Here is a 115,343-nt window from a genome sequence, read left to right as displayed (position 1 = left end):
TTGAATCAATGTATTGGATTAGCAGCAATAATTTTAGCTACTTTGTCAGCTTGATCTGGCAAGTATATATTTTGATAAGCTTGTTGCATATAATACAATGCTTTACGGGTTGCTTGAGTATCTGGGAAACGATATAACATTTTTTCTACGCGAGCTATCACTGATATATAAGCATTTCTTTTAGCATAAAACTTTACAATAGCAAGTTCATACTCAGCTATTCTATTTTTTAGAAAAATTAAGCGTCTGTAGGTATCTTCAAAATATTGACTATTCGGATATTTATGAATAAGTTTTATAAAACTATGGAATGCTGTACACGCATACATCGGATTACGGTCAAACCAATTCATATTTAGATATTTTATTAATGCCTTGTTATCTTCATCTAAACACATATTGACTACGCCATGCATATATAATACATAATCGAAATGTTTATGATTAGGATACAATTTAAAAAAACGTTTTATATAATCATTTGCTAATTTGAAATCATTCAATTTATAATAAGCATAAATTAAATCCAAATAAATTTGTTGTGGACAAGGATCAAACAATCTTAAATTTTGTAAATTTACTAAATCTTGAACTGCTCCTTTATAATCAGCGTTATATAATTTATCTTGAGCAAGTTTATAAAGATTACAGGCAGAGCAATTCATAGTTCGATCAGAAGCAATGGTATAGGAAGTTATAATAGTACTAATAATGATCATAATTATTATATGAAGCTGAACACGTTTCATAAAAATTTTATTAACACTCCATGTTGCATATAAATATTAATAGATCATATATAATGAATTCATTTTTAACGGAATATCATACAATAATTTAATTAAATTTAATAATTCAACCATATATTAATATAATGACATCTGAATACTATACTATAAAACCTATAGTTGTACAGATATCTCAATCTGGAAAACGATTAGATTGTGTTCTATCTGAATTACTACCAAATCATTCACGTTCTCAAATAAAATGTTGGATTCTTTCTAAAAAAGTGAATGTTAATAATCAAACAATTATTATTCCTAAAAAAAAAATGATGGGCGGTGAATTTATTGAAATAAAAAATATTATTAATATTAAGAATAGCAGTATAGTTCCTCAAAATATCCCTCTTGAGATTGTATACGAAGACAATGATATTGTAGTAATAAATAAAGCGAAGAATATGGTAGTCCACCCAGGAGCTGGTAACTATTCAGGTACTATATCGAATGCTTTATTATATAAATACCCATCTATTACCAAAGTATTTAGAACAGGTATTGTTCAACGTTTGGATAAAGATACTACTGGTTTAATGGTTGTGGCTAAAAATGTTATTGCGTATCATCGCTTATTACAATTATTTAAAAAAAAAAAATTATTAGAGAATATGAAGCTATAGTTCTTGGAAGATTTATCCATAATGAAGGAATCATAGATGAACCAATTAAAAGACATGCTGTTCATCGTACTCGCATGGCGGTAAACCCTATGGGGAAGTCAGCTATTACGTATTACTATACTATAGAAGCGTTTAGTATGTATACCAGAATTCGAGTACGCCTTGGAACTGGAAGGACTCACCAAATTCGTGTACATATGGCTCATATTAATCACCCATTATTAGGAGATCAGAAGTATGGAAAATTAACTTATTCTATTAAAGGTGCGTCTAATGAACTCAATGATTATCTGCGTATTTTTAATCGACAAGCATTACATGCAACTACGCTTCAACTGTATCATCCTATTACTAAAATGCAAATGAAATGGGTTATACCTTTACCCCAAGATATAATAAAATTAATAAATATATTACGAAAAAACTAAAAATATGTTAAACAATACTATTTATTTACAAAAGAGACTTTGTGTAAATACTTTGTTTTATTACAAACGACAATCTAAGTATTTAAATTATATCATATAAAATCATTATGTTAGATTAATTATAATTACATGTCATACATATAATAAATTGCATACATATACTCGAGTACAGCCACACACATTTCATATTTTTAATAATTTATATGCTTGAATTTTGAGTATTTAATCTCCATATTTTCATAGTTTATGTTAATTAAATGAATATGATTTGGTGTTGTATTTTATTATAAGAGGGCGATGGATGTTATGCGGTTAGATCATTTTACTCATCATTTTCAATTAGCGCTTTCTGATGCTCAATCTATAGCGCTTAAAAAAGATAATCAATTTGTTGAATCTATTCATGTGATGCTTGCTTTTTTAAAAGAAGAAAGTGGATCAGTATATCAGCTATTGATACGTGCTGGATCTAATCTTTATCAATTAACTAAATCAGTTGAACAGGCATGTAATTACCTACCGAAAGTAAAAGGTACTGGAGGAGATATTCAATGTTCACGTGGTTTAATTAAAATATTAAATGTATGTGATAAATTAGCACAGAAATACAATGATACTTTCATTGCATCAGAAATGTTTATTTTAGCAGTTATTGAATCTGATGAAATATTAAATGATTTGTTAAAAAAATCTGGAGTGATTATAGAAAACATAAAAAAAGCAATAAATTGCATACGTAATGATCGATTAGTTAATGATCAAAAAGCAGAATCTCAACGTCAAGCATTACAAAAATTTACTGTAGATATAACTAAATTTGCAGAAAAAAGTAATCTTGATCCTGTTATTGGTCGAGACGAAGAAATTCGTCGTACTATTCAAGTATTACAGAGACGTACTAAAAATAATCCTGTTCTGATTGGAAAACCTGGAGTAGGAAAAACTGCTATTGTAGAAGGATTAGCACAACGTATTATTAATGGTGAAGTTCCAGAAGGATTAAAAAATAGTCGTATATTAGCTTTAGATATGGGGGCATTATTAGCAGGATCAAAATATAGAGGAGAATTTGAAGAACGCTTAAAAAACGTATTAAATGATATATCTAAAGAAAAGGACAATATTATTTTATTCATTGATGAACTCCATATTATGGTTGGAGCCGGTAAAACTGATGGAGCAATGGATGCAAGTAATATGCTTAAACCAAGATTGGCTAGAGGGGAATTACATTGTGTAGGAGCAACCACACTTGATGAGTATAACAAGTATATTGAACAAGATTCGGCTTTGGAAAGGCGTTTCCAAAAAATATTTGTTGCTGAGCCTAGTGTTGAAGATACTATAGCTATTCTTCGTGGATTAAAAGAACGTTATGAATTACATCATAATGTTCATATTACTGATCCAGCAATAGTCGCTGCCGCAAACTTATCATATCGATATATTTCTGATCGTCAGTTACCGGATAAAGCCATTGATCTAATTGACGAAGCGGCTTCTAGTATTCGTATACAAATAGATTCTAAACCAGAAGAATTAGATAGATTAGAACGACGTATTATACAGCTAAAATTAGAGCAACAAGCATTAAAAAAAGAATCAGATAATGCTAGTATGAAACGATTAGAAGTATTAACTACTGAGTTAATGCAAAAAGAACAAGATTGTATTGCTCTTGAAAAAAACTGGAAAAATGAAAAAATTTACTTATCTAGTGCTCAAAATATTAAATCTGATTTAGAACAGGCAAAAATTGCCATTGATCAAGCACGTCGTATTGGTGATTTAGCTCGTATGTCTGAACTGCAGTATGGTAAAATTCCTGAATTAGAAAACAAACTATCAACAATATTACAATATAATAATAAAAAAATACGTCTTCTACGAAATTGTGTTACTGATATAGAAATTGCTGAAGTATTATCCCGCTGGACTGGTATTCCTGTTTCTAGGATGTTAGCTAGTGAAAAAGATAAATTATTAAATATGGAAGATACTTTACATCAATTAGTTATTGGACAACATGAAGCAGTACAAGCAGTATCTAACGCCATTCGTCGGAGTCGTTCTGGATTATCTGATCTTAAACGTCCAATCGGTTCATTTATGTTTTTAGGACCTACTGGAGTAGGAAAAACTGAATTATGTAAAGCATTATCTATATTTCTTTTCGATACTAATAACGCAATAGTTCGTATTGATATGTCTGAATTTATGGAAAAACATTCTGTATCAAGATTGTTAGGCGCTCCTCCTGGTTATGTTGGGTATGAATCAGGGGGATATTTGACTGAAGCAATACGTCGTCGACCATATTCTATTATTTTATTAGACGAAATAGAAAAAGCACATGTAGAAATTTTCAATGTATTATTACAAGTATTAGATGACGGACGATTAACAGATGGACATGGACGAACAGTGAATTTCAGTAATACTGTCGTCATCATGACATCTAATTTAGGATCAGATTTAATTCAAAAACAATTTGGAACCATAAATTATCAAGAAGTGAAAATTACAATATTAGATATAGTTAATCGAAATTTTAGACCAGAATTTGTAAATAGGATAGACGAAATTGTAGTCTTTCATCCCCTGAGCGCTGAACATCTGATCAAAATTGCTAAAATTCAGTTACAACATTTATGTGATCGTTTAGAAGAAAAGGGGTATCCTAATACTAATATTACTAATAAAGTCTTGTTATTTTTATCGAAAGTCGGATTTAATCCAATATATGGTGCCCGTCCATTAAAGCGCGCTATACAACAACATATTGAAAATGAATTATCTCAAAAAATTTTATCTGGAGAATTACTACCGGGTAAAAATATTACCTTAGATGTTGTAAACAATGCGATTGTTTTTATTCAATAATTTATAATTAATTTAAAATATACAACTACTCAAGTATCATCGAATAAAATTATTAAAAATGAATTATCTTAGTGTAAATTTAAGTTTATTCTTTAATTATTAGTATTTGGTTATTATTTGTATATAGCTAATCAATTACATATTTGGAAATTATCATATTAATTTATATATATATATCTTATAGTATGAAGTGTTATCACATTTTATATCAAAATATATTAAATCATTTTTTATAATGGTAAAAAGATTAGAATTAATATGTTACAACGTTCGATACAAATAAGTATATGAAGAATTATATTCAATTAAAATCATTAAATACTTTTTCAATTGACGTATGCGCTAAACATGTAGTAACTGTGCATAATGAATGTGCTTTATTGAAGTTTTGGAAAAAAGCTGATAATAAAGGACAACCTGTTCTCATTTTAGGAGATGGTAGTAATATCTTATTTTTAGAAAACTATATTGGAACAATATTATTAAACAGGATAAAAGGTATTTTCATTACTGAAAATAAAATGACATGGAGGATTCATGTTGGAGCTGGAGAAAAATGGCATGAATTAGTAACTTATACCATAAATAAAAATATACCAGGTTTAGAAAATTTAGCATATATTCCAGGATATGTAGGAGCTGCCCCCATTCAAAATATTGGCGCTTATGGAGTTGAGCTATCTCAAATATGTGAGTATGTAGATGTTATAGATTTATATAACGAAAAAAAAATTCGTTTCTTTCATGCCGAATGTAATTTTCAATACAGAGATAGTATTTTTAGAAATTGTTTAAAAAAATATGCTATTGTGTCCGTAGGATTAAAATTAAATAAAAAATGGAAACCTGTACTAGATTATCACGAATTAATTCATTTAAATAAAAATCGCGTCACACCTCGTCAAGTTTTTAATTTTATTAATATAATTAGACGTAAAAAATTACCAGATCCTATGTCAGTAGGGAATGCTGGTAGTTTTTTTAAAAATCCAGTAGTAGATATTAACATAGCACGTTGTTTATTTCAAATTTATCCAAATATGCCTTATTATTCTCAAAAAGATGGAAAAATAAAATTATTAGCAGGATGGCTAATAGAACGTTGCCACTTAAAAGGTTGTGTGTTTGGAGAAGCAGCGATATATTCTAAACAATCATTAGTGTTAATTAATCGTAGGAAAATAGCTACTGGAACCGAAATTGCAGCATTAGCTCTTTTTATATATAATCAGGTTGCAGATAAATTTAATGTTTATCTACAACCTGAAGTTAGATTAATTGGTAATTATGGAGAAATAAGCCCCAAAAAATTGTTTATATAATAAACGATTAACGTATTTATATTAGTTAAAAACTTAAGATTATATATGTTTTTATAATTTTTATCATATATATAATTTATCAATTAATCTTCAGTTATAAAAAATTAAATAAATATCAAAATATAAGTGCCAATTTTATTTTTTGGAAGTTTAAAAATTTTGTTAAAATTTAACGACAATAATAAATTTATCACATATTCTCCTTTCTTAAATGAATTTAGGATTTTAGAACAATTACTTGAGGGTAAAGTAATTGTTCTAAATGAAGTACATTCAACAAACCAATATATAATAGATAATATTCCATATATAAGATCTGGTGATGCTTGTGTTACAGAACATCAAACACAAGGGAGGGGAAGGCAAGGAAAAATTTGGGTTGCACCTTTTAGAGAAAGTATTTGCTTATCCATTTATTGGACATTAAATAAGACCCCACCGATAGTCACTGAACTTAGTATAATGATAAGTATTATTGTAGCAAGAATATTAAAAAATTTGGGCGTATCTCAAATTAAAATTAAATGGCCTAATGATTTATATATTTATGGGAAAAAATTAGCAGGAATTTTAATTGAGATTATAACACGAACTGATAACATCGCCCATATAATAATAGGTATTGGTATTAACTTATCTATACGCACGAGTACAACATTAAATAAACAAATTGGTAAAAATTGGACTACTCTAAAAGATATTGGAATTATGATTGATCGAAATATTTTAGTAGCAACGCTTATTAATACATTACATAAGAAATTAAAAGATTTTATACGTTTTGGATTTGATCCATTTATGTCTTACTGGAAAATTTTTGATTATTTATATAATAAACCAGTAACACTGTTAATTGGCAACCGTATAATATACGGCACGGCTCTTGGAATCAACATGCATGGAGCATTAATAGTAGATCAATCAGATTTAATAGGATATTATACAGGAGATAATATTTCTGTTTGTTTACCCTAAAATCTAAATTCTATTAAAAGTTTCCTGCCAGGATAGGACCATATTATAATATATGGTGATATATCTGAATTTTTCATAATAAAAACTATTTTTATTAACAATAATTAAAAAAATAAAATTATTATTTCTTTAATCATTATTATTTTCTTAACTGAACATTATCTACTGTATGGTTAATACCTTTGTTCAAAATTAAATTTGCTCGTTCGCGAGTAGGTAAAATGTTTTTTTGTAAATTAAGCCCATTTATTTTAGTCCATAATTTTGAAGCTATAGAAATTATTTTTTTTTTAGATAATTGAGTATAACGATAAAAATAAGAATCAGGATGAGAAAAAGTACTGCAACAAAATTTTAAAAATCTATCAATATACCATTCTTGTAGTAAATGTTCGGGGGCATCAACATAAATAGAAAAATCAACAAAATCAGATACAAAAACACAAGGTAAATTATAATTATAATCGTAGTTAGTTTGTAAGACATTTAATCCTTCTAAAATAAGAATATCCGGTTTATAAATTATCTGTTGAACATGAGGAATAATGTCATATTTTATATGAGAATATACAGGAATTGTCATTGATCGTACCTTTCCAGATTTTATTTTTGAAATAAAATTTACCAAACTAGCAATATCATAAGATTGTGGAAAACCTTTTTTTTTCATTAAATGCCGTTTTTTTAATATTTTATTAGAATATAAAAATCCATCAGTCGTTACTAATTCTACCACACGGTGTTCGGGCCATCTACTAAGCAGCGCTTGTAATACTCTGGCTGTAGTACTTTTCCCTACTGAAACACTACCAGCAATACCAATAACGTATGGTATACGTTGATTTTGAGTATTTAAAAACTGCTCCAAAACATTTTGTCGTCTTATATTTGAATGAATATATAAATTAATTAATCTAGATAATGGTAAATAGATTTCTACTACTTCATTTATAGAAAGATTATCATTTATACCTCTTAAATTTAGAATTTCTTTTCGAGATAATATCAATGGCATATTATCTCGAAAAGATGCCCATTCTTTACGATTAAAAGTTAAAAATGATGCAGACGAAACATGTAACATATTGTTTCTATCATTATAAAATATCTATATATTTTATATAATTAAATCTTCTATTTTAATCCTTGATCAAAATAGAAGATTTAATTATAATCATATATTATAGTTAGAATATTATAATTATAATTTATGTCTTTAAAATAAAAACCTATTTTTTAAAAAATGTTTTGAATATTTTAATTATCTTAAATACAATAGTATAATAGAAGTTTTTAAATATGTGTGCATCAGAACAAAATAATGCTCGTTTTTTAAATAATAATTAATATGATGCCGGTATAGCTCAATAGGAAGAGCAACTGATTTGTAATCAGTAGATCAAAGGTTCGAATCCTTTTGCCGGCATCTTCAAAATTATGATGGGGTTCCCGAGTGGCTAAAGGGAGCAGACTGTAAATCTGTCGTCGTAGACTTCGAAGGTTCAAATCCTTCCCCCATCATTTAATCACATGCGTTGATTTTTTATTATTGTTATTATTATATAGTGGGCATTGTATAATGGTTATTACCTCAACCTTCCAAGTTGATGATGTGGGTTCAATTCCCACTGTCCACTTTATATAATATAACTGAATTATGCTGATATAGCTCAGAAGGTAGAGCACACCCTTGGTAAGGGTGAGGTCAGCAGTTCGAATCTGCTTATCAGCATTTACACATGCATTCTTCTTATGAAGATATTAACAATTTTATAATAAAAAGATGATCTAAACATAATAAATAATTTTAATTATAAAATATATACATACAAAACTAAAAATAACATTTAGGAGAATTTATGAAAGGAGATAATCATCTTATTATTCATCTTAATAACTTACTAAGCGATGAATTAATGGCTGTAAACCAATATTTTCTGCATGCTAAAATCTTTAAGAATTGGGGATTGAAACGTCTTAATGATATAGAATATCAGGAATGTATGGATGAATTAGATCATGCAGACCTCTATACAAAACGTATCTTATTCTTAGAAAACACGCCTACCTTAAGAAAATTTGACTCCTTAAATATTAATAAAAATGTTGAAGATATTTTACATGCTGATCTTAGCATGGAATATCACAATGTTGACAATTTGCGTAAGAGTATCAAATATGCTGATTCAGTACAAGATTACATCTCTAAAGATATAATGATACAAATTCTCAATGATGAAGAAAAACATATTGATTTTTTAGAAACAGAATTAAATCTCATGAAAAAAATTGGTATACATAATTACATACAATCCCAATTGAACCAATAATTTTCTTGTTTTTTAAAAATATTTTATAAATATTTATATAATTTTTAAAAATTGTTAAAAATGCTTTTAAAAACTTTTATTCCAAATTAATCTTGTTTTTTACGTGCTTACTGATACACTAAGTTTACGTAGTGCTTCTCTTGTAAAAAACAAAGCACACATAACTAATTACTATATTATTTTAAGCCTAAAATGCGCTTTTTAAGTTAAATGTAGTGACACAAAAAATATTTTAACCATCAATTCTAAACTAGAAGACTACAAAGTACTAAAGGATGGATTGTATACAAATTCGTTCATAAATAATTAATTTTTGGAGCTATATATTTAGATATGCAGAATCAAAGAATACGCATTCGTTTAAAAGCATTCGATCACCGACTAATAGATAGATCAACTGTAGAAATCGTGGAAACTGCCAAACGTACTGGCGCTCAAGTACATGGACCTATCCCATTACCCACTAAAAAAGAAAGGTTCACTGTTTTAATTTCTCCACATGTTAATAAAGATGCAAGAGATCAATATGAAATACGAACTCACAAACGTTTAATAGATATTGTTGAACCTACTGATAAAACGGTAGATGCTTTAATGCGTTTAGATTTAGCGGCGGGAGTAGACGTTCAAATTAGTCTCGGTTAGAATAATATATTATATATAGTTTTTTGTATACACAAAATAGATAAAAATATTTAATTTCAAAATAAAAAGAGGTTATATCCATAACAATGAAAGGTTTAATTGGTAAAAAATTGGGTATGACTCGACTATTTAATGAAGATGGCTTGTCTATTCCAGTAACCATGATTGAAATAGCACCTAATCGTGTAACACAAATAAAAAATATAAAAAATGATGGATATTGCGCAGTACAAGTGACTACTGGCATTAAAAATATTAAGCATGTTAATAAACCAGAAATAGGGCATATGTTAAAATCAGGAATAGATCCTGGCCGTGGTTTGTGGGAATTTAGCTGCAAGAACGGAACAAAAATATCAGTAGGAGATATCATTACTATACATATCTTTATAGATGTTAGAAAAGTTGATATCACAGGCATATCTAAAGGAAAAGGATTTGCAGGCACAATAAAACGTTGGAATTTTCATATGCAAGATGCAAGTCATGGAAACTCTTTATCACACAGAGCTCCTGGGTCTATTGGGCAAAATCAAACTCCTGGTAAGGTATTTAAAGGTAAAAAGATGGCGGGACAATTAGGAAACTACAGAGTTACAGTACAAAATTTAGATATTATAAGCGTTGATGTGAAACGAAATTTATTACTAGTTAAAGGTGCTGTCCCAGGAATAATTGGCGGTAACTTAGCTATTAAAAAATCTATTAAAATACAATATTAGAGAGAAAATGTAAATGGAATTAAAAATTAAGGACTTTACAACAGATATAAACATATTTGATTCAACTAAATTTTCTGTATCTGATGAAATTTTTGGATGTCCTTTTAATCCAGCATTAATACATCAAGTTGTTTCTGCTTACTTGACTAATTCTCGTCAAGGAACAAGATCTCAAAAGGGACGCTCAGAAGTTGCGGGTTCTAACAAAAAACCTTGGCGTCAAAAAGGAACCGGCAGAGCACGCGCTGGATCAATAAAAAGCCCTATTTGGCGTTCTGGGGGAGTAACCTTCGCGGCTAAACCTAAATTATATAATCAAAAAATAAATAAAAAAATGTATCGAGGAGCAATAAGAAGTATTTTATCTAAATTAGTTCGTGATGATCGTTTATTTTTAATAAGAAATTTGTTTATAGAAAAACCGAAAACTAAATTATTATTAGAAAAGTTACAAACAATAGCACCAAAGAAAAGTATATTAATTTTTACTGATTTTTTAGATAAAAATTTACTTTTAGCATCACGTAATATTTATAAAATTGAAATACGTACTGCGACGCATATAGACCCAGTGAGCTTAATAAATTTTAATACTACTTTAATTACTGATACTACTATAAATAAAATTGAGAAACAATTGATATGATTTATCAAGAACGTTTATTAAAAATATTAAAATCTACACACGTTTCTGAAAAAACATCTATTCAATCAGAAAAATATAATACTTTTGTTTTTAAAGTAGCAAAATACGCAACTAAAACAGATATTAAAAATGCTATAAATATACTGTTTTCTGTAAAAATAAATAATATAAACACTGTAGTTGTCTCAGGAAAATCTAAAGGTACAGCTAATCATGTTGGTCGCCGTAGTAGCTGGAAAAAAGCGTATGTTGTTTTAGAAAAAAATCAAAAAATAGATTTTATCGATACAATAGAATAGATAAACATGGAAATTTAAAAGAAATGCCTATTGTAAAATGCAACCCAACCTCCCCAGGTAGAAGGCATGTTAGTAAATTAGTTAATTTTAATTTATATAAAGGAGACCCTTGCTCTTCATTGTTATCTAATAAAATTAATAAATCAGGAGGACGAAATAATTATGGTCGTATTACTGTACGCCATATCGGAGGGGGACATAAAAAACGTTACCGAATAATTGATTTCAAACGCAATAAAGATGGGATTCCAGCTATAATAAAACATTTAGAATACGATCCCAATCGTTCAGCAAATATAGCATTAATTTTATATAAAGATGGAGAACGTCGTTATATTTTAGCCCCAAAAAATATAAAAATAGGGGATGTTATTAGTTCTGGATTAAACGTTCCGATAAAGCCAGGAAATTCTTTACCTCTGAGCAATATTCCGATTGGATCTTCTATTCATAATGTAGAAATGAAAATAGGAAAAGGCGGGCAATTAGCACGTTCTGCAGGAACCTATATACAAATTGTAGCCCGCGATGGAGAATACATGATTCTTAGACTACGATCTGGCGAAATACGTAAAATTCGTTGTGAATGCCGAGCAACTATAGGAGAAGTTGGTAATTCTGAACATATGTTACGTATGTTAGGTAAAGCTGGGGCCAACAGATGGCGTGGCACTCGTCCTACTGTACGTGGTACAGCAATGAATCCAATTGATCACCCTCATGGAGGCGGAGAAGGAAAAAATTTTGGAAAACATCCCGTGTCTCCTTGGGGAATACAAACCAAAGGAAAAAAAACACGTAGTAATAAACGTACCAATAGATTGATATTATCTCATCGAAAAAAATAAAATTTAAAGACTTAGGAAAAATTTATGCCTCGTTCTATTAAAAAAGGTCCATTTATAGACTTGCATCTTCTGAAAAAAGTAGAAAAAGCAATAGAAATAGGTGATAAAAAACCTATTAGAACTTGGTCGCGGCGATCAACAATATTTCCAAGAATGATTGGGTTAACTATATCGATACACAATGGACGTAAACATATACCTATATTTATTTTAGATGAAATGGTTGGGCATAAATTAGGTGAGTTTGCTCCAACTCGTACATATCGTGGTCACTCAGTTGATAAAAAAACAAAAACCATTATTAAAAAATAATTATAATCTTTAAATACAATTTACTATAGGGGATAATCTGGTATGCAAACAATTGCTAGATACCGTTATATTCGTTCTTCTGCTCAAAAGCTTCGTTTAATAATTAATATGATCCGAGGAAAAAAAGTATCTCAGGCACTTAATATTTTAGAATATACCAACAAGAAATCTGCAAAATTAGTTAAAAAGACTTTAGAATCTGCTATTGCTAACGCAGAACATAATGATGGTTTAAATTTTAATAATTTAAAAATTATTAAAATTTTTGTTGACAACGGGCCTACTATTAAAAGAATTATGCCAAGAGCAAAAGGACGATCAGATAAAATTATGAAACGAACAAGTCATCTCACCATAATGGTATCTAATTAAAAAACATATTTAAACAGATGGAGTATTACAAATGGGTCAAAAGGTACATCCGAATGGAATACGGTTGGGGATTACCAAAACATGGCATTCTACTTGGTATGCAAATAATAAAGATTTTTCTGATAATTTAGAAAGCGATTTTTCAGTGCGTCAGTTTTTATCAAAAAAACTCTCAAAAGCTTCAGTATCTCGTATAATTATTGAGCGTCCTGCTAAAAGCATAAGAGTGACTGTGTATACAGCTAGGCCTGGACTCATAATTGGAAAAAAAGGGGAAGATATTGAAAAATTACGTAAAAATATAGCAAAAATTTCTGGCGTTCCAACACAACTAAATATTGCTGAAGTTCGTAAACCAGAATTAGATGCTAAACTATTAGCTGATAATATCGCGTCTCAATTAGAACGCAGAATAATATTTAGACGGGCAATGAAACGGGTTGTACAAAGCGCTATGCGTTTAGGGGCAAAAGGAATTAAAGTAGAAATAAGTGGTAGATTAAGCGGCGCTGAAATTGCTCGTACCGAATGGTATAGGGAAGGACGTGTTCCACTACATACTTTTCGTGCTGACATTGATTATAGTCTTGCAGAGGCACAGACTACATATGGGGTAATTGGAATTAAAGTATGGGTGTTTAAAGGCGAAATTTTAGGAACTATATTAGCTACTACAACAGGTTACTCAAATCAATCAATTAATCAATCAACTAAAAAAAACATAAAAATCGTACATAAAGGATAGTAATAGGATGTTGCTGCAACCAAAAAACACAAAATTTCGTAAAATGCATAAAGGGCGTAATCGAGGAACAATAACAAATGACAGTATTAGTTTCGGAAAATTTGCTTTAAAAGCTACTAGTCGTGGGCGATTAAAATCCTGTCAAATTGAAGCTGCACGACGTGCTATAAGTCGTGCTATAAAACGTCAAGGACAAATATGGATTCGTGTGTTCCCAGACAAACCTATCACTAAAAAACCTCTTGAAGTACGCATGGGAAAAGGAAAAGGTAATGTAGAATATTGGGTGACATTAATACAACCAGGAAAAATTTTATATGAAATAAATGGAGTATCAAAAGAACTAGCATATAATGCTTTTAAGTTAGGTGCCGCAAAATTACCAGTTAAAACCACTTTAATAGGAATATAATGAATAAAATAATAAAATCATTAAATCAAAAGCAAGAGAACGTTATTAATTCATTTAAAGAAGAACTAATGAAAGTATTACGTGAATATTTTAATTTACGTATACAGGCAAAAGCAGGGCAGTTAAAACAATTGCATTTATTAAAAAAAGTGCGCCGTAATATAGCATCTATTAAACATTACTTATCTAATAATGAAAAAATGTAAAAAGGAGGATATTTCATCATGGCTGATAGGATTCGTATCCTAATAGGTCGTGTAATTAGTAACAAAATGAACAAATCTGCTGTTGTTTCTGTTGAACGTTTAATTAAACATTCAACATACGAAAAGTTTATTAAACGCACCACTAAATTACATGTACACGACCCTAATAATGAAACCAATATTGGAGACATCATTTCAATGAAAGAATGTCGTCCCATTTCTAAAACAAAATCTTGGATACTAACTTCTATTATCAAAAAATCAGATTTTTTTTAAATAAAATATAATATATAATTAATAATAAATTTTTAATATAACTAACCTAATAGGTCTTCAGATATATATATATTTTAAAAATATCAATTAATTATTATTATAATTATTATGGAGTTTTATGTGATTCAAGAACGTACTATTTTAAATGTTGCTGATAACTCTGGCGCGCGATACGTAATGTGTATTAAAGTGTTAGGAGGATCTGGTCGTCGTTATGCTAATATTGGTGACGTTATTAAAGTTGCTATTAAAGAAGCAATACCGCGCGCTAAAGTAAAAAAAGGTGATGTATTAAAAGCTGTTGTAGTACGTACAAAAAAAGGTGTGCGTCGCTCAGATGGATCTGTTATTAGATTTGATAATAATGCCTGTGTATTATTACATGATACAAGTGCTCAACCTGTAGGCACTCGTATTTTTGGACCAGTAACTCGTGAATTACGTAACGAAAAATTTATGAAGATTATTTCTTTAGCCCCCGAAGTACTTTGATGGAGATTATTATAATGGCAGCAGCTAAAATTAAATGTAATGATGAAGTTATTGTATTAAGTGGAAAAGATAAAGGAAAAAAAGGAACAGTAAAACAAATTTTTTATGATAAAGGTAGGGCTATAGTAACAGGAATAAATTTAGTAAAAAAACACCAAAAACCTATCCCAAACAAAAATCAACCAGGAGGCATTATTGAAAAAGAAGCATCTGTCGATTTGTCTAATATTGCAATATTTAATGCTACTTTAAATAAAGCCGATCGTGTAGGATTTAAAATAAAAAATGGCAAAAAAATACGAATTTTTAAGTCTAATGGAGATATAGTTAAGTAGCTGGAACAATATATGACTAATTTATATGATTATTATAAAAATAATGTAATACAAAGTTTAATGCAAAAATTTCAATACCGATCTGTTATGCAAGTCCCTACAATTAAAAAAATTACTATTAATATGGGAGTAGGAAAATCCATTACCAATAAAATTTTTTTGGAAAAAGCAATAGAAGATTTAATAAAAATTTCAGGGCAAAAACCAATTGTGACTAAAGCGCGTAAATCTATTTCTAGTTTTAAAATTCGGCAAGGTCAGCCAATTGGATGTAAAGTAACTTTACGAGGAATGCGCATGTGGGAATTTATTGAGAGATTCATTTCCATTGCTATGCCTCGTATTCGTGATTTTCGTGGTTTATCTATTAAGTCTTTTGATGGCCATGGTAATTACAGCATTGGAATACGTGAGCAAATTATCTTTCCTGAGATTGATTATGATACTGTTGATAATGTGCGAGGAATGGATATCACTATAACTACGAATGCTATTTCTGATAATGAAGCACATGCTTTATTATCCGCTTGTCGTTTTCCATTTCGAAAACAATCGTATCCTATCCTCTCAAATAGGAGAGTTAAAGCATGACTAAAGAATCCATAAAAGCACGCGAAATAAAACGTTTAAAATTAGTTAATAAATATTATACGCAACGTATTTCCCTAAAAAAAATTATCATTAATCAACATGTTTCTAACAAAGAACGTTGGAACGCTGTTTTAAAATTACAGACTTTACCACGCGATTCTAGCCCATCTAGACGGCGTAATCGTTGTCGCCACACTGGACGTCCTCATGCTTTTTTAAGAAAATTTGGATTGAGTCGTATTAAGTTGCGTGAAGCTGCTATGCGCGGAGAAATACCTGGTCTAAGAAAAGCTAGTTGGTAATCAATTATTTACTGTCGGAGTCCTACACAATGAGTATGCAAGATTCGATTGCGGAAATGTTAACTACTATACGTAATGGGCAAATTTCTAAAAAAGAAAAAATTTGCACCCCATCTTCCACAATCAAGATAGCAATTGCTAATGTATTAGCAGAAGAAGGATTTATAAACCAATATAACATTAAAAATAATGTTAAACCTATTTTAGAAATATTTCTGAAATATTATCAAAAAAGAAAACCTGTTATAGATACTATACAGCGTATTAGTCGACCTGGATTACGTATCTATAGAAAGAGAAAAGAATTACCTCAAGTAATGTCTGGCATGGGGATTGTTATTATTTCTACTTCTAAAGGTATCATTACAGATAACAAAGCTCGTCAGCTCAATGTTGGTGGGGAGATTATATGTTATGTATCCTGATGCTGAACATATTTCCAGACCACACATATATAAAACAATAATTCTTATTCCTAATATAACAACAATAAAACTACAAGATCGTTGCATTTATATTACAGGTACACTTGGTACGTTAACTTTAGAATTACATAAATCAATTGATGTACAGTTACATGATGAAAAAAAACTGTCGGTATATACTACCAAAAATATTAATAATAAAAATAAAGCCTTAATAGGAACAACGTGCGCATTAATTAATAGTATGATTACTGGTGTCACGACAGGGTTCACTAAAAAATTACAATTAATAGGGATAGGTTATCGTGTAGCTATTCAAAATAATATAATAAACCTAACTATAGGATTCTCTCATCCTATTAATTATACGTTACCTGTAGAAATTACAGCAACATGTCCAAGCCAAACCGAAATTATTATAACAGGGATAAATAAGCAAATTGTTGGGCAAATTGCAGCAGATTTAAGATCACTTCGTCCTCCTGAGCCTTTTAAGGGAAAAGGTATTCGCTACATTAATGAAATAATACATAATAAAGATACTAAAAAAAGATAATTATTATCAATCATATAGAGAATAATGTAATATGAATAAAAAAGATGCTCGTATTAAAAGAGCTACAAAAGTACGAAAGAAATTATATAAATTAGGAGCCACTAGATTAGTGATACATAGGACTTGTAAGCATATTTATGCGCAAATAATTTCACAAGATAACTCAAATGTATTAGTAACAGCTTCTACAACGGAAAAATTAATTTCAAGTCAAATACAGATAACTAGTAATAAAAAAGCTGCAGCTATAGTAGGAACAATGATTGCAGAACGTGCAACAAAAAAAAATATTACAAACGTATCCTTTGATCGTTCTGGATTTAAATATCATGGTAGAGTACAAACATTAGCTAATCATGCTAGACAATCTGGGCTGAAGTTTTAAATTAAGGAAAATAACATGAAATATATCGATAAACAGCCTGGTGAATTGCAAGAAAAATTAATTACAGTAAACCGAGTTTCTAAAACTGTTAAAGGAGGTCGTGTATTTAGTTTTACAGCACTAACTGTAGTAGGAGATACAAATGGTCGTGTAGGATTTGGTTATGGTAAAGCTCGTGAAGTTCCATCGGCCATTCAAAAATCAATGGAAAAAGCTCGCCGTAATATGATAATGATCTCTTTATATAAAGGTACTTTACAACATGTAGTCAAAGGAACATACACAGGTTCTCATATTTACATGCAACCTGCTTCTGAAGGAACTGGAATTATCGCTGGAACTACAATGCGTGCTATTTTAGAAGTAGTTGGAATACATAATGTATTAGCAAAAGCTTATGGATCTACAAATCCTATTAATATAGTTCGTGCAACTCTGAATGCATTACAAAAAATGAAATCTCCCCAAATGATTGCAGAAAAAAGGGGTAAATCGATCAAAGAAATTTTAGGTTATTATAATTATGTTAAAAACTATTAAATTAACCCAAACTAAAAGTTCTATTGGGTGTCTGCCAAAACATAAAGCAACTTTACGTGGCTTAGGATTATCCCATATCAGAAATACCGTTGAAAGGATTGATACGCCTTCCATCCGTGGTATGATCAATTTAATTGCTTACATGATTAAAGTGGAGGAATAAATCATGTATCTTAATACTATTTCTCCGTCTAAAGGATCTAAACGTTTAAGTAAACGAGTAGGCCGAGGTATAGGGTCTGGATTAGGTAAGACAGGAGGGCGTGGGCATAAAGGACAAAAATCTAGGTCTGGAGGTAAAATACGTCTTGGGTTTGAAGGCGGACAAACTCCTTTGTACCGTAGGTTACCAAAATTTGGATTCATATCTCGTAAAGCTATGGTTACCCAAGAAATCAGATTATCTGAGTTATCCTATATTCCTAACAAAATAATAGATATCAATGTTCTAAAAGCACATAATATTATTAAGAAAAAAATTAAGTTTGTTAAAATTATAATGTCTGGAGAAATTAAATATCCTATCATACTACATAGTAGCTTACGCATTAGCAAAGGCGCAAGAATTGCTATTCAAGCTGCAGGTGGACAAATAAAGAAGGGGTAATTTAAAAAATTAATGATGATAGTTACTAAAAAATGGCAACCTAAATCTACTTTTAAAAGCATACAAGGTGGGTTACACGAATTAAAAAAAAGAATTATATTTGTGATTACCGCTTTGATTATTTTCCGTATAGGATCATTTATTCCAATCCCGGGAGTAGATTTAATTGTTTTAGCAAAAATTATCGAACAACAACAAGGCACTATTATTGAAATGTTTAACATGTTTTCTGGAGGATCTTTAAGCCGTGCTTCTATTTTTAGTTTAGGAATTATGCCATATATTTCATCCTCAATTATTGTGCAACTATTAACTGCGGTACATCCTACTTTAATAGAAATTAAAAAAGAAGGAGAAAGTGGAAGAAAACTAATTAACCAATATATTCGTTATGGTACTTTAATACTAGGAATATTACAATCAGTAGGTATTGTCACTAGTTTGCCTAGTGTGTCTGGATTAGTGATTAATCCAGGATTTTCTTTTTATTGCATAGCAATTGTCAGTCTTGTTTGTGGTACTGTTTTTTTAATGTGGTTAGGTGATCAAATTACTAACAAAGGAATAGGAAACGGAATTTCGGTTATTATTTTTTCAGGAATAATCGCTGGATTACCACTTGCTATAGGCCATACTATAGAACAAGTAAGACAAGATGAATTACATTTCTTCATATTGATTTTAGTTGTCTGTTTAATATTTAGTATTACTTTTTTCGTTGTATTTATAGAGAGAGGACAACGTCGAATTTTAGTACATTATGCTCAACGTCAGCAAGGTCGTCGTATTTATGCTGCTCAAAACACACACTTACCGCTTAAAGTAAATATGGCTGGCGTTATTCCTGCTATTTTTGCTTCCAGTGTAATTTTATTTCCAGGAACCGTTGTTTCTTGGTTTGGAAGCAGCACCAGCTGGCAATGGTTAACTATAATTTCTTTATATCTACAACCAGGCCAACCATTATATATTTTACTTTACGCAGCAGCTATTATGTTTTTTTGTTTTTTTTATACATCTTTAGTATTTAATCCACGTGAAACGGCCGAAAATTTAAAAAAATCTGGAGCATTTGTTCCTGGAATTAGACCAGGGGAGAAAACTGCAAAATATATCAATAAAATTATGATTCGTTTAACTTTCATTGGGGCGATATATGTTACATTTATTTGTTTAGTGCCAGAGTTTATGAGAATTGCTATGAAGGTCCCTTTTTATTTTGGAGGTACATCTTTACTTATCGTAGTTGTAGTGATTATGGATTTTATGGTTCAAATACAGACTTTAATGATGTCTAGTCAGTATGAATCTGTACTAAAAAAAGCAAATCTGAAACATTTTAATCATTAATCAAAAAGTTTTTAAACTTTAAATATAGGAAAAATTATGAAAGTGCGTGCATCAGTAAAAAAGCTGTGTCGTCATTGTGAAATTGTAAAAAGACACAATATTGTTCGAGTAGTATGTCGTGTAGATCCAAAACATAAACAACGACAAGGATAATTTTTATTAATATCAACTTTAGGAGTATAAATAGTGGTACGTATAGCAGGTGTCAATATTCCTGACCGCAAACATACCGTTATTGCTTTAATGTCCATTTATGGAATTGGTAAATCTCGTGCTCGATTAATTTGTTCAAATATAGGCATAAATGAACATTTGCAACTTTGTAAATTATCTGAAATCCATATAGATAAATTACGTGATGCAGTAGATAAATATATTGTAGAAGGAGATTTACGTCGAGAAGTAACTTTAAACATTAAACGTTTGATAGATCTGGGTACTTACCGCGGATTACGGCATCGTCGTAATCTACCAGTACGAGGTCAAAGAACTAGAACAAACGCAAGAACCCGTAAAGGTCCTCGCAAATCAATAAACAAATAACTTAAGTAAATTTAATAAAAAATATACAAACATATGATTAAATCATCCAATCTTCGAGCGCGCAGACGACTCAAAAAACAAATTTTAGATGGCATAGCACACATACATGCATCTTTTAATAATACTATAATCACTATTAGTGATAAACAAGGTAATACTTTGGGATGGACTACAGCTGGGGGTTCTGGTTTTCGTGGATCTCGCAAATCCACACCATTTGCCGCACAAATAGCAGCAGAACGATGCGCTGAAATAGTTCAAGAATATGGAGTAAAAAATTTAGAAGTTATGGTTAAAGGACCTGGACCAGGGCGTGAATCTGCAGTACGAGCATTAAATGCATCAGGGTTCAATATCACTAGTATTACTGATGTTACTCCGATCCCTCATAATGGTTGCCGGCCTTCCAAAAAACGTCGTGTCTAAAAAGACAGAAACTAATGTTATTTTCAAGGAAATCAAGTATATGGCAAAATATTTAGGACCGAAACTTAAACTCAGTCGTCGTGAAGGAACAGACCTGTTGTTAAAATCTGGAATTCGTCCAATTGATTCCAAATGTAAACCTGAACAACCTCCAGGGCAACATAATGTACGTAAATCTCGGTTTTCAGATTATGGAATGCAATTACGAGAAAAACAAAAAGTTAGACGTATATATGGTATTTTAGAACGTCAATTCTCTAATTATTATAAAAAAGCTACGCGTATTAAAGGAAACACCGGTCAAAATTTGCTGAAATTATTAGAAAGTAGATTAGATAATATTGTATATCGTATGGGATTTGGAGCAACACGTGCTGAAGCTCGTCAATTAGTAAGTCATAAATCCATTATAGTTAATGACCATATTGTTAATATAGCTTCATATCAAGTTATGCCTAATACAATTATTAAGATAAGTAAAAAATCACATAATCAATCCAGAATTCGTGCTTCTTTAGAACTTTCTGAGCAGCAACGAGAAAAATTAGCATGGATTGAAATTGATCCTGTTGGATTGCAAGGCATATTTAAACGTTATCCAGAACGCAACGAATTATCTGCAAATATCGATGAGCATCTGATTGTAGAATTATATTCAAAATAAACAAAACTTGTGAGATAATAAAAGAGAGGCAGTAATGCAGAACTCTGCGACAGAATTTTTAAAACCACGTTTAGTAGATATTGAACAAATTACTAAAACTCGTGCTAAAGTTACTTTAGAACCATTGGAACGAGGGTTTGGTCACACTTTAGGAAATGCCCTACGTCGTATTTTACTTTCCTCGATGCCTGGATATGCGATAACAGAAGTTGAAATTGATGGTGTACTACATGAGTACACCACAAAAGAAGGTATACAAGAAGACATTTTAGAAATTTTGCTTAACCTAAAGAAATTAGCTATTAGAATTGAAGGAAAAGATCAGATTACTCTAACTTTAAAAAAATCTGGTATCGGTCCTGTAGTTGCAAATGATATTACATGTGATACCAATAATGTAAAAATTATTGCACCAAATCATGTTATATGTCATATAACCGATAAGAATGCATCTATTAATATGCGTATAAAAGTACAACGTGGACGAGGTTACGTTCCAGCTTCTTCTAGATTTAATCCTGAATCAGATACCTTGCCAATTGGTCGATTATTATTAGATGCATGTTATAGTCCAGTAGAAAGAATTTCTTATAACGTAGAAGCTGCTCGTGTTGAACAACGTACAGATTTAGATAAACTAATTATTGATATGGAAACTAATGGCACCATAGAACCTGAAGAAGCGATTAGGCGTGCAGCAACAATTTTATCTGAACAACTTGCAGCTTTTATTGATTTAAGAGATATACATCAACCAGAACATAAAGAAGAAAAACCAGAATTCGATCCAATTTTATTGCGTCTTGTTGATGATTTAGAACTAACTGTACGTTCTGCTAATTGTTTAAAAGCAGAATCTATTCATTATATTGGTGATTTAGTACAACGAACAGAAGTGGAGTTATTAAAAACTCCTAACTTAGGAAAAAAATCGTTAACAGAAATAAAAGACGTATTAGCTTCTCGTGGATTATCTTTAGGAATGCGTTTGGAAAATTGGCCTCCGACAAGTATTTTAGATGGTTAACATATTGATAATTTATCATTATAATATAATTGAGGTAATATGTATTATGCATCATCGAAAAAGCGGATCTAAATTAAATAAAACTAGTACTCACCGTAAGGCTATGTTTCGAAACATGGTTATTTCATTAGTAACTTACCAAATTATAAAAACTACTTTATCTAAAGCCAAAGCGCTACGTCGTATTATTGAACCGTTAATTACATGTAGTAAAATAGATACAGTTGCAAACCGGCGTTTAGTTTTTTCTAAAATTAGAAACAATAATATTGTTACAAAATTATTTACACAAATTAGCCCACATTTTTTCAACCGTCCTGGAGGATATACTCGTGTTTTAAAATGTGGATCACGTAAAGGAGACAATGCTCCAATGGCATACATCGAACTAGTAGAACGATCTAAAATAACAAAAAATATAAAACAATAACTAAAAATAAATAATACACCCCATCATAAAACTATGAATTCATATAATTAGTCAGTTTTATTCTAGTATGGAATTAGGCATAAACCACTCTTTATATGCGTTGAGAATATCACGTATCAATGCTCTTTTTTTACCTGAAATTTGTAACATAGTAAGTGTTAATATCCCAGAACCAGTAACAACATGAATACCATATGGATTAATCGATAATATAGTGCCAGGGGGTAACATAGATGATGATGAATGATAACAATACCCCACCGTATCTCGGTTACCTATTTCAGAGCCCCATACTCTAATGCGACAATTTTTTACTAAAAAATAACTAATTGGCCATGGATTAAAGGCACGGACACATCGCTCTAATTGAATCGCTGATGACTTCCAGTCAATACGTGCTTCCTGTTTAGTTAATTTATGTGCATATGTAGCATAAGTCGAATCTTGAGGTATTAGCGTATATGTTCCTAAAATAATCTGATCCAATACTTGTAGTAACATAGAGGATCCCATCTTAGCTAATCTATTAGAAAGAGTATAACTAGTATCTTTTGGTAAAATATTACAAGACATAATGTGAAAAATATCACCAGTATCGATACCCAAATCCATTCGTATGATAGTTATACCTGTAATCTCATCACCATATTCCAACGCACGTTGAATTGGAGCTGGACCACGCCAACGAGGTAATAATGAACCATGTACGTTAATACACCCTAATCGCGGTATATTTAATATTTCTTCAGGTAAAATTAATCCATAAGATACAACCACTATTAAATCCACATTAAGTTTTTTAAGAATATGAATAATTTCAGAAATAGATAAAAAACTGGATTGAAATAATGATATATTGTGCTTTTTTGCCATATCATGTAAAGATAAAAAAGATCTACGTTTTAATACTTGTATTTCTTGAGTAAAAATCGCTATTATTTGATGTATAGAAAAATAAACTAACGTATATAAGTGCCATACTGCAAAATTTGTAGTTCCAAAAAAAGCAATACGTAATGATTTTATGCGTTCCATAATATATAATATACTAAAAAATAAAATAAATACTTTCTAATATTTAAGATAATTTTTTTATTTTTTTATGAATTCTTTTAATTTTTAGTGGAGATAAATAATCAATAAAAAGCTTACCACATAAATGATCTACTTCATGTTGAATACAAATTGCTAATAAATTATTTGCTTCCATCTCAAATTTATTACCATTTTGGTCCAATGCCCGAACTGTTACATTTTCTGAACGCGGGATGATTTCGTGTATTTGAGGAATAGACAAACAACTTTCAGTTATACTAATAATACCTGTTCTTTTTATAATATTAGGATTGATAAGAACTATCCGTCGCTTATTTTTCAAACAAAGATCAATAACAATAATTTGTTGTTGAATATTAACTTGTGTTGCAGCTAAACCAATACCTTTATTAAAATACATCGTGTCGAACATATCATTTACAATTTGTCTAGTATCATTAGAGACTGTAATAACAGGATCAGCAATTTTTCTGAGACGTTTATCAGGATAACGCAATATTTCTAATATCGACATAAATAAAAAAATTAAATTTTAGGTAAATTGTATATGATTTGATCAATTATAGATATAATTCAAAAATAAATATAAAATATTTATATTTATCATTTTAATATATGAAAAATTCATTTTTTAATAAAATTTTAAAAATACTTAACTTCTAAAACTTAAAGTCTAATAAATGATCAGTTATATATATATATTAAGTGCACTGTAATAAATACAAATATATAATAAAGATATTAAATCATATCTACATGATATATAATATACTAAGATAGTAAAACTTGAAACATTATAATATTATATATAACTTAATAAAATTAACTGATTAAATAACTTTAAAAGTACTTTATAAACAGTGATTTAAATCAAGGAATATTATATGCAATTTCATTAAATAATAATTTATGACAAAAATATTGTTTTCATCAAATATAAAAGATTTGCTTGTGCAACTACATCAAGGAAAGGTAATTATTTATCCAACGGAGTCGGTGTTTGGATTAGGATGTGACCCTGACAATAAACATGCAATACATACTCTATTAAAAATAAAAAATCGATCATGGAAAAAAGGTTTAATTTTAATTGCTGCTAACTACGCACAATTACTGAAATATATTGACGATAGTTGCTTAAATGAAAAACAACGATCTCGAGCTTTTTCTATTTGGCCTAGGCCAGTAACATGGGTATTTCCAGCAAAAATGAATAGTCCATTTTGGCTAACAGGTCAATTTTCTTCTTTAGCAGTAAGAATTAGTTATTTTGAACCAATTCAACGTCTTTGTTTAGCTTTTGGGAAACCTTTGGTGTCTACTAGCGCAAATCTATCTGGACAACCTCCTGCACGTACTATTACAGAGGTATACAAACAATTCGGACATGGCATTCCCATCATGTATGAAGACGTGTTTGGAAGACCTAATCCTTCAGAAATTAGAGATGTTGTGACTGGTAAATTAATTCGTGGGTAATTTCTGTTATTGAGGAGGAGATATATAAATGAGTGCCTTTGCTGTTTTTGGTAATCCAATTGGACATAGTAAATCAGCAGAAATTTACGCATTATTTGCAAATGAAGCCGGAATCAAAAAAGAATATGACTTAAAATTAGTATCACAAAATAACTTTGAGAATTTGTTATATAATTTTTTTAAATCAGACGGATTAGGTGCAAATATTACTGCTCCATTTAAAGAACGTGCATACTTTATATGTCATCAATTAACTGAACGGGCTGTTTTAGCCCGTTCAGTTAATACAATTAAAAAACTAAAAAATGAAATTTTATTAGGAGATAATACTGATGGCATAGGATTTATTAGTGATTTAAAACGTCTTAATTGGATAAACGACAACAATCATCTCACCACGGCGACAACACCTCACGAAAAATCTATGAAAATAAATATTTTACTAATTGGTGCTGGAGGCGCCTCAAAAGGAATTCTTCTTGCATTATTATCTGAGGTAACAGAATGTTACATACATATAGTAAATAGAACATTCCATACAGCCCAAAAGTTAGTATCTTATTGCCATAAGATAGGATATAAAAATGTATCATGTATGCCTTTATTCGAATTAGTAGGCAACCACGATAATAAATATAGTTTAATTATTAACGCTACGACTAGCAGTATGGTCAATACCATTCCAAACATTCCGCCCTCTATTATTACTCCTTTAACTAAATGTTACGATTTGTTTTACCAAAAAAAAGATACACCATTCATAACATGGTGTAAAAACCATGGATCAAACTATTGTTCGGATGGATTAGGTATGTTAGTAGAACAAGCAGCTCATGCATTTTTATTATGGCATAACTTATTTCCTTCTGTTGATCCTATATTAAATCATTTAAGGTCTACTCTTTATACATAATTATATAATTTTTTTTATAAAAAAACACAAGCAGAAAATTCTTTATTATTAAGATTTACCCTTATAGGATAAATCTTACGAATTTAAATATATTTTACTTTATAAAAATTTTAAAATAATGTATAATGCTCTATGGAATTATTAGAATATATATTCTATCTAATATATAGTTATGAAACTAACTTGGCGGCGTTAGCGCGATAGTACCACCTGATCCCATTCCGAACTCAGAAGTGAAATGTCGTAGTACCAATGGTAGTGTGGGGTTTCCCTATGCGAGAGTAGGGGGCTGCCAAGTAATTTATTTTTTAATTGAACATTATTAAAAACATAGTTTTTAAATACTATAAACATAAAAAGTAAAGTTGTTTTTATTAAAAAATATGATCTATTAATTAATAAAACTATCATAAAACATGGGTTCTCATTATATCTAATGTAGACGTTACTACAACATAATAACGATATATTTTTATTCTCATTTTTTATATTAGTAAAATACTAGAATTTAAAATTAAAAAAATCTTTTTTTTTGCGTAATTCATAAAAAACCTGCCATTTTTCTTTGATATCAGACGATAAATTCAGTGATCTTTTTACATCTATATTGTTACAACGAAAGAAAGGATTAACTTTCAGTTCTAAACCTACCGTTGTTGGTACAGTAGATTTATTTTTTTCACGTAATTTGATAACCTTATTACGATAATTAATAATAAACTGATCATGAGGTAACATAAAAATAGCAAAATTAACATTAAGTAATGTATATTCATGCCCACTGAAAATTAAAGTATTACAAGGAAAATGCTGAATTTTTATAAAAGACTCGTACATCTGTTTCGCAAGTTCCGCACAAAATGTACCACAACCTGCAGAAAATACAGTATCACCGCAAAATAACCAAGGCGCACTGTAAAACCCTATGTGTCCTAATGTATGCCCAGGAAAATGAAATACTCTAAATTTTTTCTGTAATAATACAACATCATCTCCCTCTGATACTAAAACATGAATGTTATTATTATTTTTAGTTTCCAAAGGGCCATAAATAATTGTTTTTGGAAAATATTGTATTAATGTACTCACCCCATTAACATGATCAGCATGATTATGAGTTAATAAAATTGCCCGTAACACAAATTGAAATCTTTTTAAAATTTTTAATACTTCTATTGCTTCTCCGGGATCAATAACTATGCATTCATTTCTATAATTATATAGAATCCAAATATAATTAGTATTTAATGCTGGGACTCTAATGATATTCATAATTAATTATAGTTATTTAGTAAATTACAAATATTTTTAATTTTTTGGATGTGTAAAATTTATTATTTTTAGTATTTTGGATCAAATTTATCAAATATAAGTTTAATACACTAAAAAGATTTAATAATGATTTTTTAAATACATTATGCCGCTAAAATAAAGATAACATATATAAATATAATGTATAAAAATTTTTACATGCAAAAACAATGTATATTTAAAATCAAAATATATATTTATTTCAATAAAAATAATTGCAACAATAATATTGTTATCACTGATAAAAATCCTCATTTAGAGGATATTTAGCGGCCAATCGAGCTAATTGGTCACATCGCTCATTATCTGGATGGCCAGTATGACTTTTTAACCAATTCCATTGGACAATGGAATGCGGCTGTATTGCTATGTCTAAACGTTGCCATAAATCAATATTTTTGACTAATTTTTCTTCAGCGGTTTTCCAATGATGTTTTTTCCATATATGAATCCATTGAGTAATACCATGCAATAAATATTGACTATCAGTATTTAAAATAATTTGACACGGATTTTTAAGTGATTCTAACGCAATAATAGCCGCCATTAATTCCATACGATTATTAGTAGTTAAACGATATCCAATGCTAAACTCTTTCTTATATTTTTTATATCGTAATATAGCTGCACAACCACCCGGGCCTGGGTTACCAAGACATGATCCATCAGTGAAAATTTCTATTTTTTTATACATATATAAGATATATTATAATATATATTATCAATTAAACTAGTGTGACACAAATAAAAAGATATGAGCACTAATATTATACGACAAATTGTTCTAGATACTGAAACCACTGGTATGAATAAATTTGGCCTTCATCACGAAGGCCATAGAATTATTGAAATCGGTGCAGTAGAAATAATCAACCGTCATTTAACTGATAATACATTTCATGTGTATCTCAAACCAAATCGTGTAGTCGATATTGAAGCTTTTCAAATACACGGAATTAGCAATCAATTTTTAAAGGATAAACCAACTTTTTCAGAAATAGTAAATAAATTTCTAATGTTTATTCGCGATAGCGAATTAATTATTCACAATGCTCCATTCGATTTAGGTTTTCTTAATCAAGAATTACAAATATGCAATAAAGACCAAAAAAAAATAGAATCTTATTGTACTATAATTGACAGCTTAAAATTAGCCCGAAAAAAATTTCCAGGACAACGTAACAATTTAGATGCATTATGCGAACGTTATTTAATTAATAATAATAAACGACGAAACCTACATAGCGCATTAATTGATGCACGACTTTTAGCTAATGTATTTTTATCCATGAGCGGAGGACAAACAAAAATGGAATTTATGAAAATAACAAATATGTCAAATAACAAAATTAGTAATATAACACGATTAAATGACAACATAAAATGTGTTAGAACTAGTACAACATCATTAAAAATTATTTATGCTGATGAACAAGAAAAATTAGCTCATGAAGAATATTTAGATCGTATGCAGAAAATAAATAAAAACTGTATATGGAGGCAGCGATAATAATATAACAAATAATAAGTTATTTAACTATATTTCAGATAAATCACACAACCCAAATATATATATATATTTATTATTAATAACAGTTAAAAAATCCGTATATCTGATTGTTATATACGATATAATATAACTTATCACAATTATAACGTTATATTTATTCATGTATGTTCTTATTATTTTCTAGGAGTTATTATGTATCATGATTTAATTTGCAACGAATTTAATGAAACCATAAAAATGATGAAGATTTTCACTAATGAAAAACATAATGTTCATGCGATAGAATCGTCTGCAAAACTTATTGCTAACACTTTCAAAACAGGAGGAAAAGTATTATCCTGTGGGAATGGTGGTTCACACTGCAATGCCATGCACTTTTCAGAAGAACTAACCGGACGTTATAGAAATAATCGTGTAGGCTACGCAGCTATAGCGATTTCTGATCCATCATATTTATCATGCGTCAGTAACGACTTTGGTTATGAATATGTATTCTCTCGCTATATTGAGTCCATAGGAAATAAAAAAGATTTACTATTTGCTATCTCTACTTCTGGTGAATCACCTAATATCTTATATGCTATAGAAGCAGCGCATAAACGAAACATGAAAACAATCTTTTTGACTGGAGAAAAAAAAGAAAATAAATTATCCAATTCTGTAGATATAGAAATTTGTGTACCATACTTAAGTTATTTTGATCATATTCAAGAAATTCACATTAAAATCATTCATCTACTCATTCTCATCATAGAAAAGGAAATGATATCTATTTCTTAAAAAATAAATAAAAATTAATATGAATTTATGATATATACAAAATAATTTATATCACATTATACACATGAAATAATAAGTAAAATATTTAATATAAATTATTCCCCAAACTTAAAACCCGTACCATACATACTAGTTAGTATATGATTAATCCAAATTATAATTTATGCCGATAATAGGATTTGAACCTATATCCTTCGCATTACGAATGCGCTGCTCTGCCTATTATATGAGCTATATCGGCATAAATTAAATTAATTGTACAAAAAATTAACATATATATTATATATATCTATTTATATATGTTAAATATTCTATTTTATAATTGAGAGAAATTACCAGTAAGATAATTTATTACTCCCTTTTGAGATGCTTCTAATCCCTCTTTATTTTTACTCCACTGAGCAGGACATAAAAGACCATGAATCTCATGGAACTGTAATGCATCTACCATACGAATCATCTCATCAAAATTTCTACCAAATGGTAAATCATTCACCACCTGATGTCGTATAACTCCTAATTTATCTATTAGAAAAGAAGCACGTAAAGCAACCCCTTTATCTAAATGTTCAATACCGTATTTTTTTATAATTTCATGTTTTACATCAGAAACCATAGTATACTGCAACGCCCCGATCCCTCCCTGACTTACCGGGATTTGTCTCCAAGCACTATGTACAAAAACTGAATCTATAGAAACTCCAATCACTTCTACATTTCGTTTCTGAAACTCAACATAACGTTTATCACAAGCAATCAATTCCGATGGGCAAACAAAAGTAAAATCCATAGGCCAAAAAAATACTATTGCTTCCTTTTTATCAATATAATCTAATAAATTAAAATTATCTACAATTTCACCATTTCCTAATACTGCAGAAGAAGTAAAATCTGGGGCACAACGACTAACCAATACCATATTGACCTCTCAACTTTTGTTAAGATATTAACATATTAACATATTAAAAATATAAGTTAATCTTACACTAACAACTAGTATTTCATTTTACCGTTTAACCTATCCTTATGCAAATAATATTAAGGGAAATATTATTAAATAAAAAATTATTATTCTTTTAAAAAATGTAATCATTGATAATTTTAATTATTTTTTATAAATAAATTATTTATCGGATTGTTATATATAATATAATATATAAATTTAAATATCATTACTATTTATGTATTTTAAAAATAAATATATTTTTGCTATTAAAATAACGATTTTTTTATATATTACACTATCTATGTATATTATCTTAATCAATGGTTTATACATTAAATTATTAACTGAAAAAATTAATATTTAACCATAATAAATTTAAATAAAATATATAAATTACTTTATAATAAGGTATTAAAATATTTTATTAGAAACAAATTTCTCTATAAAATATTACGAAGACTTTCAAATTTTTTATTTAAATTTAATTATAAACTAAACTATTAAATATCTATTACTTAAATAAAAATTTAATCAATTACAATCACAGTACGAAAATAATTAACTAATAATTGCATTAGATTATTTTAAATATTTTAAAAAATTAGCATTAAAATAATTTAATATTTAATCATATCAAAATAATACCAATTAGATTATATAATATAAAAATTAATATTTTCGTAGCAAGACTAATTATATATGATCTTTCAATTAATAATATTGATGTCTGATATAATATCGCATCATTAAATAATGAGAATATATACGCTAAAATAGCGAATATATATTTAATAGTTTCTGTAAAATATTTATAAAATTTATTTATTAATGATAATGATTCACAACCATACGCATAATATTAAATAATGCTAACTGGATGTTCATCTCGTCCATCTTAATACATAAATGAAACAGATTATAAATAAAATATATCAAACAATTATGATATATAAATTGAACTTAGATGACTATTTCAATAACCAAGCGATGTTTCTAATAATTTTATATTGACCAAATTATACAATAATATGAAAATGATTTCATAACCTTATATAGATCACCGTATTTTATTAATTAATATAAACTATCAAGATAAAATCATGCTCATGCAATAAACATATATAAATATTCATAAACAATGGTGAAACACTACATTCAAATAAAAATATGTATATCAAATAATAATCGATGTAAATTAACTAACATGAAGCAATCAAATACTAATACCACATCAATATGTGCTATATAATATAATTATTAATTTTATTTTAATGATATATTTAAACGGTTTTGTTTATTGACATTAATAACAATTATGTCAAAAATGACAAATATCATTATATATTTTCTAAAACCGTGAATTATTTCATGTAAAGCATAAATATGTAATTATAAATACAATATATCCGTTATATATAACATATCTATCTATATACAGATCCATAATAGCTTATATAAATTTATAGTCAGTTTCCATCATATTTGTATTTGATTAATAAATATTTATTTAATTAGGATAAAAAATTATGACATTTCAATTATTACAAACAGATGGCTGCGCTCGACTTGGTAGACTTATTTGTAACCGAGGGATAGTGGATACACCTGCCTTTATGCCCGTGGGAACCTGTGGGTCTATAAAAACATTAACTTCGGAAGAAATTAAAGCGAGTGGAACACAAATTATTTTAAGTAACACTTTTCATTTATGGTTACGTCCCGGTTCAAATATTATAAAATTACATGGTAACTTACATAAATTTATGAACTGGATGGGCCCTATAATTACAGATTCAGGAGGATTTCAAATATTTAGTTTAAGTAAAATACGCATGATTACAAAAGAAGGAGTATACTTTAAAAGTCCTATTGACGGACATCTTGTATTTTTAACTCCAGAAAAATCTATAGAAACTCAACATGATTTACAATCTGATATAGTTATGATATTTGACGAATGTGTATCTTATCCTAATACTTGGGATTACATAAAAAAATCAGTAAACTTATCTTTACACTGGGCTGAACGCAGTCGTTTGCGTTTTGATACATTACATAATTCAAATATGTTGTTTGCTATTATTCAAGGGGGGATGTATGAACATTTAAGAGATATATCGACAAAAGAATTAATAAATATCGGTTTTGATGGATATGCAATAGGAGGTTTATCAGTAGGTGAGCCAAAAAAAGAAATGTATCGTATTTTATCTCATACATGTAAAATAATTCCTAAAAATAAACCACGTTACTTAATGGGTGCTGGTAAGCCAGAAGACTTACTAGAAGCTGTACGTCGGGGCGTTGATATGTTTGATTGCGTTATACCCACTCGTAATGCTCGTAATGGATATTTATTTGTTTCTGATGGAATAATTAAAATTCGTAATACACAATATAAAAAAGATACTTCTCCGGTAGATAAGAACTGTAATTGTTATACTTGTCAATATTATAGTCGCTCGTACTTGCATCATTTAGATCGCTGTAAAGAAATTCTTGGTGTACGTTTAAACACTATTCATAACTTACGATATTACCAAAATTTAATGGAGGAATTACGCCAAGCCATAAAAATGAAATCATTACAAAATTTTATTGATATTTTTTATCAGCGCACTAATCGTATTTAAAATCAAATTAAATACGATATTTTTAAATTAAACTAACAACGTAATTATTTTAATATCATAGGAAATATACATGAATATATTTATTAACACTGCTTGGGCAAATACCAATTCTAATTCCCAGAGTAACCCATATTCTTTAGCAATTATGTTAGCAATATTTGCTGGTATTTTTTATTTTATGATTTTTAGACCACAACAAAAACGCAATAAAATTCATAAAGAATTATTAAATTCTATCTCAAAAGGAGATGAGATTCTAACCAATGGAGGGATAATAGGTCGTGTAGTGAGAATTACAGAAACAGGCTATATTTTTATTATTCTTAATGAAAAAAATGATACCAGTGGTAACGAAATATTAATTAAACGCGATTGTGTTACTGCCATTTTACCTAAAGGTACAATGAAAGCATTATAATTCTTAATATTATGTATCTTGAGATAAAAAACTGGTGTTAAATCATTATTCTTTATGGAAATATCTTATAGTTATACTAGTCTTCACTACTGGTGTAATCTATACATTACCTAGTTTATATGGAGATAATCCTACAATATATATTACTCAATATATTACAGAAGAAAATCATCAAACACTTGATAATATCTTATTATCCCAAATTAAAAAAATACTAGAAAACGAAACAATAACTCATAAATCCATTTCATTACAAACAAATAAAATTTTAATACAATTTTTTTGTGAAAAAGATCAATTAAAGGCTTATCAAAAATTATTAACTATTTTTATAAATAAATATCAAATATTTCTTTGTACTACTCCAGCAGCACCATATTGGTTATCTGTAATAAAAGCTAAACCTATAAAGTTAGGATTGGATTTATGTGGGGGAATATATTTTGTAATACATGTAAATACAGAAGTTATACTAAATAAATTACAAGAACAATATATCGATACTGTAAAAGCTACTTTATTTGAAAAAAAAATTCCCTATATAAAAATATATAAAATTAAAAATCATGGTATTGAAATTAATTTTAAAAATTCTAACTATAGAAACAAATCAATTATACCGCTATCCAAAATAAATCATGGTTTAGTAATACATAGAATAGAAGACAACAAACTACATATTATTTTTTCTGAAATAAAAAAACATGAAATTTGTGAGCGCGCTGTACAACAAAATTCTACTATTCTATATCATCGTATACACCAATTAGGTATTACCGAACCATTAGTACAACGTCACGGAATTGATCGTATTATTATAGAATTACCTGGCATTCAAGATATTAAAAAAGTAAAAAAAATACTTAGTACAACAGCAAGTCTAGAGTTTCGTCTAGTTAATTCAGCAATAAGTGACTTTGACATAAATAATAATTTAATTCCAGAAGATTCTGAAATAAAACTGACTAATAATGGCTATTTAGTACCATTATACAAACAAATAATTTTATCTGGGAATTATATTGTAAATTCTAACACTAGTTTAGATGAATATAACCGTCCTCAAGTAAATATTACTTTAGATAAAATAGGCAGTACTATAATTTCAAACTTTACTAAAAACAATATTGGAAAAACTATAGCTACTTTATTTGTAGAATATAAAGATAGTGGAAAAAAAGATTCTAAAGGCCATCCACTTCTCATCAAACATGAAAAAATTATCAATATTGCTACTATTCAATCTCAATTAGGTAATAGTTTTCGTATTGTTGGAATTAGTAATTTAAATGAAGCACGCCATCTATCACTATTATTACGTATGGGAACTCTAATAACACCTGTTCATATTGAAGAAGAACGAATTATTGGGCCTATGCTTGGTAAAAAAAATATCACACAGGGATTTACTGCATGTACTTTAGGGATATTAACATCTATATGTTTTATGGTTTTGTGGTATCGTTATTTTGGATTAATTGCTAGTATTGCACTTATTGCTAATTTAATACTTATGATAAGTACAATGTCTATAATCCCAGGCATGGTATTAACCATGCCAAGCATAGCAGGGATTATATTGACTTTATCCGTAGCTATAGATGCAAATGTATTAATTAATGAAAGAATCAAAGAGGAATTAAAACAAGGCAAACCGGTACAATATGCTATATATACAGGGTATCGTAAAGCATTTACTAGCATTGTAGACGCAAATATTACAACTATTATTACCTCTATTATATTATATTTAATTGGAACAGGTCCAATTAAAGGATTTGCTATTACTACGATCATTGGGGTAGGAACATCAATGTTTACATCTATCATTGGTACTCGTGCTGTTGTTAATTTAGTTTATGGAAAAAAAAACGTTAATAAATTATCTATTTAGTTTTATTAAGTTTTTAAAACTATATATAATATATTATTGATATAATTTTAATTTAATCTGTTAAAATGAATGACACTTATTATAAAATATATAATTTTCTCTCATGGAGGCGCATAATATTTTTTGTATCAATATTTTTATTTTTTATTTCATGTTGTACTATGGCAGTACGTGGTTTTAATTGGGGATTAGATTTTACCGGAGGTATATTAGTTGAAATTATTTCAGAAAAAAGCATAGATCCCATCAAAATTCAAAATATTTTAGTGCAATCAGGATTTAAAAATACTATAGTACAGCATTTTGGTTCCCCTCAAGATATAGGAATACGAGTTCCATTAGATTCAAATAACAATCAGATTAACCAAAACACTATAAATAATGTATTACATGTTTTAGAAAAGGCTATTGCTCAAAAATTTTTTATTAAACAAACAAATTGGATTGGCCCAAGTGTTAGTAACCAATTAATAAATACAGGAATAATAGCTTTATTAGTAGCATTAATATGTATCTTAATATATATAACGTTTCGTTTTGAATGGAGATTAGCTACTGGAGTTGTTGTATCTTTAATATATGATATAATAGTTGTTTCAGGTACTTTATCTTTACTGGCTACCAAGATAGACTCCACCATTATTGCTGCATTAATGTCAACGATTGGTTACTCTATCAATGACAAAATTGTCATTTTTGATAGAATTAGAGAAAATTTCCGTCGAATATCTACATTAACATCTATAGATATTTTTAATATATCATTAAGTCAGGTTCTAAATAGAACTATTATAACTTCAGTTACGACTATTATGGTACTATTTATATTATTAATTTTTGGAGGAACTATGTTACGCGGATTTGTAACAACTTTGCTGCTTGGCTCTATTATTGGGACAATGTCTTCTATATACATTGCTTCAGCGTTAGCGTTTAAACTCGGTACTACTCGTAATCATTTTATTAAAAAATAACTAAACCAAATAAAATGTTTTACTATTGATATTTTATATATCTAGTTCGTTAACTAGATATACAATCGTCTTTTAAAACATAACTTACAATCAGTATATAATTATATTTTAAAAAGTTATATCTATAATAATCTGTGTGCCACATAAATTGTATGCATGTACAATTACAATTTTAATTTACCACTAAATATTAATAATAACATAATCAAAAAATTAAATAAATGTGCTCTTATAGCATCGGATGCTAAATAATTATTGTTATTGATAAAATCAAGCTTATGTAAAAAATTACATTTAGTTTTACAATCTTAGGATACTAAAATAGATCCATATCATGCTGCATGACAAAACATATTTAACACGAGCATTACAATTGGCATGGAAAGGGCGCTTTACCACAATGCCTAACCCCAACGTAGGGTGCGTTATTGTTCGTAATAATAAAATTGTAGGAGAAGGATATCATATACGAGCTGGTGAAGCACACGCTGAGATACATGCATTACGTGTTGCTGGAAATTTATCACAAGGAGCAACCGCTTATATTACTTTAGAACCATGTAGCCATTACGGACGTACCCCCCCTTGTACTTCTGCATTGATTAGCGCAGGAATTAAACGTGTTGTAGTAGCTATGCTAGATCCTCATTTTTATGCTAGAGGCAGAGGATTGCGTTTATTAAAACAAGCAGGTATTGAAGTACGACATAATAGCCTTATGTTATCTGAAGCAGAATCAATAAACCGAGGATTTATCAAACGTATACGCACTGGATTACCATGGATCAAATTAAAATTAGCCGCATCTTTAGATGGCAGAACAGCTATGTCTTCTGGAGAAAGTAAATGGATTACATCTGTTCAGGCACGTCAAGATGTGCAGCATTTCCGCGCAGAAAGTGATGTCATTCTGTCCACTGCTAGTACCATTTTAGCAGATAATCCAAAATTGAATGTACGCTGGTCATGTTTTTCAGATGAAATAAAATGTGTTTATGCGAATAATAAAATTAGACAACCATTACGAGTAATTATTGATAGCGCAAATAGAGTACTTCCAACACATCGTATTATGCGATACGAAGGAAAAATTTTACTTGTTCGCTTAAAAAAAGATCACCAAGATTGGCCTCCAGCAGTAGAACAATTATTACTACCATCAATTAATTACTATGGCCACCGTCGCGTAAATCTCATAGAACTAATGCAGTATCTTGCATATCGGGAAATTAACAATATTTGGGTAGAAGCAGGAGCTACCTTTTCAGGAATACTATTGGATATCGGATTAATAGATGAACTTATTTTATACCAAGCTATAAAATTTTTAGGATCTGATGCACGACCTTTATGTTTATTGCCAAATATTAAATGTCTTAATGATATTAAGACATTTAAATTAATTGACATAAAAAATATTGGACCAGATATTCGTTTAAGATTAACGCCAAAAAACATATAATATATTGTGTTTATCAGTTATTTTAATGTTATGCTACAATACGTGTATGCACAAATATAAATAATGTAATTTACATAATAAATAATAAATAGTAAGGATTTTTATGAATATTATTGAAGGCGGTACTACGGCAAATAAAGCAAAAATTGCTATCGCTGTAGTTAGATTTAATCGTTTCATTAATAATAATTTACTTGAAGGTGCTTTAGACATTTTAAAAAGAATCGGGCATATAAAAGATGAAAACATAACTACAGTATGGGTTCCAGGAACTTATGAATTGCCATTAATTGTAAAGGCATTAGTTATTAGCCACAAATTTGATGGAATAGTAGCTCTAGGGACGGTAATTCGTGGGCTTACTGTACATTTTGAATTAATTGCACGAGAATGCAGCTCTGGTTTATCTAATATTTCAATAGAAAATATACTGCCCATTGGATTTGGATTACTTACCACAGACAATATTAGTCAAGCTATAGAACGTTCAGGTATCAAGGATAATAATAAAGGATCAGAAGCTGCTTTAGCCGTGTTAGAAATGATTAATATATTACAAATAATTAAAAAATAATTTTGACGATATACAAGTTTATAAAAGAAGGAATTATGTGAAAACAATTAGCCGAAGACATGCTCGTGAATGCGCATTACAAGCATTGTATTCTTGGCAATTATCTAAAAATAATGCTAAAGAAATAGAAAACTATATTATAACAGAACGAGATATTCAAAATTTCAATATTTCTTACTTTCATAAATTATATATTGGAGTAATACATTTTGCTGAAGAACTAGACAAATTAATGATACCACATCTATCCCGAAACTTAGAAAAACTAGGATATATTGAACATGTAGTGTTACGTATTGCATTGTTTGAACTGATAAAATGTAATGATATACCATATAAAGTTGCTATTAATGAAGCAATTGAGCTTGTAAAAATTTTTGGAGCGGAAAAAAGCCATAGGTTTGTAAATGGGGTATTAGATAAAATAGTTGCTCAAATTTGTATTAATAAAAAATAATCGTATTATCAATATATGATTAGTACTTATAAAATACAAAACTAAATTTTAATCAAATAATAATTTATTTTATTACTTATACTTTTCTATACATACAATAAGAGAGTAATATGAAGTTATCTAAGATGGGGTATTTATTCGCTACTGGTTTCGGATTAGGGACAATTGATTATATACCCGTAGGGACCGTAGCATCTTTATTGGCAATACCAATATGGTGGATATTGATACATTTATTTCCATATCAGATTTATTTTTTATTCCTAATTACAGGAACAGGATTTGGCATATTTTTTTGTAATCAAGCTACTAAAATAATTGGTATTCATGATCATAAATCAATCGTTTGGGATGAATTTATTGGTATGTGGACTATATTAACTATAATCCCTACAGATAGTTGGCGATGGATAATTATTGCATTTTTATTATTCAGAATATTAGATATTACAAAACCTTGGCCAATTTCCTGGTGCGATCATACAATAAAAGGTGGGTTCGGAATTATCATTGATGATATATTAGCGAGTGTCATATCTGTTGGTATTATTTTATCTCTGATGAATTTATACAATTAAAATATTTTATATAAAATAAATAAATATCGATAATTTTGTATGTTAATTTATTATTTAATATATCAACATCACATTATAACCAATAATAATTTAATATATCCATGTCATAATTTTTTTATAAATTCCTATACTATCTAATCCAAGCTCAGATAAAATTTCTGATTGCGAACCTTGAGGGATAAAAAAATCAGGTAAACCAATATTTAAAACCGGGATCGATAATTTATTCTGCATAATAAACTCGTTTACACCGCTGCCTGCTCCACCTATTATTGTATTTTCTTCTAAAGTTATTAGAAATTGATGATTTTTAGCAAGGGTTTTTATCAATATTTCATCTAATGGCTTAATAAATCTCATATCTACTAATGTCGCATCCAATTCACATGCAACATTATAAGCCGACCGCAATAAAGTTCCAAAATTAAGAATAGCAATATAATTTCCTTGACGACGTATTACGCCTTTACTTAATGGAAGAATATATAATTTTTTCGCATTGGAATTAGCGGGAACAGCATATCCTTTAGGATAACGCACAACACTAGGCCCATATTGATAACGATATCCTGTGTATAACATTAGTTTGCATTCATAAGCGTCACTTGGAGCCATAATTATCATATTCGGAATACAACGTAAGTACGATAAATCAAACGCACCTTGATGAGTTTGTCCATCTGCTCCAACAATACCTCCTCGGTCAACAGCAAATAAAACGGGTAAGTTTTGAATGGCCACATCGTGAATTACTTGATCATATGCACGTTGTAAAAATGTTGAATAAATAGCAACAACTGGTTTATATCCTGCTATAGCTAAACCAGCAGCAAATGTTACGGCATGCTGCTCAGCAATCGCAACATCAAAATACTGTTTTGGATATTTCCGAGAAAACATATTCATTCCAGAACCTTCTCGCATAGCAGGTGTAATCCCTATAACTTTATTATCATGAGCTGCAACTTGACATAACCAATCACCGAAAATTTCAGAATAAGTTATATGTTTAGTATTTTCTATAGGTAATGATCCGATTTTAAGATCAAACTTTGGCACTGCGTGCCATTTGATAGGATCTTTTTCTGCAGGTTTATATCCAAAACCTTTTTTAGTAATAACATGTAGAAATTGAGGTCCTTTCATATTACGTATATTTCTTAAAGTATGTACTAATTCTAATACATTATGCCCATTAATAGGTCCAATATAATTGAAACCAAGTTGTGAAAATAATGAATTCGACGTACTAAAATTCCTGATTTTATTATCTGTATCTTCAATTAATTTTTTAGTTATAAAACCATCAAGGAATATGTTACTATTGCCTGATTTTAAATCAGAATATATTTTTTTTGAAAAAATATGAGCATAATGATTGTTCAATGCTCCCACGTTTTTTGAAATAGACATTTCATTATCATTTAATATGACTAACAAATCAGATTTTATAGATCCAGCATGATTCATTGCTTCAAAAGCCATACCAGCAGTTATTGCTCCATCTCCTATAACACATACTGTACGACGTCCTAGCATTTCACGCTCTGCAGCGATTGCTAATCCTAATCCTGCGCTAATAGAAGTAGAAGAATGTCCTACCGATAGCACATCATATTCGCTTTCATCACGACAAGGAAATGGATGTAATCCATTTCGATTTCTAATGCTAAAAATAAGCTCACGACGACCTGTCAGAATCTTATGTGGATATGCTTGATGTCCAACATCCCAAATTAAATAATCAAATGGGGTATTATATATATAATGTAATGCTACAGTAAGTTCTATAGTTCCCAATCCAGATGCAAAATGTCCACTAGATCTACTAACACTAGCTAAAAGAAATTGGCGTAATTCATTACATAATTTCACTAAATTATCTTCAGATAATCGTCGTAACTCTTTTGGAGAGTTGATTAAACCTAACACAGAGTATTTATCTAAGCTGCAGTTCATATAAAATTTATTTAATATATTATGTTTGAGAAAATTAATCGCTACGTTTAATGATATAACGTGAAAATGCTGACAAAGTACTAGTGTTATAACCTAATTTAGCAACATATTTTAAAGATGCTAATGATTCACAATATAATTCTTCAGCTTTAGATCGAGCTGCATTTAACCCAAGTACTTTTGAATAAGTATTTGAGTTATCATGTTTAGATTGTATACTTTGTGCTCGACCTTTTTTTTTGTTATTATGCGTATTCAACGAAGCATCTATAATATCATCTCGTATTTGAAAAGCTAAACCTATAGTTGTAGCATAATGATCTAAAGGCGCTAATGCATCATGACTTTTATTGCCTGCTGATAAAGCTCCAATGCGAACTGCCGCGCGAATTAACGACCCCGTTTTGTATTGGTATATAGTTTCTAATTGTGTAGCTGATATATTTTTATTATTTTTATTAATTAAATCTAAAGACTGGCCCAAACACATTCCGTTAGCGCCGCTAGCAGAAGCTAATGTGGCAATCATTTTTAAACGATCTTGGTCTGTAATTGTTGGCATATGTGCTTCTGAAAGAATAGTAAAAGCTAATGTATGTAGAGCATCACCTGCTAAAATAGCAATAGCTTCGCCAAATTTAACATGACACGTCGGATATCCTCTTCGTAATTTATCATTATCCATAACAGGTAGATCATCATGAATTAAAGAATAAGCATGCATACATTCGATAGCTGCTGCTGGAGCATTAAGCTTTGACGATTTAATACCAAATAATTTTCCTGCTTGATAAACTAAAAAAGGACGTAACCGTTTTCCACCCAATAAAACACTATAACGTATTGCTTGCTCAAGAAAAGATATATCCCGGTTAAGAAACATAACTAGATAGTGTTCAATAGCATCATCTACTTGTTTATGGCTATCATGCAACTCATTAACAAAATCAAGCATAAGCATAATATTTCAATATATCATAAACCAAAATTTTAACTAATATATTCCTACTTAAATTACATTCATATATGTAATTATATATTACAATAATATTTAATATGTTATCGTAATTACAAGTTATTTTAACAAATTTAAATATCATTTGCATACATCCTACAATAAACTATAAAATAATGCATTAAACTTATTATGTCCATACAAGAAGTAATCAGATTACATTAAGATAACTAATATTTATTTAATATAATAGATTAAATATAGAGTATTAATTATCATGCATCTTTTAGAATACTACAAAAAATTAATATGAAAATAATCATCAAATTTTCACCAGAAATTACAATAAAAAGTCGTTCTGTACGGATATTCTTTATAAAAATTCTAGTTGTCAACATTAAGGCTATTTTTAAAAAAAATAAAGAATCAACATTAATTATACGTCATTGGGATTATCTTGAAATAAGATCTAATAATAACCAAAAAATATGTACTATTTTAATGAATATTCCTGGTATTCATCATTTTTTATTAGTTAAAGAGAGTGTATTCACTTCCTTAGAGGATATTTATAAGAATGTTATACTTAGCCTGAACCATGATATTAAATTATCAGGAAAAGATTTTTGTGTAAGAGTTAAACGTCATGGCACACATAATTTTACTTCTCAGGAAATCGAACATGATTTGGGAAAAAAACTATGTCAAAACATAAACAATATTAAAGTTAATTTAATAAAACCTGAAAAAATTGTATATTTAGAAATTAAGAATAATAAACTTTTTATAGTTATCGAACGTTTTGAAGGATTAGGAGGATTACCAATAGGTACACAACAAGAACTTATCTCATTAATTTCAGGAGGATTTGATTCAGCGGTTGCTAGTTACATGTTGATCCGACGTGGATGTAAAGTGCACTATTGTTTCTTTAATTTAGGAACACCTATACATACTATCGAAGTATCTAAAATAGTATATTATTTATGGAACAAATTCAGTAGTTCTCATAAAATAAAATTTATTTCTATTGATTTTTCAGAAGTCATTAAAGAAATCATTTCTAAAATAAAAGATAATCAAATAGGAATAGTATTAAAACGTATGATGATACGCTCTGCATCATTAGTAGCTGATCGATGGAAAATAACTGCATTAATAACAGGAGAAGTACTAGGACAGGTATCTAGTCAAACTTTGACTAATCTAACGCTCATTGATAATGTATCTAACCACACAATATTTCGTCCTTTAATTTCTTATGACAAAGAAAAAATTATTAATTTAGCTCGTAAAATAGGAACAGAAATATTTTCAAAATCTGTTCCAGAATATTGTGGTACAATATCTCAGAAATCAGCTGCAAAAACTACAAAAAAACGTATTGAACTTGAAGAAAATAATTTTGATTTTACTATATTAGACCGTGCAGTATCTCAATCTTATATAATAGATGTTCAGAATATTCCTGATCAAATGATCAATCAACATTTATTTGAAATAGAAACTAAAAAAATATTAAATAGCAACGATATAATATTAGATATACGTACAGAAACTGAACAAAAAAATAATCCTCTTTATTTAACTAATATAGAGATAAAAAAGATACCTTTTTATAAATTAATCGATCAATTTTCTAAATTAGATCCAAACAAAGTATATGCACTATATTGTGATCATGGCATCATGAGTCGATTACAGGCCTTGTATCTATATCAACAAGGATTTCGTAATATAAAAATTTACCGACCTACTACATTACTGCGTTAATTTATTAATGTTCTTCTTTATATAAGAAGGACTAAATTTTTCTTTCAGTATTTAATACTGTTAAAATATTAATTGCAATTTTACAATATTATATGTTAAAAAAAACAAATTATCGTAACATATGGCTCATAATAATACACAACGTTGATACGATTAATGCAAAAAAAAATACCAACCATATCCCTTTTATTTCTAATAAAAATCCACCTAAAATTCCTCCGAATCCTACACCTAAAAACTGTCCAATAGAATAAATACTAACAGTGGTTCCTTTATATTTTTTTGGCGATTCTTTATTGATTAAAGTAGGCAATATTGCTTCAATTAAATTAAACGCTATAAAAAATAACTGCATGCCACACAAAAACATTCGATAATGACACATATTCGTCAACATGATTAATTCAGATATAAATAAAATATTCATACAAATAATTAATATTTTTCTTGTATAATTTTTACCCTCAGAACACATAAGGCATACACACACTGTGATAGCAGACATTACCATAATAATGGTATAAATTTTCCAATGCGCCCCAAGCGGAAATCCTAAGTTTATTATCGCTTTAGGCAAGGCGATAAAATTTAGTATTAAAATAGTATGCACGCAAAATATGCTAAAATTTAGTTTTATTAATTGAGAATGAGCAAATATTTTTTTAATTTTATTAACCGTAACAAATAAATTTTCATTATTTTTTGTAGGATAAAAAGAAATTGGTGTTATTACAACATAAGTAAATACTATAGCTAATATAGCTAATATAGCGATAGTATGAAATAACCCGTGTAATCCAAACATATCCGTAATAATTGGACCACAAATCATAGAAATTGCAAAAGTAATACCAAAACTTATTCCGACTGAAGCCATAGCTTTTATATGATGTTGTTCTCGAACCGATTCTAACAACAATGCTATCAATGAACTGCTTATAGCTCCTGACCCCTGCAGTGCACGTCCAACAATAAGTCCCCAAATATTATTAGTAACAGCTGCTATCTCGCTACCAAGAGCAAATAAAATCAAACCCCCAACAATAACAGGCTTCCGTCCAATTCTGTCAGACATTAATCCAAATGGTAATTGAAATATTATTTGCATTAAACCATATATTCCAATCGCTATACCTATCAAATGTCCATTTACTCCTGCAAGAGAAGTAACATGAATCGTTAAGACGGGCAAAACCATAAACACACCTAACATACGAAGCGCAAATATTATCCCCAATCCTAGTATAGTATGCAATTCTTTATTAGTCATTGAAACACGAAATACATAAATATTCTGAATATAAATTAGTATAGCTCTTTTAATATCTATACATATAGACATTAACCCAAAATCTACAAACATTTACAATGTTAAACTATTTTTAATAGATATATCCTCAAATATAGCTTTAATTAATTTTTACTAAGCAATATGAATTTAATAACATAAAAAATATAATATGTAATAATCAATCATTTATATATGAAATAAAATAGAATCCAAAGATAAAAATAGATTTAAAGATACTACTATAATAATAGACAATTGAAACATTCTCTTTGCCCATAAACTATCATTATTAATTATTTTGTACCCATATGATCCTATATATAACCACCATAAATTCATAATACTAATTATTATTAAAAATATATAACTAGTATATCCCATTACAGTAAATAATATAGTCGCTATAATAAACCCAATAATATATACAATCATATGATTCTTAGTTAACTTCACTCCCTTTTTAATAGGAAAAGTCGGGATTAAAGCTACTTTATAATCATGTAATCGTAAGATAGTAATAGAATAAGAATGTGGGATTTGCCACAAACTAAAAATCATTAATAATATTAAAGCTCCCATATCAAACCGATTTGTAACAGTACAATATCCAATCACTGGCGGCATTGCTCCTGCAATACTCCCAACTATTATGCTATAAATAGACCTACGTTTCATCCACAAACTATATATACCAACGTATGTAAATAAACCTATTGCTGCTAAATATACTATTAAAAAATTTTTTGTATAACTTAAACATAAAAATCCAAATACACTTAAAATTACTGCATATAATATGCTTTTATTTAAAAGCAAGTTGCTGTATTGTACTAACACTCTATTTTTAGTTCTTTCCATAACTGAATCAATATCTCGATCAATGATATTATTTAATACACAACTAGCAGCTATAATTAATGATGTCCCTATAATCATTTTAATAAACAAAAAATAATACATCTGACCTCGTGATGCTATTAAAAATCCCCCTATAGCCGACATTAAATTTCCTATAACAATCCCCGGTTTTATTAAGTGTAAATAATATCTATTCATAAAATAAATTGTCTGATTAATTCAAATCATCAAATTATGATGCAAATGTGTCATAATCCATATACTCCCGAATACAAGGATAAAAACAATAAATATCATAAATATTAAAGATATCAAATTCCATACTTGATGAGATATGTTTCCTAAATGTAAAAAGAAAATCAAATGAACAAAAATCTGAATTACTGCACACGATATAATGATATTCATTAATATCTTTTTATTAGTTATATTATATGTAACCATAAAAAACGGAATAATTGTCAAAACTATAGATAATATAAATCCAATTAGATATGAATTATGTGTATAACCATTTTTCATACATTACAATACTCCCATCAAATATACTTCAGTAAATACGCATATCCATACGATATCAAGAAAATGCCAAAATAAGCTCAAGCATTGCAAGCGTATGTAGTTAATTTTAGTTAATCCCTGTAATGTAATATGTACAATCATTACTATAATCCAAATAAGTCCCGCCATGACATGTAGCCCATGAGTTCCTACTAAAGTAAAAAAAGAAGAAAGAAATGCGTTTTGACGTGGACTATATCCTGATTTAATTAAATGAAAAAATTCATAAGTTTCTATGCCAATAAAAAATAGACCTAATAAAAAAGTCATCCCCATCCAAATATTTACTCGCTTCACATATGATTTTTCTGCATATATCATAACCTTACCGTAAGTAAAACTGCTTAATAACAAGCAACAAGTCTCTATAAATATAAGAGGTAACTTAAATATCTCCTTAGTCAAAGAAAAATTTTCTGCACCATTGCATAATACTAAGTACATTGCAAACAAGCTTGCAAATAAAATACAATCACTCATTATATACAACCAAAAACCAAATATTGTTTTTTTATTTAAATTATTGTGTTTATACATTATTAATATATTCAATTTCTTTAATTTTCTCTACTGAGACAGTATACTCTGTATTATCACTAAATGTATTCATAATCCAAGCTGCAATAATTCCAAACATACTAAAAATAACTAACCACCATATATACCAAATCATGCCAAATCCAAATGATAAACTAAAAAAAGATATCAAAACTCCAAAATAAGTATTTTTAGGCATATGTATTGGTTTATATTGGTTAGAATAACGTCTAACATTTTTATTATTTTGTACATACCAAAAAACATCACGATCATCATTTATTATAGGAATAATTGCAAAATTATAAAATGGTGGAGGAGAAGAGACAGACCACTCTAAAGTAGATCCATTCCATGGATTTCCATTTAAATCTTTGTACTTATTCCGATTTAAAATACTGACTATTACTTGGATACATTGACACATAATACCTAATCCAATTAATATAGTACCTATTGATGCCGTTATTAACATTGATGAAAATACTGGATCAATATGCTGACTTAATCGGCGAGTCATACCCATAAACCCTAAAATATACAACGGCATAAATGCTACATAAAACCCAACAATCCAAAACCAAAAAGCTCTCTTTCCCCATTGTTCATTTAAAATATATCCAAAAGCTTTAGGAAACCAATAAGTAGCACCAGCAAAACAACCAAATAACACACCTCCAATAATAACATTATGAAAATGAGCGATTAAAAATAAACTATTATGTAATACAAAATCAGCCCCGGGCACAGCCAATAATACTCCAGTCATTCCTCCTATAGAAAATGTAATAATAAATCCAATAGTCCACAACATCGGAGAAGTAAAAATAATTTTTCCCCGATACATAGTAAATAACCAATTAAAAATCTTCACACCAGTAGGAATAGCAATTACCATAGTCATAATACCAAAGAATGCGTTAACATTAGCACCTGCTCCCATGGTAAAAAAATGATGTAACCATACACAAAAAGATAATACAGTAATAGCGATAGTAGCCCATACTAACGAAGTATATCCAAATAATTTCTTTTGTGAAAAAGTAGAAACAACTTCTGAAAAAACACCAAATACAGGTAAAACCAAAATATATACTTCTGGATGCCCCCAAGCCCAAAATAAATTAATATACATCATCATATTTCCACCCAAATCGTTAGTAAAAAAATGGGTTCCCAGATAACGATCTAACGTTAATAATGCAATAGTAACAGTTAAAATTGGAAAAGCCGCAATGATTAATGTATTTGTACATAATGCGGTCCAAGTAAATACTGGCATTTTCATCATTGATAATCCTGGAGCTCTCATGTATAAGATTGTAGTAAAAAAATTTATGCCAGTTAAAGTAGTTCCTATTCCTGAAATTTGTATACTCCATATCCAATAATCAACACCAACACCAGGACTGTACTCTTTACTTGATAATGGTGGGTAGCCTGCCCATCCTGTTTGTGCAAATTCCCCTATCCCTAAAGAAAGATTTATTAAAATTACGCCCACCATAAACAACCAAAAACTTAAAGAATTCAGGAAAGGAAAAGCAACATCTCGTGCTCCAATTTGTAACGGAACTATCAAATTCATTAATCCTATTACAAAAGGAGTAGCCATAAATATAATCATAATTACACCATGAGCAGTAATTACTTGATTATAGTGATGAGCTGAAAGAAATTCATATAATCCAGAAGAAGACAAAGCTTGTTGTGCTCTCATCATAATCGCGTCAGCAAAACCACGCAAAAACATAACACATGCAACTACAATATACATAATTCCAATTTTTTTATGATCTACAGAAGTAATCCATTCATCCCAAATATATTGCCATTTATTATAATACGAAATAACACCAGCAAGTATTATTCCAATAAAAAGAACAATGACAATTGTCGACATAATAATTGGATCGTCATATGGAATAGAGTGTGTTGTCAATTTTCCAAACATTACTTTATTATCCCTATATATTTATAATATCACTGAAAATACATCATTCTTATATTGAAGAATGAAGAATTAAATACTAAAAACGTTTTTTATTTTAATGTTTAAATTTATTAATTACATTATAAAACAAGTTAGATTGTACATTGGAAAAATAAATTATTGGATGATGTTCACTAGGCTTAGCTAGCTCTTCATACATTAACATATTATTAATGTGATAAGATGATTTTTGAACCTTTTGTATCCATTGCTCAAATTCTTTTTCAGTTTGTGTAACAAAAACGGTAAATTTCATATCAGAAAATCCCTGTCCACTAAAATTTGATGAAACACCTTTATATTGTCCTACCGCGTTAGCTATTAAATTTAATTCTGTATGCATTCCAGCCATAGCATAAATTTGTCCTCCTAATTGAGGAATAAAAAAAGAATTCATAACTGAATTAGAAGTAACATTAAACTTGATAGGTATGCATTTTGGAATAACAAGTTCATTAATAACTGCTATATTTTGTTTCGGATAAATAAAAAGCCATTTCCAATCTAATGATATAACATCAATAATTATTGGTTGCACAACAGAAGATGTAATAGGTTTTTTGGGATCTAATTTATGAGTAGATTCCCAAGTTAGGACTCCTAAAAAAATAATAATTAAAATTGGCACAAACCATATCACAAATTCTATTTTTCTAGAATGTGTCCAATTAGGATTGTATTGTATATTTTTAGTATTAGATGCTCTATATTTTAAGATAAAAAAAATTGTCATCCCAATTACTGGAACAACTATGGTAAGCATTAATCCAAATGCGGTCAGTATTAGTGAACGTTCTTCTACCCCAATTTGACCCTTAGGATATAATAATACTAAATCATTACACCCACTTAATATTGTTATTAAACTATACAGAAAGCAATAAAACACATATTTTTTTATATTATATACACTGAATTTCATACAACAAATTTTAACGTCATTATATATATATTTAATTTATAAATCGACCATTTTACCGTAAGCCTTTATTAATGTAAATAAATTAATATATACCTAAAATTATTTTATATTTATTACTTTTAATAAACATTAGATTAGAATCATATATGTTTATAACCAAAGTTTATTTTGTTATATAATATAAAAAATAAAATTAAATACTCAATCACTTAAAATTAGTCATCTAAATATTTAGATTTACAGATATAATCAATTATAATACTATTATGCCATACAACTTAAACTAATTAATTAAATTATAACTACATTATAGATTTTCTATATACGTTTATAACTTTACATAATTTCATATTTGCCTTATTATATTCCATCTATAAAATTAATAAAAAATAAATTAGATATACACGTAATTATTTAAAAATATTAAAAACTTATAAAAATAAATTATACTGCCATTTATCTTAAAATATCGTTAAAGTAACTAACCACGTTAGATTTAATGTAGCTTTATAAGCTATGTATCTTCATAAGTTTCATGTTAAAAAATTATTATTTATTTTTAAAAAATTATAAGATAATTACTTATCATAAAATTATATCAAAATTAATGAATTATAATTCTATTCACCTTGTTATAAAAAATAAGTAATTTAATAAGTATATCTTGACTATACAAACCTATGCACTTTCGATAAAAATAAAAAATATATATATATTCTCGTATATATAAGTATGGTCCCGCATAAAATTAAAAATTAAGCAACATTAAAATTAAAAATTATTATAATAGTAAAATCTTAAAGCGAAATTAATATAATTTTTGGAATTATACATAAAATACACTATACATGAGCAACATAGCAATAAAGCAAATATTAAAAAATTATATTATTCTTAATATTACTATGGTAGTTAATAAAAATAATCAAATCTTTATCAATGCATAATTGAATATTTCAATATCATAATATACAAGACCATTTCTTAATATAAATATTAATATTTATATATGAATATTATTAATAAAATTTAAAGAAAATATATAGTTCTTTTTATTATTTTAAAGATAAAAATTCTATTTTTTAAAATTGTATAATAATGACATTAAAACATTCTAATCTATACAACAACGTAATATCTATATTATTTCATAAATACTGTACGCAAATCAAAACATCAAACAAAAAAATAATATAGTATTTTAATGCTATTAAACTACCTGCTATATTAATAATAAATACATTTAATTATTTAAAATAACGAATTAATAAAATGTATAGTATTAATAAATATTTGAAACAAAATTATTCTTAACTTCTAATAAAATTTGATTTTAGAACCCGGAATAAATAGCGTATAAAACTATATTATTATTTAATTAAATTATCTAAAACACTGATGTTAGTTATCCTTTTAATTTAAGAATTGTTAATTTTTAAATTAAATAAATTGATCAATTTAATGTATAATAAAAAATCAGATTATTGAAATCAATATTACAGCTATGAAATATATTTACAAACTTCTTTAACACAAAAAACAATTTATTTTTATTCTTAATCAATCAAAATTTAAAAAAGATACTGCATTCAATAAATTTATACATTATGATTACATTTTGTAATACACATTTACAGAATGTGATAATAAATTTGTATATACACTGCAATAAAAATGAAACAACATGTATATATAAATTATTTTATTACAACGATTAAATATCTAACAGATAATAAGTTACTAAAAACTATAACACAACATAACTATTTTAATTAATAAAAACCTGATCATTAAATTTAATTTGAAATTTTCTAAAAATTGTATTATATCAGGATTTAAATAATACTTGTGTTTAACAGATATTTAATAAGGGAGGATACAGTACATGTTATGGAAATATTCAAACAATTTTAAAGCGCCTTATTGTTATCAGAATATGGCAATAGTACCGACAGTAATAGAACAAACTATTCGAGGAGATCGTGTATATGATATATTTTCTTTATTACTAAAAGAAAGAATTATTTTTATAACAGGGACCATAGAAGATAATATAGCTAATTTGATCGTTGCGCAGATAATGTTTTTAGAATCAGAAAATTCAAAAAAAGACATCCATTTGTATATTAATTCTCCAGGAGGCTTGATAACTGCAGGCATGTCAATATATGACACCATACAATTTGTAAAACCTGACATTAGTACATTTTGTATGGGACAAGCTGCCTCTATGAGTGCTTTTTTATTAGCTTCTGGTACTAAAGGCAAGCGATTTTGTTTACCAAATGCTCGAATAATGATTCATCAGCCATTAGGATGTTTTCAAGGACAAGCTACTGATATTGCTATTCATACCAAAGAAATATTAAAAATTAAAAATAATATAAATGAGCTAATGGCAAAACATACAGGGCAATCTGTTGATACAATCAGTAAAGATACAGAACGAGATTGCTTTTTATCTGCCGATGAAGCTATGAAATATGGATTAGTAGATTGTGTATTATCCCAACGAATATAAATTCGTATCATTACTTACTTTATATTTCACTATTATCATTATCTGCAAACATATAATTTATATCTAAATTTATTTTTTACTTTCAAATAGATTTACAGCTCATTTGCATTGGGTAAGCATCAAAAGTAAGGATATTAAACTGTGAACGATAATTATCAAAATCATTCAAAAAATACATTATATTGTTCATTTTGTGGAAAAGACCAAAATCAAGTATTAAAATTAATTGCCGGAGTATCGGCGCATATTTGTGATACATGTATTAGTTTATGTAAAGATATAATTAATCAAGAACTTAAAGATAAAATAGTCAATGAAAATTTCATTAAATTTCCAACACCCTGTGACATTAAAAGTCATTTAGATGATTATGTAATTGGACAAGAACATACTAAAAAAGTGCTCGCAGTAGCGGTATATAATCATTATAAACGCCTACGTAATGAAGATATATGTATATGTAATAATGGTACAAAATTATTTAAAAGTAATATTTTGTTAATCGGACCTACAGGCAGTGGAAAAACATTATTAGCAGAAACACTAGCTAGTTTTCTTAACGTGCCATTTGCTATATCAGATGCTACCACCTTAACAGAAGCAGGGTATGTAGGTGAAGATGTAGAAAACGTTGTGCAAAAATTACTACAACGATGTAATTACGATGTAAATAAAGCACAACAGGGTATTATTTACATAGACGAAATAGATAAAATTTCTAGAAAATCGGAAAATCCTTCTATTACCCGAGATGTCTCTGGAGAAGGAGTACAACAAGCTTTATTAAAATTAATTGAAGGAACTATAGCTGCAGTACCACCGCAAGGAGGACGTAAACATCCACAGCAAGAATTCATACAAATAGATACGACTAATATTCTTTTTATTTGTGGGGGTGCTTTTTTTGGTTTACATCAAATTGTTCAGCAACGCACTACCAATAAACGTACAATTGGTTTTCAAGTCTCAGAAAATAACAACACATCCCAAAATACTGAATATTCATTATTAAAACAAATTGAGCCAGAAGATTTAATTAAATTTGGTCTAATTCCAGAATTCGTTGGAAGACTTCCAATAATTTCTTCTTTAGATGAACTGGGAGAAAAAGAATTAATAAAAATCTTAAAAGAGCCAAAAAATGCCCTAATAAAACAATACAAAATATTATTCCATATAGATGGAGTAAAATTGGAATTTTCAGAAAGATCATTAACTGCTATTGCTAACAATGCTATGAAAAGAAAAATTGGTGCTCGTGGACTTAGAGCTATTTTAGAAGATATATTGCTAGATGTAATGTATGAATTACCTTCTCAAAACAATGTAGATAAAGTCATAATTGATGAATCAGTAGTATTTGGAGATTCAAAGCCACTATTAATTTACAATAAACATAAATTAGCCGATCTTAAATAAAATACTTGCTTCGATAAGCGATATATAGCATATTATGAAATTGAAATAATTAATTATTTTTTATATTTATTATTATAATAATAAATATATCAATCTAAATAAAAATGCAATGAGCATACATGCTCATTGCATTTTTATAATTAACTTATAATTATTAATGAATTAATACTATTTTAAAAAACGCTTTTAGAAAAAAAATTATTTAATTATTAATTAAATTAATAATTTTTTGTATCTAAAAAATCTTTTCCAAATAAAAAAATTTTCATTTCTCTTTCAAGCATTGCACGATCTGAAATATTCATCATATTCAATTTATTTTCATTTATTAAAATAATTTCTTTATTTTTCCATTTCCTCCATGCGTCTTTAGAAATATGCTCATAGATATATTTTCCCAGCGATCCTGGATAACATGGAGCATCTAATCCCTCAGCATATTGTTTCAAAAAAACACAATAAATTATTTTAGGCATCATTCAAATCTTTTGTTGCAATAGTTATTTTTAAATTTAAATTTTCTGAAATATTTTTACTATAACTATCATTATAATTTCTGTAATATTGTAGCAATTGGCTTAGGTAACCCAACAATTGGAGGATCCATCAAATCATACCAAATTCCATCTTTTTTACAATTTATCTTTTTACTTAGATTAAGTAATATTGGTCTAATTTCTAAATCAATATTACTTAATTTATGTTTTACAATAGATAATTTTATATATTGATCATTATGAATATTATGATTTAACAACCATATATTCAACATATTAATATTAGAAAACTCAGGAAAACAAAATAATCCTCCCCAAATCGCCTGATATGGCCTTTTCTCAAGCCATATCATTTTTACTTTACAATATTGGAATAATAACAATAAAAACCAGATAGTTTTTTTTAATAACTTTTTCGATAGTTCTTTTCTAGGATATTGATTAACTTCATGATTTAAAAAAGCTTGACAATCTTCTTGAAGAGGACAATCTTTGCAGGCTGGACATCTATTAGTACATATTAATCTTCCTAGATCCATCATAGCTTGATTAAACACCCCCGTTCCTGTGTCAGGAAGCAGTTGTTCGCTCAATAACCACAATTTATGATTTATCTTGGATTTATTTCCTAACAAGTAATAATCAAAAGCATAATATCTTGTTAATATTCGTTTCATATTGCCATCAAGAATAGGATGATGTTGATCCAATGTTAACGACAATATAGCTCCAGCAGTAGATCTTCCAATACCAGGAAAAGAAATAAGTATATCGAAATCTTTTGGAAAATTACCACAATAATACTTAACGATAATTCTAGCTGTTTTATGCAAATTTCTAGCCCGTGCATAATAACCTAATCCACTCCATAAAAATAATACTTCGTCTAATTCTGCATCTGCTAACTGTATAATTGTTGGGAATCTTGCAATAAATCGTTCATAGTAGAAAATCACAGTTTTTACTTGTGTTTGTTGCAACATAATTTCAGATAACCATGTTTTATACATTGTTTTGTTTAATTGCCATGGTAAATCTTTCGTCCTATATTTTTGATACCAAAATAAAATTTTTTTCGAAAAAATCAAGTTTTGAGTCATATATATATTTTACGATATTAAATTTATATTACATGTAACTGATATGTTCTATAATCAATCTAAATTTTTCTAAAAGATGTTTTATAAGTTAAAAAATAAACTCTATATAAATACCGACCGATATATTTTAAAAGTAATCAAAATATTTTAATATAAAAAATACAATAATTTAATTTAATAATTAATACGTAATTTTATAAATATTTAGTTTTTAAAAATAATGATACTAATTCAAAATACGTTAACTCTATAAAAATTCAATAACTATATTTTTAATGATTCATAAAATACAATATCCGCGAATCAAAACATATTTCTTATTATTGATAAGTAATTGATATTTATTTTTATAAAAATAATCAATTATTATTATAGATATTTACCAAAAACATAAATATTATACTTATTAGTATAATATTTATACTAATTTGTATTCTAAGTAAGATGTACGTTTATTCTTATTCGTCGTAAAAACTACTAATTCAATTTTTATGTACGCTTACATTTATTTAATCAATATGCATATTCAAAAAATAAATACTGTTAAATCCCGTTTGTTTAATTAAACATCAATTAACAAAACATATATAATTCAACTGCCAATTGAAATTTGAAATAATCTTTTAATTTTAATTAAATCATAAAAAAGTAACAAATATGTGATTTCTTCTAAAAATCAATACATATTTTCACCGTAATGTACATATTTGCTTTTATATAAAATAAATCTTTAAAAATCATCTATACTTTTAATGAACAATATTAACTATATATTTGTACCACAAATCATGCTATTTATTTACAAATATACATATCACAACATTATCCTTAATATTATTTATTAAAACTCTCAAACAATAAATCACAAAATAATTATTTAATTTTTTAAATTATCATCATATTGCAGACTTCTAGTATTTATTATCAAAAATACTTGTATACAAGGATATTATTCCCTTATAGTCAAAAAGACTGATTTAACCAACTTTTTAAAATTACTCCAGCTGCAATTGCATTTATTTTAATATCCTGTCGTGCGTATAAATAATTGTGATGATTTTCAAAATAATCTAAACGTGCTTCACTCGTACTAAACCGCTCATCATGCATCTTTACTGTAACAGGAAACTGTTTCTTTAATTGCTTAGCAAATCTTCTTGCTAAAATAGTAATAGATTGTTCCTCTCCATTTATCTTCAAAGGTAATCCTACTACCATTACTACTGGTTTCCATATATTATAAATATCTTTAATCCCCCCCCAATTGGGTATACCAGATTGCGATTGCAATACAGTAAGAGGCCTTACAGTACAAGTCAATTTTTGACCAATTGCGACTCCTATATTTTTAGTGCCAAAATCAAAACCCATTATTATATTAATAGTTGACATTAAGCACGACCTGTTTGATCTGTAATATTACGAATATCAATTCCTAATATTTTTGCAGCTGCGCTCCAACGAGCAATAATAGGAGTATGAAATAAAATTGTTTCATTAGCAGGAACAGTAAGCCAAGCATTTTCCATTAATTCATGTTCTAATTGACCTTTAGACCAACCAGAATAACCAAGCGCCACCAATACATCTTTTGGTTGATTAGGAGTTCCTAAAGTTTCTAAGATATCTCTAGATGTAGTGATCATGGCTTTTGAAGAAATATTAACACTAGATCCAAAACCTTTTTTAGGAGTATGTAAAATAAAACCTCGGTCATCTAATAAAGGTCCTCCAGAAAATACTGGATTATCTAATCGAATAGATGGATCTCGTACAGGAGATACAACCTTCAAATTATGTAATATAGTTTCTACCGTACATTTTTCAACTAATTTATTGATAACTATACCCATAGCTCCTGTATCATTATGCTCGCAAATATATACTACTGACTGTTTAAACAATGGATCTTGCAGAGCGGGCATAGCTATTAGAAAATAATTTTGTAAATTTGTTATCTCATGCATTAACATAAATTTTTTTATAAATCTCTTTTATTAAGGATATAAAAACTTAAGAAATGATAACTAATTATTTTTTATAAAAAATACTACAATTAATTTAAACTATTGTATTCAAAAATTTTTATCATTAGCAATAACAACTACATAGGTGTGATCTTATCAATTACTAATAGAAATTTCTTTAAATAAACGACCTATCCAGAATCAAACTATAAGTAATTATTGTGCTTATAATAATTTTATTTTTATTCCATAAATTCTTTATAAGAATACACTCTATAAAAAATTATTTCCCTTTAATTAAAAAATTACACTCTATTATTTTCTAATATAGAAATGTATTTATTTGATATATACATTAAAAAATAAAACTTGTAACTTCTACTGTATTTATAATAAAAATTACTTAAAACACAACAATAACTATTTAAATAATTCTTATAAACATAAAAATCTATTCATATAGAACCCGTTATCAATTTATAAATATTATTATTACAATCCCGTATTAACAATATCATTGTTATATTAATCAAATAATAAATATGAAAAATATTATGAAGATGTAAATTTTAAACCAGCTGCATCACGAAGTAATTCTACTTTATCAACTTTCTCCCAGGGAAAATGTTCACGACCAAAATGTCCATATACAGCTGTGTCTCTATAAATTGGTTTTAACAAATCTAACATAGTAATTAAACCATAAGGACGGAAATCAAAAAAATTATTTATTATCTTTATCAAAATATCATGTGAGGTTTTTTCTGTACCAAAAGTTTCAATACTAATAGATATTGGATTTGGCATTCCAATTGCATAGGAAACTTGAAGCTCACAACGATCTGCTAACCCAGCTGCTACAATATTTTTAGCAACATATCTTGCTCCATAAGCGGCCGATCGATCTACTTTTGATGGATCTTTTCCAGAAAAAGACCCTCCACCATGCCTAGCCATTCCTCCATAAGTATCTACAATAATTTTTCTTCCAGTTAAACCACAGTCACTAATAGGTCCGCCAACAACAAAACAACCACCAGGATTAATAAAAAATTTAGTATTATCAGACAACCATTTTTTAGGTAATACTGGTTTAATAATTTCTTCCATCACAGCTTCTTGTAAATCTATCAACTTTATATCACAAGTATGCTGAATGGACAATACAACTGCAGCTATTCCGATTATTTTTCCATCTTCATAAGCAACTGTTACCTGACTTTTAGCGTCTAACCCTAACCATGGTAATACTCCATTTTTTCTCATTTGAGACTTTCTTTTGATCAAAAGATGTGCATATGTTATCGGAGCAGGCATTAAAACGTTAGTTTCATTAGTAGCGTATCCAAACATTAATCCTTGATCACCCGCCCCTTGTTTTAAAACATTACTATAATGATCTATGCTATGCTTAATCTCTGAAGATTGTTTATTAATCACACTTAATATCACACAAGAATTTGCATCAAATCCCATATCTGAACGAACATAACCAATATCACGAATGGTATTTCTAGCAATTTCTTCCATATTCACCCAAGCAGTAGTGGTAATTTCCCCCCCCATTACTACTACACCTGTTTTTATAAATGTTTCACATGCAACACGAGCCCTTGGATCTTGCGCTAAAATAGAATCTAATACGGCATCAGAAATTTGATCTGCAATTTTATCTGGGTGTCCTTCTGATACAGATTCAGATGTAAATAAATATTGCGTCATTCATCATATTCCTTTAAATATAGAGTATAAAACTTACTATCAGCAAGATCTGCTATACATGTAGCAAATATTTGAAGTAAATTACACCTAGAAACCCATCTAATATATGGCTATTAAACCGCTATCATTTATCTTATTTATTTAAAAAATAAGATAGAGATTATTTGATTAATAAATTATAATCAAACATTTTTATAAAAATTCCTACTATACAGGTATTTTTCATCTGTTGTTTATATCAAAAAAAATCATATTAAATTTTTAATATTTACATTTATTCGCTTCTATTATCAAATATACATTTAAATTGGTTTATTAAAAATCACAAACATTATCTCATCATAGTTTGAACCGTGTAAATAAATTATCAAATTCTAATAAATACTCACTAGCTACGCAAATAAAAAACCTATTTTTATTTATCATTTTTCAAAAATATCTTTATGTTTTTATATTTATTAAAATAATTAAAATTAATAATAAAATTCAATACACTTTATTTATAAATTTCATCACCTATAAATCAAATTTTTGATTTATAGGTGATGAATACAATATATTATATAGATATAATTACATGTTTCGGTATCAATTCATTTGAACACACTCCTAAAATTTATAGGTATAAAACCGATTTATATCAAGTTTATTAATAAATTATATGAATAATAAAATATTATTAATTTATGTTAATACTCTATTTAATTTTGATCAAAACTATATTATATATATAATAAGTTGTTTGTAACATTAATTAAAGCAAAGGAAATACATGTATACTTTAAATTATAAATATGATAACTCTTTGTTTTCAAATGCTTTTGGTTTTTTAAGATTTCCATTAGAATTTGATCCTTATAATAATAATAGTGATTGGGTAATTACTGGAGTCCCTTTTGACATGGCTACTTCTGGACGATCAGGAAGTAGATTTGGACCAACTGCTATTCGACAAGCATCTATAAATTTGGCCTGGGAAGATTGTCGTTGGCCTTGGAGCTTTAATATACGAAAAAATTTACATGTAGTTGATTGTGGAGATTTAATATATAAATCTGGAAATATACAAGATTTCGTAAATTCTCTACAAAATCATGCTGAACATTTGTTAATTTCTGGAAAAAAAATGCTATCACTTGGAGGCGATCATTATATCACATTACCTATATTACGTGCATATTCAAAAATTTTTGGCAAAATCGCAATAATACACTTTGATGCACATGCAGATTATTACGACAATGATAGTAAATATGATCATGGTGTTATTATATTACATGCACTAAACGAAGAATTAATCGATCCTATACATTCAGTACAAATTGGTATTCGTACGGAATACAAAAATCATTTCGGATTTACAGTGTTAGATGCAGAATATGTTAACGACATATGCATAGATATTATTATAAATAAAATAAAATCTGTTGTTAAATCTTTTCCGATATATGTAACATTCGATATTGATTGCTTAGATCCAGCTATAGCGCCTGGCACTGGGACCCCGGTAATTGGCGGATTAACGAGTTATCGTGTTCTAAAATTAATACGAAGCTTTACAAACTTAAATATTGTAGGTATTGATTTAGTAGAAGTAGCTCCAGCTTATGATTGTGCACAAATCACTGCGTTAGCAGCTGCTACATTAGGATTAGAAATGCTTTATACTCAAGTAAAATTAAAGAGCTAAAAATTAATTTCATATATTACTAGTTATTTAGTAGTTTTAATTAATAACCATACTGAAAACAATAATATTAACTTATAAGATGACATTATATTCCAAATGATTGATACTGATATCAAAATCAATACTTATAATATTAACTAATTACTATACTTAATCACTATATGATTAGTGTATCAAATCTATAAATAACTTAAAAAATTAAATTATTATTAGATAAGTCAAAAATAAACTATTTTTCAATGAAATAATTCATATTTATCTATATAAATACCAATACCATCAGTATATCATATACTGCTTACAACACATTAATTTTTTAAGAGTTTTCATGTTATTAATTGGTTAATTAATTAATAACAACCTAAATTTATTTCAAATCGTATATTATTATATTTAATAATAAAAATTAATTATTAAAGAACAAACTTAATTGTTGAGTATAATATACAGCAAAAGAAAAATATTTTTATTATTAATATATAATTCTTTTATTAATATGTTTATTTATACATAAAAGGTTTTCCATTATGAATATCATAAAAATAAGTGACTTAGATCTGACGGATAAGCGTGTTTTAATTCGTTCTGATTTAAACGTACCTATTAAAAATGGAGTTATTACTTCTAACAGAAAAATTAATGCATCACTACCTACTATTGAATTAGCTTTAAATAAAAGTAAATATGTTATGGTAGCTTCTCATCTAGGTAGGCCACAAGAAGGAAATTATGATGTGCAATTTTCTTTACAGCCCGTGGTTGAATATTTACAAAAACAATTAATCAATCAAGATATAAAAAAAATACGATTAGTTACAGATTACTTAGAGAACACAAACTTTACAGAAAAAGAATTGTTAATTTTAGAAAATGTACGATTTAATAAAGGAGAAAAAAAAGATGATGAAATATTATCAAAAAAATATGCGATGTTGTGTGATGTATTTGTCATGGATGCATTTGGCAGTGCTCATCGTACACAAGCTTCTACGCACGGTATCAGCAAATTTGTTTCTTTAGCTTGTTCTGGGCTCTTACTACAAAAAGAACTGGAAGCTCTAAGTAAGGCACTGCATAATCCTATAAGACCAATGGTTGCAATAGTTGGAGGATCTAAAGTATCCACTAAATTAACTGTTTTGGACTCCTTATCAAAGATTTCAGATTATCTCATAGTAGGAGGAGGTATCGCAAACACCTTCTTGGCAGCTCAAGGAAAAAAAGTAGGTAAATCTTTATATGAAGAAGAATTAATACTTACAGCAAAACGTCTTTTAGAAAATTGTGATATACCTACTCTTACTGACGTAAGAGTAAGCACAGAATTTTCAGAAACTGCTCAAGCAACTATGAAAGCTGTAATTGATATTAAAGATGATGAGCAAATCCTTGATTTAGGTGATGAATCTATTGCTAGAATATTAGATATTTTAAAATGTGCTAAAACTATTCTTTGGAATGGTCCTATTGGAGTGTTTGAATTTCCAAATTTTAGAACAGGAACAGAAATGATATCTCATGCTATTGCTAAAAGTAATGCTTTTTCTATTGTTGGCGGAGGAGATACTTTAATGGCTATTGATTTATTTGGCGTTTCTGATCAGATTTCTTATATTTCTACCGGAGGTGGTGCTTTCTTAGAATTTATTGAAGGAAAAACATTTCCGTCGGTAAAAATGCTTGAAAAACATGCTATTAAATAATTAAAAGTATACATATTATAGATTAATGAGTATTATGTATGAAGATATATATAGAACGTATATAAATAATACTATATAAATATATATTCATCAAAAAAGAAGAAAATAAATGATTAAGATTATTGATTCTATAAAACCAGGTGTAGTCACTGGCAACGATGTACAGAAGATATTTAATTTTGCAAAGAAAAATAATTTTGCTTTGCCGGCAGTAAATTGTATAGGTATGGATTCAATTAATGCTGCATTAGAAGCTGCAGCTAATATGAGATCTCCAATTATTTTGCAGTTTTCTAAAAAAGGATCTGCTTTTATGGCAGGATATGGTTTAAATAACCATAAAGATGATGATTCTGCAGCAGTATTAGGAGCTATTTCTGGAAGTTTACACGTACATCATATTGCTAGACACTATGACATCCCTGTCATTTTGCACACTGATCATTGCACCAAAAAGAATTTATCTTGGATCGATGCTCTACTAGATTTAGGATCAAAACATTTTTATAAAACCGGCAATCCATTATTTTCATCTCATATGATAGATCTGTCTGAAGAATCTTTAAAAGAAAATATAGAAATTAGCTCAAAATATTTAAGCCGCATGGACAAATTAAATATGACTTTAGAAATAGAGTTAGGTTGTACTGGAGGGGAAGAAGATGGTATTGATCATTATCATTTAAATCATGAACTTTTATATACAAATCCAGAAGATATAGCTTATGCTTATGAAAAATTACACATTATCAGCCCACGGTTCATTATAGCTGCATCATTTGGAAATGTTCATGGTGTATACAAACCTGGAAATGTACGATTAGACCCAAAAATACTTCAGAAATCACAAAAATATGTTTCTAAAAAATTTGGATTACCTAATAACTTTTTAAATTTAGTATTTCATGGAGGGTCTGGGTCCACAGAAAAAGAAATTAAAGAAGCCATCAGTTATGGTATTGTAAAAATGAACATTGATACCGATATACAATGGGCTACTTGGGAAGGAATTTTAAAATATTATCAACATAACAAAAATTTCCTCCAAACTCAATTAGGTAACCCATATGGACATGAACAACCAAATAAAAAATTTTATGACCCAAGGGTTTGGATTCGTGCAGGACAAACATCAATGATTAAATACTTAGAAAAAGTATTTTCTACTTTAAACGCTATTAACATTTTATAAGAATCATTTTTATTTCAGAAAAGTTTTTAAATATATTAAAACAAAACAGATTTATATTTCGATAAAATCGAAATCGTTTTAAATTAAATCCAATACTAACTATGCTCATAAATAATATTTTTTAAATGTCAATATAAATTATAAAATCTGTTACTCAAATCTGAGTATTACCGTATTACCCATACATTGTATAATACAATAATGCAATATATGGGTTTAATTCGCATTAAATATCGTTTTTAATCTATAGTAAATGAAAGTTTTTATCAGAAATCGAGCAATCATAGATTAAAAATAGTATGCACTAAATATATAATATACATCACGTATAGGGGCAATATGATAAAAGATAAATTAAAAAAATCAGTAGCTTGGGCAGCCCTAAAATACATTCAATCTAACAAAATTATAGGGATAGGAACAGGTTCAACCGTCACATATTTTATTGAAGCATTGAGTAGTGTAAAGGAAAAAATAGAAGGTGTAGTTTCTAGCTCAAACTATTCATCTAATCAATTAAAAAAATTGGGTATTCCTATATACAATCTTAATAATTTAAATGAATTAGATGTATATGTTGATAGTGCAGATGAAATTGATACTCATATGCAAATGATTAAAGGCGGCGGCGGGGCCTTAACCAAAGAAAAAATTATTGCTGCTGTAGCTAAAAAATTTATTTGTATTGTTGACAGTAGTAAACAAGTAAATATATTAGGACGCGGACCACTACCAATAGAAGTAATTCCTATGGCTCGTTCATTAGTAGCAAGAGAATTAGTACGTTTGGGTGGGTTACCAGAATATCGACATAATGTAATTACTGAAAATGGTAATAATATTTTGGATATATACAATATGAATATTTCTAATGCATCGTTACTAGAAACAAAAATTAACAATATCCCAGGAGTAGTAAGTGTTGGCATATTCGCGCAAAGACGAGCAGATATCGTATTAATTGGAACAAAAGAAGGCATAAAAATAATTATTTAATGCTTTATAGGCTGAAAATTTAATTTTAAATAAATATATAAACCACATAGAACAGTTCGAATTTATAGTCATACTAACAAATATACATATTTGTTAGTATGACTATAAATTCTAAAAAATTGGGAATAAACTGAATTGATTAACATTCATTATGAAAATTATAAAAATTAACTATTTATATTAATAAAATACAACCTATTTATAGAAATAAAATACTAGAAAAAATAATACATAACTTTCAGAACAAAAATATGTATTATTTTATTTAATAAACATCTGAAATTAAATGATAAGATGGGGTGACAATTTCTGGTAGCGTTAGATCCCATTTTTCCATAGGAAGTAATTGAGTAGGTATTCTTTGAAAGTCATATGCTAATCCTATAGGTATATAATTATTCTGACATTTCCAATTTTGTAAGGTTCTGTCATAAAAACCACCGCCCATTCCTAATCGATTCCCATAATTATCAAACGCAACTAACGGAACGAATACAACATTTAGTTTCTCTATAGAAATAATGGAATTAACATTCCATTCAGGTTCATATATATTTAAACGATTATATATGAGAGGTGTGGAAAATGTATATCGTAAAAACAACAAACATTCATTTTCTGAATAAGGTAAAACTGGTAAATATATTTGTTTATGCATACATAATAAAGTTCGAATAAGCAAAGAAGTTTTTATTTCTCCATCAAAATCAATAAATACTGCTATACGTTTTGATTTATGTATATAATCCATCGCCATAATCTTATTAGTAATTAATTGAGCTGCTATATATTGCTCCTGAAATGTCAAAGAACGGCGTATAATTCGTATATACTCACGAATAGATTTTTTATAATATAACTTCTTATGAAAAATACACATATTCTCTATTATCATGGAATGTCATAAATTTATACCTTACGTATTTTATACGAGGGCTAAAGTAAAACATAATGCATAATCATATTTATTATTTTATCGTTTAATACAACAAATATAATCTATATATGTTTAGTGCATTCTAGTGTTCCATCAACTCGCTCAGTAATATGAGCATGTGCAATTAAAGCTTCTTCGATTGTTTTTTTCAACAAAAGAATGTGCTGCTCGATATTAGCTGCATATTCACGTGTTTTCAATTTTTCTTGGGCTAACTCATAACATATATTTAAAGCAACTATAAATACTAATTGTTCAGCATTAGTCACTCTTGTTTTAATCTTCAAATCTTGTAAACGTTTAGTTAAATCCTCTACTGCCTTATTTAAGGCATCTTTTTGTTTAGACGGACAATTAATCCGTAATGTTCGGCCAAAAATTTGAATATCTATTGGTTTTTCAGGCATATTCCTTTCCTGGTATTTTATCTTATATTTCAATGATCAAATAACATAATAATTTGTATCATTTAATTTATATACATACAGGACTTATACTTTTATACATCTTAAACAAAAGCAAAACCATCTCTATTCTACCATAAAATTTTTTTAAAAATTAACGTAATTAATATTTATTTAATCGTAATCTAAAAATCAAGTATCTTAAAACCTTATAAAATATTTATATAGACTATATACAGATTTCATATCATCTACATAATCAAATCATCTTATCAGATGAATCTGAACAAACATATTTAATATATAAATTATACAGTATATTAAAAATACTGAATAATTTTGTGATTATAAATAATCACTAATTTAACTTAAAAACATAAAATTGTTTTCTATAAAAAATAACTCACAATTCTATTCTTATAGAATATAACACTCCACATATTATACCATTATGGTATAATGCATTTCGTCTTCTACTATACATCAATAATATTAGCAAATTAAATTTAACCAACATATATCTTGCAATTAAATAATGAATCTCTGTCAAAATATTTAAATATATACAATACAATTTAAATGCCATACTTAAATAAAGTATACTATAATATATATTAGCATATTACATCTCATCATACTAATTTGTATGTTATAGTTTTCAACATTACAATTTTTTATATTTATGTGTTAAATAAATACTTTATGTCTATTATTATACATGGTGGAGGAATGACAGGCGCGATACTAGCGTTAATGCTATTTAAATTAACTAAAGGGGATTTAGAAATATCTTTAATAGAACAACACTCTCCTTACTGTTGTGATACACAATTATCTTTAAATACATATCCTCCTCACGTAATAGCATTATCACGAGGAGCTTATTATGAATTGATACGAGTTAATATAGATTCAATTTTATCTTCTTGCAGTACTGTTATAAAACAAGTAGAAATTAGTGAATATAATAGATTACATAAAATATTTATCAATGCTCAAGATCATCAATTATCAGAATTAGGTTATGTTATTGAGCTAAATATTTTTAGAAAAAAGTTATTTAATTTTTTACAAAAAAAATCAAGCGTAACCATATATTGTCCCGCTACTCTAAAAAAAATTAAACGCGAAAAAAAAAAAAATATAGTCACTTTAGATAATGGTCATCAAATAGTTTCAAAATTAATAGTAGCAGCAGACGGCGCCTATTCAACATTAGCTACTAACTGCGGTATGAAATGGTTTAGGTATAATTATCAACAAATTGCTGTAGTTTCTAAAATTACTACTGAAATACCTCATTTTGGAAGAGCTTTTGAAAAATTTACAGAACATGGACCATTAGCTATGCTGCCTATGTCCAATAATTTTAACTTTTTGATTTGGTGCATATCCAACAAACAACAACAAGAAGTATCTAGATGGAACAAAAAAAAATTTTCTCAAGAACTGCAAAATATATTTGGGTGGAAATTAGGAAAAATTTTAAATATAGAAACGCGATGTTTTTATAATCTCTGGCTAACACGTGCTCAAAGCCACATTAGTCACAGACTGGCATTAGTCGGCAATGCAGCTCAGAATTTACATCCTATAGCTGGACAAGGATGTAATCTTGGATTACGTGATATTGTAGTTTTATCAAAAATAATTACGCAGGCATTATATCAAAACATAGATATTGGAGATTATTCTGTGTTGAATACATATCAAAAACACAGATATTTAGATCAATATAGAACTATTAAAATCACCGATGGATTAGTGCGTTTATTCAGTAATCATTATTTACCATTAATTATTGCTCGAAACGTAGGTTTATTTTTTGTTAGCTATAGTACTATTCTGCAACGTCTTTTAGTAAATACGATATTAAACTGGAAAACCGATTAATTTTTATTAAAATAAACAACAATGTGAATAAATTTGATATACTTATCATAAATCAAGGGATTTCCGGGCTCGCATTAGCTTGTGGGTTAAATGATTGTTTTCGTATTGCAATCATAGAACATAGAAGTCATCTAAATATTTCTGAAATAGATCAATGGAACATCAAATCGTCGTTAGTTAATATCACCAGTTTAAAAATACTTCAGTATTTAAAAATCTGGAATCAGAATCTAGCACACTTTTCTAGTTCATTATATAAATTAGAGATTCTTAAAAAAAATAATATAAAAAAAACTGTTTTTAATTCTGGTTATTTAGGATATCTTGAGCTAGGATACATTATTGATGATCATTTAATATATCAGGCTCTAATTAGTCGTGCGCGACAATTAAGAAATATTATATTTATAGATTCACATTCACCTTATACAATAAGTTATCATGAAGATTTCGCACTTGTTATAGTAAATAATAACTATATATTCAAAGCTAAATTGGTAATAGGCGCAGATGGAATCGACTCTTTAATAAGAAAGAATGCAAGTATTTCGTTAATATTTAAAGATACAAAATATTATGGATTAACAACTACCATTTACACTGAAAAAAATCACAAAAACACTCTTCGTTTCATTATTCACAATAACGGCTTGTTAATATTATTGCCATTAAAAAATACACATCTTTCAGTTGTTTTTTGGTTATTACCACCACATGCAGCTAAAAAATATCTATACGTATCCAACTCCGCTCAATCTATTAATTATGATTTAATAGAAATCTGCAATATATTAGGTCAGTGCATTATACATAATGATACAAAATATAAAATTTTTATACCGAGAATACAATATGCACACAACTTTATAAATCATCGTTTAATATTGCTAGGAAAAGCTGCATATCTTATATGTCCTTTATTTTTTAAAAATATTAATTTAGAACTTATGGATGCAGCAATTCTATCAAATTATCTAAAAAAATTAAGAAAAAATAATAAAGATATTGGAGATTATAATTATTTAAAATATTATGAACGCAGTATAAAATATAGGATAACTAAAAATTTAATAAATATCTCGTATCTTCACATGTTATTTCATAATAAGAATTATTTCCTGGAATACATACAATATTTTATTTTTTATCTCATCAACACTATGCCCAATTTAAAAATACGCATATTACATCATATTATGGGTTTAGATGATTTGCCAAAATGGTTGCTACAGGATCATTATGATTAAAAATATTTGTACAAAATTAAAAAATTATTTAAATTTATTAAAATCAATAATAGAAAAAATAAAACTGTCATTAGTTTTCATGTTTTTAATTCTTAATTCTGAGGAATTTAAAATTGATCTATTTAATACTGCTTGCAGCCATACATTATTTTTTTTAATTTGACAAGATTGTAAAATGACGCCAATATTTTTCCAATTTTGATTACTTAATTTTAATTCTATCCAATCACCAGCTGTAGGAAATTTGTATTTATTCTTATAATCAATGGTACCAATTAATCTATATAACTCTTTCTTATTGCTCCCACGATACTGAATACGTGCAATAGATTCTTGCCCAAGATAACAACCTTTATTAAAACTAATCCCCTGTAATATATCCATGTTAACCGCTTGGGGCACAAATAACTCACTAGTTACTAATTCAATAATCGGATAACCTGCTTCTATATCTAATAATTCCCACTGACGACTATCGTTAAATTGTATACAATAGAACTGTTGTTTGCTTAACAAGTAATCTAATGTTGATTTTTTGTTAATTATTAACAAAAAACGTTCCTTCGGAGCACTAAAATATAGTATAGTAACATCTTTTTCATGTACTACTGTATGTTTTTCGGTTGGAACAACCGAAAAACATACACTTAAATACTTTCTTGCGTTCATTCCGGCAATTCCAATGAGTATTACATTATAATCAGGAGTAATAACAACATTAGAAGAAACTATATATTTTTTCATTTCTACAATCTGTTTTTCACATATATTTAGACGTTCTATAAACGCCATTTCTTGATTTTTAAGATGAAAAACATACATATTGCTAAGCACTTTTCCTTTTGGATTACAATATGCGGAAAATCTATATTCATATTTATCTAAATTTTTAATATCGCAAGTAAATTGATTATGCAAATATTGCATAACATCTTGTCCATATGATCTTACTAATACCCATTCTTCTAAAGATATAAATGTTAATGGTAAATCTTCTGAAGATACAGGGTACTGCTTTGAAAAAACTATATTAGGCAACACAATATGCCTCCTGATAAATAAAAAATATTAATCAATATTACACGCCATAAACTATGTAATCTTATTACATTAAATATTTACATACTTCAAAATAATAAGATTACACTTTTCACAAATATTAATTATTATGATTTATAATTAATTTTATAATTAAATGATTTAATCAATTTTTAGCTTTATATAACTATTTAAATAAAAATGTATATATATATGATAATAATTAAAAAATGCTATTTTATTGATTACATATATAATTATTAAAAATGTTACCTAATATAAAACAAATAAAAAATATAGACATAGTCTATATGCATTGCGTTAAAACTATATAATAAATTCAAATAAACTATAATTAAAGATTAAACTAATTTTATATGATAAGATATCGTGATATGAATATATCTTTATATATGTATATCAAAATTTTTATTTAATTATATTGTATTATTCTACATATACATATGTAGAATAATACAATATAAAACCCATACACTTTAAGGAACAAAATTTTTTATGATAGATGTAAAACTTATTAAACAACATATTCAACTCATGTTAAATAGAATATTTAAATTTAAGGATGATTTTTGACTATAATTCCAAAAAAAAACGTTTAACAATAATTAACGCCAAATTAAAATCATCTGATATTTGGAAAAACCCTAAAACAGCAAAACTTCTCAATCAACAATCTTCTTCCTTAAAAATTTTTATTAACATTATTGATCAACTTTATAAAAGCTTAGTGGATTTAAATGATCTACTAGAATTAACAGAAGAATGTGACAATCACCTAATTTCTGAAATTCACGATCAATTAATTGCTTCAGAACGTAAATTATCTCAATTGGAGATTAGTCGTATGTTTATAGGAAAATATGACCATGCTAATTGCTATGTCGATATTCAATCAGGATCTGGAGGTATAGAAGCACAAGATTGGGCAGGTATGTTATTGCGTATGTATTTACGGTGGATGGATCATAAAGGTTTCATAACTGACATTACTGAAGAATCAACAGGAGAGATAACTGGAATAAAATCCGCTACTGTTCAGGTTATTGGGCCGTACGCATACGGCTGGTTACATACTGAATCTGGTGTGCACAGACTAGTACGTAAAAGTCCTTTTGATTCTGCTAGAAAACGTCATACTTCATTTGCTTCCGTATTTGTATACCCAGAATTGGATGATAGCATCAATATTCACATTCGCCCAGAAGATCTACGTTGTGATGTCTACCGAGCATCTGGAGCAGGAGGTCAACATGTTAATCGTACAGAATCTGCGGTACGCATCACACATATACCAACAAATACCGTTACTCAGTGCCAAAGTGATCGCTCGCAACATAAAAATAAAAACCAAGCAATGAAACAATTAAAAGCCAAATTATATGAACTTGAATTACAAAAAAAAAATTATGAAAAAAAAATTAGAGAAGATAATAAAGTAAATATTACTTGGGGCAATCAAATACGATCTTATATTTTAGATAATTCTAGAGTTAAAGATTTACGTACTGGTTTTGAAAAACGTAATATCAAAGCTGTTTTAGATGGAGATTTAGATGATTTCATACAAATTAGTATCAAAAAATATTCTAAGCGAGATTTATAATGCCTAAATACGTACACTCAAAACACCAACTATATCAAAAATTGAATATTGATGATGAATTAAGTATTCGTCAAAAAAAATTATCAAAAATTCGCGAAAAAGGTATAGCGTTTCCAAATGATTTTCGTCGTAATTCTAGTTCTAATCAATTACATAAAAAATACAAACATACATCTAACTCAGAATTAATACAATTAAGCATTGAAGTAAATATAGCAGGCCGCATAATAAGTCAACGTATTATGGGAAAAGCATCTTTTATAACTTTGCAGGACGCTGATGGTTGCATTCAATTGTATATTACTGCTAATTCGTTAGCAACGAATGTATATAAAGAGAATATAAAACAATGGGATCTAGGAGATATATTAGGAGCACGCGGCACATTATTTAGAACACGTACTGGAGAACTATCGATACATTGTAAAGAAATTAGATTATTAACTAAATCATTACGTCCATTACCAGATAAATTTCATGGTTTGAATAATCAAGAAACAAAATATCGTCAAAGATATTTAGATTTAATTATTAATGAAGACACAAGAGAACTATTTAAAATACGTTCTCTAATTATTTACGAAATACGTCAGTTTATGGAAAAAAATAATTTTATGGAAGTAGAAACGCCAATGATGCACACAATTGCGGGAGGGGCTATAGCAAGTCCTTTTATTACACATCATAATAAATTAGGAATAGATATATATCTACGTATTGCTCCAGAATTATATTTAAAAAAACTAGTGATAGGTGGCTTCGAGCGAATATTTGAAATAAATCGTAACTTTCGTAACGAAGGCATATCCTCATATCACAATCCTGAATTCACAATGATGGAGATATACATGGCTTATGCTGATTACCGTGATATAATCATATTAGTACAAAATTTACTACGTTCAGTAACACAGCGAGTGCTAGGTAGTAACATGGTTCATTATGGAAATTATGAATTGGACTTTAATAATCCTTTTGCTCAAATGAGCATAAAAGAAGCAATTTGTTATTACCTACCAGAAACTAAATCCCAAAATATAGACGATATATATACCGCTATTTCTATAGCAAAATCATTTGGAATTACAATCAATAATTACTGGACATTAAATAAAATACACATGGTTATTTTTGAAGAAATAGTAGAAAAAAAAATAATTCAACCAACCTGTATTACTTCTTATCCAATAGAAATATCTCCATTAGCACGTCGCAACGATAATGATCCAAAACTTGCTGATCGTTTTGAGCTCTTCATTGCTGGAAAAGAAATAGGAAATGGTTTTTCAGAGTTAAATGATCCAGAAGATCAAAAGGAACGTTTTTTAAAACAAGCAGAAGAAAAAAAAGATAACAAAAATAATAACATTCATATAAATTATGATGAAGATTATTTAATTGCGTTAGAATACGGATTACCCCCTACAGCTGGTATTGGAATAGGCATCGATCGTTTGATAATGTTATTGACTAATAAGCATACTATTCGTGATGTAATTTTGTTTCCTACACTTCGTCCAAAATAAAATCTTTATACTTTCCAGTATATGACCAAAAAAATTATTATAATACTACATAATATATTTGGGATTTCGTATTTATTAAAAACTAAATAATATTAATTAATTAATTAAATTTTAATAATACAGATCTATGTTCTCATTACATTTAACTATATTCAGTGATAAAATTTTGAAATATTTTAATACTAAATCATATCTTAATGAAATAATAAATATAACATGACACATAATATCCTTACTCAAATGAATATCCTTAACCATAAAAGCTTAATAAAATTACATCAAAAATATAAAGGCCCAGTATGGGTATATGATGCATCAGTCATAATTAATCGTATTACACAATTAAAACAATTTGATATTATACGATTTGCTCAAAAATCTTGTTCTAATATTCATATTCTACGATTAATGCACAGTCATAGAGTTAAAGTAGATGCTGTTTCTTTAGGAGAAATCGAGCGAGCATTATTAGCTGGTTTTAACACAGGAAAACAAAGTGACGAAATAGTTTTTACTGCTGATATTTTAGAAAAAGAAACATTATTTAGAATATTAGAATTGAATATCACTGTTAATGTAGGGTCAATAGATATGCTAACGCAATTGGGGGCTTATTCTCCTGGACATAAAATATGGTTACGTATTAATCCTGGATTTGGACACGGACATAGTCAAAAAACTAATACTGGAGGAGAAAATAGCAAACATGGTATTTGGCATGAAGATATACTAACTGCTCTCTCTCATATCTATCGTTATAATCTACAGCTAGTTGGGCTTCACATGCATATTGGTTCTGGAGTGCATTATAGCCACTTATCTAAAGTATGTAATGCCATGGCCCAACAAATATTGAAATATAAAATAGATATACAGGTTATTTCTGCTGGAGGAGGGTTAACAATACCGTATCAATATAATGATACGGTATTGAATGTAAATCATTATTTTCATTTATGGGATGATGCAAGAAAACGCATTAGCCAACATTTAGGACATACAGTAAAATTAGAAATAGAACCTGGTCGCTTTCTTGTTGCTGAATCAGGAATATTAATTACACAAATTAGAGCAGTAAAAGAAATGGGTCGTCGTCACTTTATATTAATAGATGCAGGATATAATGATCTAATGCGTCCAGTAATGTACGGTAGTTACCATCGTATTTCATTAATACCTGGGGATTATCGAAATATTGCTTTAGAAGCACTACGCGATACCGTTGTTGGAGGTCCATTATGTGAATCTGGAGATGTTTTTACACAAAACATGAACGGAACAATATTAACACGTAAATTGCCTTATTCAGCAAAAGTAGGGGATTATTTAATATTTCACGACACCGGAGCATACGGTGCTTCAATGTCCTCCAACTACAATTCCCGCCCATTATTACCAGAAGTCCTATTTGAAAATGGACAAATGCGCCAAATTCGCCGAAAGCAAAAGTTAGAAGATTTATTGATGTTAGAAATAACAGAATAAATTTTATATAAAAAGTCTTTTAATTATTAGATAATGTTATTACTTATTAATAAATATTAATATCATGCAAATTTTTAATACACTTAATTTAATTTAATAACTTAATCCTTTAAAACTTCAATTTAATGAAACTAACATTTCACTGATCTTATTTTAATTATATTTAACAATAGCTCCTTACTACATGAATTTTTTAAATAAAAATAGTAAACTGTAAAATACAGTATATACATTTCATATATTTTTGAACTTTCTTATTGAAATAACAATTAATTATTATCATTAATAATTTTTATAAAATGTATACCTACGCATTTTATTAAATTTTTTAATAATATTCATTGTCTAAATAACAAATCTAATTTAACAAATATCGAATTTTAACTAAATATTTTATAAAAGTCATTAATTAATTAAGCATATAAAACTATATTCAAAATTCTTGAATTAAACTTAATTACAAGATAGCATATGATATGTATATTTGGTTATGTGATGATAGTATTTATTGATAAATAATATATTACATACATGATCATTATATAATTAAATAAAAATTTATAATATCTATCTTGTTTTATATGACGTAACCACACATTTTCATAATATCTATTAAATTAATAAAACATTTTAATAAAACTGAGGAAATCTAGTGATTGACAGTAATGGTTATCGATTAAATGTTGGGATTGTACTATGTAATACTCATGAGCAGGTATTATGGGCTCGAAGATGTAAACAACATTATTGTTGGCAATTTCCTCAAGGCGGAATTAACATCGGCGAAACGCCAGAACAAGCAATGTACAGAGAGCTATTTGAAGAAATAGGATTAAATTATCAAGATGTATGCATTTTATCTTCTACACAAGATTGGATACGTTACAAATTACCTAAACAATTAATTCGCTGGAAAATTAGACCAATTTGTTTTGGACAAAAACAAAAATGGTTTTTATTAAAGCTTCTATCTCAGGATACGAGAATCAACATAAAAAATAATAAAGATTACACATTTGATAGTTGGCAATGGGTTAGCTTGTGGTATCCTATACGCCGTGTTGTATTTTTTAAAAGAAATGTATATAGAAAAGTAATGCAAGAATTTGTCAATAGGATAATATCCTAAAATTAGGATTATCATATGTTCTAAAAATAAAATATCATCAAGTATATTTAATAAAAAATTAAATGAACTTTCCATTAAAAACACATATGAATATAAATTAAATTTTTATTAATTTTATATAATCTCGATATTGTTGTAGTTGAGCGCCGACTCAAATAATAAATATGTTCCAGAACGTTATAATATATCATCAAATATGCAGTATCTTTGTTATCACTCATGTAATCCAGTAATTTTTACAATCGGACCTATTTCATTACATTGGTATGGTATGATGTATGGATTGGGTTTTATTTATGCTATGTACTCATTATTATATCGAGCACGGCATTCTAATAATATTTCATGGACTGAAAAAGACATAGAATATTTATTATGTTTATGCTTTTTCGGCGTTGTACTGGGCGGACGTATTGGATATGTATTATTTTATCAATGGTCTTTTTTCACTCAAAATTTACTGTGGATTTTTAATATATGGGAAGGAGGTATGTCTTTTCATGGTGGTTTAATAGGAGTAATTATATCAATTATATGGTTTTCTTATAAAAAACATTTGACTTTTTTCCAAGTATCAGACTTTATAATTCCAGCAGTGCCATTTGGCCTGGGCCTAGGCAGATTGGGAAATTTTATTAATGAAGAATTATGGGGCCGAATAGCCATTGATATTCCTTGGGCTATGTTATTCCCTAATTCTATATATCAAGATTTGTTAATACTACCAGATCACCCTGAATGGCAATTACTATTTGATAGCTATGGCGCGCTGCCTCGCCATCCATCTCAATTATATGAAATGTTTTTAGAAGGAATAATCTTATTTATTATCATAAACAAATTCATTCGTAAACCACGTCCTGTGGGTAGCGTATCTGGATTATTTCTGATTTTTTATGGTCTATTTCGCATTATAGCAGAATTTTTTCGTCAGCCTGATAGTCATTTAGGATTAATTTACAACATAGCCACTATGGGTCAAATTTTATCGTTTCCTATGATCATATCTGGAATAATTATAATCTATATTTCTTTTAAAGGCTATCGCATATAATTAAAAATTACAATAAATAAAACTAAACATCATGTATTAGAAATATATATAAATATATTTTCTTTACTTTAATAATTTATAAATTAATGCTTATTATTTATCATTCTAACCAGGCGAATTTATTCAAAAAACTATTAATTAGTATCATGTCGAATAAATTATTATCTAATCCAATGCAATCTGAAATAATATTAACAGAACATAGTATTATAGATCAATGGATACAAATAGAACTAGCCAACCACTTTGGTATCGCATGCAACATCACATTTATGACTTTAACATCTTTTATACAAAACATTGTTGATAACGTAACACCTAACGGTTCCATAGTAAATAATTTTTCTCGTTCCATTATGTATTGGAAATTTATGAAAATATTGTCTCAAACAAAAATCAAAAAAAATTGCCCTATTATAGAAAAATATCTAAATCATGATGTAAATCAACAAAAAATCAGTCAATTTTCTGAACAACTTGTTGATCTATTTACTCAATATTTAATATATCGTCCAGATTGGCTAAATAGTTGGCAATCTAATAAAATTATAGATTATTTAGATAATACACATCAAATTTGGCAATCAAAAATATGGCGTTGTTTCCTGGAAAATACACAATGTAATCAGCAAGAACCAAACAGTAATATTAATCCTTTACAACACTGTATCTATGTTCTTAAAAATTTAAAAAAAATAAATTGGAATCTACCAAGTAGAATATTTATCTTTGGAATAACATCCATACCTCCTATATATTTTAAAATTTTAAAATTTTTAAGTTACCACATTGATATTTATTTATGGTTTATAAATCCTTATTATCATAATCCTAACGATACGTCTGACCAAAATTCATATGGTAGAACACAACAAGCAAACCAATTATATAATAATAATTCATTATACTCATCTTCATCTGTTTCTACTCGTATTTATAGCCGCAATAATCATGCTAACATAAATCATCCTTTATTAAATTCATGGAGCAATACTGCTCGTAACACCTTGTTTCTATTTACTCAATTAACAGATAAAATTGAACTAAAATCATTTGTCATCCCTAAAAAAGATTCTGTACTTCACATTGTACAGAAAGATATCTTAGAATTTTATAATTACAAAACCAATATACAAACTGACGATAATATTCCAATACCAAAACCCCGTCAGAGATATATTTTACCACCAGCAGATCAATCAATTACTTGTCATATTTGCCATAGTGTTCAACGAGAAATAGAAGTATTACATAACACTTTACTGTTAATGATTACAAATGATCCATTGTTGACTCCAGGAGATATCATAGTTATGGCTTCTGATATACATCGTTATGAACCAGCAATTCAAACTGTATTCAATAGCATACAAGGTCGACACTTACCATTTAATATTGGAGATAAGCATAAAAAAAATATACATCCAATTATATCAACTTTTCTCAATATACTTAAGATATCATCTAGTAGATTTACCTCTGAAGAAATTTTATCATTTTTAACAGTACCATCTATTGCTGCTCGGTTTAACATGAATAAAGAAAAAATTGAATTATTGAGCCAATGGATAGTTAAATCTGGTATTAGATGGGGGCTTGACAATTTCACCATGCATAACTTTAATTTTCCTGTTACTAATCAAAATACTTGGAATTTTGGATTAACTCGAATGTTACTAGGTTATGCTATAAAAGACCAAAATAAAATATGGGAGAAAATTCTCCCATATGACGATATTACAATCAGAGAACATACTAATATTATTGGTCAATTAGGAGAATTTTTAAAAACATTAAAAAAGTGGAGAGATCGATTGAATCACCCTTACACTCTAAAAAAATGGAAATTTTATTTTAAAGAAATAATTGATGATTTTTTTTATCACGATCATCTAGATTCAAAGAATAATAAAATTTTACTTTTATTAAAGGATTGCTGCAGAAATATATTAGAATCAGGCATACAAGCAGAATATACTCAAACTATTAGTATAACAGCTTTACGAGAAAAATTATGTTATAAATTACATCAAAATAAAATAATACATCGATTTATACCAAATGTAATTAATTTTTGTGATATTACTCCAGCTTTCTGTATTCCTTGTAAAGTAGTCTGTTTTTTAGGTATGAATGATAATTTATTTCCTCGCAATACAATACTGCCAGACTTTAACTTAATAGCTAAAAATCCACGGAAAAATGATAATAACATATATGAAAAAGATTGCTATTCATTTTTACTAGCATTTTTAATAGCTCAAGAACGAATATATATTAGCTTCATTGAACATTCAATGTATGACAATACCATAAATTATCCTTCTGCGTTAATTAATGAACTTTTTGAATATATTGCTTTAAATTTTTATTTAAAAGAACATAAAAATATAGAAATAGATATTAATATAAAATATATACGTCAACGCTTATGCCAATGGCACAATCCATTTCCTTTTTCTCCTGAAAATTTCAATCCTGACAATGACAAACAGAGTTTTGCCAAAGAATGGCTGCCCACACTAAATATTAATACACCTAACTCTCGAGCGATTTACCCAAATTTCAATACTTCACTTCCCCATTACGCCATAAAAAAAATAATATTTCAAGATTTATATAATTTTTATCGCCATCCAGTACGCATGTGGTTTCAAAAACGTTTAAACGTGTATTTTGATCAAAATACATCAAAATTACTAAATGATGAACCTTTCTCTGTAGATGGATTAAATCGATATGAAGTAAATACAAAATTAACTAATTACTTAATCTATGATAAAAATATTGATGAATTATATTATAGTATATATGCTTCTGGAATTTTACCTTACGGCGCATTTGGAGAATTATATTGGGCGAAACAACACTCAAAAATGAGAATATTGGCAAATCAAATAAAAGAACACCATTATATCGAAAAATATAATTTAGATATTTCTTTGGTATTTGATACGATTGAACTAGTTGGACAATTAACTACAGTTCAAAAAAATGGATTAATACGTTGGAAAGCTCAATATCTTTCCATGAAAGATATATTATTATTATGGTTAGAGCACGTAACATATTGTGCTATAGGCGGAAAAGGAGATAGTAGACTATTTGGTGTTGATGATGTATGGCATTTTCCTAATTTCTCAAAATCGCATGCAAAAAAATTGTTACTAATTTTAGTATTAGGTTACTGTACTGGGGTAAATACACCAGTACTATTATTATATCAGTCTGGAGGGGCTTGGATGAATCATGTATTTGACTGGAATACTAAAAAAATATCCTCAAATCCTTCTTGTCAAAAAGAAGCGTGTCGAAAACTAATACAAATTTGGAAAGGTACTAAATATTCCCTGTTTAGAGAGAGCTACGACCCTTATTTACGTAAAATTATTCCATTTGACTTAAATGAAGAACACATGGCTAAAATTACCGCAACTGCAGAACATTATTTTTTCAATTTTATGAAATATAGAATAATATAACAACTCAAAATATATAATGTACTAATGAAAATATGCTTAAAAAATCCTAAGTTTCTATACATTAGATCGCATATATAACCACATAATAAACTCTATAAATAAAATCACAAAAAAATTTAATTTATCGCATCATCATATGATATTACGTGCTCTTTTATTCTATCGTATAATCCACTATAACGTTTTGTGACAAGATTAATACTATGTATAATTACATGATCTGTTGCATATAAAAAAAGACACTGACGAGATCTAGTAACAGCAGTATATAGTAATTCTCGTGTTAATATTGGCGTGTGTTTATTAGGCAATACTATTGCAATATATTTAAACTCAGACCCTTGTGATTTGTGTATAGTCATAGCAAAACAAGTTTCATGTTCTGGTAATTGATATAGCTGCACAACTTTTACTTTATCTTCCGGTAAAATAAAATATGCAGATAATTTATTTTGATCATTTAGTAGCAATACTCCAACATCTCCATTACATAATCCTAAAGATGGTTTGTTACGTAATATAATAATAGGCCTACCTATATAGTTACCAGAATTGTTTAATTTAATTAATCCTTTCTCACTTAATATTTTCTCAATATAATAATTAATTCTTATCACACCAAATGGACCATCACGTAATGCACACAATATTCGGTAATGATTAAAAAATTCTAAAATGTTTATTTTAGACATTTGAGTATGTTGTAATTTTTGTAAATAATTAGAATATTCCATTGCGCAATTAACAATCATATTCACATAGCTTTCTTTCCCTACAACATAGATATAATACAAATCCTTATGTGTGTTTGAAGTCAATAATGATAAAACACGATTATAATCTCCCAAATTTATAGCATCAGCCAATTGGCTAATTCCTGATCGTTCACTAAATCGATAATTTTTCTTCAGTATACACATACCATCAATAATACTATTATAATTACAATGTGTAAACGACTCAGAATAAGATACAATGGGCAATTCATAACCTGTAAAAGTTACAATTTCTTGATAACGTTTATAAGAGTATTGAAAACTAGCGAATTGACATATATCTTTAAACACAGATCCGGGTTCTACTGGATATAATTGATATTGATCACCAAAAAAAATAACTCTTGTTTGAGGTGAAAGTATCAAAAATAACTGAGCAAACATAGATAAGCTGACCATAGAAGCTTCATCAATAACCAAAAGATCTAAGTGCATGAGATTTAAGCAATCATATTGAATATTTTGATTATATAATTGTGTTCCTAATAAACTATGTAAAGTAGTAGCTTTTTCCGGTAAATTATGTAAACAAGTTTTATCTAATTGTAAGATATTATTTATATTTATTTTAAAATATTCAGTTAAAAGAGTTGCTGCTTTTCCTGTTGGAGCAATCATTTTTATTTTTAAGTCATTACGATTGCTACATAGCAATAGCGCCGCTACTATTTTAGCTATAATTGATGTTTTTCCAGTACCAGGTCCTCCAGAAATTAGTGCTCTTTGATGTGTTATTCCAATAGCAGTAGCTATTTTATGCCAATCAATTTCTGTGTAAATTATAGGAAATAATTGGTTTAACACAGAAATTATTTTTTCTTTTTTCAGAATATTTGACTGATATTTATAATTAAAAAATTGAGCAACTATGCACTCATCTTTCCACATGTGATATAAATACAAACGCTTATTTTCTAACACTAACGGAGTAACCTCCGATCCATCGCTAACTGCAGAACAAGAAAGTAATAACTCTTGCCAATCATCTATCGATAATTTTCCTAATTTTTTATGTATTACATAGGCTAATTCAGGATGATTTCCTTGAAATAATCTATCAAAAGTAATTAAACACAAAGGTAAACAAACATGGCCAAATCTAACGTGAGCACTTAATGTCGCGCCAGCTAATATTAATGCTTCTTTTATATTATATCTATTGTTATCAGAAATAGGCAGAGTTAACATATCAGAAAACTGTATATCTAATGTATTCCACAACCCTAATTTTAAGGCTCTTTTAGTAATATCTTTCATTCATAAAAAATCATAAAATTTATCTTATTATAATTAATAATATTACATTATTATGTTAATTATCAAAAAATTATGCGCTTTTAATCAAAACAACTATGAATTTTTAATTTCATATCGATAATCTATATGCTTTTATAATTCAGTGACTTATTGTACATAATTACATTATAAATACATTATTTCACCCTTAAAATGAATAAAGATGTTAATTTTTATAAAATTTCATATCACATTTAATTTATTTATATAAAAATGTACTTTTTTTAATTTCTTGTGATAATTAAATATTACGTATATAACGCTATTTTAATTATCCTTTAAAAAATAGATTATCTAATTTACTAATAAATATTGATAATGGACGGGAAAAATAAATACCATTACTAAATGGTGTGCCATCCATTCCTCGTATAAATAAATAATACACCCCTCCAAAGTCTTTTTCATAATCATAAGATATAAGTTTATTACGTAAGAAACGATGCAACGCTAAAGTATAAAGTTGATATTGCAACTCATAACGACGTTTAATCATTTCTTGTTCTATTTTAGAACAAACGTAAGAATTATTGTTCGTTCCTAACCAATTAGTTTTGTAATCCAACAAATAATATCGATGATTCCAATAAAAAATTAAATCAATAAAACCTTGCAACATTCCTGTTAGTCCTGAAAAATCAAGCGATTCAGATTTACGTGATAAAGGATCGTAACATTTGCATAAACGATCTAATGCTTGTGGTGTTAAATATGTATTAATGGGTAAATAAAATTTAAACTCAGTTTTCTTATTTTCATCAATTATCTGTGAAAGAGTCAAATTTTCATTATCAAGTGGAGTATTGAGTATTATATATATCCACTCTCGAATGACATATTTCCAAATAGGATCGATGTTATATCTTTCCATATGTATGCGTAACCATTTCATATCTACAAATTTTCTAAAATCTAAAACTTCAAAAATACTATGAAAAAAACTCCCGCACACTTTTCCTTTAGGAAAAGTGTGCGGGGTTAATAAAATATCATTGTCCTGAAATTGAATATCTTCATTAAAATTTAATTGTTTCTGATAATCTAAACATGTTTCAACACCAATATTTTTTAATGCACTAAAACTTGTGATACTCCATGGAGTATAATTTTCAGATACCTTCCATTTTTTTGCAGATAAAAATTGATTAGGCATAATAGATGGTGCATAAGAACACGGTTTTTGAAGTTGTGGGATAACACAAAAAGAAATATCACCATTTGAACAAAAACTTAACCTTTTTAAATTTTTCTTTAATGTTTCTATATTGCCAGATTTTTTTTTTTGAATTAAATATCCCAAAGCACTATGGTGTAAATCATTGATATTAGATTTCTTTTTATATCTACGTATTATTGAACCAACACCTATAGAGCAATGATAAATACTACGAGTTACTGCTACATATAATAATCTTAAATCTTCTGACAAACGCTCTTCGTCTGCCAATATTAAATTCGATTCTGATATATTAAAATCTAAATAAGCTTCATATGATTTCCTGTCATGATAAAAAAAATTTTTTTTATAATTAAAATCTGCTGCAAACGGTAAAAATATTAATGGAAATTCTAATCCCTTAGATTTATGTATTGTACTAATTTTTATTGATTGATGGTCATTACTTAATCGTAAGGTTTGGTCAGATATCCTCTTATTTTTTGGGTGTGTTATTTTTAATATTAACCACTCTATAAGAGCGTACTCATCTTGTAGTTGTATTGAAACATTTTGCAATAACTCACCTAAATGTAAAATATTTACTAAACCAATTTCACCTCCTTGTATAGATAATAATTTCTCTGGTACCTTGTAGAAAAAAATTATTTTTTGTATCATTGAATACACACCTTGTTTTTTCCAAATTGAATGGTATTCAACAAATTCTTCAAGTACTTGCTCCCATTTAGATTCATTATTATTAATTTTTTCAATTTCAGTTGCATTTAACCCAAAAAAAACAGTTGTTAAAGCAGTACAAATTACATGCCGCTTTGGAAATAAAATTGCTCTTAACAATAATAATAATTCATAAGATTCTATTGTTTCAAAAATACTTTTAGGATTAGATAAAAATACTGTTGATATGTTTACTTGAGACAAAGCAACACGGATAAGCGATGCTTCTTCATGATTTCGTACTAATACAGCTATATCTGATATTTTTAATTTTCTTTTATGATTTTCGTCCTCCAACCAAGCCGTCCCATTATGTATTTCGTGTAATAAATTACATAAGACAGTAGCACATTCCTTCGCCATTGCTTGTTTATAGTCATCTATTGTAATTAAATTAGCGGGATGTACCCAAAAACACATAGATGTTTGTAATTGATTATTGATCACAAATCGATACATACTATTTTTACTAGCCGCTACCGAAGGAATAAAAGGAATATCTTCAAAAATAAATGGATTAGGTACAAATTGAAATAATTGATTAACAGCATTAACTATACCTGATGATGAACGCCAATTAATATTGAGATGATATTTATTGTATATTGTTCGGCGTATTTTCATATATGCAAATATATCTGCTCCACGAAAAGCATAAATTGATTGCTTGGGATCTCCTATTAAAATAAGACCGTTTTTTGAATAATTACTATATAATATATGAAAGATTTTAAATTGCTGCTGATCTGTATCTTGAAATTCATCAATAATTGTTACTGGATAACGTGCACGTATTGTACATGCTAATTTATTTCCTTTATCTTTAATTAAACTAGTAACTAAAACATTAATAAGATCGTTAAAAGTGATATCCGATCTTAAATGTTGGGTGTCATTTAGATTATTACGCACTTCATTTATTGCGATATTAAATATTAGTGCTTTAAATAATGACAACTGCTTATACAATTTTTCTATAGTATGAAACAAAAAATATACATGACTAGATCTATGATCATTATGTATTTTTAACTCTGTCTCTCTAAAGCGCTTTAGCTCATTAGGTATAATGTGATTAATTGTTGGTTGTTCAGCCCATTGATTAATTATATTTATCCAACGCATTAGATTTTTTTCGTTATATATTCTACGATTAATATTATAAGTATGAATAACAACAATTATATTACTTTTATTTTCACTCCATTTCTTTTTAATAGTATTAATATAAACTAAGATCTGTTCATAATAAGTTATAATATTTTTTTTTTCTTCATACTCATCATAGTCATGAAAATTGGGTCTAGATCCGTAAATATAAGGAAAAATATCATTTAAAAGAGCATTTGGATCATTCCAATATTCTTTAATTAAGCTTACTATATTTAATGGAAGCACATAAAAATTCTGTCTCCAAAAATCAGTACACACCTGTTGATATAATGTGGTTTCATTATCAACGATATTTGTATTAAACAACATATTTAATTCAATTGTATTATGATTTAGAATATTTTGGCAAAAACTATGGATAGTAAATATAGATGCTTGATTAATTTTTTTTTCTGCTTCAGATAATTGATTTATAGCTACACTCCTATTACATATTTTTGATAATAATTTAGAAAACAAAAAATTATTACTACATCCACGTATACAATCTAATCGAAATTGACGAATATTTTCTCTTATTCGATAACGCAATTCTTGTGCTGCAGATTGAGTAAAGGTAACTACAAGGATTTCTTCTACTGTTAAAGGCCGGGAAAAATCTGATTTACTCCCCAAACATAATAACAACCTAAGATAAATTATTATCAGTGTATATGTTTTACCAGTTCCTGCTGAAGCTTCAATTAAATTCATTCCACACAAAGGCAATTCTAAAGCATTTAAGCTATACATAGTCTATAACCTCATCATACTTAAACATAACTAAAGCTATTTAATATGATTAAAAACCATATTGTTATAGATAGTATTGACTTGAAATATAATATATTTTTCAAAAAACCATTTATGAAATTAATTATCAATCAATTTATATATATAAATAAAACAAAAAACTAAAATTTAATTTAAATAGAAAATATAAATAACACCCCCATAACGTCAAATCTGAAATAAAAAAATTATTTTATTAATATGTATCACGCAATAACTCATTGATCTTAACTTTATCTTTAGTTTTAGAATCTACTGTTTTTACTATTACTGCACAATAAGTATTAACACGACCATCTTTAGACGGCAAACTACCAGGAACTACAACTGAACCAGATGGAACACGCCCATAATATATATTCCCGCTATCTCGATCATATATTTTAGTACTTTGTCCTATAAATACTCCCATAGAAATTACAGCTCCTTTTTCAACAATCACACCTTCGACAATTTCGGAACGAGACCCAATAAAACAATTATCCTCAATAATAGTTGGATTAGTTTGAATTGGCTCTAAAACTCCTCCAATACCAACGCCTCCAGATAAATGGACATACTTTCCAATCTGTGCACAAGATCCAACTGTAGCCCAAGTATCAATCATGGTTCCCGTATCAATATAAGCACCAATATTAATATAAGAAGGCATAATTACTGTATTATCAGCAATATAAGCACCATAACGTACAGTAGCTGGTGGAATGACCCGAAATTTTTTATTTTGAAAATGTGTAGCAGCCCATCCAGAAAATTTCATAGGAAACTTATCAAAAAAACGACCATCGCCCCAAGTTATCAATTTATTATCTAAAGTATAAAATGACAGAAGAATTGCCTTTTTTAACCATTGATAAGTAACCCACCTATTATTAATTTTTTCTGATACACGTAATTTACCACTATCTAATCCATCTATAATTTCACAAACAGCATCTCTGATAGTACAATCAATATTATCTTTTAAAATATATTCTTTTTTATCAAAAACGCTTTCTATTATTTTTTGTAACTGATTCATGTATTTTACATCCATGACACATAATGTATTAAAAAATCTTATTTTTTAATAACTTTAAAACATAATTTCTTTGTTTACCTATATAGTATACTATAAATTTACACTAAACATATCTGCAATTTTAGTTATATCCTAGATTAAAAAATCTTTCCATATTTTATAAGTACATGCATAACTTTAATTTCTAACCTAATCACATTATCATTTATATTTATTAAATAACATACATTATTAACAAATTTATCCAGAAATACACACATATAAATTTCTGTATATATATCTGTAATATTGCACTTGTTCCAATTAATCTATTCATTATAATTTATAATATATTGATTTAAAAATTTTTAACATAAAATATATATATATATATACTATTAACTATAATGTCTAATAATAGACGGTAAAGATTCATCAGAACGTAACGTTAAGACTTCACATCCATTTTCTGTAATAACAATAGTATGCTCATATTGCGCGGACAAATTATGATCTCTTGTTTTTACTGTCCATCCATCATTTTCAGTATAAATATGACGACTGCCTGCATTTACCATAGGTTCTATTGTTAACGTCATTCCAGATTGTAATATAATACCTTCATCGTCAGCATCATAATGTAATACATGAGGAGCTTCATGAAAAAATTTCCCAATTCCATGTCCGCAATATTCTCTTACTATTGAAAAGTTTTGTTTCTCCACAAATCTTTGAATAGATTGACCTACACGTTTCAAACGTATCCCTGGTTTAATCATGTGAATTGCCAAATAAAGACTTTTTTGAGTAGCTTGACATAAGTCAAATCCCAATTTTGTTGATTGACCAACGATAAACATTTTAGAAGTATCAGCATATAAACCATCTTTAATTACTGTAACATCAATATTTACAATATCGCCTTCTTTTAATTTATGTAAATCATTTGGAATTCCATGACATACTACATCATTAATTGATGTACAAATAGATTTAGGAAACCCATGATAACCAAGAGGAGCAGAAATAGCATGTTGTATTTTCGTAATATAATGGTGACAAATTGTATCTAATTTTCCAGTACTAATTCCAGGTTGAATATAGGGCTCAATCATTTCTAATACTTCTGCGGCTAATTTTCCAGCAATTCGCATTTTTTCTATATCTTCAGATGTTTTAATAATAATCGCCATAATATATAATTACAGATTTAATATTGATGAATATGCAACATCCCAACATTTCTATTATATGATAGAATACACAAAACAATTTTCTGAATGAAAATAAATTACATTAAATGAAACCCCTTATTTATAACTATCAGTAGTAAATAAATATATTTTATTACAAAATATCTATTAACTATTTCCCTGTTTTATTCTATTGTAAAAATTATTCTTCGTTCCTAACCTATTAAGTTAATTATAACATGTACAATACAATCTATCTATGTTTAGATACCAACAATTATCAATATTATAAATAATATATTTAACAGTCAACCGAGGTGCGTAATAATGGAAAAACTTTCTATACGTGACATGCTTCAAGCTGGTGTTCATTTTGGTCACCAAACTCGTTATTGGAACCCTAAAATGAAACCTTTTATTTTTGGCGTTCGTAATAAAATACATATTATTAATTTAGAAACAACTATATTAATGTTTAAACAAGCTTTAGTTGAATTAAATAAAATTGCCTCATTAAAGGGAAAAATTTTATTTGTAGGTACCAAACGCGCAGCCAGTGAAGCCATTAAAAAAACAGCGCTTGCCTGTAATCAATTTTTTGTCAATCATCGTTGGTTAGGGGGAATGTTAACCAATTGGAAGACAGTACGCCAATCTATAAAACGTCTAAAAGACTTAGAAATTCAATCTCAAGATGGTACTTTTAAAAAATTAACCAAAAAAGAAGCATTAATATTAAATCGCGAGCTTGTTAATTTAGAAAATAGTTTGGGAGGTATTAAAAACATGGGCGGGTTGCCAGATGCAATTTTTGCTGTCGGCGCAACACATGAACATATTGCTATAAAAGAAGCAAATAGTTTAGGCATTCCAGTCTTTGCAATCGTTGATACAAATTCTAATCCAGATGCAATAGACTTTATTATTCCAGGTAACGATGATGCCATACGTGCTATTAATCTATATTTAGATATAATCTCTAATGTAATACATGTAGATCGTGCTCAATAATTAATAATAATAGCTACACACAAATTATGTTGATCATAAAACGTGTAGAATCATATATACTCTATCTAATATGATGATATTACTATGGAAAAAAAAATAATTAACATTAATAATGACTTAATTAAAGAATTACGTAAACGTACTAGCATTGGTATTCTAGAATGTAAACAAGCTCTAATCAAAGCCAATGGAAATATTGAATTAGCCATAGACAATATGAGAAAATCTGGCCTAAAAACTGCTTCTAAAAAATCTGGACGCATAACATCATCAGGCTTAATCGCAGTAGAAACTACATCCAATAGACAATACGGTGTTATGATAGAAATAAATTGTGAAACTGATTTTGTAGCCAAAGATAGTACTTTTCAAGAATTCGTTAAAACTGTTAAAATTACAGCATTAAATGAAAAAATTAACAATATTGATATATTAAAAACTAGATTTGAAGAACAACGTTCCAATATAATTTCAAAAGTTGGAGAAAATATAAATATTCGTAGAATTATTGTATTAACAGGTAATTTTTTAGGATCTTATGTACATGGCTCTAAAATTGGGGTAATAGTAAACGTTAGTGGCGATGTGACTGCAGATTTAGTTAAACATATTGCTATGCACATCGCAGCGAAAAACCCCAAATACATTAATGTAGACGATATCCCTAAAAATGTAATGGTTCGTGAATACCATATTCAAATGGATATTGCCATAAACTCTGGAAAATCATATAAAATTGCAGAAAAAATAACTGAAGGGCGTATGAATAAATTTTTAAATGACGTTGTATTAATAAAACAAAACTTCATAATGGATATTAACAAAACAATAGAACAATTATTAACTGAGTATCATATCAAAATTAATAATTTTGCTCGTTTTGAATTAGGCGAGAATATATAAATTAATATTTAATAATTATTAATATACAACATTTAATTACTTAATTACAACAGATGATCATGAATTTTTGAAGTAGATATATTCAATATTTTAAGAATAGAAATTGTATTAATTACATTAATCAATCAGAATAATTATTGACATACATATTTTACTTTAATAACTTAACTGAGTTAACGCCTGCTTCTATTTATACCATTTTTTGTGAGGAATATAATTAATGGTAACTCACACAAAACCAATTTATCGGCGTATCGTGCTTAAAATGAGCGGAGAAGCTCTACAAGGTACCGAAGGTTTTGGAATAGATACCACTGTATTAAATCGGATGGTTATAGAAGTTAAAGAACTAGTAACCATAGGCGTGCAAATTGGTATAGTTATGGGAGGAGGTAATCTGTTTCGTGGCACTGGATTAGCTAAAGCTGGTATCAATCGAATAGTTGGAGACCATATTGGGATGTTAGCAACTATAATGAATGGATTAGCTATGAGAAGCGCATTACATCGTGCTTATGTTCATTCCCATTTAATGTCAGCTATTCCACTAAGTGGGGTATGTGATCATTATAATTGGGTAAAGGCTATTAATTTATTGTCTAATAATTGGGTAGTAATTTTTGCTGCTGGCACTGGCAATCCCTTGTTTACTACTGATTCTGCAGCTTGTTTACGCGGTATTGAAGTTAAAGCAGATGTAGTACTTAAAGCAACTAAAGTAGATGGCGTATTTTCTACTGATCCCATTCAACATCCTGATGCCACACTATATGAACAATTAAGTTACCGAGATGTATTAGAGCGTGAGTTGAAAGTTATGGATTTAACCGCATTTACATTAGCACGAGAACATAACTTACCAATACATATATTTAACATCAATAAACTTGGAGCATTAAAAAGAATAATAATGGGATATAAAGAAGGAACTTTAATAACCAAATAATTTAAAAAATTTGCTAAAATTAAATATAAAATTTACATAAATTTACTTTTTAATATAACAATATAAAACAGAGATATATGATGTGATGAATACAATTAATAACATTCAAACAAATTCAGAAACAGATATGAAAAAATGCATCAAAAACTTTAAAGTAAATATAAATAATATTCACATAGGTCGTATTTCTCCAAATATGTTAAATAATATCCGAATAGATTACTATGGAACACCAACTCCATTATCCCAATTAGCAAATGCAATAGCAAAAAACTCGCGTACATTAGCTATTACTGTTTTCGATCATAAAACAATTAAATCAATAGAAAAAGCTATTTTTATGTCTAATTTAGGATTAATTCCTGTTTCTAATGGTAATATTATTCAAGTTACATTACCTTCATTAACTGAAGAACGTCGTCATACTTTAATAAAAATGGTACGAACTGAAGCAGAAAAAAGCAAAATATCCGTAAGAAATATACGTCGTATTGCTAATGATAAAATCAAAATTTTGATTAAAAACAAAGAGATTAATGAAGATGAAGAGTATGATTTTCAAAACAAAATTCAAAAATTAACCAATATTTGGATTAAAGAAATTGATATTATCTTAATAAAAAAAGAATCAGAATTAATGAAATTTTAAATATTAAATTATAAGCTATATACAACCCTGTGTACGTGAACAACAAACATAAATTTTTAATTCATATATTCTATAAATACTATGGCTTACGAACATGCAATCTTTAACAATTCTAGGTAGCACCGGGTCTATTGGAAAGGCTACCATTTCCGTAATACAACAACACCCCGATAAGTTTTTTGTATACGCATTAATAGCTAAAAATAATGTTTCCGTAATGACAGAACAGTGTATAATGATGCACCCTAAATTTGCATGTATGATATGTGAAGATTCTGCAAAAATATTGAAAAAAAATTTAATCACAGCCGGGAAACATGATATTGAAGTACTATCTGGATCAATAAGTGCCTGTGAATTAACAGCAATTGATAATGTTGATATGGTTATGTCGGCTATAGTTGGAATTGCTGGATTAAAACCTACTTTTTCTGCATTACGTGCTGGCAAAAAAATATTATTAGCAAATAAAGAGATTTTAGTTACTTGTGGAAAATTATTTATGCAAGAATCTAGACAATACCATTCATGTATACTACCTATAGATAGTGAGCATAATGCAATTTTTCAAAATTTACCAATGACATGTCAAAAAAATTTAGGACATTTATCTTTATCTGAGTATGGCGTCTCTCGTATCGTATTAACCGCATCTGGAGGAATTTTTTTTAAAATACCACAAGAAAAATTAACCACAATAACACCAGAACAAGCTTGTGTTCATCCCAATTGGTCTATGGGGCGTAAAATATCAGTAGATTCTGCTACCATGATGAATAAAGGATTAGAATATATAGAAGCACGCCATCTATTTAACGCAACACCTAATGAAATAGAAATCTTATTGCACCCACAATCTATTGTCCACGCTATGGTATACTATGAAGATGGAAACATCCTAGCACATTTAGCTCCTCCAGACATGACAGTTCCTATTGCATATGCAATGGCTTATCCTAATAGAATTAAACTGAAAACCTTATCTAATATAAACGTAGATTGTCTTAACAAATTATCTTTTGAACAATTAGATAGTCAAAAGTACCCGTGCTTGCAATTAGCAATAGACGCTGATAATTGTAGTCAAGCAGCGACTATTATTTTAAACGCAGCAAATGAGGTTGCCGTAGAAGCATTTTTAAATAGAATGATTTCCTTCACTGAAATTCCTGATATTATTCGTTATGTACTTGATGAAATAAACTTAAATGATCCTAATGATATAGAAGATGTTTTATATATTGATCAAAAAGCTCGTGAAAAAGCGACATCAATATGTATTGTATGATAACCGATGTGGTCTTGAACAAATTATCATATTATTACACTTTTAATGATATAAAATTATGTAGAAATTTAATCCGCTTATAATTATTAGCGTTTATTTTTTATAAGTAATATTTTTATTTAACATATAATTATTTAGTTTGGAAAATAAATAAGTGTGACATTATCTCAACATAACCAAGGCCTTAGCACTTTTTCATCTGATTTGTTACCACGCCACGTCGCCATTATCATGGATGGTAATGGCCGTTGGGCAAAAACACGGGGGAAATTACGTATCATTGGGCATCAAGCTGGATTTAGTGCAGTTCGACGCGCTGTTCATTTTGCTGTTAATTATAGATTTGATGCGTTAACTCTATATGCATTTAGTAGCGAAAATTGGAAACGGCCCGATAAAGAAATTGATTCCTTAATGCAATTATTCGATCAGGCGCTGAATAGCGAAATCGATGCTCTACATAAGAATAACATTAAACTACAAGTCATCGGAGATACTAATCGATTTACTATTAAATTACAAAAAAATATACGCCGTTCTGAAAAACTAACCTCTAAAAATAGTGGATTAAAACTTAATATTGCTGCAAATTACGGAGGACGATGGGATATCATTCAAGGAGTAAAACAACTTGCCATACAAGTACAAAAAGGAATATTAAGTCCTAACCAAATTGACGAAGATACTTTATGCAGATATGTGTGTATGCATGAATTAGCCCCAGTAGATTTAGTGATCCGAACAGGAGGGGAACATCGTATTAGTAATTTTTTACTTTGGCAAATAGCGTATGCTGAATTATTTTTTACGGATGTATTATGGCCTGATTTTAATGATATTACATTTAAAAGAGCATTAAATACTTTTATGAAACGAGAGCGGCGATTTGGGAACAGCGCATCTATTTAGTTTAAACAAAACATAAAAATAAGGAAAATATGTGTTAAGAAATCGTTTAATTAGTATGTTTATCTTGATTCCTATTACTATTTCTATAATATTTTTGTTACCTATTATACAGTTCTCAATTATTGTATCTATTATCTGTCTAATTAGTGCATGGGAATGGGGCAAAATAATGCAGTTCCCCATTTATATACACCGAACGTGGGTATGTATTATTTTTGGATTATTGTGTGCTATAACAATGATTATGACATTTCAAAATTATTTATGTGTTAGCAACTGGTGTATTTTTTGGTATATTTTTAGCAGCATTATCATCATGTGGTGGATATTAGCATTTATATTAATATTGTCTTATCCTAATTCAGCTAATTTCTGGAAAAAATCTAACATATTGCAGTTTTTTTTCGGAATACTAACAATTTTACCATTTTTTTGGGGAACATTAACATTGCATCAGTTTTATCATATCAATAATAACATTATTGGGAAATGGTATTTACTATACATTATAATGTTAGTCTGGATTAATGATTCAAGTGCATATGTCATTGGAAAAACATTAGGGAAACATAAATTATTAAAAACTGTATCTCCTAAAAAAACCTGGGAAGGATTTATTGGAGGTATGCTAATATCAATAGGCGTTGCTTGGTTATTCATAGAATATATACCAATAAATATTATAAACCCATCTATCATATTTATTTATTCTATAATCGCAATTATAGCTTCTATAATAGGAGACTTAACTGAAAGTATGTTTAAACGAGAATCTGGTATAAAAGATAGCGGCAATATAATCCCTGGACATGGGGGAATATTAGATCGTATTGATAGCTTAGTTGCTGCAGTCCCAATTTTTACTTGTCTGATATTATTAAGTCAATATTAATAATTAAAAATAGAATGCATAAAAATCATGTTATTACATTTTTTTTGGAATTTAGCTTCATTTGTCCTTGCATTAGGAATACTTATCACAATCCATGAATATGGACATTTTATAGCAGCACGGATTTTAAAAGTAAAAGTAGAAAGATTTTCTATAGGATTTGGTCCCATTTTATGGAGTCGGCGTGACTCAAATGATACTGAATACGCGATTTCCGCTATTCCTTTTGGCGGGTATGTAAAATTATATAATACACAAGACACATCAATCTATTGCAATCAAGAAAATAATAATGCTTTTAATTGCCAACATATTTGGAAAAAAAGTATTATCGTAGCCTCAGGACCTATTTTTAATTTTATTTTCTCTGTTGTATCATATGTAATAATTTTTATAATAGGGGTACCTGTATATAAGCCAATAATACATTCTGTCATACCCAATTCTATTATTGCTCAATCAGGCATACAGTCTGGTGTAGAAATTACATCAATTAACAATATTCAAACGCATGATTGGGATTCAGTCCGATTAGAAATTTTCAATAGCGTAGGTAAGGAAAAACTTCTTATCTCTACAACATCAACAAATAATACGTGTATTAAAACCTATATCATTAATTTATCTCGTAACTGGTTTAACAATCTTACTAATACAAAAGACCCCATAATAACATTAGGTATTCTTCCTTTTAATACAAACATTGTCCCAATCTTATCCGGAATAAAACCTAATTCTTCCGCACAACAAGCTGGTTTAAAAATTGGAGATAAAATTATATCGATCGACGATCAATTAATACATCACTGGGAATCAGTTACTACAGCTATTAAAAATAACCCAGAAAAAAATTTTAAAATTTCTGTGGAACGGAAAAATAAAATACTTCACTTAAATTTAACACCAAACAAAAAAAATCTGATTCATTCTGATAAAGCAGAAGATATTATAGGTATTTTACCAAAGATTATTAGTGACATCCCAGCAGAATATTATACAATCCATCGATATAGCTTGTATGCAGCTATATTACAAGCCTTCAAAAAAACTTGGAGATTAATGTATCTAACAACTAACACATTATTTAAATTAATTGCTGGAGATATTAAAATAACCCACCTTGGAGGACCGATCGCAATAGCAAAAGGAGCAGGAGAATCAGCTCAATCTGGACTAATCTATTATTTCATGTTTTTATCGTTAATCAGTATCAATTTAGGAATTGTCAATTTATTACCTTTTCCAACATTAGATGGCGGGCACCTGTTTTTTTTTATAATAGAGAAAATAAAAGGAAAAGAAATATCAAAAAAAATACAAAACTTTGGTTATATCATCGGATCTATTATACTCATATTAATAATGTGTTTAGCATTTTTAAACGATATATCCAGATTATAGTAATAATAAATATAATTGAATTAAAAAATTAAAATAATAATAATAATGTGATGAAAAAAATATTTATAGTATTATTACTAATAATTAGTGACATAGCATACAGCGCTGATTGTATCATAAACAAAATTTATTTTGACGGATTAAAAAGAATTTCTTCAGATACAGTATTGTTTAATTTACCTTTAAAAATTGGGGCCATTATTAATGATGAAGATATTGCAAATAGTATTAAAACGCTATTTTCTACAGAACATTTTGAAGAAATTAGTATATCTAACGACGAAACAGGAATAATTATAATTCGGGTAAAAGAACGTCCAATTATTGATAACATTAGTTTTTATGGAAATAAAATAATTAAAGAAGATACAATAAGAAGTATATTACATGAAAAAAAAATACAATTGGGCCAACCGTTTAATGAATTTTATGTTTTTGAAGTAAAAAAAGAATTGGAAAATTTATACCATAATTTTGGTAAATTTACAGCCGCAATCAAAGCTGTAGCTGTACCTCTATCAAGAAACCGAGTTGATTTACAAATAACGTTTACCGAAGGTAAAACCGCTAAAGTTCAACAAATCAATATTTTTGGCAATCACATATTCCATACAAAACAACTTTTGTCACAATTTAAGTTATATAGAAAAATTAAATGGTGGGATATATTATCTAGTCAGAAATATCAAAAACAAAAATTATTTCATGATTTAGACACACTTTATAATTTTTATGTAAACCATGGTTATGCCAAATTCCATATTGATGAAACACAAATTGATCTTACACCAGATAAAAAAAATATTTATTTATCTTTATATATTACTGAAGGAATGCAATATTCGTTTAATTCTTTAGAATTATATGGAAATATATTAGATTATTTCCATAATATTAAGGAATATATTAAAATTTCTTCTGGAGGACTATATAATAATAATCAAATTCAAGAAATAGAATACAAAATACGATATTTGCTAAGCAAACATGGATATATTCAACCTATCATCTCAATAGATCCAAAAATCGATGACAATAATAAAACGATAAAATTATGTATATATGTTGATGTAGGACATCAATTTTATGTACGTGAAATACGTTGTGAAGGTAATAATGTTACTAAAGATGAAGTAATTCGAAGAGAAATACATCAAACAGAACGAATGCAATTAGATTATACTCGCATCATTCAAGATCAAAACCGACTTAAGCGCCTTGGTTATTTTAAAACTGTAAATACTCATATTGAGTATGTTCCAAATATGTTAAATCAAATTGATATTGTTTACAAAGTCGAGGAACACAATACTGGTAATTTAAACTTAAGTGTCGGATTTGGAACAGAGAGCGGTATGAATTTACAGTTTGGAATGTATCAAGAGAATATATTAGGTTCAGGAAATGCTATATCTATTGCCAGTACTAGAAATCACTATCAAACTTATTCTGAAATATCAGCTTTAAAACCTTACTGTAATATTAATAATATTAGCATAGGCGGAAAAATATTTCATAATAATTTAAATACTAATAATACGAGTTTATCAGATTATAATTTAAAAAATTGCGGAATTAATATTAATTATTTATATCCAATTATTAAATACAATACATTTAATATAGGATTAAACTATGCATCTAATCATCTAAGTAAAATAGCCCCTCAAGTAGCAATATATCGTTATCTAACATCTACAAAAATTCATCCAAAAACGACAACCAATAATAAAACCTTTAGTAATACCATTAATTTTAACACAAATGATTTTTTATTAGCCTCAGGATGGACTTTTAACAACACAAATCACGCCTATTTTCCTACAAATGGGATGTATACCAATGTATCCAGCACTTTAGCATTACCTGGTTCTGACAATCAATATTATAAAATTATAATTAATAGCAAAAAATATATACCTCTAGATCAAAATTGTAATTGGATATTAATGAACTCCATACATGCTGGTTATGCAGGAAGTATATATAAAAAAGAAAGTCCCTTTTATGATAATTTTTATGCTGGAGGGATTGGGACAATACGTGGATTTAGACTAAATAGTATAGGTCCAAAAGCCGCTTATTATCATTGTAACTACTCTGAAAAAAACTATGCTATATGTTCAATACAAAATTCTCAGGATTCTATTGGCGGAAATGCAATGACTCTGTTTAAAACTGAGTTAATTATCCCCATTACATTTTTTAATGTACAATACTCTGATATAGCACGTATTTCTCTTTTCTTAGACACAGGTACTGTATGGGATACTTTTTGGAAAAATACGGAAGCAACACAAAGAGCTGGTATTATAGATTATAGTATTCCAAGTAATATTCGTATGTCTGGTGGTATAGCATTAAAATGGATGTCCCCAGTTGGGCCAGTAATTTTTTCTTATTCAAAATTAATAAAAAAATACCTCGGAGATATAGAAGAACCGTTTCAATTTAGTATTGGAAAAACATGGTAAATTTAGATATTGTACAGACACAATAAATATTACATCAAAATAATAAATTTTATATTTTATTAAAATAAGAGGTTTACAGTGAAAAAGTGGACATATATATTGAGTATAATTATTTGGATCATTCAAATTAATCCCGTTGGTGCTGCAAATAAAATTGCAATAGTTAATATTTCCAATATCTTTCAACAATCTTCACAACGCGCAAAAATAATTAAACAACTTGAATATGAATTTAAAGATCGTGCTACCGAATTAGAAAAAATGGAACACGATTTACAAATGAAAATACAAACATTACAACAAGATGGCGCTACTATGAAAGCAATTGAACGTAGTGAATTAGAAAAATCATTAATAAATCAACGTGAAATTTTCTCCAATAAAGCTAAAGAATTTCAACAAGACAACCATTCACGTCAAACAGAAGAAAGAGATAAAATTCTTAATATAATTCATAATGTAGTATCTAATGTGGCTAAAAAAGAGAACTATGACATAGTAATAGATGCTAATGCCATAGTGTATTATAACGCTCATATTACAGATATTACTAATTCCGTAATGAAACAAGTTGGATAAATTATGATTGAAATGCGGTTGTCTGACTTAGCGCTACAGTTAGATGCTAAATTATATGGCGATAAAAATATAATTATTACTGGGGTTGCTTCTATAAATAATGCACAAATAGGACATATAACTTTTTTAAAAGATCAGAGATTTTTAAATCAATTAAGTTCTTGCCGTGCTTCAGCAGTAATATTATCTAAAAATAATTTAGTTTTCTGTAAAATTGCGGCATTGGTAGTAAAAGATCCTTATCTTGCATATATCAAGATTGCACAATTATTGAGTAATACTCCCAAACCAACTAAAAGTATTACATCCGGGGCAACAATTGCCCCAGATGTAATACTAGGGAAAAGAGTAAAAATCGGTGCTAATACAGTTATAGAATCCGGAGTAATTTTAGGTGATGATATAATAATTGGACCTGGTAGTTTCATAGGAAAAAACACTAAAATAGGAACAGGAACCCGGTTGTGGGCTAATGTTACTATATGCCATGAAGTAGAAATTGGTGAATGCTGTTCAATACAATCTGGAACCATAATTGGTTCTGATGGATTTGGATACATTAATAACCATGGTGTTTGGATTAAAATTCCTCATTTAGGAAAAGTAAAAATTGGAAATAACGTAGAAATAGGCGCTTGTACTACCATTGATCGCGGAACATTAGATGATACTACAATTGAAAACGGAGTGATTATTGATAATCAATGTCAAATTGCACATAATGTTATAATTGGCGCGCACACTGCGATAGCAGGCGGCGTTATTATGGCAGGAAGCTTAACTATAGGACGATACTGCATGATAGGTGGAGCTAGTGTTATCAATGGTCATATTAATATTTGTGACAAAGTTACAGTAACTGGGATGGGCATGGTAATGAAACCAATAACACAACCTGGTATTTATTCATCAGGGATTCCTGTTCAGCCAAAGACAATATGGTGGAAAACTGCCGCATTGATCATGCGAATTAGTAATATACATAAACGTATGAAAACCATAGAACAAAAATTAAAAAAACTACTGTGCCTATAACTTTTTTAAGATAATTAGGGCAGTTTATTCTCTATCCTGTTAGGATTAACAGGATAAACGTTATGAATGCGACTTTTTATCTTAAACAGGAATAAAAAATCTTGATGACTAATACTTGTATTTTGCATATTGAAGAAGTTTTAGAACTTTTACCACATCGATTTCCATTTTTATTAGTTGATCGTGTACTAAATTTTGAAAAAGGAAAATTTTTAAGAGCAGTAAAAAATGTTTCTTTTAATGAACCATTTTTTCAAGGTCATTTCCCAGGAAAACCTATTTTCCCTGGAGTATTAATTTTAGAAGCTATGGCTCAAGCTACAGGTATTTTAGCCTTCAAAAGTACAGGTAAATTAGCTCCAGGAGAATTATATTATTTTGCTGCCATCGATTCAGCTCGATTTAAGCGCCCAGTACAACCTGGCGATCAAATGATACTTGATGTTGAATTTATTAAAGAAAGACGTGGTATTGCACGATTTAAAGGCATTGCTACAGTAAATAAAGAAATGGCTTGTGAAGCATCAATGATGTGCGCTCGTAGAAAGGAAATTTAAACTGATGATTAAGCAATCTGCCATTATACATCCTAGTTCTATAATAGAAAAGGGAGCTATCATCCACGATAATGTGTATATTGGGCCATTTTGTTTTATTGGCGCACAAGTTGAAATAGGAGCGCGAACTGTACTAAAATCTCATATTGTAATTAATGGAATCACTCAAATTGGAGAAAACAATCAAATCTATCAATTTGCTTCTCTTGGAGAAGTAAATCAAGATTTAAAATACGCAAAAGAACCCACGCGCATAGAAATCGGTCACTATAACAAAATCAGAGAAAACGTTACTATTCATCGCGGTACTATACAAGGGAAACAAGTTACTAAAATAGGAAATAGTAATTTATTTATGATCAATGTACACATCGCTCACGATTGTATGATAGGAGATCATTGTGTCATGGCCAATAACGTTACTTTAGGCGGTCATGTAAGAGTAGATGATCACACTATTATCGGAGGGATGACCGCAATTCATCAATTTTGCCTCATTGGAACTCATGTTATGATCGGAGGATGTTCTGGCGTAGTTCAAGACATTCCCCCATTCATAATAGCTCAAGGCAATCACGCAACACCTTTCGGATTAAATATTGAAGGATTAAAACGACGAGGTTTCAGCCGTTCTTCCGTACACGCTATTAGAGATGCTTACAAAATACTATATCGCAGTAACAAAACTATTGAATCAGCCAAAATAGCTTTAAAACTATTAGCCATTGAACATCCCATCATCAATAAATTTGTAGATTTTTTAATACATTCTCAAAGAGGAATTATTCGTTAACAATGTCTATGAGCAATCGTACTATTATTATAGGTATAGTAGCAGGAGAAGTTTCTGGAGATATGTTAGGGGCAGGATTAATTCGGGCATTAAGAAAATACCTAAAAAAAGTATGTTTTTTTGGAATTGGTGGTCCTTACATGCAAGCTGCACATATGAAATCTTGGTATAATATGGAAGAATTATCAGTGATGGGATTAGCTGAAATTATTATGAAACTACCACGATTATTACATATTCGTAGAAATTTAATTCGTAGATTTTTTAACTTACAGCCTGATGTTTTTGTGGGTATTGATTCTCCAGATTTTAATATTCCATTAGAAACTCGTTTGAAAAAATATGGAATTCATACAATTCATTATGTTAGTCCATCAGTATGGGCATGGAGAAAAAACCGTATTTTTGCACTTAAAAAAGCAACCGATAATATTTTAACTATTTTTCCATTTGAAAAAAAAATATACGATCATTTTAATATACCATGTCAATTCATTGGACATTCGTTAGCAGATCAAATCCCACTCAATCCAGATAAAATCTCTGCCCGTCAAAAATTAGGAATTCCGAGTGACATATATTGTTTAGCATTATTACCAGGTAGTAGAATCAAAGAAATTAAAATGTTAACTCATGATTTTTTGGAATGCGCTAAATTGTTAAAAAATCATTTTCCCAATCTTGAAATTTTAGTACCATTAGCTAATCAAACATCTATCAAACAATTTATTAAGCTTGCATCAACATCAGTTAAATATCGTATACTAAATAATACAACAAAATGGGAAATAATAATGGCAGCAGATATTTCTTTGGTCACTGCTGGCACAGCAACTTTAGAATGCATGCTAGTCAAATGTCCAATGGTTGTAGCTTATCGCATGCATCCCCTAACATTTATGTTAGCTAAATATTTAATAAATATCCCCTGGATATCATTACCTAATTTATTAGCAGGTTATGAATTAGTAAAAGAATTTATTCAAAACGACTGTCTTCCTAAAAACTTAGCACAAACATTAATTAATTTACTAAATTATGATGACAATCAACGTATGATGTTGCAAAAAAAATTTAAACAATTACATTACAGTATTAAATATAACGCAGATGAACAAGCAGCTCGTGCTGTTTTGAGATTAATTAAGTAACAACAATATTATTGAACACATAGATATAAAAATTTATGACACATCAAAAATACTATTTATCAAAAAAATTAAAATTAATTGCAGGCGTAGATGAAGCAGGATGTGGATCATTAGTTGGGTCAGTAATAGCTGCAGCAGTGATATTACACCCAACACAACCAATTTTTGGATTGGCTGATTCTAAAAAACTAAATAACAATAAGCGACTTAATTTATATAAAAATATTATACAAAATTCATTAGATTGGAGTATTGGATCTTCTAACGCTGCAGAAATTGATCGTTTTAACATTTTACAAGCTCGATTGTTAGCAATGAAGCGAGCAGTACAAAATTTATCTATTAAACCAGATTTGATTTTAATAGATGGAAATCATGCTCCAAAATTTATAGAAACACCTTATCAGTGCTTTAAAAAAGGAGATTCTAAAATCCCAATTATAAGCGCGGCTTCTATTATAGCTAAAGTTACTCGTGATCAAGACATGGTTATGTTAGATATACAATATCCAAAATATGGATTTGCTCAAAACAAAGGATACCCTACTGCTTTTCACCTAAATCAATTAGAATTATATGGTCCTATATCGCATCATCGAAAAAGTTTCGCGCCTATAAAACATAAAATTTTTCACATCAAAAAATAACTTTTATTTAGATAAATCTAACATGTATTATTAATAATAAATTATGAACTATGATAAAACCACGTTTTATTCATTTACATGTACATAGTGATTACTCCATGATTGATGGGTTAGCTACAGTAAATAAATTAATAAAAAGAGCAGCGGTCCTTCAGATGCCTGCATTAGCTCTTACTGATTTTAATAATCTGTTTGGATTCATCAAATTCTATGATTACGCTCATAAAGCAGGCATTAAACCAATTATTGGGGCTGATTTTTTAATACAAGATGGCATCATCAGTGATGAACCCAGTGAACTAACATGTTTAGTAGCCAATAAACAAGGTTATTATAATTTAATTATACTCATTTCAAAAGCATATAAAAACAAAAATAATAATATTACTCCCACAATTAAACGCCATTGGTTCGTAGAACATAATAACGGTTTAATTGTACTTTCTGGAGGACATAAAGGAGATATTGGCAGATATTTGTTAAGAAATGAAAAATCAAAGATAGAACAATGTATATGTTTTTATACAAAATATTTCCCAAATAGATATTATTTAGAATTAACGCGAACTGATCGTCAACATGAAGAATCTTACTTACAATTAGCAATAGAACTATCAAAAATCAAAGGATTGCCGATAGTAGCCACAAACGATGTACGTTTTCTTAATAAAAAAGACTTTTTAGCACATGAAATCCGTGTGGCTATACATAATGGTACCGTACTGGATAAAACTAAAAAATTATGTAAATATAGTACACAGCAATTTATGAAAAATGAACAAGAAATGTGTAAATTATTTGCTGATATACCAGAATCTTTAACAAATAGTGTAGAAATTGCTTACAGATGTAATTTTACTATTAATTTAGATAAATCTTTTTTGCCACAATTTCCTACTGGATCTATGTCTGCTAAAGACTTTCTTATCATGCATGCAGAAAAAGGATTAGAAGAACGCTTGATTTTTTTGTTTCCACAAGCTAAAGAACGTCTTACTAATCGAAAAGCATATGATCTGCGATTAAAACATGAATTGCAAGTAATTAATAATATGGACTTCCCCAGTTATTTTTTAATCGTTATGGAATTTATTAAATGGGCTAAAAATAATGATATTCCAGTCGGGCCCGGAAGAGGATCTGGTGCTAGTTCATTAGTAGCCTACGCTTTAGAAATTACAGAACTTGATCCATTAAAATTTGATTTATTGTTCGAACGTTTTCTTAATCCAGAACGTATATCTATGCCTGATTTAGATATCGATTTTTGTATGGAACGCCGTGATTTAGTAATCGACCATGTTTCAGAAACTTATGGATCAGATTCTGTGTCTCAAATTATTACATTTGGGACCATGGCGGCTAAGGCAGTGGTTCGTGATGTAGGACGTGTATTGGGCCACTCTTATACATTTATTAATCGTATTGCTAAATTAATTCCATTAGAGCCCGGAATAACACTAAAAAAAGCTTTCTCTATCGAACCACAACTTGAATTACTTTATAAGAACAATGAAGATATTAAAACATTAATAGATATGGCTCGTCAATTGGAAGGTATTGTTAGAAATGTTAGCAAACATGCAGGAGGAGTAGTAATTGCGCCAACAAAAATTACCGATTTTTCTCCTTTATATTATGACAATGACAATATGCGCTCAATGACTCAATTTGATAAAGATGACATTGAACGTATTGGTTTAATAAAATTTGATTTTCTTGGTTTACGTACTTTAACTATTATTAATCGTGCATTAAAAATGATTAATAATACATATCTTAAACATAATCTCGCTGCTATTGACATATACTCAATATCATTACATGATCAAAAAAGCTTCCACATGCTTCAATCCTCAGAAACTACTGCAATATTTCAGTTAGAATCACACGGTATAAAAGAATTAATTAAACAATTAAAACCAGACTGTTTTGAAGATTTAATAGCATTAATTGCATTATTTCGACCTGGTCCATTACAATCAGGTATGGTAGATAATTTTATTAACAGAAAACACGGATATGAAACTATTTCTTATCCCGATTCTAAATGGCAACATGAATCTCTACGTCCAGTATTAGAGTCAACTTACGGAATTATTCTATATCAAGAACAAGTAATGCAAATAGCACAAGTATTATCAGGTTATACGCTAGGACAAGCAGATATACTAAGACGTGCCATTGGTAAAAAAAAACCAGAAGATATGGCTAAACAACGTTCTTTTTTTAATTTAGGTGCTATAAAAAATGGGGTTGATACTTCATTATCAATGAAGATTTTTGATCTTGTAGAAAAATTTGCTGGTTATGGATTTAATAAATCTCATTCTGCTGCATATGCTTTAATATCTTATCAAACATTATGGTTAAAAACACACTATCCTTCTGAATTTATGGCAGCAGCATTAAGTTCTGATATGGACAATTTAAATAAAATAGTTCATCTAATAAGTGAATGTAAAAAAATGACCCTCGTAATTTTACCACCAAATATCAATTCAAGTCAATATTATTTTTACGTCAATGAAAATAAAGAAATTGTCTATGGATTCGGAGCCATAAAAGGCATAGGAAAAACTTCTATAGAGGCAATAATAACATCTCGTAAACAAGGTGGTAAGTTTAAAGGATTATTTGATTTCTGCATTCGTGTCGATAATACAAAAATAAATCATCGTATAATTGAAAAATTAATTCTCTCTGGAGCCTTTGATTCTTTTGGAATACATCGCTCAAAACTAATAGCGTCCCTTAATGACGTATTAAAACGCGTTAATCAAGATATTAAAAATAAATATAGCGGACAAACAGATATATTCGAAATATGTTTAGATACAAGTACTAAAATAGTATCTACATATAATAAAACCATACTACAATGGTCTAATCAACTATTATTAGAAAAAGAAAAAGAAGCTCTAGGGTTATATTTAACTAATCATCCTACTGTTCAATACATAAAAATAATACAACACTGTATACCTGATACCATCAAGATAAAAGATGCTATACTAGAAAAAACCAACAAAGTCATACATGTTTTTGGTTTGATTATATCAATACGAACAAAATTAAACAAACGAGGTAAACATACTATATTTTGTATTATAGAAGATTATTCAGGTCGATCAGAAATAGTGATATTTGAAAAATTAATTAATAAATATCAATATTGTTTAAAAGAAAATAATTTTTTATTTGTTACGGGAATAATCAGTATTGATAAGATACACAGTTACTATAAAATAATCGCGCACAGATTAAAAGACATAAATGATATTTATAAAAAAAACGCACGCAGTTTGTCTATTATATTAAACAACAAACAAGTTGATAACCAATTATTAACTAATATCCGTATTTTTTTAGAAAAAAATAAATTTGGAACTTTACCAATATATTTTTTTTATCAAAAAAATGGTATGCAAATAAGATTACATTGTGGGAAAACATGGTATATTACCTTGACTAATCAATTACTAAATGATCTACGTAATCTTATTGGAGATGAACAAGTCAAATTAGAATTATATTAATTTAACAACAGGAATTTTATGGGTTTAAATTTTCTTGATTTTGAAAAACCTATCCTAGATTTAGAAGAAAAAATTAATTCTTTAGCATCGATAGCACATCCACATAAAAAATTAGAAATAAATATAAATGAAGAGATTAATCGTCTTCGTTCAAAAAAAATCGATCTTACTCAAAAAATTTTTTCTAACTTAAATTCTTGGCAAATCGCCCAACTAGCACGACATCCAAAACGTCCATATACTTTAGATTATATAGAACGCGTATTTAATGATTTTGACGAATTATCTGGTGATCGAGTATATGCAGATGATAAAGCTATTATAGGAGGAATAGCAAGACTAGATTCTCGTCCAGTCATGATTATTGGACATCAAAAAGGGCGCGATACTAAAGAAAAAATTAAACGAAACTTTGGTATGCCCGCCCCAGAAGGATATCGAAAAGCACTACGTATTATGAAAATGGCAGAACGATTTAAAATTCCCCTTATTACTTTTATTGACACTCCAGGTGCCTATCCTGGAATAGGCGCAGAAAAACGCGGTCAGTCTGCAGCAATAGCTAAAAACTTACGTACAATGTCGATATTAAAAATACCAATTATCTGTACTGTAATCGGAGAGGGTGGGTCCGGAGGGGCTTTAGCCATAAGTATTGGAGATAAAGTTAATATGTTACAGTATAGTACATATTCTGTAATATCTCCAGAAGGATGCGCATCGATTTTATGGAAAAATGTTAAAAAAGCCCCTATTGCTGCTGAAGCAATGGGTATTACTGCTTTCCGACTGAAAGAACTTAAACTGATTGACAATGTGATCCCTGAACCATTAGGCGGGGCACATAGAGATATACTCACTACATCTATTTCATTAAAAACACAATTATTATTAGATTTAACTGAATTAGATTCTTTTAAAGAAAAAGATTTATTAAATCGACGATATAACAGATTGATGCATTACGGGTATTGTTAATTTTTAATAATATCCGTAATGCATATAAATTATCTATCAAATATTTAATATTTGATAGATCTACATTATTACAATTATTAAACTATCACTACTTTATATAATCAATATTAATAAAAATCATGTTTGCAATAAATAAGTTTACAGAAGGTTATGAGTTATACCATAAAGTAACTAATTGTCTTATAGGACATAAAAAATTGCTGTTATCTTACAGTGGCGGCCTAGATTCTACAGTACTTCTAGATATTTTAACAACATTAAAAAACAATACTAACAACTTAATATCGTCTCCATTAATTTTTCGAGCAATTTATGTACATCATGGTATTAGTAACTATGCCGATAATTGGGCCAATCATTGCTCTGAACAATGTAAAAGACGAAACATACCTTTTTCTATAATTTATATTAATTATTATAATTCAAAAAATAAACAACGAAATATAGAAGAATTAGCGCGAAATCTTCGTTATAAAAACCTATATAATCATTTAAATTCAGAAGAAACACTTTTAACTGCACATCACATGAATGACCAAGTAGAAAGTTTATTCCTTGCATTAAAAAGAGGAAGTGGCCCAGCTGGATTAAGTGGGATAACCAAAAATGCTTTATATGCTAATAAGCATAAATTATTAAGGCCTTTATTAGATTGTTCTCGTGAACAATTAGAAATATATGCTCATAAAAAGAATCTTACTTGGGTTGAAGACGACACTAATACAGATATACGTTTTGACCGTAATTTTTTACGCACAAAAATTTTACCATCATTATATCAACGTTGGCCTTGTTTTAATCAAGTTGTTGCTCGTACTGCACAGTTATGCAGAGACCAAGAAAATTTATTAAATGAATTTTTGTCAGAATTTTTGCAGAAATTAATTGATATATCAGATGATTCTTTATTATTTAGACCATTATTCCAATGTAGTATACCAAAAAGACAAGCTTTACTACGTCGTTGGTTGGCTAATTTTTCTATAAAAATGCCTTCTTATCAACTTATAAATCGCATCTGGAAAGAAGTAGTATTAAGCCGAAGAGATTCGGCTCCAATATTACAATTAGATACATGCTTATGTCGTCGTTTTCGGGAAAAGTTATATATTTTACCAATAAGTATGAAATCTTCTTTAAATAGAATTAAACTATCTTGGAAAATAATACATAACACAATATCATTACCGAATAACTTAGGCATGTTAATATATCAACCATTAGAATTTAATGAATCTTTATCTAAAGATATATTAGATCCTAACTTAAATATAAATTTTCCATTAAACACTTCTAATATTCCTAAAAACTCTAAAAGAATATTAACACATTGTTTTATTCGAGCTCCAAAATCTGACGAAAAAATATCAATTATTTTTGGACATGTAGATGGATTATTGCATATCATAGGTAGAAATCGTGGTCGGAGCTTAAAAAAAATTTGGCAAGAATTAAAAATACCTCCATGGTTAAGAAGTCGTATTCCTTTATTGTTTTATAATAAAATCTTAATTACCGCCATAGGGGTATTTATTACCAAAAACGGGAGGATCACAAACGAAAATAATATATCATGGAAAATATCTTGGTTACAAGAAGATATTGTCTCTTATAAAATTTTCAGAAATAGTATTAATTACTATCTTAAATAAGATGGATTATGATTCATTACAACAGAAATAATAAATCCTACTAGTATAAGAATACAAAAACTTATTTATTTTTTAATACATAAATTACCCGATATTGACTAAATTACCACTATCATAGATAACATACATGTTTTTAACATTACTAAAATCTAATTTTTATGTAAATACTGCTTTCTTATTAAGTCTTCATAAAACATTCATAAGTAAACAATTTTTTTGACCAAATATTGTACTAATGTTTCAAGTTTAATTTTTTTTATCTCATTTTTTTTACGATATTTATATTCTACTTCCTGATTAGCTAAACAACGATCACTAATAATGATAATATGTGGTATTCCAATCAAGTCTATATCAGCAAACATTGTTCCTGGATATTCCTTGCGATCATCAACTAATATATCCATCCCTATAAAAAATAAAAGTTGCTTATAAATTTTTTCTGTAATATTTCTTACATTAACAGAGCGATACATATCAATTGGTATGATAGCTAATCTGAATGGAGCTATAGCTTCCGGCCATAAAATTCCGTTTTTATCATGATTTTGTTCGATAATCACAGCAATAATTCGAGTAATCCCTATTCCGTAACAACCCATTTCTGCTATTAAATTATGTTTATTATTTTTTTTTATATAACTAAGCCCTAATTTTGAGTATTTTTGTCCTAATTGAAAAATATGTCCTATCTCAATACAGTTATGAACTAATAACATATTATTATCATTAACATATAAATTATTGTGCAACACTTCATGTAAATCTGCTACTCTTGGGAGAGGTATATCACGATTCCAATTAACTCCAAAAAAATATTTACCGCTCATATCAGATCCAGCAACAAAATCACTCATTACAGCTACATTATAATCTACAATATATGGTATAGATAAATTAATAGGCCCCAACAAATTGGGATGTGCCCCGGTAAGTACATGAATATCTTTTAGATGAACACAAGATAAAGGAACTGATATTTCTGGAATCATCGCAATTTTTTTATAACTAATCTGATGATCAGCTCGAATTACTAATCCTAACAAAGAACAAGAATTATTTATATATTTATTCTTAACACGTACAATTATCGTTTTCACAACTTGATGTATAGACAAATTAAATTGATTGATTAATTCTTCTACAGAACTAACATGAGGAGCTTCTATTAATCGCATGGTTTCTATCGATATTTTTGGCTGTATCTTAATAGGAGAAGCGTTATTCTTTAACTTAAAATCACCCGAATTGTCAAGTATTATGGGTACTGCTACGTTATCTTCACCATTTTCAGAATATGCCTGAAACTCATGAGATAATATTCCTCCGATCTTACCGGATTCAGCCTGAACAACACAAAAATTTAATCCAATCCGATTAAAAATAGTATGATATATTTCATACATGTTATTATATGTACTTTGAAGAGATTCTTGACTTACATGAAAAGAATATCCATCTTTCATAATAAATTCTCTAGCACGTAGTATTCCAGCTCTAGGGCGCGCTTCATCTCTATATTTAGTATGAATTTGATATACATTTAGTGGAAACTGTTTATAAAACATTATTTCTTTACAAATAATTTCAGAAATCATTTCTTCATGAGTTGGACCTAATACAAATTCTCGATTATTACGATTTTTAAAACGTAACAATTCTGTACCATACTCTATCCAACGACCACTTTTTTTCCATAATTTTGCAGGTTGCACTATCGGCATAGATATTTCAATGGCACCAATTTTATTCATTTCTTCTCGAATGATATTTTCTATTCTTCGTAATACACGTAGACCGGTTGGTAACCAAGTATAAAGACCAGATGATACTTGACGGATTAACCCAGCTCGTAACATTAATTGATGACTAATTGCTTTGCAACTTTTAGGAGCTTCTTTAAGAGTAGCTAACAAATATTGACTGGTACGCATGATCATTGCCTAATATAAAAGATTTTATTATTATTATTATTAATAACAACAGACAATAAAAAAATAATATATTTATATATACTATGACGTTTGGTTACAAAATTTCACTATTTTATAAAATAAATATAACAATATACTTATAATAAAATATTTGTATACCATGTCATTCATTAATCTAAAGTAGAATACATAATTATACGTTAGAATTAGAATAATATAAATTTTTTAACGATATTTATTAAACACACATCTGTAACTACAAAATATATATAAAACACAAAGATGAATAATGCTATATTTATGGACCGAGATGGTACAATTAATCTAGATAAACATTATGTGCATAACATTAATAATTTTCATTTTATTGAAAATGTTATAGATGCAATGATAACTTTAAAAAGAATGAATTTTTTTTTAATTATAGTTACTAATCAATCTGGAATAGCACGGGGTTTATTTACTAAAAACGATTTTTTATTGTTAACAAAATGGATGATTTTTTGTCTGGAATTATACCATGTACACATAGATGCTATTTACTTTTGCCCACACCATTCAAAAGGAATAATAAAAAAATTTAAACAAACCTGTTTATGCCGCAAGCCTAACCCAGGCATGTTATTAGATGCAAAACAACGTTTCAATATCAATATGACTAATTCTTATATGGTAGGAGATACTGAAAATGATATGTTAGCAGGACAAGCAGCAGGTATTGGGACTAACGTATTAGTATGCAGCGGAAAAGAAACAACAAAAAGATCTAAGAATATAGCAACCTGGATTATAAAAAGCTTAGCATTCCTACCAAATATGATAAAGATACAAAAATAATATAACCTGTTTTATAATCTGCTTTTAGCATTCTATTTGATTTATTTAATTATATTATTATTCCCCTATATTTTAATTTTGACGCGGCGCACCCTCTCTTATTTAGAATTAAAACCAATAATTACCTATACAAGACAAAAGTCATCCCATATATTTTAATCTATATATTGAATTTATTTTCTAAATAACGAATGTTCATATTATTACCTTTTTGAAAGGATTCATCAGTCACAATCTTTAATTGTAATTCAATATTAGTATTAATACCATCAATAATCAATTCTAATAATGCATTTTTCATACGAGCAACGGCTATATCACGTGTTTCTCCAAAACAAATTAATTTTCCTATCATTGAATCATAATAAGACGGCACTGAATATCCAGAATAAATATGAGATTCCCAACGTACACCTAACCCTCCAGGCGCATGAAACCTAGTAATACGTCCCGAACTAGGTATAAAACTATGAGAATCCTCAGCATTTATACGACATTCTATAGCATGTCCTACAGACTTAATAGTATGTTGTTTAATATCTAATGCATATCCAGAAGCAATTTTTAATTGCTCTTTAATGAGATCTATTCCGGTAACCATTTCTGTAATCGGATGCTCAACTTGAATACGAGTATTCATTTCTATAAAAAAGAATTCACCATTTTCATATAAAAATTCAAATGTGCCTACCCCACGATATCCAATATCGTAACAAACCTGCACGCAACTTTCTCCTATACATTGCCGCATTTCAGAGCTAATACCTAATGCAGGAGTTTCTTCTACTATTTTTTGACGTCTTCTTTGTATAGAACAATCACGTTCTGTAAAATAAATTATATTTCCTTTACCATCAGATAAAATCTGTATCTCTATGTGCCTTGGATTTTCCAAATATTGCTCTATATAAATAGTATCATTATTAAACATATTTTTTGATTCCAATCGCATCATACGTATAGCATCTTGTAAATCTGATTCTTTTCTAACCACACACATACCACGGCCTCCTCCTCCATGAGCAGATTTTATAATAATTGGATAATTAATATGTAAGTTCTGATATGAAAAATTAGAAACGTTGCCATTTATATTTTTATTA

General features: G+C 28.3%; 107 protein-coding genes, 5 tRNA genes, 1 rRNA gene and 1 pseudogene (1 of these 114 running past the window's edge). 84 read left to right on the top strand and 30 right to left on the bottom strand.

Translation table 11 applies throughout. From position 1 onward, the window contains the following. Nucleotides 1-5: 5 nt before the first annotated feature. Complete coding sequence (gene bamD, locus VOI34_RS02965) at nt 6-749, bottom strand: outer membrane protein assembly factor BamD (RefSeq protein ID WP_331828371.1); 744 nt, start codon at nt 747-749, stop codon at nt 6-8. A 125-nt stretch (nt 750-874) separates the two neighbouring features. On the opposite strand from bamD, the pseudogene rluD reads away from it, so the two are divergent. The 4 genes and pseudogenes from rluD (at nt 875) to VOI34_RS02945 (ending at nt 7,013) form a co-directional block, all read left to right on the top strand. Beyond that, nucleotides 875-1,833 (top strand): annotated as a pseudogene (gene rluD, locus VOI34_RS02960) (23S rRNA pseudouridine(1911/1915/1917) synthase RluD). Between the two features lie 306 nt (nt 1,834-2,139). Beyond that, on the top strand, nt 2,140-4,716 hold the full coding sequence (gene clpB, locus VOI34_RS02955; RefSeq protein ID WP_331828370.1) for an ATP-dependent chaperone ClpB: 2,577 nt from the start codon (nt 2,140-2,142) through the stop codon (nt 4,714-4,716). A gap of 287 nt (nt 4,717-5,003) precedes the next feature. After that, complete coding sequence (murB, locus tag VOI34_RS02950) at nt 5,004-6,038, top strand: UDP-N-acetylmuramate dehydrogenase (protein WP_331828369.1); 1,035 nt, start codon at nt 5,004-5,006, stop codon at nt 6,036-6,038. A gap of 126 nt (nt 6,039-6,164) precedes the next feature. Further along, nucleotides 6,165-7,013, top strand: a complete 849-nt coding sequence (locus VOI34_RS02945) for a biotin--[acetyl-CoA-carboxylase] ligase (protein WP_331828368.1) — start codon at nt 6,165-6,167, stop codon at nt 7,011-7,013. A 139-nt stretch (nt 7,014-7,152) separates the two neighbouring features. On the opposite strand, the gene coaA is transcribed toward VOI34_RS02945, so the two are convergent. Beyond that, nucleotides 7,153-8,097, bottom strand: a complete 945-nt coding sequence (gene coaA / locus VOI34_RS02940) for a type I pantothenate kinase (RefSeq protein WP_331828367.1) — start codon at nt 8,095-8,097, stop codon at nt 7,153-7,155. 269 nt (nt 8,098-8,366) lie between these two features. Here coaA and VOI34_RS02935 point away from each other — a divergent pair. The 33 genes from VOI34_RS02935 (at nt 8,367) to rplQ (ending at nt 23,499) form a co-directional block, all read left to right on the top strand. Further along, nucleotides 8,367-8,439: transfer RNA gene (locus tag VOI34_RS02935), tRNA-Thr, on the top strand. Between the two features lie 13 nt (nt 8,440-8,452). Next, a tRNA-Tyr gene (locus VOI34_RS02930) sits at nt 8,453-8,534 on the top strand. Between the two features lie 44 nt (nt 8,535-8,578). After that, nucleotides 8,579-8,650, top strand: a tRNA-Gly gene (locus VOI34_RS02925). Between the two features lie 22 nt (nt 8,651-8,672). After that, nucleotides 8,673-8,745 (top strand) — tRNA-Thr (locus VOI34_RS02920). Between the two features lie 127 nt (nt 8,746-8,872). Then, complete coding sequence (bfr, locus tag VOI34_RS02915) at nt 8,873-9,343, top strand: bacterioferritin (protein WP_331828366.1); 471 nt, start codon at nt 8,873-8,875, stop codon at nt 9,341-9,343. Nucleotides 9,344-9,676: 333 nt separating this feature from the next. Then, nucleotides 9,677-9,988, top strand: coding sequence for a 30S ribosomal protein S10 (rpsJ, locus tag VOI34_RS02910; protein WP_250232109.1), 312 nt, complete (start codon nt 9,677-9,679; stop codon nt 9,986-9,988). Nucleotides 9,989-10,074: 86 nt separating this feature from the next. Beyond that, complete coding sequence (gene rplC / locus VOI34_RS02905; protein WP_331828365.1) at nt 10,075-10,710, top strand: 50S ribosomal protein L3; 636 nt, start codon at nt 10,075-10,077, stop codon at nt 10,708-10,710. Nucleotides 10,711-10,723: 13 nt separating this feature from the next. Next, nucleotides 10,724-11,356, top strand: a complete 633-nt coding sequence (gene rplD / locus VOI34_RS02900) for a 50S ribosomal protein L4 (RefSeq protein WP_331828364.1) — start codon at nt 10,724-10,726, stop codon at nt 11,354-11,356. After that, the gene (gene rplW / locus VOI34_RS02895) at nt 11,353-11,655 is read left to right on the top strand and encodes a 50S ribosomal protein L23 (RefSeq protein ID WP_331828363.1); all 303 of its coding nucleotides are present in this window, start codon (nt 11,353-11,355) and stop codon (nt 11,653-11,655) included. Before rplD ends, rplW begins: the two co-directional genes overlap by 4 nt. 23 nt (nt 11,656-11,678) lie before the next feature. Further along, nucleotides 11,679-12,503, top strand: a complete 825-nt coding sequence (gene rplB / locus VOI34_RS02890; RefSeq protein WP_331828362.1) for a 50S ribosomal protein L2 — start codon at nt 11,679-11,681, stop codon at nt 12,501-12,503. A gap of 24 nt (nt 12,504-12,527) precedes the next feature. After that, nucleotides 12,528-12,815, top strand: a complete 288-nt coding sequence (gene rpsS / locus VOI34_RS02885; RefSeq protein WP_331828361.1) for a 30S ribosomal protein S19 — start codon at nt 12,528-12,530, stop codon at nt 12,813-12,815. 42 nt (nt 12,816-12,857) lie between these two features. Then, nucleotides 12,858-13,187 (top strand): 50S ribosomal protein L22, encoded by a 330-nt coding sequence (rplV, locus tag VOI34_RS02880; RefSeq protein WP_331828360.1) that lies wholly within the window; start codon nt 12,858-12,860, stop codon nt 13,185-13,187. 31 nt (nt 13,188-13,218) lie between these two features. After that, nucleotides 13,219-13,932 (top strand): 30S ribosomal protein S3, encoded by a 714-nt coding sequence (gene rpsC / locus VOI34_RS02875; RefSeq protein WP_331828359.1) that lies wholly within the window; start codon nt 13,219-13,221, stop codon nt 13,930-13,932. 10 nt (nt 13,933-13,942) lie between these two features. Next, nucleotides 13,943-14,344, top strand: coding sequence for a 50S ribosomal protein L16 (rplP, locus tag VOI34_RS02870; RefSeq protein ID WP_331828740.1), 402 nt, complete (start codon nt 13,943-13,945; stop codon nt 14,342-14,344). Further along, the gene (gene rpmC / locus VOI34_RS02865) at nt 14,344-14,550 is read left to right on the top strand and encodes a 50S ribosomal protein L29 (protein WP_331828358.1); all 207 of its coding nucleotides are present in this window, start codon (nt 14,344-14,346) and stop codon (nt 14,548-14,550) included. The genes rplP and rpmC overlap by 1 nt, the downstream gene beginning before the upstream one ends. Before the next feature lie 18 nt (nt 14,551-14,568). Beyond that, the gene (rpsQ, locus tag VOI34_RS02860) at nt 14,569-14,826 is read left to right on the top strand and encodes a 30S ribosomal protein S17 (RefSeq protein WP_331828357.1); all 258 of its coding nucleotides are present in this window, start codon (nt 14,569-14,571) and stop codon (nt 14,824-14,826) included. A gap of 120 nt (nt 14,827-14,946) precedes the next feature. Next, complete coding sequence (gene rplN, locus VOI34_RS02855; RefSeq protein ID WP_331828739.1) at nt 14,947-15,318, top strand: 50S ribosomal protein L14; 372 nt, start codon at nt 14,947-14,949, stop codon at nt 15,316-15,318. A 14-nt stretch (nt 15,319-15,332) separates the two neighbouring features. Beyond that, a complete protein-coding gene (rplX, locus tag VOI34_RS02850; RefSeq protein ID WP_331828738.1) occupies nt 15,333-15,653 on the top strand; it encodes a 50S ribosomal protein L24 in 321 nt (106 codons plus the stop codon). 12 nt (nt 15,654-15,665) lie between these two features. Then, a complete protein-coding gene (rplE, locus tag VOI34_RS02845) occupies nt 15,666-16,244 on the top strand; it encodes a 50S ribosomal protein L5 (RefSeq protein ID WP_331828356.1) in 579 nt (192 codons plus the stop codon). After that, nucleotides 16,241-16,546 (top strand): 30S ribosomal protein S14, encoded by a 306-nt coding sequence (gene rpsN, locus VOI34_RS02840; RefSeq protein WP_331828355.1) that lies wholly within the window; start codon nt 16,241-16,243, stop codon nt 16,544-16,546. The genes rplE and rpsN overlap by 4 nt, the downstream gene beginning before the upstream one ends. Nucleotides 16,547-16,575: 29 nt before the next feature. Further along, entirely contained in the window at nt 16,576-16,971 is a 396-nt protein-coding gene (gene rpsH, locus VOI34_RS02835) for a 30S ribosomal protein S8 (RefSeq protein WP_331828354.1), read from the top strand. Then, nucleotides 16,961-17,527: a 50S ribosomal protein L6 gene (rplF, locus tag VOI34_RS02830; protein ID WP_331828353.1), complete on the top strand. Its 567-nt coding sequence runs from the start codon at nt 16,961-16,963 to the stop codon at nt 17,525-17,527. Before rpsH ends, rplF begins: the two co-directional genes overlap by 11 nt. A 31-nt stretch (nt 17,528-17,558) precedes the next feature. Then, nucleotides 17,559-17,912, top strand: coding sequence for a 50S ribosomal protein L18 (gene rplR / locus VOI34_RS02825; RefSeq protein WP_331828352.1), 354 nt, complete (start codon nt 17,559-17,561; stop codon nt 17,910-17,912). A gap of 15 nt (nt 17,913-17,927) precedes the next feature. Then, nucleotides 17,928-18,452 (top strand): 30S ribosomal protein S5, encoded by a 525-nt coding sequence (rpsE, locus tag VOI34_RS02820; RefSeq protein ID WP_331828351.1) that lies wholly within the window; start codon nt 17,928-17,930, stop codon nt 18,450-18,452. Then, nucleotides 18,436-18,615, top strand: coding sequence for a 50S ribosomal protein L30 (gene rpmD, locus VOI34_RS02815; RefSeq protein ID WP_331828350.1), 180 nt, complete (start codon nt 18,436-18,438; stop codon nt 18,613-18,615). Before rpsE ends, rpmD begins: the two co-directional genes overlap by 17 nt. Before the next feature lie 3 nt (nt 18,616-18,618). Continuing rightward, complete coding sequence (rplO, locus tag VOI34_RS02810; protein ID WP_331828349.1) at nt 18,619-19,059, top strand: 50S ribosomal protein L15; 441 nt, start codon at nt 18,619-18,621, stop codon at nt 19,057-19,059. Between the two features lie 15 nt (nt 19,060-19,074). Beyond that, the gene (secY, locus tag VOI34_RS02805; protein ID WP_331828737.1) at nt 19,075-20,409 is read left to right on the top strand and encodes a preprotein translocase subunit SecY; all 1,335 of its coding nucleotides are present in this window, start codon (nt 19,075-19,077) and stop codon (nt 20,407-20,409) included. A gap of 36 nt (nt 20,410-20,445) precedes the next feature. Next, nucleotides 20,446-20,562, top strand: coding sequence for a 50S ribosomal protein L36 (rpmJ, locus tag VOI34_RS02800; protein WP_331828348.1), 117 nt, complete (start codon nt 20,446-20,448; stop codon nt 20,560-20,562). A 33-nt stretch (nt 20,563-20,595) separates the two neighbouring features. Next, nucleotides 20,596-20,952: a 30S ribosomal protein S13 gene (rpsM, locus tag VOI34_RS02795; protein ID WP_331828347.1), complete on the top strand. Its 357-nt coding sequence runs from the start codon at nt 20,596-20,598 to the stop codon at nt 20,950-20,952. Between the two features lie 33 nt (nt 20,953-20,985). Beyond that, nucleotides 20,986-21,378: a 30S ribosomal protein S11 gene (gene rpsK, locus VOI34_RS02790; RefSeq protein WP_423775057.1), complete on the top strand. Its 393-nt coding sequence runs from the start codon at nt 20,986-20,988 to the stop codon at nt 21,376-21,378. A 40-nt stretch (nt 21,379-21,418) separates the two neighbouring features. Continuing rightward, entirely contained in the window at nt 21,419-22,042 is a 624-nt protein-coding gene (gene rpsD / locus VOI34_RS02785; protein WP_331828736.1) for a 30S ribosomal protein S4, read from the top strand. Nucleotides 22,043-22,076: 34 nt separating this feature from the next. Next, entirely contained in the window at nt 22,077-23,069 is a 993-nt protein-coding gene (locus tag VOI34_RS02780; protein WP_331828346.1) for a DNA-directed RNA polymerase subunit alpha, read from the top strand. 46 nt (nt 23,070-23,115) lie between these two features. Then, nucleotides 23,116-23,499: a 50S ribosomal protein L17 gene (gene rplQ, locus VOI34_RS02775; RefSeq protein ID WP_331828345.1), complete on the top strand. Its 384-nt coding sequence runs from the start codon at nt 23,116-23,118 to the stop codon at nt 23,497-23,499. Between the two features lie 57 nt (nt 23,500-23,556). On the opposite strand, the gene fmt is transcribed toward rplQ, so the two are convergent. After that, nucleotides 23,557-24,534 (bottom strand): methionyl-tRNA formyltransferase, encoded by a 978-nt coding sequence (fmt, locus tag VOI34_RS02770; RefSeq protein WP_331828344.1) that lies wholly within the window; start codon nt 24,532-24,534, stop codon nt 23,557-23,559. A gap of 43 nt (nt 24,535-24,577) precedes the next feature. Continuing rightward, a complete protein-coding gene (def, locus tag VOI34_RS02765; RefSeq protein WP_331828343.1) occupies nt 24,578-25,069 on the bottom strand; it encodes a peptide deformylase in 492 nt (163 codons plus the stop codon). A gap of 395 nt (nt 25,070-25,464) precedes the next feature. On the opposite strand from def, the gene VOI34_RS02760 reads away from it, so the two are divergent. From VOI34_RS02760 to rrf, 3 genes are all read left to right on the top strand, one after another. Then, the gene (locus VOI34_RS02760) at nt 25,465-26,034 is read left to right on the top strand and encodes a Sua5/YciO/YrdC/YwlC family protein (protein ID WP_331828342.1); all 570 of its coding nucleotides are present in this window, start codon (nt 25,465-25,467) and stop codon (nt 26,032-26,034) included. A gap of 28 nt (nt 26,035-26,062) precedes the next feature. Continuing rightward, on the top strand, nt 26,063-26,947 hold the full coding sequence (gene aroE, locus VOI34_RS02755; protein WP_331828341.1) for a shikimate dehydrogenase: 885 nt from the start codon (nt 26,063-26,065) through the stop codon (nt 26,945-26,947). A 182-nt stretch (nt 26,948-27,129) separates the two neighbouring features. Further along, nucleotides 27,130-27,245 (top strand): 5S ribosomal RNA (gene rrf, locus VOI34_RS02750). A 203-nt stretch (nt 27,246-27,448) separates the two neighbouring features. On the opposite strand, the gene gloB is transcribed toward rrf, so the two are convergent. Both gloB and rnhA read right to left on the bottom strand, forming a co-directional pair. After that, a complete protein-coding gene (gene gloB, locus VOI34_RS02745) occupies nt 27,449-28,219 on the bottom strand; it encodes a hydroxyacylglutathione hydrolase (RefSeq protein ID WP_331828340.1) in 771 nt (256 codons plus the stop codon). A 274-nt stretch (nt 28,220-28,493) separates the two neighbouring features. Continuing rightward, nucleotides 28,494-28,952, bottom strand: coding sequence for a ribonuclease HI (gene rnhA / locus VOI34_RS02740; protein WP_331828339.1), 459 nt, complete (start codon nt 28,950-28,952; stop codon nt 28,494-28,496). A 60-nt stretch (nt 28,953-29,012) separates the two neighbouring features. Between rnhA and dnaQ the strand changes: the two genes are divergently transcribed. Together dnaQ and lpcA are read left to right on the top strand one after the other, a co-directional pair. Beyond that, complete coding sequence (gene dnaQ / locus VOI34_RS02735) at nt 29,013-29,768, top strand: DNA polymerase III subunit epsilon (protein ID WP_331828338.1); 756 nt, start codon at nt 29,013-29,015, stop codon at nt 29,766-29,768. Between the two features lie 192 nt (nt 29,769-29,960). After that, a complete protein-coding gene (lpcA, locus tag VOI34_RS02730; RefSeq protein WP_331828337.1) occupies nt 29,961-30,548 on the top strand; it encodes a D-sedoheptulose 7-phosphate isomerase in 588 nt (195 codons plus the stop codon). Between the two features lie 164 nt (nt 30,549-30,712). Here lpcA and VOI34_RS02725 read toward each other — a convergent pair. Further along, nucleotides 30,713-30,789: transfer RNA gene (locus VOI34_RS02725), tRNA-Thr, on the bottom strand. 75 nt (nt 30,790-30,864) lie between these two features. After that, the gene (locus VOI34_RS02720) at nt 30,865-31,467 is read right to left on the bottom strand and encodes a peroxiredoxin C (RefSeq protein ID WP_331828336.1); all 603 of its coding nucleotides are present in this window, start codon (nt 31,465-31,467) and stop codon (nt 30,865-30,867) included. A 1,553-nt stretch (nt 31,468-33,020) separates the two neighbouring features. On the opposite strand from VOI34_RS02720, the gene tgt reads away from it, so the two are divergent. From tgt to VOI34_RS02680, 8 genes are all read left to right on the top strand, one after another. Continuing rightward, nucleotides 33,021-34,127 carry a tRNA guanosine(34) transglycosylase Tgt gene (gene tgt / locus VOI34_RS02715; protein ID WP_331828335.1) on the top strand — a complete coding sequence of 369 codons (1,107 nt, stop codon included), beginning with the start codon at nt 33,021-33,023 and terminating at the stop codon, nt 34,125-34,127. Nucleotides 34,128-34,197: 70 nt separating this feature from the next. Further along, nucleotides 34,198-34,545 carry a preprotein translocase subunit YajC gene (gene yajC, locus VOI34_RS02710; RefSeq protein WP_331828334.1) on the top strand — a complete coding sequence of 116 codons (348 nt, stop codon included), beginning with the start codon at nt 34,198-34,200 and terminating at the stop codon, nt 34,543-34,545. 34 nt (nt 34,546-34,579) lie between these two features. Continuing rightward, the gene (secD, locus tag VOI34_RS02705) at nt 34,580-36,439 is read left to right on the top strand and encodes a protein translocase subunit SecD (RefSeq protein WP_331828333.1); all 1,860 of its coding nucleotides are present in this window, start codon (nt 34,580-34,582) and stop codon (nt 36,437-36,439) included. Between the two features lie 65 nt (nt 36,440-36,504). Beyond that, entirely contained in the window at nt 36,505-37,413 is a 909-nt protein-coding gene (secF, locus tag VOI34_RS02700) for a protein translocase subunit SecF (RefSeq protein ID WP_331828332.1), read from the top strand. A 334-nt stretch (nt 37,414-37,747) separates the two neighbouring features. Further along, a complete protein-coding gene (ribD, locus tag VOI34_RS02695; RefSeq protein WP_331828331.1) occupies nt 37,748-38,875 on the top strand; it encodes a bifunctional diaminohydroxyphosphoribosylaminopyrimidine deaminase/5-amino-6-(5-phosphoribosylamino)uracil reductase RibD in 1,128 nt (375 codons plus the stop codon). Nucleotides 38,876-38,978: 103 nt separating this feature from the next. Beyond that, nucleotides 38,979-39,449, top strand: coding sequence for a 6,7-dimethyl-8-ribityllumazine synthase (gene ribH / locus VOI34_RS02690; protein ID WP_331828330.1), 471 nt, complete (start codon nt 38,979-38,981; stop codon nt 39,447-39,449). 37 nt (nt 39,450-39,486) lie between these two features. Further along, nucleotides 39,487-39,906 carry a transcription antitermination factor NusB gene (gene nusB, locus VOI34_RS02685; RefSeq protein WP_331828329.1) on the top strand — a complete coding sequence of 140 codons (420 nt, stop codon included), beginning with the start codon at nt 39,487-39,489 and terminating at the stop codon, nt 39,904-39,906. Nucleotides 39,907-40,016: 110 nt separating this feature from the next. Beyond that, nucleotides 40,017-40,484, top strand: coding sequence for a phosphatidylglycerophosphatase A family protein (locus tag VOI34_RS02680; RefSeq protein WP_331828328.1), 468 nt, complete (start codon nt 40,017-40,019; stop codon nt 40,482-40,484). Between the two features lie 90 nt (nt 40,485-40,574). Here the strand turns inward: VOI34_RS02680 and dxs are convergent, their stop codons facing one another. Further along, nucleotides 40,575-42,443, bottom strand: a complete 1,869-nt coding sequence (gene dxs, locus VOI34_RS02675) for a 1-deoxy-D-xylulose-5-phosphate synthase (protein ID WP_331828327.1) — start codon at nt 42,441-42,443, stop codon at nt 40,575-40,577. Nucleotides 42,444-42,477: 34 nt separating this feature from the next. Continuing rightward, complete coding sequence (gene ispA / locus VOI34_RS02670; protein ID WP_443092743.1) at nt 42,478-43,404, bottom strand: (2E,6E)-farnesyl diphosphate synthase; 927 nt, start codon at nt 43,402-43,404, stop codon at nt 42,478-42,480. A gap of 303 nt (nt 43,405-43,707) precedes the next feature. On the opposite strand from ispA, the gene thiI reads away from it, so the two are divergent. Further along, complete coding sequence (thiI, locus tag VOI34_RS02665; protein WP_331828325.1) at nt 43,708-45,171, top strand: tRNA uracil 4-sulfurtransferase ThiI; 1,464 nt, start codon at nt 43,708-43,710, stop codon at nt 45,169-45,171. A gap of 109 nt (nt 45,172-45,280) precedes the next feature. Here thiI and VOI34_RS02660 read toward each other — a convergent pair whose 3' ends face one another. The 6 genes from VOI34_RS02660 to cyoA form a co-directional block, all read right to left on the bottom strand. Further along, nucleotides 45,281-46,534 (bottom strand): MFS transporter, encoded by a 1,254-nt coding sequence (locus VOI34_RS02660; protein ID WP_331828324.1) that lies wholly within the window; start codon nt 46,532-46,534, stop codon nt 45,281-45,283. 114 nt (nt 46,535-46,648) lie between these two features. Beyond that, a complete protein-coding gene (gene cyoE / locus VOI34_RS02655) occupies nt 46,649-47,518 on the bottom strand; it encodes a heme o synthase (protein ID WP_331828323.1) in 870 nt (289 codons plus the stop codon). Nucleotides 47,519-47,539: 21 nt separating this feature from the next. Next, the gene (cyoD, locus tag VOI34_RS02650; protein ID WP_331828322.1) at nt 47,540-47,842 is read right to left on the bottom strand and encodes a cytochrome o ubiquinol oxidase subunit IV; all 303 of its coding nucleotides are present in this window, start codon (nt 47,840-47,842) and stop codon (nt 47,540-47,542) included. A 3-nt stretch (nt 47,843-47,845) separates the two neighbouring features. After that, nucleotides 47,846-48,418 (bottom strand): cytochrome o ubiquinol oxidase subunit III, encoded by a 573-nt coding sequence (gene cyoC, locus VOI34_RS02645; protein WP_331828321.1) that lies wholly within the window; start codon nt 48,416-48,418, stop codon nt 47,846-47,848. Then, nucleotides 48,411-50,372, bottom strand: a complete 1,962-nt coding sequence (gene cyoB / locus VOI34_RS02640) for a cytochrome o ubiquinol oxidase subunit I (protein ID WP_331828320.1) — start codon at nt 50,370-50,372, stop codon at nt 48,411-48,413. Before cyoB ends, cyoC begins: the two co-directional genes overlap by 8 nt. 94 nt (nt 50,373-50,466) lie before the next feature. Beyond that, nucleotides 50,467-51,300 carry a ubiquinol oxidase subunit II gene (cyoA, locus tag VOI34_RS02635; protein WP_443092742.1) on the bottom strand — a complete coding sequence of 278 codons (834 nt, stop codon included), beginning with the start codon at nt 51,298-51,300 and terminating at the stop codon, nt 50,467-50,469. Between the two features lie 1,918 nt (nt 51,301-53,218). On the opposite strand from cyoA, the gene clpP reads away from it, so the two are divergent. Together clpP and clpX are read left to right on the top strand one after the other, a co-directional pair. Further along, nucleotides 53,219-53,854, top strand: a complete 636-nt coding sequence (clpP, locus tag VOI34_RS02630) for an ATP-dependent Clp endopeptidase proteolytic subunit ClpP (protein WP_331828318.1) — start codon at nt 53,219-53,221, stop codon at nt 53,852-53,854. Nucleotides 53,855-53,995: 141 nt separating this feature from the next. Then, complete coding sequence (gene clpX, locus VOI34_RS02625) at nt 53,996-55,273, top strand: ATP-dependent Clp protease ATP-binding subunit ClpX (protein ID WP_331828317.1); 1,278 nt, start codon at nt 53,996-53,998, stop codon at nt 55,271-55,273. A 218-nt stretch (nt 55,274-55,491) separates the two neighbouring features. Here the strand turns inward: clpX and VOI34_RS02620 are convergent, their stop codons facing one another. The 5 genes from VOI34_RS02620 to metK form a co-directional block, all read right to left on the bottom strand. Then, nucleotides 55,492-55,749 carry an oxidative damage protection protein gene (locus VOI34_RS02620; RefSeq protein WP_331828316.1) on the bottom strand — a complete coding sequence of 86 codons (258 nt, stop codon included), beginning with the start codon at nt 55,747-55,749 and terminating at the stop codon, nt 55,492-55,494. Nucleotides 55,750-55,820: 71 nt separating this feature from the next. After that, nucleotides 55,821-56,870 (bottom strand): A/G-specific adenine glycosylase, encoded by a 1,050-nt coding sequence (gene mutY / locus VOI34_RS02615; RefSeq protein WP_331828315.1) that lies wholly within the window; start codon nt 56,868-56,870, stop codon nt 55,821-55,823. Between the two features lie 963 nt (nt 56,871-57,833). Beyond that, a complete protein-coding gene (ruvX, locus tag VOI34_RS02610) occupies nt 57,834-58,262 on the bottom strand; it encodes a Holliday junction resolvase RuvX (RefSeq protein WP_331828314.1) in 429 nt (142 codons plus the stop codon). Then, nucleotides 58,262-58,837 (bottom strand): YqgE/AlgH family protein, encoded by a 576-nt coding sequence (locus tag VOI34_RS02605; RefSeq protein WP_331828313.1) that lies wholly within the window; start codon nt 58,835-58,837, stop codon nt 58,262-58,264. The genes ruvX and VOI34_RS02605 overlap by 1 nt, the downstream gene beginning before the upstream one ends. Nucleotides 58,838-59,389: 552 nt before the next feature. Continuing rightward, on the bottom strand, nt 59,390-60,559 hold the full coding sequence (metK, locus tag VOI34_RS02600) for a methionine adenosyltransferase (RefSeq protein WP_331828312.1): 1,170 nt from the start codon (nt 60,557-60,559) through the stop codon (nt 59,390-59,392). Nucleotides 60,560-61,331: 772 nt separating this feature from the next. Here metK and speB point away from each other — a divergent pair. The 4 genes from speB to rpiA all read left to right on the top strand — a co-directional run bounded on the left by speB (nt 61,332) and on the right by rpiA (nt 66,140). After that, the gene (speB, locus tag VOI34_RS02595) at nt 61,332-62,249 is read left to right on the top strand and encodes an agmatinase (RefSeq protein ID WP_331828311.1); all 918 of its coding nucleotides are present in this window, start codon (nt 61,332-61,334) and stop codon (nt 62,247-62,249) included. Between the two features lie 527 nt (nt 62,250-62,776). Next, nucleotides 62,777-63,952 (top strand): phosphoglycerate kinase, encoded by a 1,176-nt coding sequence (locus VOI34_RS02590; protein WP_331828310.1) that lies wholly within the window; start codon nt 62,777-62,779, stop codon nt 63,950-63,952. Between the two features lie 109 nt (nt 63,953-64,061). Beyond that, on the top strand, nt 64,062-65,144 hold the full coding sequence (fbaA, locus tag VOI34_RS02585) for a class II fructose-bisphosphate aldolase (protein WP_331828309.1): 1,083 nt from the start codon (nt 64,062-64,064) through the stop codon (nt 65,142-65,144). 339 nt (nt 65,145-65,483) lie between these two features. After that, entirely contained in the window at nt 65,484-66,140 is a 657-nt protein-coding gene (gene rpiA, locus VOI34_RS02580) for a ribose-5-phosphate isomerase RpiA (protein WP_331828308.1), read from the top strand. 265 nt (nt 66,141-66,405) lie between these two features. Here the strand turns inward: rpiA and VOI34_RS02575 are convergent, their stop codons facing one another. Then, on the bottom strand, nt 66,406-67,035 hold the full coding sequence (locus VOI34_RS02575; protein WP_331828307.1) for a 5-formyltetrahydrofolate cyclo-ligase: 630 nt from the start codon (nt 67,033-67,035) through the stop codon (nt 66,406-66,408). A 104-nt stretch (nt 67,036-67,139) separates the two neighbouring features. After that, nucleotides 67,140-67,484, bottom strand: a complete 345-nt coding sequence (gene zapA, locus VOI34_RS02570) for a cell division protein ZapA (RefSeq protein WP_331828306.1) — start codon at nt 67,482-67,484, stop codon at nt 67,140-67,142. A 699-nt stretch (nt 67,485-68,183) separates the two neighbouring features. Here zapA and ubiH point away from each other — a divergent pair. Together ubiH and VOI34_RS02560 are read left to right on the top strand one after the other, a co-directional pair. Next, entirely contained in the window at nt 68,184-69,374 is a 1,191-nt protein-coding gene (gene ubiH, locus VOI34_RS02565) for a 2-octaprenyl-6-methoxyphenyl hydroxylase (RefSeq protein WP_331828305.1), read from the top strand. 23 nt (nt 69,375-69,397) lie between these two features. Beyond that, on the top strand, nt 69,398-70,621 hold the full coding sequence (locus VOI34_RS02560) for an FAD-dependent monooxygenase (protein WP_331828304.1): 1,224 nt from the start codon (nt 69,398-69,400) through the stop codon (nt 70,619-70,621). Between the two features lie 24 nt (nt 70,622-70,645). Here VOI34_RS02560 and ygfZ read toward each other — a convergent pair whose 3' ends face one another. Continuing rightward, entirely contained in the window at nt 70,646-71,662 is a 1,017-nt protein-coding gene (ygfZ, locus tag VOI34_RS02555) for a tRNA-modifying protein YgfZ (RefSeq protein WP_331828303.1), read from the bottom strand. A gap of 513 nt (nt 71,663-72,175) precedes the next feature. Here ygfZ and prfB point away from each other — a divergent pair. From prfB to recC, 6 genes are all read left to right on the top strand, one after another. Further along, a protein-coding gene (prfB, locus tag VOI34_RS02550) for a peptide chain release factor 2 (protein ID WP_331828302.1) occupies nt 72,176-73,283 on the top strand; the annotation gives its coding sequence in 2 pieces (ribosomal slippage) (nt 72,176-72,229 and nt 72,231-73,283; 1,107 coding nt in all). Then, nucleotides 73,283-74,809, top strand: coding sequence for a lysine--tRNA ligase (lysS, locus tag VOI34_RS02545; protein WP_331828301.1), 1,527 nt, complete (start codon nt 73,283-73,285; stop codon nt 74,807-74,809). Before prfB ends, lysS begins: the two co-directional genes overlap by 1 nt. Before the next feature lie 216 nt (nt 74,810-75,025). After that, the gene (gene lysA / locus VOI34_RS02540; RefSeq protein WP_331828300.1) at nt 75,026-76,294 is read left to right on the top strand and encodes a diaminopimelate decarboxylase; all 1,269 of its coding nucleotides are present in this window, start codon (nt 75,026-75,028) and stop codon (nt 76,292-76,294) included. A 652-nt stretch (nt 76,295-76,946) separates the two neighbouring features. After that, on the top strand, nt 76,947-77,423 hold the full coding sequence (gene rppH, locus VOI34_RS02535) for an RNA pyrophosphohydrolase (RefSeq protein WP_331828299.1): 477 nt from the start codon (nt 76,947-76,949) through the stop codon (nt 77,421-77,423). A 196-nt stretch (nt 77,424-77,619) separates the two neighbouring features. After that, a complete protein-coding gene (gene lgt / locus VOI34_RS02530; RefSeq protein WP_331828735.1) occupies nt 77,620-78,477 on the top strand; it encodes a prolipoprotein diacylglyceryl transferase in 858 nt (285 codons plus the stop codon). An 86-nt stretch (nt 78,478-78,563) separates the two neighbouring features. Continuing rightward, nucleotides 78,564-81,959 carry an exodeoxyribonuclease V subunit gamma gene (recC, locus tag VOI34_RS02525; RefSeq protein ID WP_331828298.1) on the top strand — a complete coding sequence of 1,132 codons (3,396 nt, stop codon included), beginning with the start codon at nt 78,564-78,566 and terminating at the stop codon, nt 81,957-81,959. A 116-nt stretch (nt 81,960-82,075) separates the two neighbouring features. Here recC and recD read toward each other — a convergent pair whose 3' ends face one another. The 4 genes from recD to map form a co-directional block, all read right to left on the bottom strand. Next, nucleotides 82,076-83,992: an exodeoxyribonuclease V subunit alpha gene (gene recD, locus VOI34_RS02520; RefSeq protein WP_331828297.1), complete on the bottom strand. Its 1,917-nt coding sequence runs from the start codon at nt 83,990-83,992 to the stop codon at nt 82,076-82,078. A gap of 310 nt (nt 83,993-84,302) precedes the next feature. Beyond that, entirely contained in the window at nt 84,303-87,833 is a 3,531-nt protein-coding gene (recB, locus tag VOI34_RS02515; RefSeq protein ID WP_331828296.1) for an exodeoxyribonuclease V subunit beta, read from the bottom strand. 235 nt (nt 87,834-88,068) lie between these two features. Further along, nucleotides 88,069-88,893 carry a 2,3,4,5-tetrahydropyridine-2,6-dicarboxylate N-succinyltransferase gene (gene dapD / locus VOI34_RS02510; RefSeq protein ID WP_331828295.1) on the bottom strand — a complete coding sequence of 275 codons (825 nt, stop codon included), beginning with the start codon at nt 88,891-88,893 and terminating at the stop codon, nt 88,069-88,071. A 377-nt stretch (nt 88,894-89,270) separates the two neighbouring features. Next, a complete protein-coding gene (gene map, locus VOI34_RS02505) occupies nt 89,271-90,065 on the bottom strand; it encodes a type I methionyl aminopeptidase (protein ID WP_331828294.1) in 795 nt (264 codons plus the stop codon). Nucleotides 90,066-90,392: 327 nt separating this feature from the next. Here map and rpsB point away from each other — a divergent pair, with 327 nt between their 5' ends. The 18 genes from rpsB to tilS all read left to right on the top strand — a co-directional run bounded on the left by rpsB (nt 90,393) and on the right by tilS (nt 111,469). Beyond that, nucleotides 90,393-91,076 carry a 30S ribosomal protein S2 gene (gene rpsB, locus VOI34_RS02500; protein ID WP_331828293.1) on the top strand — a complete coding sequence of 228 codons (684 nt, stop codon included), beginning with the start codon at nt 90,393-90,395 and terminating at the stop codon, nt 91,074-91,076. A gap of 96 nt (nt 91,077-91,172) precedes the next feature. Next, nucleotides 91,173-91,979 (top strand): translation elongation factor Ts, encoded by an 807-nt coding sequence (gene tsf, locus VOI34_RS02495; protein WP_443092757.1) that lies wholly within the window; start codon nt 91,173-91,175, stop codon nt 91,977-91,979. A 220-nt stretch (nt 91,980-92,199) separates the two neighbouring features. Beyond that, entirely contained in the window at nt 92,200-92,925 is a 726-nt protein-coding gene (gene pyrH / locus VOI34_RS02490) for a UMP kinase (RefSeq protein WP_331828291.1), read from the top strand. Nucleotides 92,926-93,007: 82 nt separating this feature from the next. Next, nucleotides 93,008-93,574 (top strand): ribosome recycling factor, encoded by a 567-nt coding sequence (gene frr / locus VOI34_RS02485; RefSeq protein WP_331828290.1) that lies wholly within the window; start codon nt 93,008-93,010, stop codon nt 93,572-93,574. A 94-nt stretch (nt 93,575-93,668) separates the two neighbouring features. Continuing rightward, nucleotides 93,669-94,862 (top strand): 1-deoxy-D-xylulose-5-phosphate reductoisomerase, encoded by a 1,194-nt coding sequence (ispC, locus tag VOI34_RS02480; RefSeq protein ID WP_331828289.1) that lies wholly within the window; start codon nt 93,669-93,671, stop codon nt 94,860-94,862. A gap of 156 nt (nt 94,863-95,018) precedes the next feature. Continuing rightward, entirely contained in the window at nt 95,019-95,771 is a 753-nt protein-coding gene (gene uppS, locus VOI34_RS02475) for a polyprenyl diphosphate synthase (protein ID WP_331828288.1), read from the top strand. A gap of 31 nt (nt 95,772-95,802) precedes the next feature. After that, nucleotides 95,803-96,663 carry a phosphatidate cytidylyltransferase gene (locus VOI34_RS02470; protein WP_331828287.1) on the top strand — a complete coding sequence of 287 codons (861 nt, stop codon included), beginning with the start codon at nt 95,803-95,805 and terminating at the stop codon, nt 96,661-96,663. Between the two features lie 27 nt (nt 96,664-96,690). Continuing rightward, complete coding sequence (gene rseP / locus VOI34_RS02465; RefSeq protein WP_331828286.1) at nt 96,691-98,064, top strand: sigma E protease regulator RseP; 1,374 nt, start codon at nt 96,691-96,693, stop codon at nt 98,062-98,064. Nucleotides 98,065-98,114: 50 nt separating this feature from the next. Further along, a complete protein-coding gene (bamA, locus tag VOI34_RS02460) occupies nt 98,115-100,538 on the top strand; it encodes an outer membrane protein assembly factor BamA (RefSeq protein ID WP_331828285.1) in 2,424 nt (807 codons plus the stop codon). Nucleotides 100,539-100,616: 78 nt separating this feature from the next. Continuing rightward, nucleotides 100,617-101,117 (top strand): OmpH family outer membrane protein, encoded by a 501-nt coding sequence (locus VOI34_RS02455; protein ID WP_331828284.1) that lies wholly within the window; start codon nt 100,617-100,619, stop codon nt 101,115-101,117. 3 nt (nt 101,118-101,120) lie between these two features. Further along, entirely contained in the window at nt 101,121-102,152 is a 1,032-nt protein-coding gene (lpxD, locus tag VOI34_RS02450) for a UDP-3-O-(3-hydroxymyristoyl)glucosamine N-acyltransferase (protein ID WP_331828283.1), read from the top strand. A gap of 104 nt (nt 102,153-102,256) precedes the next feature. After that, complete coding sequence (gene fabZ / locus VOI34_RS02445) at nt 102,257-102,709, top strand: 3-hydroxyacyl-ACP dehydratase FabZ (protein ID WP_331828282.1); 453 nt, start codon at nt 102,257-102,259, stop codon at nt 102,707-102,709. A gap of 4 nt (nt 102,710-102,713) precedes the next feature. Then, a complete protein-coding gene (gene lpxA, locus VOI34_RS02440; protein ID WP_331828281.1) occupies nt 102,714-103,502 on the top strand; it encodes an acyl-ACP--UDP-N-acetylglucosamine O-acyltransferase in 789 nt (262 codons plus the stop codon). 8 nt (nt 103,503-103,510) lie between these two features. After that, nucleotides 103,511-104,653 (top strand): lipid-A-disaccharide synthase, encoded by a 1,143-nt coding sequence (gene lpxB / locus VOI34_RS02435; RefSeq protein WP_331828280.1) that lies wholly within the window; start codon nt 103,511-103,513, stop codon nt 104,651-104,653. Nucleotides 104,654-104,688: 35 nt separating this feature from the next. Next, on the top strand, nt 104,689-105,300 hold the full coding sequence (gene rnhB / locus VOI34_RS02430; RefSeq protein WP_331828279.1) for a ribonuclease HII: 612 nt from the start codon (nt 104,689-104,691) through the stop codon (nt 105,298-105,300). A 50-nt stretch (nt 105,301-105,350) separates the two neighbouring features. Continuing rightward, nucleotides 105,351-108,839 (top strand): DNA polymerase III subunit alpha, encoded by a 3,489-nt coding sequence (gene dnaE, locus VOI34_RS02425; protein ID WP_331828278.1) that lies wholly within the window; start codon nt 105,351-105,353, stop codon nt 108,837-108,839. Nucleotides 108,840-108,857: 18 nt separating this feature from the next. Further along, nucleotides 108,858-109,817 carry an acetyl-CoA carboxylase carboxyl transferase subunit alpha gene (gene accA, locus VOI34_RS02420; protein ID WP_331828277.1) on the top strand — a complete coding sequence of 320 codons (960 nt, stop codon included), beginning with the start codon at nt 108,858-108,860 and terminating at the stop codon, nt 109,815-109,817. Between the two features lie 119 nt (nt 109,818-109,936). After that, nucleotides 109,937-111,469 carry a tRNA lysidine(34) synthetase TilS gene (gene tilS / locus VOI34_RS02415; RefSeq protein WP_331828276.1) on the top strand — a complete coding sequence of 511 codons (1,533 nt, stop codon included), beginning with the start codon at nt 109,937-109,939 and terminating at the stop codon, nt 111,467-111,469. A 197-nt stretch (nt 111,470-111,666) separates the two neighbouring features. Here tilS and VOI34_RS02410 read toward each other — a convergent pair whose 3' ends face one another. Beyond that, the gene (locus VOI34_RS02410; RefSeq protein ID WP_331828275.1) at nt 111,667-113,403 is read right to left on the bottom strand and encodes a proline--tRNA ligase; all 1,737 of its coding nucleotides are present in this window, start codon (nt 113,401-113,403) and stop codon (nt 111,667-111,669) included. Nucleotides 113,404-113,685: 282 nt separating this feature from the next. Here VOI34_RS02410 and gmhB point away from each other — a divergent pair, with 282 nt between their 5' ends. Beyond that, nucleotides 113,686-114,240 (top strand): D-glycero-beta-D-manno-heptose 1,7-bisphosphate 7-phosphatase, encoded by a 555-nt coding sequence (gene gmhB, locus VOI34_RS02405; protein WP_331828274.1) that lies wholly within the window; start codon nt 113,686-113,688, stop codon nt 114,238-114,240. Between the two features lie 160 nt (nt 114,241-114,400). Here the strand turns inward: gmhB and accC are convergent, their stop codons facing one another. Beyond that, a protein-coding gene (gene accC, locus VOI34_RS02400) for an acetyl-CoA carboxylase biotin carboxylase subunit (protein WP_331828273.1) crosses the window boundary here: on the bottom strand, nt 114,401-115,343 show its 3' portion. The gene runs 413 nt beyond the window's last position; 943 of the gene's 1,356 nt are visible here — the last part of the coding sequence; the start codon falls outside the window, past its right edge — the gene reads right to left on this strand; its stop codon occupies nt 114,401-114,403.

It is taken from the genome of Candidatus Blochmannia sp. SNP (assembly GCF_036549215.1).
Lineage (GTDB): Bacteria > Pseudomonadota > Gammaproteobacteria > Enterobacterales > Enterobacteriaceae > Blochmanniella.
This window is presented reverse-complemented; position numbering and strand designations above follow the sequence as displayed.

What these genes read in the sequence shown, in the direction of transcription:
- bamD (WP_331828371.1), bottom strand. Translation starts at nt 749, where the DNA reads ATGAAACGTGTTCAGCTTCATATAATAATTATGATCATTATTAGTACT.
- clpB (WP_331828370.1), top strand. Translation starts at nt 2,140, where the DNA reads ATGCGGTTAGATCATTTTACTCATCATTTTCAATTAGCGCTTTCTGAT.
- murB (WP_331828369.1), top strand. Translation starts at nt 5,004, where the DNA reads ATGAAGAATTATATTCAATTAAAATCATTAAATACTTTTTCAATTGAC.
- coaA (WP_331828367.1), bottom strand. Translation starts at nt 8,097, where the DNA reads ATGTTACATGTTTCGTCTGCATCATTTTTAACTTTTAATCGTAAAGAA.
- bfr (WP_331828366.1), top strand. Translation starts at nt 8,873, where the DNA reads ATGAAAGGAGATAATCATCTTATTATTCATCTTAATAACTTACTAAGC.
- rpsJ (WP_250232109.1), top strand. Translation starts at nt 9,677, where the DNA reads ATGCAGAATCAAAGAATACGCATTCGTTTAAAAGCATTCGATCACCGA.
- rplC (WP_331828365.1), top strand. Translation starts at nt 10,075, where the DNA reads ATGAAAGGTTTAATTGGTAAAAAATTGGGTATGACTCGACTATTTAAT.
- rplD (WP_331828364.1), top strand. Translation starts at nt 10,724, where the DNA reads ATGGAATTAAAAATTAAGGACTTTACAACAGATATAAACATATTTGAT.
- rplW (WP_331828363.1), top strand. Translation starts at nt 11,353, where the DNA reads ATGATTTATCAAGAACGTTTATTAAAAATATTAAAATCTACACACGTT.
- rplB (WP_331828362.1), top strand. Translation starts at nt 11,679, where the DNA reads ATGCCTATTGTAAAATGCAACCCAACCTCCCCAGGTAGAAGGCATGTT.
- rpsS (WP_331828361.1), top strand. Translation starts at nt 12,528, where the DNA reads ATGCCTCGTTCTATTAAAAAAGGTCCATTTATAGACTTGCATCTTCTG.
- rplV (WP_331828360.1), top strand. Translation starts at nt 12,858, where the DNA reads ATGCAAACAATTGCTAGATACCGTTATATTCGTTCTTCTGCTCAAAAG.
- rpsC (WP_331828359.1), top strand. Translation starts at nt 13,219, where the DNA reads ATGGGTCAAAAGGTACATCCGAATGGAATACGGTTGGGGATTACCAAA.
- rpmC (WP_331828358.1), top strand. Translation starts at nt 14,344, where the DNA reads ATGAATAAAATAATAAAATCATTAAATCAAAAGCAAGAGAACGTTATT.
- rpsQ (WP_331828357.1), top strand. Translation starts at nt 14,569, where the DNA reads ATGGCTGATAGGATTCGTATCCTAATAGGTCGTGTAATTAGTAACAAA.
- rplX (WP_331828738.1), top strand. Translation starts at nt 15,333, where the DNA reads ATGGCAGCAGCTAAAATTAAATGTAATGATGAAGTTATTGTATTAAGT.
- rplE (WP_331828356.1), top strand. Translation starts at nt 15,666, where the DNA reads ATGACTAATTTATATGATTATTATAAAAATAATGTAATACAAAGTTTA.
- rpsN (WP_331828355.1), top strand. Translation starts at nt 16,241, where the DNA reads ATGACTAAAGAATCCATAAAAGCACGCGAAATAAAACGTTTAAAATTA.
- rpsH (WP_331828354.1), top strand. Translation starts at nt 16,576, where the DNA reads ATGAGTATGCAAGATTCGATTGCGGAAATGTTAACTACTATACGTAAT.
- rplF (WP_331828353.1), top strand. Translation starts at nt 16,961, where the DNA reads ATGTATCCTGATGCTGAACATATTTCCAGACCACACATATATAAAACA.
- rplR (WP_331828352.1), top strand. Translation starts at nt 17,559, where the DNA reads ATGAATAAAAAAGATGCTCGTATTAAAAGAGCTACAAAAGTACGAAAG.
- rpsE (WP_331828351.1), top strand. Translation starts at nt 17,928, where the DNA reads ATGAAATATATCGATAAACAGCCTGGTGAATTGCAAGAAAAATTAATT.
- rpmD (WP_331828350.1), top strand. Translation starts at nt 18,436, where the DNA reads ATGTTAAAAACTATTAAATTAACCCAAACTAAAAGTTCTATTGGGTGT.
- rplO (WP_331828349.1), top strand. Translation starts at nt 18,619, where the DNA reads ATGTATCTTAATACTATTTCTCCGTCTAAAGGATCTAAACGTTTAAGT.
- secY (WP_331828737.1), top strand. Translation starts at nt 19,075, where the DNA reads ATGATAGTTACTAAAAAATGGCAACCTAAATCTACTTTTAAAAGCATA.
- rpmJ (WP_331828348.1), top strand. Translation starts at nt 20,446, where the DNA reads ATGAAAGTGCGTGCATCAGTAAAAAAGCTGTGTCGTCATTGTGAAATT.
- rpsK (WP_423775057.1), top strand. Translation starts at nt 20,986, where the DNA reads ATGATTAAATCATCCAATCTTCGAGCGCGCAGACGACTCAAAAAACAA.
- rpsD (WP_331828736.1), top strand. Translation starts at nt 21,419, where the DNA reads ATGGCAAAATATTTAGGACCGAAACTTAAACTCAGTCGTCGTGAAGGA.
- VOI34_RS02780 (WP_331828346.1), top strand. Translation starts at nt 22,077, where the DNA reads ATGCAGAACTCTGCGACAGAATTTTTAAAACCACGTTTAGTAGATATT.
- rplQ (WP_331828345.1), top strand. Translation starts at nt 23,116, where the DNA reads ATGCATCATCGAAAAAGCGGATCTAAATTAAATAAAACTAGTACTCAC.
- fmt (WP_331828344.1), bottom strand. Translation starts at nt 24,534, where the DNA reads ATGGAACGCATAAAATCATTACGTATTGCTTTTTTTGGAACTACAAAT.
- def (WP_331828343.1), bottom strand. Translation starts at nt 25,069, where the DNA reads ATGTCGATATTAGAAATATTGCGTTATCCTGATAAACGTCTCAGAAAA.
- VOI34_RS02760 (WP_331828342.1), top strand. Translation starts at nt 25,465, where the DNA reads ATGACAAAAATATTGTTTTCATCAAATATAAAAGATTTGCTTGTGCAA.
- aroE (WP_331828341.1), top strand. Translation starts at nt 26,063, where the DNA reads ATGAGTGCCTTTGCTGTTTTTGGTAATCCAATTGGACATAGTAAATCA.
- gloB (WP_331828340.1), bottom strand. Translation starts at nt 28,219, where the DNA reads ATGAATATCATTAGAGTCCCAGCATTAAATACTAATTATATTTGGATT.
- rnhA (WP_331828339.1), bottom strand. Translation starts at nt 28,952, where the DNA reads ATGTATAAAAAAATAGAAATTTTCACTGATGGATCATGTCTTGGTAAC.
- dnaQ (WP_331828338.1), top strand. Translation starts at nt 29,013, where the DNA reads ATGAGCACTAATATTATACGACAAATTGTTCTAGATACTGAAACCACT.
- lpcA (WP_331828337.1), top strand. Translation starts at nt 29,961, where the DNA reads ATGTATCATGATTTAATTTGCAACGAATTTAATGAAACCATAAAAATG.
- VOI34_RS02720 (WP_331828336.1), bottom strand. Translation starts at nt 31,467, where the DNA reads ATGGTATTGGTTAGTCGTTGTGCCCCAGATTTTACTTCTTCTGCAGTA.
- tgt (WP_331828335.1), top strand. Translation starts at nt 33,021, where the DNA reads ATGACATTTCAATTATTACAAACAGATGGCTGCGCTCGACTTGGTAGA.
- yajC (WP_331828334.1), top strand. Translation starts at nt 34,198, where the DNA reads ATGAATATATTTATTAACACTGCTTGGGCAAATACCAATTCTAATTCC.
- secF (WP_331828332.1), top strand. Translation starts at nt 36,505, where the DNA reads ATGAATGACACTTATTATAAAATATATAATTTTCTCTCATGGAGGCGC.
- ribD (WP_331828331.1), top strand. Translation starts at nt 37,748, where the DNA reads ATGCTGCATGACAAAACATATTTAACACGAGCATTACAATTGGCATGG.
- ribH (WP_331828330.1), top strand. Translation starts at nt 38,979, where the DNA reads ATGAATATTATTGAAGGCGGTACTACGGCAAATAAAGCAAAAATTGCT.
- VOI34_RS02680 (WP_331828328.1), top strand. Translation starts at nt 40,017, where the DNA reads ATGAAGTTATCTAAGATGGGGTATTTATTCGCTACTGGTTTCGGATTA.
- dxs (WP_331828327.1), bottom strand. Translation starts at nt 42,443, where the DNA reads ATGAACTGCAGCTTAGATAAATACTCTGTGTTAGGTTTAATCAACTCT.
- ispA (WP_443092743.1), bottom strand. Translation starts at nt 43,404, where the DNA reads ATGCTTATGCTTGATTTTGTTAATGAGTTGCATGATAGCCATAAACAA.
- thiI (WP_331828325.1), top strand. Translation starts at nt 43,708, where the DNA reads ATGAAAATAATCATCAAATTTTCACCAGAAATTACAATAAAAAGTCGT.
- VOI34_RS02660 (WP_331828324.1), bottom strand. Translation starts at nt 46,534, where the DNA reads ATGTTTGTAGATTTTGGGTTAATGTCTATATGTATAGATATTAAAAGA.
- cyoE (WP_331828323.1), bottom strand. Translation starts at nt 47,518, where the DNA reads ATGAATAGATATTATTTACACTTAATAAAACCGGGGATTGTTATAGGA.
- cyoD (WP_331828322.1), bottom strand. Translation starts at nt 47,842, where the DNA reads ATGAAAAATGGTTATACACATAATTCATATCTAATTGGATTTATATTA.
- cyoC (WP_331828321.1), bottom strand. Translation starts at nt 48,418, where the DNA reads ATGTATAAACACAATAATTTAAATAAAAAAACAATATTTGGTTTTTGG.
- cyoB (WP_331828320.1), bottom strand. Translation starts at nt 50,372, where the DNA reads ATGTTTGGAAAATTGACAACACACTCTATTCCATATGACGATCCAATT.
- clpP (WP_331828318.1), top strand. Translation starts at nt 53,219, where the DNA reads ATGTTATGGAAATATTCAAACAATTTTAAAGCGCCTTATTGTTATCAG.
- VOI34_RS02620 (WP_331828316.1), bottom strand. Translation starts at nt 55,749, where the DNA reads ATGCCTAAAATAATTTATTGTGTTTTTTTGAAACAATATGCTGAGGGA.
- mutY (WP_331828315.1), bottom strand. Translation starts at nt 56,870, where the DNA reads ATGACTCAAAACTTGATTTTTTCGAAAAAAATTTTATTTTGGTATCAA.
- ruvX (WP_331828314.1), bottom strand. Translation starts at nt 58,262, where the DNA reads ATGTCAACTATTAATATAATAATGGGTTTTGATTTTGGCACTAAAAAT.
- VOI34_RS02605 (WP_331828313.1), bottom strand. Translation starts at nt 58,837, where the DNA reads ATGCATGAGATAACAAATTTACAAAATTATTTTCTAATAGCTATGCCC.
- metK (WP_331828312.1), bottom strand. Translation starts at nt 60,559, where the DNA reads ATGACGCAATATTTATTTACATCTGAATCTGTATCAGAAGGACACCCA.
- speB (WP_331828311.1), top strand. Translation starts at nt 61,332, where the DNA reads ATGTATACTTTAAATTATAAATATGATAACTCTTTGTTTTCAAATGCT.
- VOI34_RS02590 (WP_331828310.1), top strand. Translation starts at nt 62,777, where the DNA reads ATGAATATCATAAAAATAAGTGACTTAGATCTGACGGATAAGCGTGTT.
- fbaA (WP_331828309.1), top strand. Translation starts at nt 64,062, where the DNA reads ATGATTAAGATTATTGATTCTATAAAACCAGGTGTAGTCACTGGCAAC.
- rpiA (WP_331828308.1), top strand. Translation starts at nt 65,484, where the DNA reads ATGATAAAAGATAAATTAAAAAAATCAGTAGCTTGGGCAGCCCTAAAA.
- VOI34_RS02575 (WP_331828307.1), bottom strand. Translation starts at nt 67,035, where the DNA reads ATGATAATAGAGAATATGTGTATTTTTCATAAGAAGTTATATTATAAA.
- zapA (WP_331828306.1), bottom strand. Translation starts at nt 67,484, where the DNA reads ATGCCTGAAAAACCAATAGATATTCAAATTTTTGGCCGAACATTACGG.
- ubiH (WP_331828305.1), top strand. Translation starts at nt 68,184, where the DNA reads ATGTCTATTATTATACATGGTGGAGGAATGACAGGCGCGATACTAGCG.
- lysS (WP_331828301.1), top strand. Translation starts at nt 73,283, where the DNA reads ATGCCTAAATACGTACACTCAAAACACCAACTATATCAAAAATTGAAT.
- lysA (WP_331828300.1), top strand. Translation starts at nt 75,026, where the DNA reads ATGACACATAATATCCTTACTCAAATGAATATCCTTAACCATAAAAGC.
- lgt (WP_331828735.1), top strand. Translation starts at nt 77,620, where the DNA reads ATGCAGTATCTTTGTTATCACTCATGTAATCCAGTAATTTTTACAATC.
- recC (WP_331828298.1), top strand. Translation starts at nt 78,564, where the DNA reads ATGCTTATTATTTATCATTCTAACCAGGCGAATTTATTCAAAAAACTA.
- recD (WP_331828297.1), bottom strand. Translation starts at nt 83,992, where the DNA reads ATGAAAGATATTACTAAAAGAGCCTTAAAATTAGGGTTGTGGAATACA.
- recB (WP_331828296.1), bottom strand. Translation starts at nt 87,833, where the DNA reads ATGTATAGCTTAAATGCTTTAGAATTGCCTTTGTGTGGAATGAATTTA.
- dapD (WP_331828295.1), bottom strand. Translation starts at nt 88,893, where the DNA reads ATGAATCAGTTACAAAAAATAATAGAAAGCGTTTTTGATAAAAAAGAA.
- map (WP_331828294.1), bottom strand. Translation starts at nt 90,065, where the DNA reads ATGGCGATTATTATTAAAACATCTGAAGATATAGAAAAAATGCGAATT.
- rpsB (WP_331828293.1), top strand. Translation starts at nt 90,393, where the DNA reads ATGGAAAAACTTTCTATACGTGACATGCTTCAAGCTGGTGTTCATTTT.
- pyrH (WP_331828291.1), top strand. Translation starts at nt 92,200, where the DNA reads ATGGTAACTCACACAAAACCAATTTATCGGCGTATCGTGCTTAAAATG.
- ispC (WP_331828289.1), top strand. Translation starts at nt 93,669, where the DNA reads ATGCAATCTTTAACAATTCTAGGTAGCACCGGGTCTATTGGAAAGGCT.
- rseP (WP_331828286.1), top strand. Translation starts at nt 96,691, where the DNA reads ATGTTATTACATTTTTTTTGGAATTTAGCTTCATTTGTCCTTGCATTA.
- bamA (WP_331828285.1), top strand. Translation starts at nt 98,115, where the DNA reads ATGAAAAAAATATTTATAGTATTATTACTAATAATTAGTGACATAGCA.
- lpxD (WP_331828283.1), top strand. Translation starts at nt 101,121, where the DNA reads ATGATTGAAATGCGGTTGTCTGACTTAGCGCTACAGTTAGATGCTAAA.
- fabZ (WP_331828282.1), top strand. Translation starts at nt 102,257, where the DNA reads ATGACTAATACTTGTATTTTGCATATTGAAGAAGTTTTAGAACTTTTA.
- lpxA (WP_331828281.1), top strand. Translation starts at nt 102,714, where the DNA reads ATGATTAAGCAATCTGCCATTATACATCCTAGTTCTATAATAGAAAAG.
- lpxB (WP_331828280.1), top strand. Translation starts at nt 103,511, where the DNA reads ATGAGCAATCGTACTATTATTATAGGTATAGTAGCAGGAGAAGTTTCT.
- rnhB (WP_331828279.1), top strand. Translation starts at nt 104,689, where the DNA reads ATGACACATCAAAAATACTATTTATCAAAAAAATTAAAATTAATTGCA.
- dnaE (WP_331828278.1), top strand. Translation starts at nt 105,351, where the DNA reads ATGATAAAACCACGTTTTATTCATTTACATGTACATAGTGATTACTCC.
- accA (WP_331828277.1), top strand. Translation starts at nt 108,858, where the DNA reads ATGGGTTTAAATTTTCTTGATTTTGAAAAACCTATCCTAGATTTAGAA.
- tilS (WP_331828276.1), top strand. Translation starts at nt 109,937, where the DNA reads ATGTTTGCAATAAATAAGTTTACAGAAGGTTATGAGTTATACCATAAA.
- VOI34_RS02410 (WP_331828275.1), bottom strand. Translation starts at nt 113,403, where the DNA reads ATGCGTACCAGTCAATATTTGTTAGCTACTCTTAAAGAAGCTCCTAAA.
- gmhB (WP_331828274.1), top strand. Translation starts at nt 113,686, where the DNA reads ATGAATAATGCTATATTTATGGACCGAGATGGTACAATTAATCTAGAT.